This window comes from Cohnella sp. WQ 127256, assembly GCF_024519285.1.
Lineage (GTDB): Bacteria > Bacillota > Bacilli > Paenibacillales > Paenibacillaceae > Cohnella.
Window position 1 is genome coordinate 1,268,770 of the sequence record NZ_JAMZCY010000001.1, and the last position, 115,343, is coordinate 1,384,112.

The window sequence follows — 115,343 nt, forward strand, 5'->3', positions numbered from 1 at the left end:
TTTGGAGTGGGGAATAATTGCTGATCCAGCTCAATCTGACCGATAAACATCATCGGGCGCTTGTCCCACCCGCTGCTAAGCGGCCATTGCGGTTCTGTTAGCCATACTGGCTGTCCTCCGAATTTCGTTATTGGGGTCCGAATCGGTTCACTGACGCGGGTAAAACTATCGATCTTGTATTTCTTCAGTATTATCGCATCCTTTCGTTCTGGCACAACATTATAATAATGGATCCGCACTATTATTGATGTGTTGTATCTTGATAGTTCCTCAATCTAATACAGCTCGTGAAAAAAGGTCTTTTATTAATGCGTCATTTTCACATGCTTCCTTAAAGGCGATTGCAAAACTAACTATGGCTTCTTTATTGTCTGTATAAATGCAGAACGTATCGGCTTCTGGGTCAAATCGTATGATATCAACTAAGTGAGGCATTTTTTCTTCAAGAAACACGGCTGCTAATGAACCCCAATCATAGCCATTGCCCTCAAATCCTTCTTCGGCTCGTGTTTGAAAAATTTCATGCTTATATTTTCCAACACCTAAAATCATGGATATGCTTCCATTACTATGCGCAACTAGCCCAAATGGGCTTATTTTTTCTTCAACATCTAACAAACGGGGGTCAGTCCCAATCCTCATCCCCTTTTCAACGTTTACGATAGGAAGGGTATCATTTCCTGCTCTAGCAGCAGCGTTGCGGCTCATTTCTAAAAACGACCTACCATGTGAATCTTCAGGGTCTAGTGCTACAGCTTGTTCAAAAGCAACGATCGCTTCCTTATACTGTTTATGATAATAATAAGCATAGCCTATTCGGAAATGCCAAAGAGGGTCGTGCTCGCCTTGCTCTTGAACAGATAAAAAATATTTGATAGCTTCACTATAATTGTCTTGATTATTCAATGCTCTTCCCAAATGGCAAACTAAGTCATAGTCCCTGTCTGCTTCGGGTATTTCCATAATTTTGTTAATGATTTTCTTATATTGGCTCTTGTTATGCCAAATATTGAGCTGTTTCAATAGATCGTTATCCATCTTTGCATCCTCATCTCTATCTTTAATCAAAAAATGATTGCCATATTTTATAATAGACCATATGATCTATGCAGTTCAATTGGAGTTATATGAGAAATGAAGCGAGGGGTAAACTTATGAGTGAAGAATGGATACATGCTATGCATGGTGTGCCTTGGACACCTAAAAAAATGAAAGCAGCTGTTGAAAAACTAAGGCGACGAGCTGCGATCAGTTTTGCTTTTGATTCAGATAAATTAGAAGATTTAGTAAAATTAGATGAAATGGTCCTATCCCATCGTCCTGATCTTATTTTGCACATTTGGAGTTACAGAAATAAAGGGGATTATTCAGATGAAATGCTAGACATCTTAGCTGGTTTGAAAAACGTAACTGCCTTGCATCTAAGCATGAAACAAAAGCAAGATTTAAATAAACTTCAGGCCTTAAAAAACATGGAGTTTTTGAAAATTGATTCTGATCAAACACTATCAATCGATTTTATAAGTCGTTTTCAAAAACTTCATCACTTGCAATTAAGTGGCAAATTCGATGATTTATCTCCCATAGGAAACTGTAAAAATCTCAGTAGCATAATCCTTCAGTGCACAGTTGAACAATTGAACTTTGTCAAAGAGATCCCCATAAAATATCTCCTTATCGATAACTGTAACGTGAATTGTGATCTGGATATACTCAACGTTCCAACCTTGAAGATTTTAGAGCTATCATCCATTGCAAAACTAGAGGATGTTTCCTTCTTGAGTAGATTCGAGAATTTGGAGTTTTTGAGTTTGTCTTTATCCAGAGTGGAGAAGCTATGCGATTTTTCTGCTATGGATAACTTGACACAATTAGAACTGAAAAACATGAAATCACTGGTAGATATAGATGTCTTAAAAACTGCATCAAATTTGGAAAATTTAGAGTTGAATGAAATTAATACGAAGATCAAGGCGGAAGCGTTTGATTTTTTATTAGATATGGCCAAGCTGAAACAGTTGGATTTTCAATTTATTGATTTTAACAAGAAACGCATTGAAACCATGCGAAAGAAATGGATTGATTCAGGTAAACAGGACATTTTAATGGATTGTATGCCTGAGGAAAAAAGACAAAGAAATATGAATTTAATTCATCTTTCTCGTATATTGAGATAGTTTACTTTTCATGAGAGCCAGTCTACAGATTGTTCTGTGGATTGGCTCTATAATGTTATTCCTCTGGTACATTTCCGTATTAATCTAATACAGCACGCGAGAATAAATCCCTAATGGAATCATCGTCCTCACAAGCATCCTTAAATCCGAGTACAAAGCTTTGTATAGCTTCTCTATTGTCAGAATACGCGCTGAACATACTCGCTTCTGGATCAAGATGTATGATGTCTACCATCTCAGGCATTTTTTCCTCAAGGAAAACAGCTGCCAAGGAACCCCAATCATAACCGCCGCCTTCGAATCCCTCGTCTTTCCGACTTTGAAAAATTTCGTTTTTATAAGTACCCACATTCAAAATGACTGACGCACTACCATTATCGTGCTCTATTAGCATAAATGGTTTAATTTTGTCTGCAACATTTACTACAGAATTCAGTTTTTCAACCTTAGTCTGTTCGTTCATCGCGTTCAAAGCTGCAGATTTCTTAGGTTTCTTTTTCTTTCCGTCGACTTTACCTCGGCTCGCATTTAATAATGCCAAAGTAGCTCCATCTTTTGGATCTAGCTTATTTGAAATTTCAAATTCTCTTAATGCTTCCTCATATTGTTTAAGATAGTAGTAGGAGTAGCCCACGCGAAAATGCCAAAGTGGGTCATTCTCACCTAGTTTTGCAATAGCCAAAAGCTGTTGAAGTGCTTCATCGTAACGTTCCAGATTATTCATAGCTCTTGCCAATAAACTGACCGTCTCATAATCTCTGTCTGATTGGCGAATTTCCATAATTCTATCTACTATTTTTTCATGTTCTCTTTCTTGATGCCAAATAATAAGTTGTGCGAAAGGGTCATTTTCCATCACTCTGCCTGCCTCTTTTCATTTGTATACCCTAATTATTAGGACTTTATTGAAGTCATTTTAATTTGGGTGAGGTTTTCTAAGTTGATTTCAATTTGTAATTCGGTATGCTCATTAATAGCGATTAGGATTTCATCTTTAATTTCTAAATTTTTTATAGGGTTTGAATTTTCAAAAAATATTCCCCATACCAAACGGTCCTCGGCATCCGTACAGGCAATAAATCCTTCATTCCCCATTTGACCATCACCGCCACAGATTTTCCCGTCTTGATAATCAATACTGACCCATTCGTCAACGATCGTCCAACATTCAACATTATACATTGATATGCTTTCAATCGTTGTGTCACACAAGGGTGAGCAATAAAATTTACTTTCATTTGTGTTGGGGTTATATGCGCTGTAACAACTTAAGATTGTTACAGTGCCATTCGGATAGATGATGCAATTAATGCCGGGAAGTTCATGCTTTTCAAGATTCCAATGTTCCGCAATAAAAGTATTTATAGTTAATCCCCCTTTATATTCTAAGTTACTAATATATACAGCTACTTATTGAGGACTAATAAGCTATTTAATCTGGTAATCGTTTCTTTAGAAACTTTTTCACTGTATCGGCTTTCATTTCGCTTCCAATCTAGCAATGTCTTTTTAATATTGATGGCGAACTTAGGATAAGCAAACTCGTATTGAACTCCAATGCCAACTGTAGATAGTAAGCGTTGGGTGTTCATTTGCTCCGAGCTGTTCCCATACGCTCATCACCTCTAGAAATTTGTATATTGTTATATCATAATGATGAAGTGAAATTAAATTTTCAGGTGGTGAATTAGGTGTGGCCATTAACTTCTGGATATCAATTCCGACAGATGATTTTTTCCATTACAGTAATGACTTAATGAAAAAATTTAACGTTTCTGCGTATGTAGAAAGGATAGGCGATAAACCGTGCCAAAGAAAAATAGATGTTTATGATGAGAATGATCCAGAAACATTTATAAAGCATTTCTATGATCCGAATTATTACAGCTTTTATTTCTCGTGTTATCCCTTTCAAAATGTGGACAGTGTTAAAGAGTTCGGTACATTTTATACACCAGAAATAGCGCCCTTCACCCTTGAAGGAAACGGCGGAGTTGAGACTGAAAAGACGCGTGAACAAATTCAACTCAGACAAATCGAAAAACAGCCAGATAAGAATATACAAAGGTTTTATTCCGCTTTACAAAGAAATTTGAAAAATATACCGGGCATCCAGAACAGCTATGTTATCGGCAAACATGAATACAAAAATCGTTATTGCTTACCGACATCTAAGCTTATTATCCCGAATAACCCGCATAGTCGTAACATGACAGACTCGTGGGAGAACTATTATCTTAATTCTATTGGACAATGTACCGAATAAGCATACTTTCATTTCGATGCAACAAACGATACTGTTGTAGCATTTTATTTCCCCATCAAACTACCAATCACGTTCACGAATGGCTTCTTCTATATGTATTTTGATACCAAAAAAGTCCAAAATATCTTTAACAGTTTGTCCAATTGATTCTCTGCCAACTGTTTCAATTTCGCTGTCATTTTCGTCAAACTCTTCTGCTAGATCATTGATTGCATGGATGGCGAAATCAAGCTTTGATTGAATTTCTTCGATGTCTTGATGTCCTTGTTCCAAAAATTCAACAACTTTAACGAGTTCAGCTTTGACTTTATCCACAAGAAAATCAGGAAAGTATCCATCAGCATACATGTCTTTTAAATATTCAATGTCAGAACTTGATTTTTTTACGAAATGTTCCTTCAATACATCTAATTTAGCTCGTGAAAATAGGTCTTGTATTAATAAGTCATCATCACATGCTTCCTTAAAAGCGATTGCAAAACCAAGTATCGCTTCTTTATTGTCTGTATAAGCAGCGAACATACCGGCCTCTGGGTCAAATTTCAAGATATCAACTAAGTGAGGCATTTTTTCTTCAAGAAACACGGCTGCCAATGATTCCCAATCATAGCCATTACCCTCAAATCCTTCTTCAGCTCGTGTTTGAAAAATTTCATGCTTATATTTTCCAACATTTAAAATCAATGAAATGCTTCCATTATTATGCGCAACTAGCTTAAATGGGTTTATTTTTTCTTCAACTTCTAACAAATCCTCATCCTGTTCAACGTTCATTATACCAGCGCGATTGAGACTCATTTCTAAAAACATGCGGGCGTGTGAATCTTCAGGGTCTAGTGCTAAAGATTGTTCGAAAGCAACGATCGCTTCCTTATACTGATTAAGGTAATAATAAGCATATCCTATTCGAAAATGCCAAAGAGGGTCGTGCTCGCCTTGCTCTTGCACAGATAAAAAATATTTGATAGCTTCATTATAGTTATCCTGATTATTCAATGCTCTTCCCAAATGGCAAATTAAGTCATAGTCCCATTCTGCTTCGGATATTCCCATAATTTTGTTTATGATTTCCTCATACTCGTCCTCGCTATGCCAATAATCGAGTTGATCCAATAGTTCATGATCCATCTTTATATTCTCTCCTCTACCTTTAATCAAATAATGATTTCAATTTACTAGTATATCCCACATGTCAGAATCTGCCTAATAAGTAGGTTATATGTTGAACTTGCATGAATTAGTTGTGCTTAGCTTGGCTAAGCGCGCAAATACAATAAAAGAAAAGTGTTTGGTCTCTTGACCAAACACTTTGCCCAGCAAACAGAATAATTAATGAGGTTGATTAGTGTTATCTGATGCGAAAAATAAATTGGTATCAGCTTTAACGTAATCTAAGCTTCTCTGTAATGATGACAGTAACTCAGAAAAATTGTTATTTCGATGTGTGACATCTTGAGTATCATTTTGATTAGGTAGTCGATTGGCAATTTTATTTTCTAATAGATATCTTAATTCTTCATTGTATTTATTGCCGTATGATGAGATCTCTAAAGGTTTGGTCATAGCATTAACCAATTGATCGAACACGAATAAATGATCGCTTGATAGATTAATTTGAGCTTCAGTACTGAAGTTATTATTTTGTTGATTGGATCGTACTTCGTCAGCATAGTGTAACGTTGATAGTACGATGCCATTATTCATAGGCCGGATTGCCGCTAGGCTTTGAGTAGATCTCAGTGTGATGTAGCCAATGCCAACCTTTTTTGATTTAAGAAGACATTGATGTAAGAGTTGAAGTACCTCTTCCCCTACTTCATCAGTACCTATATAATAATGTTTTTTCATGTAGACAAAGCTAAGTTCGTTCTCATGAAAAAATTGCTTGATAACAAAATTTTTATTAGATTGTGGTGAGATTAACTTTAAATCTTCGTCAGTAACCTCTACAAAGTTTTCACTACCCATTTCATATACTTTCTGTATTTGATTCTGTTCAACGGTGGTATTGCACGTTTTGCAGAACTTTAAATGAGAAATGCCACTACCACATGGTTTGTGGGTTTGCTTAAGGGATATTTCATTATCTTCAGTAGCAGCGAATAACTTTACGGGGATTTGGAACTTTGAAATCAGTATGGTTCCTTTCCATATAGTATGCATATTTAGAGACTTCCCTTCATTATAATAGTCTTCTTATTGTTATTAACCTGAATAATAGAAATAATACCTGCACTACAATATTTGAATAGATCAGATTTTCGGGAAAGGTAACATATTCTTGACCTCAAACGGCAATCGGTACACATTCTTGACAGTAGTTATTGTCAAGAATGTGTACCGATAAAATTATGCCAGATGACAAGAACCCCGTTAGCATAATGTGTTGTAGCGCGGTGATGCGAACGATATATCTGATCCACCACTATGCTTGCGTATTGCTTGTTTTAATATTCTCCCTTAATTACAAAAAACGTGCCTCTAATTGTTCCTGCTAGTTTCGACTTCTGTCTAGCAAACTTAAACTTCTTCTCTTCTAACTCCCTTGGTACCTCCATCCCCTCTGAAAGCTTAAAACCAACTGCCCGTTTTTTAGGGTTATCAACCGTATACAGGACGTTAACCGCTAGACCATCCTCATAAAAGACGAAGGTCCACTTGATATTTTCCACTTGAAGACTCGACGTTTCTAAAGGTTTGGCCGCGAATTCAATATCACGTTCTTCTTTTAAAATTCGGTGCACATAATCGAGGGTCTCCTGGCTTTCACTAGCTGGTACTACCGTAAATTCATGCTTGTATTTGTTCATGAAGTAACGAGCCTCATTTGCACGTAAACCAGCAAGTGCATCTACTAAAGGTGAAGATTCTAATCCAACCGTAGACACATTTTTAAAATCAACGATATAGGACATTTTTATCGCTCCTTTTCTCACTTTTGAACTTTTGAACTGAAAATCGAGTGACAGTCCTTGCTTCAATCCTGTTCCTCTTTAAGAAGCTTATCCAGACGAACCATATTTTGTTTCCAAAATTTCTCGTAGTACGACAACCAATCCTTAAGCTCCTTCAGCGGTGCGGGATTGAGACGGTTTCGAGTCTCACGGCCGACTTTAAGCTCACTCACGAGGCCGGCTTCCTTCAATATCGTCAAATGCTTGGAAACTGCGGATCGGCCCATTGCAAAATGTGGAGTTAACCGATTGAGCGGCAATTCTTCCGCATCCGCCAGCAGCCGAATGATTTCACGCCGTGTCGGATCGGCTACGGCATAATAGACATCCCGTGTCTGTGCAACTGCGCTCATCAATACCTACCCCTTTACATGAATTGAAATTATACCAAATGGTGCCTTTATTTTAGGACACTATATAGAGTCCCGTCAACAAGAAACATCTACATTTTTTCCTAAGCTGATCAACCGTTTTCATGCGAAGATGAAAAATCCGTTGACAAGACGCCAAATGGTATAAGTAAATTGCAATGCGATTCATTGTCTTCTCTCCTATGATTGAAGATTCGTTATTGATAATCTTCTTCTGTCAAATCCATATTTACGCTCATAGCGGTTCGGCTGCCGTCGGCCGCGGCAAAAACCAATTGGGAAGGCATGAAGGTTGATGCGTCCCCGGCGACATATAAACCAGGTATCGATGTTCTTCCCTTTTCATCCGTCCTAATCCCTCCGGACTCCGTCTTTTCACAGCCCAATCGTTCTCCGAACAGTGTGCTTTGCACAAATTTGGGCATTACGAAGCCTCCGGCCCTCGGGACTTGAGTCCCATCGGCAAAGCGAACATGCTCAAGACGTCCATTTTGGCCGATGAATGCCGAAATAAGTTGCTCCTTCACCGCGATACCCTTTAATTGAAGCCAGTTTTTTTGTTCGTCTGACAGGGACGCCTGGCCGTTCGTGCATACGACCAGATCCTTGCTCCAATTGAGAAGTATTTTGGCCGTATGAAAAACGGTCGGATATTCGGAAACAATGACAAGCGGTTGATCCCGTAGCTCCCAGCCGTCGCAATAGGGGCAATTAAACAAACTTTTCCCGTATAGCGGATAAAAGCCTTCTATTTCAGGAAATATCTCCTTTACTCCTGTTGCCATGATCAGTTTTCGTGATTGAACACGAAGGCCTGACGAATCATACAGCTCAAATCCGGATTCGATTTTGCGAACAGAAACAACCTCGGTTTGTAAAATATCAACAGATGGATAACGCCGTATCTCCTCATAAGCAATCCGGCGGAACTCGCCCGGCGTTACACCGTCTCTCGTAATAAAACCGTGGGACGCATGCGTGACAGCATTTCGAGGCCGATTGTTGTCTATCAAAGCTAATCTTCGTCTTGCCCTGCCCAGCACGAGGGCTGCATTCAACCCAGCGGGTCCTCCACCAATAATGACACAATCGTAAATCATGAAGCTCATCTCCCTCAATATCGATATTAAAGATATTTTATATCTGTAATGTAACTAAAAAAAACTTTTAATAAGTTGCGGACAGTACACCTCCTTTCAACATAAAGTGGCTCACCTTAAACTGTTGTTTTATTTTGGGCTAGATCCGCTAGCTTTGTTGTTTTGAGATGCCACTCCATCTTCTCTTCCGCTTCCTTCATTACAGTTTGAATCAAGCATTCTTCACCGTGGAGAAAGTCGCATTCAAATAAGGAGGAGGTGCCCTCAATTGCATGGATGATATCCAAAAACGTAATGTCGTCTTTTTTACGGGATAACCGGTATCCTCCATTGGCTCCGGTAACCGATTCGATCATCCCTGCTTTCACAAGTCGCGTTAAAATTTTAGAAAGATAAGTTGGTGAAACACCCTGGGATTCCGCCAACTGCTGGACGCCTACCGGCTTAATCGGTGAGGCGTCAACGAGCATGAGCATGGTATGCAGAGCATAATTCGTCGCTTTTGAAAATTTCATAGGGCACCTCATTTACAGACTTAATATATCTATAATATCCTCGATGTCGATGATGTGTCAAGTTGCGGATTTTCATAAAAATCTGCCCTAATTTCCGCTATACTTTAATCTGAAGATAAGATGTTTACATAAAGCCCACATTCAGAGTTATCTGAACTGTGGGCTTTCTAGGTATTTGCATTGACTTTAATGAAATTTCAATGTAATAACTGCTTTATCATTTGAGGATTCGTAAGCCGCAAGTGCTACTTCCAATGCACGAAGACCATCTTCACCTGTGATTGAAGCCTCTTCCTTACCAGCTTGGATAGAGTTAATAAAATCCCTAAGTAATTGTTCGTCCATATCATCGCCCCAGAAGGAGTGATTGTACCCACTCTTATTTGTATAAACATTAAGTTTTTGATTAAATGCATCAACTGATAATGTACCTTTGGATCCAATGATCTCTAATGTTATGTCACCCCATATCGGATAAGTAGCATTTCTCGACCAACTGCAATCCAATGATGCAAAAACACCGTTCGCAAACTGCATCGTTAATATCCCTGAATCATCAATGAGATTATTGGTAAACACATTGTCGACTTCGGCATAGACCGTTTTCACCTCGGCTCCAAGTATCCAACGTAAAATATCAGTGACATGGACTGTATGATCCAGTACAGCTCCGCCACCAGACTTGTTTACATCTACAAACCAGTTGCCAGGGCATTGACCTCGATTGGTTCCTTTAACTGCAATAATTTTTCCCAATTGTCCGTTCTCTATCATCTCTTTAGCCCGAATAATAGAAGAATTAAACCTAACCGGAAAAGCAGTTTGCAACAAGACCTGATTAGCTTTGCAAATATCTATCATTTCTTGAGCATCTTGTATAGATACTGATATGGGTTTCTCACACAATACATGCTTGCCTGCCGATGCAGATGCGATGACATGTTCTTTATGGTGAACGTTCTCAGATGTGACGATAACCGCATCTAAATCTTGCATTAAGAGATCGTTAATATTTGTAAACAATTTCGTTTCAAACCATTCAGAATATTTGGGACCCCTGATTCGATCTTCTTCCATTATCCCGACCAATTCCACACCTTCGATGCGCTTTAAGGCTTCCGCATAACTCACAACATGGATGTGTGCAAAACTAACGATACCTACCTTTATCCTCATAACGATTACCCCTTATGTTATTTAATGGTTATCGTGTCAATCTAACCACTTAGGTTGTGATGTACGAATAGATTCAATAGCCGAAAGGGCGATTTTGACTGCTATTAATGCATCTTCTGCAGAAACTAATGGGTCTATTTCTTTCTTTAAGCAATCCAAGAAATGTCTCAGCTCTCGATAATATGGGTTTGTTTGCAAAGGACTTTCAGGTACAGCTACTCCTCCTAATCCTGCATCATTCGTGTGGGCGTGTAATTCAATCGGTTTATCTTTTGCGCTATCGTAAGCTATAACACCCGTTAAACCAGAAAATTCGAATTTCATCGAAAAGCTACTATGCGCCCAGGATCCTTCTAAATGTGCAATTACGCCGTTTTTGAATCTCATTGTAATTAAGGCGTAGTCTAACTTTTCATAACCTTCACCGAGCGTTCCTTTTGCGTAAACTCGTTCAACCTCACCAAAACACCAACGTAAAAAATCGATATCATGGATGACCATATCAAGAATAACTCCGCCGCTGCTTTGATAATCAGAATACCAATCATTTAACCCTTGCGGGAAACTTCCGGCCCGGCTCGTTCTGGCCACACCGATTTTTCCAATCGTTCCACTATCAATCAGCGCTTTTGCTTGGACATACTCTGGGAAAAACCGAAGCACATGGGCAACAAATAGCTTCACGTTTTTTTCTTTGCAGTAGTTAATGATTGCTTGCCCTTCTTCAACGCTTCTTGCGAGCGGCTTTTCGCAAATGATATTAAGCTTTGCATCTGCCGCTTTTTTTACATATTCGAGATGAAATGGCGTAGGTACACAAATATCAACAACATCAATCTGATTCATAGTTTCTAAAGCCTGTTCGAAGGAGGAAAACACTTGACCATCCATCCATTTATTATCGTGATTCGAATCCACTACTCCAACTACCTTTACATCCTTCATGAGAGCAAAAGCTTGGTTGTGTATTTTTCCCATCGTACCTGCTCCGATGATTAATACATGGAACATAATGATATCCCCTTCTCCATAAATTCATCCGTATTTCCCGGCATCTTTTTCAACTATTTACCTTTGATTTTTCCGCGCATATCAAACCAGACCGCTATAAGCAAGACAAGACCCTTCAAGATAAACTGCGCTGCAGATGGAATATTTAGAATACTCATTCCGTTATTAAGACTGGCCATAATAAGCGCACCGATTACCGCCCCAAATACAGTGCCTTGACCACCGCTAAAGCTTGCCCCACCGATGATAGCAGCCGAAATGGCATCGAATTCAAACTGATTTCCTGCAGCCGGAGTTGCCGCATCCAAACGAGCAGTAAGGATAAGCCCCGATATTGCACTCAGAATTCCCAACAGTGCGAATACTTTCAAACCCTCTTTATTAACATTAATCCCCGATAAACGAGCAGCTTCCGAATTTCCACCTATTGCATACAACCGTCTTCCGAATCTAGTGTTTTTTGATATAAAGGTTACGACAATAACAATTGCGGCCATAATAATAACGGGAATGGGAATGCCTTCATAATTGTTCATTGTCGAAACGAGTAACACACATATCGCGCATACGGCAATTAACTTAAGTGCAAACCAATTCGTAGATGTAACATTCATGCCCTTAGATGTTTTACTTCTTCTTTTGGTAATCTCGAAAATGAGATAGAAAAGAATACCAATTGCCGCGATAATTGTACTCCATAGCTGGGAGACATATCCGTCTCCAATATACTTAAAGCTAGGATTCATCCCTGAAATCGTAGATCCGCCTGTAATGAGCAATGTCACTCCTCTAAAAACAAGCATTGTGGCTAGAGTTACAATAAAGGGGGGGATTTTTTGGAATGTAGAAAAGTATCCATTGATGACACCGACGATCAAACCAGTAAGAAGTAGGGCAATTATGGTTGGAATTGTACCCATCTGCATCTGTGTTTGCATGACAGCTGCTATTGCGCCGGAAACGGCCACAATGGAACCAACCGAAAGATCAATATGTCCTGCAACGATAACAAGAACCATACCGATTGAAATAATCCCGATTGGAGTCATTTGTCTGAACAGTAATGAAATATTCCTTGAAGTTAAAAACGTACCGTCTGTTGCAATTTGCAAACTAATCCAAATGGCTATTAAAGCAAACACGATAATTAACGATCTTAAATTAATGCTTTTCAATAGACTATTAACTCCAGGCTTATTCATATTTGTCTCCTCTAGTTGAATCGTATTTTCTCTGCTCATGTTAGACACTCCCTCCCACAGCGAAACTCATAATTTTTTCTTGGGTTGCCTCTTCCTGCAACACTTCTCCGGTGATCGTCCCATCTTTCATGACTAATATCCTATCGCACATTCCCAATATTTCAGGAAGTTCGGAAGAAACCATAATAACGGCTACCCCATGTTCAACCAATCTATTAATAATGCTATATATTTCGTACTTTGCACCTACATCGATACCTCTTGTTGGTTCATCCAATATTAATATCTTCGGCTTGCGCATTAACCATCGGCCTAAGATCACCTTTTGTTGATTTCCGCCGCTCAAGCTCGTTATTTTGTTTTCCGTCGATCCGATTTTAATTTGAAGACTATCTACAAACAAATTACAAAGCAGTTTTTCTTCTGACTCCTGAACCATTACCTTTCCAGGTATATTGTCCAAATTTGCGATAACCATATTTTCTTTAATACTCAAAACTGGGAAAATACCAAGATTCTTTCTATCTTCAGTAATGAAGCTAATGCCTTGTTTCATAGCATCTTGCGGACAATTGATCTTAATTTCTTTGCCGTCGATCATGATTTGACCTTCGCTTTTCCCATTGAAGGCACCAAACAAGCTGCTGACAAGTTCGGTTCTACCCGCCCCCATTAATCCTGCTATTCCCAGGATCTCGCCTTGATGTAGTGAGAAGTTGATCTTATGTAGTCTTTCTTTACCCTCTTTATAGTCAAATAATGAATAGTTTTTAAGTTCTAGAATAGGATTGCCTTTACCCGTTCCACGTTTTCTCTCCGGATATCTTTGGTTCAAATCTCTACCTACCATTAAATTGATTAACATCGATTCATTCAGGCTATCAATAGATAGCGTATCGATCGTTTGACCATCTCGCAAAATGGTAACACGATCAGCAATTCTAAAAATCTCGTCAAACTTATGAGAAATATATATACAAGTAACACCTTGATCTCTCAATTTTTCTAATAGATTCATAAGCATATTGATTTCACTGTTGCTTAGAGCAGACGTTGGTTCATCTAGAACAAGAATTTTACTATCCGTTCTTAATGCTTTTGCGATTTCTACCATTTGTTGATGACCGATTCCGAGATTTTTCACCAGTACATTTGAATCCAATCTAACACCAACAAGCTCCAACAGTTCGTTAGCCCGGGAATACATGGAATCCCAATCAATCAGCATGCCCTTAGTAGGTTCATCGCCCATAAAAATGTTTTCTGCAATGGATAGGTTGCTAGACAACGACAATTCCTGAAAGATAATACTAATTCCAGCTTTTTCAGCGTCGCTTGTGTTTTGAATATTTTGTACTTTACCCTCTACTGTAATAGAACCCGTATAGGTTCCATATGGATATACGCCACTAAGTACTTTCATTAACGTCGATTTTCCTGCACCGTTTTCTCCAACCAATGCATGAATTTCACCCTTTTTCACTTTAAAACTTACACCGCCCAGAGCCTTTACCCCAGGAAACTCCTTGATGATATTGTTCATTTCCAATATCCAAGTCGTAGTCAAAGTTCATCAGTCCCCTTTAATAAGGGCGATTCAAGCCCGTTAAACCGCCCTTATTCTGTTTGTTTAATTACTTAGGCCATTGATCCTTTGGAACATTTTTGAATACATCTTCCACTTTCGCAAAGCCTGATTTAATTACCGTATCATTGATGTTTTCTTTAGTTACGGTTACAGTGCTAACGAATATAGTAGGTACTTTTTTGAACTTATTGTCTGTTTCACCAGTCGCATTCGAAGGAACCTTCTTCGTTTCTGCCATTTCAAATGCGGCTTTTGCGGCTAGCTCTGCCATATCTTTTGAAGGGAAAAGCAATGTCATAGATTGGGTTCCTTCAGCAATTCTTTGCAGCGCCGCGATATCACCATCAGTGCCCGTTACAAAAGTTTTGCCTGTAAGTCCTTGTGCCTTAAGAGCTTGAATAGCTCCGCCTGCCATACCGTCATTCGAACTAATAATGGCATCGATTTTGTCGTTGTTTTGCGTCAAAGTATTTTCAACGCTTGCTAACGCATTCTCAGGTGACCATTTATCTGTAAATTGCTCAGCGACCAGTATGATGTCGCCTTTGTCGATAAGAGGTTGGAGAATTTCTTTAGCTCCATCCGCGATAGTGTGCGAAACGGTATCGACAGGTGCACCGTTTAGCAACATGTAGTTTCCTTTAGGAACCTTTGCTACAGCTGCTCGAGCAAGATCTCTACCGATTCCCGGTATATCAAATCCGATATAAGCATCGTGATCAACACCGGTGATTAACCGTGAGTAGGACATAACGGGTATGCCTTCTTTTTTGGCTGCTTCTACAGCAGGCGCGATCGTTTCGCCATTGATAGAGGCGATTACTAGAACATCCACGCCTTGGCTAACCATATTCTCAACTTGGTCGTTTTGTTTGCTTTCATCATTATCAGCGAACTGAACAATCGGAGTACCACCAAGTGCTTTTACAGCATCTTCGAAATATTTCGCTTCTTTGACCCAACGCTCTTCTTGTTGAGTACTTACTGCAAAACCAATTTTGAAGCTTTTAGGAGCTGACGGAGACACTGATGCTTTCGTATCTTCTGAAGCTGGTTGAGAATTTGAAGCACCTTCGGATGAGTTACCGTTTTTTCCACAAGCACTAATGATTAAGACTAACAACATGATTGAAATAAATACGGATAAACCTTTTACGTTCCGCATTCGAATACCCTCCCTTTTTTTAATAAAGCATATATTCTAAAAAGTAGGAGTTCTTAGAGCTCTTAAGACCCCACTTAAAGAAACGAAGATTGGTTTGGTTCATTTAATCGCAGCAAATATTGTTTAATAATTAAACTGCACTACGATTTTCTGTAACTTATCTGACATATCTGACAGTTGATAGGCGGAGGCTGTAATTTCTTGTAAACCCGCTGTTTGCTCTTCTATTGAAGCCGCAACTTCTCTATACCCGTCTGATGATTTTTCTATAATAGATGTAATATTTTTGCTCATCTCTTCAACCGCATTAAACTCTTGAACCATATCTTCAATACCTCTGGTGACGATTCTATTTTGCCTCTCAACCTCCGACGATTTTTCCGCAATGTCAGTAAATGCTTGTCTAGATGCTTCTGCCATCTGAGCACCTTCTTCAATTTCACTTACTCCATTCCTCATACTAAGTGCAACATTTTGAGATTCACTTTGAATTTCTTGTAGAATTTCATTTATTTTCAAAGCAGACATAGAGGAGCTTTCTGCTAGTTTTTTAATCTCTTGCGCAACTACTGCGAATCCTTTGCCTTCATTCCTAGCTCTGGCAGCTTCTATACCTGCGTTTAAAGCCAAAATATTCGTTTGTTTTGCCATTTCTGAAATCACGGTGACGATTTCTCTAATTTGTCTTGTTTTGTTTTGAAGTTTTTCTGAGCTTGCTTGTGTTTCCAAAATCTTCTTCTCAATGATTTCAATTTGCTGTGTTAGACAGTTCATTTGTTTATTGCCTACTATAGCTGCTTGGTTTGCATCTTCTGAAGCTTGTAGCACATTTTTTACAAATTGAAGCATCTCTTTATTGCTCTGGTACAACTTCTCTACGATTTCACGTGTTTTACGGGATTTACTAAGTTGATCCATCGCTCCTTCTGATACTTCATTGAGCACGATGGAGATTTGCTCAACCGCTTTGGAGCTAAGCTCTACATTTAGTTTCAATGTTTCTGCTGTTATCGTTACCTCTAGGCTGCTTTTATTCGTCTCACAAACAAATTCTCTAAGATTATCTGTCAATGTGTTAAATGAATTGCCTAATACGGCTAATTCATCCTTTGTTTTTACATCGAGCGATTCAAGTTTCAAATTTTTATTGGCAATGCTTTCCGAGCGCCGAACTAATAATGCAATCGTGTTAGCAATCTTAGTTGAAAAAAAGACAGTACCACATAGGCTGATTGCTGATACCAGCCCAATCGTCAAAAAGATGAGGTGCTTTGTACGTTCTGCTTGTTTATTCAACTTTTCCTTGGTTGTTTTTTGATAATTGAGCTCGTCATTAAGAAAATCACTAACACCTGTATTTAAAAATCCTGCAATCTTTACAGCTTCAACATTTGTTACAGATGCACTAGTCAAATCATCATTGTCAATGAGTTTACTAGTCTCAGTTACTTTAAGTGCATAACTCTTGGATATCGCTACTACTGCATCTAATGCTGTTAAACCTTTTTCATCGGTTACTATCTGTTTCAATTCCTCGACGCTGCTCTTTATCGAGATTAAGCCCCTGTCCACACTCTTCTTATCCTCAAGTGATTGGAAAATCATGTATTGTCTAAGTGTTTCGCCAACAATAACAGAATTTTCTGTAATTAAACTCGCTGTTAAAGACAGTTGAACCATCGAATCTAACTTATTCATGGAAGTTTTCATTTGGTAGTAAGTCAATAAGCTAACACTGCTTAATACGATAATAATGACTACAAAACTTGTAATAAACTTTACCCGCAAAGATATTGACAAAAATAGCATAATTTTACCTCCCCCACTTTGTTAATTGAATGCAAATAGGCATGAGCGATAGAAGCGTAGCGCTTCCTGTCACTCATGCCCTTTCGGTAACACGTGTAGGTTTATTTAGTTATTAGAATACAGAAAAGGGCACGAGCGATAGAAGCATAGCGCTTCCTGTCACTCATGCCCTTTCGGTAACACGTGCAGGTTTATCAAATTAAAGTCATCATATACGATATAGGATTATATTTCAATATACAATTTACATAAACTTCTTTATTTCGTCTTTCAACCGTTCGGATTGAGTCCCGAATATGATTTGCACGGCGCCCTGTCCCAACCTCATGACTCCTGCCGCACCAAGTTCCTTCAGCAGTTTGTCGTTCGTCAGATTGTCGTTTCGCAATACGAGTCGCAATCGGGTGATGCACGCATCGATGCTGACGACGTTGTCAGTTCCTCCTAAGGAATTCAAAACTTGCTGAGCTTGAAGCATTATTGTCGGCTTAGTCTCAGACGTTTCTGGTCCGCTTTCTGCCTCCTCCTCTTCTCGGCCGGGGGTGGCCAAGTTGAACTTGACGATCATATAGCGAAACAGAGCATAGTAAACGGTTCCGAATACGATCCCGATCGGTATGAGAAGAAGCGGTTTGGTTGCTAGCTGATAATTGATCAAGAAGTCTATGAATCCAGCCGAGAAGCCGAAACCGTCTTTGATGCCCAGAATCGCGGTTATAAACCCCGATATTCCGGTCAATAAGGCATGAACGATGTAAAGAACCGGCGAGGCGAACAAAAACGCGAACTCGACCGGTTCCGTAATTCCCGTAAAAAAGGATGCCAACGCGGCGCTAATGAATACCGACGAAATTGCTTTCCGTTTGCGTGGATTTGCTGAACGGATAATGGCTAGTGCTCCTGCTGGTAAAGCAAACATCATGATCGGGTAATAACCGGTCATAAAGAGTCCCGCGGACGGATCTCCGGCGAAAAATCGTGCCAAATCTCCGTATATTTCCCGACCGCCCGAATCTTCGAACATTCCGATTTGAAACCATGCAATGTTGTTAATGACATGATGCAATCCAAACGGCAGCAGTAACCGATTCGACGTACCGTATATCAATGCACCGAAAGCATCCAATTCGACCATCCAACGCCCAAAATCATCAAGAACGGATTGGATCGGTCCCCATATGAAACCAAGCAAAATTGCTATGGGTATCATCACTATTGGCGTCATGATCGACACGAAGCGCTTGCCACTGAAAAACCCTAGCCAATCAGGGAGTTTGATTTGGTGATATTTTTTATACATATAGGAGGCTACCAAGCCTGCCGTGATACCACCCATCACACCCATATCCAACTTTTCATGGCTGCTACTAAATACCGTAGGGATTTGAACCAACACTGTATCCAATACTTCATAGGCGAGCGCTGCTGCTAAAGCTGCGATGCCGTCACCAGCAAGTCCTATAGCAATACCTACCGCGAATATCAGACCAAGGTGATCAAAAATCGCGGAGCCTCCGGCTAGTAAGAAAGGTGCGATGTAATGATTGATAAAGCCGCCGATCGATTGGCTGAAATGAAAATCTTTCACATAGTCGATCGCTCCAAACCGCCTCAAGAATGCAGCTGCCGGAAGCGTGGCAACAGGAAGCATTAGCGACCTGCCCATCTTCTGCAAAATCGCTATCAATCAATCCGCCCCCTTCTCCAGTCACACATTATCTTCCTTGACATGAACATGAAAGAAACGATACAAGTGCATAACCAAATATCCGATTTCTTCCTTCGGGATTTCCGTATTCAAATGTTCTTCCATGATTTTTCCTAGTTTAAGCGCGAGTTCATATTCTTCTTTGAATTTCTGCTGCATGTCTTCGAAAAAGGGGTTGTCTACCGCGTTAAATTGGATGATTCTTTCGAAACTGAAACGCAAATGTGTAATTAAACGAATATAACCGCTTCCACTCCGTGGAATATGGATGGAGAGACTGGTTTCTATTTCCGTAACTAGCTCCTGAATTAAATTAGTAAACTTCACCAGTTCTCCGACCGATACATTCTCAACGGCGGAATATACATGGAATGTCAAAAAACCGACTTCATCCTCGGGAATTTCTATATCAAAAGCGGTTGCGATCATATTGGCGGCTTGCCGTGCTATTTCATATTCTTTGGGGTAAGATATCTTCGTTTCGTACAAAAAAGGGTTAACGATGTCAATGTTGTTCCGCAACCGATAAACCGCGAATTGAATGTGGCTGGGAAGGGCTAAATACACTTTGTTGTTCACCTTTTTTTGAAATTCGGATTCCATGAGAACAATAATATTTTCCGAAATACGTAATACTTCCGGATCCAGTTCTTCGATAAGCGATTGATATTGCTTGACCTTGTCCCTATCGTCCAAACGGAACCGTTTTTCAATACGCTCATCATTCGAAGCGATCGTTGCTCCGGCTTTGGAGGAAAAACCGAGTCCTTTTCCGAATAAGACCAATTCATCGCCGGTTCCGTTTTTGGCTAACACAACGTTGTTGCCGACGATACGGTCGATGACATAAACGGTATTGTCGTTCAATCAGTTTCTCACCTCCTCCACAGAACCGTTGCTTTTTTATTACTTCTGAAAATAAAAAAATGAGCAAAAAGAGATCTCTGGGTTCAGAAACCTTTTTTGGCTCATGCCTTCTTCAGTAACATGCCAATGGGTAATTTTAAGTTAATACTAGTGTGTATGTTGAATTTTGTCAATTGATAGGAACTTGAAACAATCATTAAAAGACAAATTCAGAATTCACCGGGGGTAAGTCACTTTTCTGTCTTCTTCGTTCTATATTCACAGATATAGATTCGCTCACCCGTGTTCGGATTGTAATAAACTCGCTGTTTCTCATTCGTAACGGGATCTACGTTAACTTCCTCCGTATGTATAAACCCATTAGGAATAACCCCGGACTTTCTTCTTTTGTAGCGTTTGTCATAGACAAGCACAGACAAGATAATGATCACCAAAACGATAACTAACTGAACTCCATAGTAGCCAAGCATCCATTTCATTCTCTGTCTTTTTCAACCATTACGGCGGTGCCGTATGCTACGATTTCGCCCATCGTCTTTCCGATTTCTCCGGAATCAAAGCGGACCATCACAATGGCGTTCGCGCCCATTGCTTGGGCATTTTGTACCAAACGATCCATGGATTCTTTACGGAGATCTTCTAGCAACGAAGTGAACTGTTTGATTTCACCTCCAACCAACCCTTTGAATGCTGCTTTGATGTCAGCACCAAGCCCGCGACTCCTAACAATCAATCCAAAGCACATCCCTTTGACTTCTTTGACTTTATATCCCGGAATGTTTTCGGTCGTAACGACGATCATATGTATGCGCCACCTTTTATCTTTTCTACTTTATTTTATCCCATTGACTCTTGAATTAATTACTGGCTTTATGGCTCTAAACTACCCTATAAAAAGGAAGAAAAGTAGCCTTGGACTAGTAAATTTAGTCCTAGACTACTCGCTCTATTGGTTAAGCCTTGTCGTATTATCTTTAACTGCGAGCCGGCGGAATACTTTGAGGATTATTAAATACATTTTTGGGGTCATATTTCGCTTTGACTCTCCTCAATCTTGGGAAGTTCGATCCATAGTATACCGGCCCGGAATTCTTAATTCCTTGGTCCGGAACGTTGATATAAGATCCTACGATAAAGGGTTGTAACTTCCGGCGAGTATTGCGCACGAGGTCGATATTTTTCGCAGCATCGGATTTCTTGACCCATGAGCTATTCCACTCCACGTAATATTTCGCATTACGCCAGTAAAATGCCGTAGCTTTTGGCGCTACACGACTAACGGCTCCGCCCCAGTTGAGGAAAAAGAATCCTGCCGGAGTACTCTCCTCCGCTTTTCTCTAGAAATTCGCGCATGCGGACGGCTTCTGTTTTTGATCCAAGGAACAGTCCGACCATCGAAACGTTACCGCCCTTTTTCGGTCCAATTGATAATTCGCTTCCTAATCGGGTATCGACTGATGGTGCCCATCGTTGCCAGGCCTTGAGCACTTCTTCGAATTGATCCCAAGGCCAAGTGATGCGGTACACTGTCGCCGTCTCTGGAGCGCGAATCGTTTTGAATTTGTACTGAGTGTACACGCCGAAGTTACCTCCGCCACCCCCTCGGGAAGCCCAATAGAGATCGGAGTTGCATTTCTACTCCGCTATTAAAACACACTACGCACTAATCCCCCATCAATTCGGGAACCGGGCATAATCGTATTAATTGTCACGTATGTTCGTTTGATTGAAGTGATTATCATTAGATTAAAAATCAAAATTGTCTGGGTCAGGACCTACTCGAAGATTCTGATTCAATCCATCGATTTGTTGCATATCTTCTTTAGTCAGCTCAAAATCAAAAATAGATGCATTTTCAATGATGCGATGTTCTTTCGTTGATTTCGGTATCGTTACAACACCACTTTGTAAATTCCAGCGCAAGATCACTTGGGCAATGGATTTACCGTACTTATTACCAATTTCCTTTAACTCCGTATTATCTAATAACTGACCTTGCATTAATGGAGACCACGCTTCGAATTGGATGCCGTTTTCCTTACAAAATGCTTGAAGTTCCTTTTGAGTCAAACGTGGATGATGTTCCATTTGATCCACCATTGGCTTAATCTCTGCATCTTTCATTAGCTCTTCAAGCTGATGCTTAAGGAAGTTGCTTACACCAATCGCTTTTACACGTCCTTCTTTATAGAGGGTCTCCAATGCTCTCCAAGCTTCCTTGAACTTACCTTCGACCGGCCAGTGAATGAGATATAAATCCAAATATTCCAATCCAAGTTTACTTAAGCTCGTCTCATAAGCGGCTATCGCTGATTCATAACCAAGATCCGCATTCCATACTTTGGATGTGATAAAAAGTTCTTCTCTAGAAATTCCTGATTCTTCCATTCCTTGGCGAATTCCTCGACCGACACCTTCTTCATTTCCGTAAATAGCAGCTGTATCAATACTTCTATAACCATTCTTGATCGCTGTTTTCACAGCATTTTCAAGTTCAGGACCTTCCTCCACTAGAAATACGCCCAATCCGAACCAAGGCATCTTCACACCATTATGCAATGTTGTTGTATCTTGCAAATTCTTTATCATTATATTTTCCCCCATATTAATAATTATTTTTAATCCATAGATGAGTGATAGTCATCATTGCCTACAAGTGCAACAATAAATGAAATTGAATAAATTGAATAGTACGTACTTAAAAGTAATATAGGTACTTTTAAGTGCTATTCATCACAATTGGAGCAAATTCAAGAACTCAAATCATACCTATTCTAACTCTTAGCTTCCGATTCTTCTCTCCGTTTAATACATTCGAATCGGGAATCGCACTTCCTGGGTGCACAGAAAAACCAGCGATTTATGCGGGTTGGAATCAGTACATGCTTTCCGAATTTGCCGAATATTTCTAGACATTGTTGAAATGCGTTCTAGTGAACGCTTCCCGATAAGCCGTAGGAGTTACGCCCGATTGCAGCTTAAACCACTTGGCGAACTGTTTTTCGTCCGCGAAGCCGACTTTCATGGCGACTTCTTTGACGTACAGCTTGCTGCCGGCCAACAGTCGCTTGGCCGATTCGAGCTTGATGGAATGAACGTATTTCAGCAATCCAGATCCGAAATTGCGCTTGAATATCCGCGTCAAATACTGCTTGTTATAACCGCTGTACGCTGCGATCCTCTCTACCGTGAGATCTTGCTCAAGCGCGTGCAGTCGGATCCATTCCAGTAAATCGGCGAGCTTAGGATCTGAATTGGGATTTCTCCCTTGTTCCACCAATTCAATCAACAAGCAAGAAAGAAAATAGTCTCCCGCATTCGGCAGGCTATATCCTCCGTTCGCTGCATGTAGCAGTTGCCGAGCGAGAATATGAATCCGGTTTGGATTTGCACATTCCGCGTATAACGACAGCATGCCATCGGGTTCGCGACCGTCCGCTTCAGGCTGCATAAAGTGAAACCAATAAAACGATACTCCCGGTAAGGAGGGCTTGTATCCCTGATGAAACTGCCCCGGCTTTAGAATCATCACGTCGCCCGGCTTGATTTCGAACGGCTCCCCCTCGACTTCCAAATAGACATTCTCAGACACTCCGATCAACAGCTCGTATTCCGACATTTTTCTTGCCATATGGGACCAAGGCTCATTTGCCAGAAAATGGCCACCCATATTTAAGCGATAAGGCTGATGCATATAGAACGGAAGCACGCGACGACACCTCCTCACTGTCTAACTATAAAGTCACTTTTTGACACCTATTCTATCGGTTCATCTACCGACAAGGTTGTACCACTTTGCTAAGATGATAATACACCAAATCACATCATAACGGAGAGTGAAAGATGAGAATATCAAATCATCAACCCGACTTCAGCCGTCCCATAGACCTGAAAAATGTCCGAATTACCGATCACTACTGGCAAGCTTACGTGAATCTCGTCAACAATACGATCCTTCCCTACCAGTGGGAGGCACTCAACGATAATGTATCGGAAGCGGAGCCAAGCCATTGCATTCGCAATTTTCGAATCACAGCTGGTTTGGAGGAAGGTGAATACTCCGGTTTTTTCTTCCAGGATACAGATCTGTACAAGTGGCTGGAGGCGGTCGGCTTCTCGCTAGCCAATAAACCCGACGAGAAGCTTGAACAGCTGGCAGACGAAGTGATCGATCTGCTTGCTTTAGCCCAGCAAGAGGACGGCTACCTTAACACTTACTTTACGATCAAAGAACCGCAAGGACGCTGGACGAACCTGATGGACTGTCATGAAATGTATTCTGCGGGTCATCTGATCGAAGCAGCCGTCGCGTACTATCAAGGAACCAGCAAAACGAAACTGCTCGATATCGCCAGACGTCTTGCTGACCATATCGATCGGCTGTTCGGTCCAGAGGAGCATCAAATCCGTGGGTATGACGGACATCAAGAAATCGAGCTAGCTTTAGTCAAGCTATACGAGGTAACGGGCGAACAGCGTTACCTGGATTTCGCCAGCTTCCTGATTAACGAGCGCGGACAAGAGCCGAACTTCTTCCATGCGGAATGGGAAGCCCGCGGCCGAATATCGCATTGGAATCCCGGAGTTGTTCAGACAAGACCGCAGTTACTGGAATACCTTCAAGCTCACAAACCGGTTCGTGAACAAGAGGTCGCGGTTGGACATGCCGTGCGCGCGGTTTACATGTATTCAGCCATGGCGGACCTGGTGATTCATAACGCTGACCCCGATCTACTGGAGGCTTGCAGAAGGTTATGGAGCAACATGGTGAACAAACAGATGTATGTTACCGGAAGCATAGGATCAACTCATCACGGCGAAGCTTTTACGTTCGATTACGATTTGCCGAATGATACGAACTACTCCGAAACCTGCGCGTCAATCGGAATGATTTTTTTCGCCCGCCGCATGCTGCAGCTCGAGCCTAAGGGCGAATACGGCGACATCATGGAACGCGCGTTCTACAATACCGTAACAGCGGGAATCGGATTGGACGGAAAACATTACTTTTATGTAAATCCGATGGAAGTATGGCCTGCGGCGAGCAAGGGCAATCCTGGGAAACATCATATCAAAGCCGTTCGGCAAAAATGGTACGGCTGCGCGTGCTGTCCGCCGAACGCCGCAAGACTGCTCATTTCAGCAGGGCAGTACGTATACACGGCGAACTCGGACACTCTGTACACGCATCTGTATATCGGCAACGAGACAGAAATCGCGCTTTCCGGTCGCAATGTACTTGTTCGCTTGGAGAGCGGCTTGCCGTGGAACGGAAATGCCTCGCTGCAAGTCGTAAGCGCCGAAGGAAGCGGTAGCTTTACACTCGCCATGCGCATTCCTTCATGGTCGAGCGAAACGATATTTCATATCAATGGTGTTCCGCAACAGCCAATTATTCGCGACGGCTACGCTTACTTTACGAACGACTGGAGCAGCGGTGACTCCATTGCCGTTCAATTCGATATGACCCCGCGCCGGATTTACGCCCATCCTCAAGTTCGGGCCAATGCTGGACGGGTCGCGCTACAGCGCGGACCGCTCGTCTATTGCTTCGAGGAGACAGACAATGCTTCTCCGCTCTCTTCGCTCGCTCTGCCCAAGAACGCTGAGCTGAAATGTGTTCAGGATCCTACCTTGGGCGGCATCGTCGCGATCGAGGTGGAAGGAATACGGGCTGAGGATTTGGACGAGATGTATACTCCCCTGTATCGTTCTGCTCCGCCCATTCTGACTACCCCGAGGCTGCGTGCCGTTCCTTACACGCTATGGGGCAATCGGGAGCATGGAGAAATGCAGGTTTGGATTCGAGAAAGTTAGCTTGTTGGAGTAATAAAGAAGAACCTGATAAAGTTATCAGGTTCTTCTTTGAATTCCCGCTATCAATTGTCATCTCCACGACTTCCGTCGGGTTCCCCATCCTTCCTCGGACTGTTCAACACAACGGCTTTATCCGTTATAATATGGCGAGTCTTAAAGAGGAGCGATCGACCGTGAATTACGAACAGAAAGTGCGCAAAGAAATCGTAGCTTGGGAGCAGCAGTTATTCAAACCGCCCGGATGGCTGGAGAAAACCTCGAAGTTGATCGGTAATCGAATAAACAACTTGATTCCACCCAAAATGCACGATATCATTACGGCCACCATAAAGTCGATCGTGCGTACAGCATTGTTCGGTGCGGAATATACACCTAAAAGAGCCGTACAGCGGACTCTTAATCTAGAACTGAATGATCAAGAGGCAAAACGATTGTTTTCCTTGTACCAAAAGATCGCGGTTGCCGAAGGTGCAGGCACCGGAGCGGGTGGTATTATACTTAATGTCGTAGACTTCCCTGCGTTAATTGCGATCAAGATGAAATTCTTGTTTGAGCTGGCTCATAACTACGGGTATGACACGAAACATTTTTCCGAACGAGTTTTCATTCTTAAAGTATTCCAAATGACGTTCTCCGGTCCGGAACAACGCGCCAAGCTGTTGAACTCGATCAAGAGCTGGGATTCTGATAAGGAGCTGTGGTCCTCAGATACAGAATACTCCAAAAATATGAACTGGGAGACGTTCCAGAAGGAATATCGCGACGCAATCGACTTTCGAAAGATGCTGCAGATGGTGCCGGGGATAGGTGCTGTCGCGGGGGCATGGGCAAATTACTCCATTCTCGAGGAACTTGGCCAAGCCGCAACGAACGCCTATCGGTTGCGAAGATTAAACGAGTCTACTGAAAACTAAATAATCAAATTCCCGAACCATAACAATTAAAATCGAAACGTATCGTCCGTAATTGGGGCTACCTTCGCTACTGCATACGTCGAGCCCTTTTGTGAAAAGAAATCGTAAGTCGAACCCTCGTTACGTATCCCGTTCATGACGATCGGATTGATTTCTTCGTCCGGAAACATCGTCTCGAAGCCAATGTTCATCAGCGCCTTGTTCGCATTGTAACGAATATAGCTTTTCACATCTGGGCTTAAGCCGGTTTCCGCATATAAATCATTGGTATAGTTAAGTTCGTTATGGTATAAGTCCAACAAGAACTCATAAGCCCAAACCGTTAACTGCTCTTTCTGCTCTGCGGTAAATTGCTTGAACCGTTGTTGTGCAAAAAAACCGATCGCAACGCCGTGAATCGATTCGTCCCGTAAAATGAGCGAGATGACTTCCGAGCTGTTTCGTAGCACCCCTTGCCCGCCCAAGTAGAGCGGAAAGAAGAAGCCCGAGTAGAACAGGAACGACTCCAGCATGACGGAGGCGAACATCGCCTTCCATAAGGAAACCTCATCGCCCTCTTCGATTGCAAGATACACGTCGCTGATCCGCTTGGCTTTGTACTGCAAATACTCGTTGTGTTTCACCCATTCGAAGATCGAGTCGATCTCGCTGTTCGTGCATAATGTCGTGAATATATAAGAGTACGATTTCGCGTGAATGGCTTCGAACGAAGCGAATACTGTGTAGAGCGCCTTTTCTTGCAGATCAGGAGCATGGCGAGCAATTTCGTTCATCCCGATATTCGTCTGAATCGTATCAAGCAACGTAAGGCCACCGAACACCTTCTTGTACGTATCCTGATGCGCGAAATCTTGCCACTGCTTCAGATCCTTGCTGACCGCGATTTCTTCAGGGAACCAAATTTGCTTCCACTGCTGATCCCAGAATACCTTCGTCAACTCCTGTTGGCTCCGGTTCCAGTTTACGGCTTCAAACACTTTTAGATCGAACACGATACACACTCCTCAATGGTCTGCAGACGCTGACGCACATAGTACACCGTCTTGATCCCTTTCATCCAAGCATAGATGTAAAGACGCGCCAATTGCTCGGTCGTCCATTGGTCCGTCACGTATAATGTCATCGAAATCCCCTGGTCAATGTGACGCTGGGCAGCCGCATACAAATCGACCATTCGGAATTGATCGATCTCATAGGCTTCCTTATAGAGCTCAATGTTATCGTTTGTCAAGAACGGCATCGGATAAATGGTGCGGCTGTCGGCATAATCCCGAATTTCCACCTTCTCCGTGCAGGGGGCGATCGAAGCCGTACTATTACGAATATAAGAAATACTTCCAGTAGGCGCGATGGCTAGACGGTACGCGTTGAACAGTCCATGCTCCATAACCTGTTCCTTGAGCTCAGCCCACATCTCCGCCGTAATTAACGGGACGTTGCCCAACGCAGCGGCAACCTCTTCCGGAAGCGTCTCAACGGATTTGCCGATATACGAATCGAAGTAACTCCCATTGGCGTAGTCGCTTTGTTGAAAACCATGAAACGTCTCGTTTCTTTCTTTGGCGATCTGCATCGAGGATAACAGCGAATAATAATTGAGCGCCTCCATGAACGTGTCGATAAAGAGGACGGACTCCTTCGATCCGTAAGCCAACCCTTGCGAGATTAAATGTCCGTGTAGGTTCATAACCCCAAGACCAACGGAATGCATGCTACGGTTCGCTTTCGTAACAGATGGTACGTTACGAATGTCAGTCATCAACGATACGTTCGTCAGCAATCGCATCGCTGTATCGACCAATTGCTCGAAAGACGCTTCTCGCGTTGCGTTGTGGATGTCAATCGATCCTAAATTGCAGGACACGTCCATACCGTAATCGTTATCCGTTCCGTGATCGTGAATAACGCTTGTTTCTTGCACCTGTAGAATCTCCGTGCAAAGGTTTGACATCTTCACCCGGCCCAAATTGCCCAAAGCGTGTTTATCGTTCACATGATCGTCGAACACTTCGAAAGGATAGCCCGACTCGAACTGCGCTTTCTTGACTTCTGTATAAAGCTTGCGGGCGTTGATCCGCTTGATTTTCCGAATATTAGGATTGTCCAGCAGATCGTAGTACATCTCACTAATGCTGATCTCGGACATCCGTTTTCCGTATTCCTTGTAAATGTCGTACGGACTAAACAACACCATATCCTTATCGCGCTTCATCAGCTCGAAGAAAATATGCGGCACGATAATGCCCGTCGAAAGCGTTGCGAGACGGATTTTGTCGTCGGCATTAGGCTTCTTGGCCGAAATAAAGTTCTCGATGTCAGCATGGAAAACGTTCAAATAGATGACTCCGGAGCCGTTACGTTGACCGAGTTGATTCGAATAGGAGAAGGAATTTTCAAGAAGTTTGGCAACGGGCATGACCCCGCTCGCACGGTTAAGAATGCCTTTGATCGGATCGCCAAGCGGCCGCAGGTCGGTTACGTTAACCCCAACTCCACCACCCAAACGAGACAGTTCGAGGCAGTATCCGATATTATGTGAAATACTGTTCATCGAATCGTCCATCGTCAATTGGAAGCAGCTGACAAGCTCACCTCTCGCCATCTTGCCGCTATTGAGCGCGGTGGGCGTCGCAGGTTGGTAGGCCGACATCATCGCTTCAACCGCCAATTCGGCCATTCGTTCATTCCCTTGCGCTAAATACAAAGCGATGATCACGATGCGATCCTCGTATTTCTCGAGAATTTCTTCGCCGTCCCGGCTCTTCATTGCATAGCTCTCGTAAAATTTACTAGCGCTCATGAACGACGGGAAACGGAACTCGTATTCATATGCTTTCTCGTAAATCCGTTCAATGAACTCCTGACTATATTGCTGAAGGAACTCTTTTTCGTAGTACCCTTCGTCCACGAGATACCGGATTTTTTCTTCCGTATCAATGAAGTAGCGCAATTTCACGTTTACGTGTTCCAGGAAATAACGGCGCGTCGCCTCTTTATCTTTCACGAGATCGAGCTTTCCCGTCCGGCTATATTGATTGAGAACTTCGTTGTTCAACTTTAGATAAGACTTCATCCAACTCTCTCCTCCCGGAAACAATGCTCATAATAACGGCGGATCGCCTCGTAATCTTCGGCGAAGCCTCGCATGTCAATTTTACGGACAAGTGGAACTTTCCATTGACGCGAAATAGCATCCCCAGCCGCACCGAATACGTGATGGCCGAAGTTGCTGTTTCCGCTCACGATCACTCCCTGACAATGCGCACCGCAACGCTCTAAAAATTGATTCACAATCCTAGGAACATCGCCTAACCCGTCTGTGTAGGTAAACAGCAAAAACGGCTGCGTCAGCTTAACGTCGTCAGCGATTTCAACCGCGGGCAATTGAAGCCGTGAAACGATATAACGTACGTTTCCTGTACGGCTCGCAAAAGCGATCATACTTTCAGACTCTCCAATTGCTTGACCATTTCGTTCGTATCAAAAATATATTCTCCCTCGACCTCCAAGACCGGTACGCTCATCGCTCCTGCCTTTACGAGCTTTTCAAATGCCTCTGCGTCATGATCGACGTTGATAATCTCGACTTCAAGTCCCGCTCTCTGCAATTCGGATTTGATCCACATGCATTTCGGGCACACTGTTCTTGTATAAAGCTTCATCTTCTCGTCTCCTCCAGTCATTTCGCACAAAAAAAATAGAACACCCACGTCTCCGGGGGTGTTCTAACGAATAGCATAATTCGACTCCAACATACCGACATGCGGCAGAAGTCGACAAAAAACAGCTATATTCGTTCCATTCCTCAGTCCCCGGAGAAATGTAATTAGCGTTCCAATTAGGCAGGTCTCCTGGCTTCGCTTCGTCCTCCCATTCCCTTCCCATGCCGATTGCACAGTGGATTTTTGAACGGTCGTCAGCGTTACAGTTGCGGGGACAGCGCTAGTATTGCACTAGCTTCCCTATTAAACTATCGCAGTAGTACCTAACTGAAACAAATATGAAATTGAATTATTCTAATTGTAGCATGCGATTTTCGATCTTACAAGATACAGTATGTATAGGTGAAATTATCGCTTAAAAAGAACAATATCTAGATTGCGGGATAGAATGCAACTACATTTTCGCCATTTCAACTGCTCATTTATTTCAGCCTGTTAGGTACTTGAAAAGTTACCTTTGTCCCCGCGCCTAACGTACTTTTGATAATTAGTCCTTTTCCGAAGTGCCGTTTTAACCGCTGATCCGTATTAATTAATCCGACACCAGAACGACTATCTGCCTTTCTTTCCAATATTCGTTGCAATAGCACCTCTTCTATTCCGTCGCCATCATCTTCAACTGTTATCTCCGCTTGCGTCTCATAGGCAGTGATCCGAATCAGTATCTTACCTCCACGATTGCGCTTCATTAAACCATGTCTGATCGCGTTTTCAACGAGAGGCTGGATCGTAAGGAACGGGACTTTGATGCCCTCGCAATCATCGATTTCCCAATTAACCTGCAACCTTTCTTCAAACCGAACCTTTTCGATATATAGATAAGAGCGCACGAGACTTAGCTCTTCTTCGATTGGCACAAGATTTTCCGTTTTTTGGATTTTAAATTTATTTCTCATTAAATGACTGAACTCATCAAGAAAATCACGCATTTTATCCAAATCAATGTGGCTTAAGGCTATTACGGAATTCAACGCATTGAATAAAAAATGAGGCTGGATTTGCGCTTGTAGCCATGCCGCTTCTAAACGAAGTTGTTCCTGGACGGATTGTTTAATCGTAGTTAGCGCCTCTATCCGTGATTTGATTTCTAATGCTTCCATAGGCTTCGTCACATAATCGTTTGCTCCCGCTATAAAACCACTTTGAATATCTTCCGGTCGGCTTCTTGCAGTAAGGAGCAAAATAGGGAGCTCAGTGAATGAAAATCGCTTACGAATCATTCGTGTTAACTCATAACCGGACATCCGCGGCATCATAATATCGGAGATGACCAAATCCCACTCCTTTTTGTCCAGTAGTTCCAACGCTTCTTTGCCACTCGTTACCATTGTAATATCATATTCGTCTGGTGATAGTATGGCCTCGAACACTTGAAGGTTGATCGGATCATCATCAACAATTAATAGAATCGGACGGTCATGATCCGTTTCTAATAAAGCAGTTGGATTCGCAGACATCGTGAGATTTGCTTTTTCAGCATCTATCGAATCAATTTCTTGAATCAGCGTGGATTGTAATGGAACAGGTTCATATGAGCTCGTTACAGCAATCTCTTCCTCCACTTCGTGATCTGCTAGGCTTAATGAAAAAGTGAATTTTGATCCTTCTCCTAAAACAGAGGTCACATCTAACGTACCTCCATGAAGTTCAACCAGCTGCTTGCTTATACTCAAACCTAGCCCAAATCCACCTTCAATCATCGTCTCATTCGTGCTGGCTTGCTCGTATGGACGGAATAGCCGCTTAAGCATGCTCACATCCATTCCGATTCCGGTATCCGTAATGACGATATAAGCTCGTCCGTCCTTTACGGATGCTTGAATCGATATGACCCCACCATTCGTATATTTCACAGCATTATGAAGTAAATTGAAGACGATTTGAATAACTCGGTTCTCATCCGCATGTACTGGAGGAAAATTTTCAGGAATTTGATCGGCAATTTTTACAGACTTCACTTCTGCGTTTAATTGCAGCATATCAAGCACTCCGGTAACAATAGGCTGAATAAATATGACTTTTTTCTGTATACGTGGATTGCCTTCCCTTAAACTCATCACATCAATCAAATCATTTAAGATCAAAGTCACTCGACGCCCTACAGATATAACAGTTTCAAGCTCTTTGATACTCCGTTCCTGCAACAAATGTCGTTCCCGTTTTAAAACGGATTGTGACATGTTAAGAATGCTATGAAGCGGATTTTTAAATTCATGCGAGGTGTTTGCCAGGAATTGATCTTTATGGTCATTCATTCTTTGCAAGGTTGTCGCAAGCTCTTTCGTGTTCGTATGCATGATAAAATAACCCTTAAACCAAACAGTAGCTAAACAACCCATCGAAATAATCAGATCAAACGGGTAGTAGACAATACTAAAACCGCTTTCCCGCCAAAGTAGAAGCCAAATAAAATGATGAATCAACGCAAGGAATGATAATAGCAATAAGAGATTGCCCTTTATATCCTTGATTACTTTTTTAATGATCGTAATCATCGTGATGACTCCAGCAATACCAACGAGTAGATAATAAACGGGAAAGAGCATCGTCACCTGATCGGGATCTAAAAACAACGTAATGCCAACAGTCACCATAACCATTGCCGTATATCCAGGATATATCCTTTTCCAATAAGGGAGCTCGCGATGATTTGTACACTTCAACAAGGCATAGGATCCGATAATTAAAATGCAATTCGTTAACCTAAAGTCCCATTCAAAGCCGATGTAAAATAACTGATGGAACAGCTTCTCATCATTGCTTAATAAGCTATTAAGCATTATCGATAAGGTCAGTAAAGAAAAATAAAGCAGCTTCTTCTCCCTATTTCCCAATAAAAATAAAATTAGGGCATATACAGAATGCATAAGAAAAATAATGGCTGCCAGAAGCTGCATAGAAATGGAAACCTTCATTTCCTTTGCAATTGCTTCTTCTGAACCAAATTTAATGGATCGAACGATGCCGCTGCTTCGACTATCCACATAATTTGCCGCTTGAATCACTAGATCGATTACTCCATTTTCGTCTGCCGTAAAGGTTGTAGAATTAGGCAGGTTCTTCGCAAAATAATCATTTTCCGATTTCGCAACCTGTCCTGATTTAGTAAGCAATCGGCCATTTACATATATTTCTGATGAAGAGCGTACGCTGGGCACACGAAGACTATAATTAATGTCCTTATCCTGATTTACATATAATCGCAAGCGATAGGAACCAAACCCGTATGGAGTTGACTTCTCAGCCAGCAAGGAATCATTCCATCTTCCGGGAACCTGAATAAGATTTGGCTTGCTTTCGCCAAATCCTTGCTGCTGCCCGCCACCCGTCAGCAGAAGTGAGGGATAAAACTCCCATTCCCCATCAAGTAAAACAATATCCCCATCTTCAGCATTCCAATTGCGCAAGTCGATTTGCCCAGCTTTAATAGGCTCCTGTTTTTGATTATGAAACGTTTCCATCCACAAAATGCGGGAACCAGATAAAATAACAAATAATAATCCAATCAATAATAGAATATGAATCATTTTGAATGGGTATTTCGGTGAATGATTTGCCAAGAAGTATTCCTCTCCTAGTCGTTTCGTGGAATCGCTATTAGTAAATAATACCACGAATTCGAAAAAACAATGTCGTATCTTGACACAAGTTACGGACAATCTTTTCCCAAAAAGGTCCCTTTACTGCTGCTGGCATTTGACAAAACATAATACGATGCAATAAAGTGAGTGAGTACTTACTTCTGGTGAAGAATAGAATCGATAATGAAAGTGGTGAAACTGATTTTGACTACTAATAGCCTGTTTAACGAAATCCTATCGTCGCAAACTGCGAATCGAACCGTAAAACAACAACGGATTGTCATTGCAGCCATTCGATTGTTTGCTGAAAAAGGCTATTCCAATACATCGACGGCGGAAATCGCTAAAGTTGCTGAGGTATCTGAGGCTAGCATATTTAAACAATATGTTACCAAGGACAGACTGCTTCTATCCCTTGTTGTGCCCTATATCAAAGAGTTTTTTCCTTCTAAGGCGAATGAGACCATTAATCAAATCATCAGTAAAGCTGATTCGACATTTGAAGGATTCATAAGGGCATTTCTTAAAAACCGTATAGCATTCATTGTGGAAAACAGGGAGATATTCCAAGTCCTCATAAAAGAAATCATATACAAGGAGGAACTGAAAAATGAGCTACTCCCTTATTTTTCCGAGCTCGTTACACCGCTCATGACGAAAGTGATTGAACTGTTTAAAGAACGCGGTGAACTCATCGACATCCCCATCACCCGAATATTAAAGTTGATCTTCACATTCATCGGCGGGTTTGTAGCTTCACGCTTTGTGTTATTAAATCAGGAATCAATTAATGACGAGGAAATTGAAGATGCTATCCACTTTATAATAAATGGTATTCAAAAAGCCTCTTTCGATAATAAATGATAATGGAGTGATTTATTCATGAATGTATTAAAGAACAAGCTTTTGCTGATTGCGCCAATAATTGCCTTCTTGGTCGTATTTATTTTCTCGCTTACTTTATTTCCATCTGTAAAAGTTCAACCAAAGAACATGCCCATAGCCATAGTCAACATAGACCAGGGAGTTGAGATACCGAATCAGCCAACGATGAATATGGGGCAAACCATCGTTGACATGATGCAGAAAAACATCTCTTCTACATCAGGTGAGGAACCTGCTGTAAAATGGGTAGCAGTTTCCAGTGTCGAAGAAGTACAAGACGGGTTAAATAACCAGAAATATTACGCAGCTCTAGTCATTCCAAAGGATTTTAGCGAGAAGCAAGCTTCTTTGCACAATCCGACTCCTACTTCGCCAGAGATTCAAATCTTTATTAATCAAGGTATGAATACCGCGGCTTCCACAGTGGCAGGACAAATCCTGAACGGAGTCGTTGATAACATCAACAACAACGTTCGTGTCCAGATCCTTGAACAATTTAAGAGTCAAGGAAAAACACTGACTGTGGAACAGGCTTCAAGCTTGGTAACTCCTGTTACTAAAAAAGTTACTAATGTCAATGAAATTGGTACGAATAGCGCAAATGGGAATGCCCCTATTTCCTTATTCCAACCCCTGTGGATGGCAAGTATGGTGAGCGCAGCGATCCTCTTCCTTGCCATTAACAAGATGACGACAACAACTCGGAAAGAGAAGCTTACTGCGAAATTAATACAGATTTTAATGGGGGTTATTGTTGCTGTTGTCGTTGGATTTGGATTAACTTGGCTCGCAGACAGTATGGTAGGGCTTCATGTTCCGTTGTTTACGGATACAGCACTTTTCTTAACCATTACTTTCTTCTGTTTTTTCCTTATGATATCTGCCGTAGTGTCGTTATTGGGTATCAAAGGAATTGCCATCTTTGGCTTAATCCTTTTCTTCGGTGCACCTTTACTTGCTTTAGCTCCGGAAATGATGTCCCCCTTTTATAGGGACTGGGTGCACTCTTGGTTGCCAATGAGTTTTATGGTAGAAGGTCTTCGAGAACTTTTCTTCTTCGGCAAAGGATTGAGTTGGAATCATGCACTTTCCACTCTCACTTGGATTGGCTTAGTTAGCTCCATCATTATCCTTGCTTCTGCTTTGAAACCGCAGGCAGTAAAAACACAGCAAAAGCTTGAATAATAATAATAAAAGCATGCAAATCGTTTTCGCGATTTGCATGCTTTTTTTAAGTCTACAGAGCTTCCACGACGCGAAGGTCGATTACGCGACCCAAGCACTGAAGCAGCGCGAAAAAATCGGCTTCATGTTCGGATTCGAGAATGTCATTTCACTGCACTATCTGGGACTGGCTGACTACTGAGCCGAACTCAAGCCTATCGGATTGTTCCGATAGGCTCTCTTTTTTCTAAGCCACCTCTCTGCCCAAGAAGCTTCTGAGAGGCCTGACACGACAACGGATTGATGCTAGCAAGAAAGTAACACCCTTCTTCCTTTCTACAGAGTCGTATTGTCCAGCAGAATCACGTACGGGCTTGTCCCTGTTACTACAACGTTGTTGAACACGCATTTCGCAACGGTGGCCGAGTACACCTTGTTTATCCAATAGAAGTTCACATTCGTATTCTCCAAGTAACAATCGGCAATGATCGCTTTATTGTCGTTGTTCCCTTTGACGATCGCAGATTGAATGAACTGGCAATCTGTAACTAGCGCATTGCCATCGAGGACAGCGCCCAACAGATGGAACGAACTGTCCTGAACCTGTATTCTTCTCGTATACTGGGCACTGGTGGAACCGAATTGAATATCCGTCTTCCCGAGCGCTCCCGTTTTGGCCCGGACGAACTTGCCACCGCTCAAGTGGCAGCCTTCGAATCTTGCTCCCCCTTCGATCAGCGTCAATCCCTCAATGGTGTTCGGGCGTCCTACATAGTTCTGGGGAACAAGTACCGATACGTCATAGTTCTTGACCGTCACGTTACGGATTACCGCGCCGGCCGCCAGCAGAGAAAAGTTCGGCGACGAGGCGTTATCGTTACGCCAATCGCGTTCCACCGTAATATTGGTAATATAACATCTGCCGTAATTGAAGCGGCTGATATTGAATCCCGCTACTCCCACGTCACTGATGACAACCGGTGCACCACCCTTCGTTTCGGATACCTGGAAGCTTGTCGAAGTAATGTTAACCGTGTAATAGAGCTTGTCCACGCTGATGCCCGTCGGCACGCTGCCAATCCACTGCTCGAAGCAGATTTTGGCACCATTGCCCATGCCGTGTGGTGTGGCATACGTGAATGTTCCTGTAACCGCGTTAACCGACGGAGTGCCGAAGTATCCGTAAACGCTGGAACCGTACATGATTCCGTCCTTAATTCTAATGTTGTTCACCGCAGCTCCTCTGACATCCAGAAAACGCAAGTTCCCTTTTACGAAATCTGCGCCATTCACGAAGTTGTCTCCCTGTACCCAGAGCTCGCACCCAAGGAACGTGTTATTCAGGAACTTAACTTGCGTATTACCCGGATGAGAACTAACTCCGCCTACGTTATATCCTTCGAACGTATTGCTCTCGATCGTCAGATTCGTACCATCCGCATTCACAAAGTGTCCGCGGTTATTGTTGTGAATATAATTGTTCTTTATGATGATCCGATAGTTAAGCTCCAATCCGTTAGGCCTGTCCTCCATTTTATAAGGGATATTGCTCTCACCGACCATGGACTCGATATCGATGCCGAACATGGGTGCCGTACCGTTTCGAAAGTTGGTCGTTACTCCGTCGTCATCGTAACCGATATCATGGATGTTATTGTGATAGACGAAGGTATCGTTGGAAGCACACAACGAGATCCCTTGTCGACGGCAATGGTGAATATTGCAGCTATGAATCGAAATATGCTGGCCCATCTGCTCTTGTGTATACAACAGCGGGTCAATTTGATATTGCGCCCAGCCAGTCAGAATCCCATCCCCAGTACAATTCGAGATGTCGATATTCACGAGCTCAATATGATTGGAACCATATAATCCGATTCCATGCCCACTCTCATGAGTGTAATAGCTGTTATCGATTTTTAATGAGAGGTCAGCGATTTCCGTATCGGTCAGCGGTGAAGCGGTAATGTCAATCGCTAGCACCATTTTGTTGTTCTCCACTATGCCACCGGCATTGTTTAGAAACCAACCTCGTCCTGTTGGATACGTCGGCGCGAAGCCTCCGTCCGCCCTTGATCCGACTAAAGTTGCGCTTGATACGATGTTCTTGTATTGATAGAAGCGATAACCGGTCGCGACCAATGCACTGCTCGTATTCCATAACCGGAACGTGGATAGCAAGCCAGGATGCTCATAACGGTCGATGATTTTGCTGCGGATCCAGTTCGGGTTTGTATTATATGACCCATCGGCGTTGATGCCACCTCTTTCGAAGCCGATGTAAATTTCGTATACGTGTGTTTTTTTGTCGCCAACGATCGCCCCCCCTGAAATTTTCACGTCGTCGATGCTTTTAAGTTGAAAAATGTTGTAGTTGGGTGAAGAGTTGGTTTCCATTTCTATGGAGCACCCGTCATCCATTTCGAAATGCATACCGCTTTGCATAATGATCGCAGAAAATGAAACTGGGTCCATCTTAACCTTGTACGTGCCATTCGGCAGCAAAATATGGTTGTGCCCCTGAGCTTTAGCCCAAGTAATGGCGCTGTTGATTCCTGCCGTTGTAGCCGGCGCATTCGTGCCGTCGTTGTGAATTCCAAACTGTACCAAATCAATTACATAAGTCATTTTATTAAACACCTCCAAATCATCGGAGCTCGAAAAGAACTCCGTAATTTTATATATGAGAAATCAATTCTTCATGTTACATAATTCCATGCTTGTCCACCGTTGTTGAATGTCGAGAGACACGAGTTTCAACGGCTGTAGACGCAGCCGATTTACTTCTCGCTAATAATAAAATTCCAGCAAAAAAAAGCTGGATCAAAAGTGTTTCCCTTTTGACCAGCCTCTTTGCATTTGAATACTTTTCTCTACCTTCTTGTTACGTAGCATTGGATGATATAGCGGAACGAGGCTCCGTTATTCCTACTTCGAATTACTTAGCTGTGCATATACATCCTAATCATTTAATCCCTTACCATTGAGAATTTGCTGCATATGTTTTTCAACCCTTGACTCTCGGGTTTTGGCTTGTTTCGGTTCAGAAAAATGAAGAAGATATGCTCTTTGCCGACCGGGCGTCAAGGCTTCAAAAGCAGTCTTCAAGGCGGGATTTTCATCGATTTTATTTTGGAATTCATCTGAAACTACGAATTCTGTATTCTTTTTAAAATTCACCTCTAAACCGGCTTTTTCAACTTCAATAGCTTCAAGAATATAGGCTTTCACGATGGATTCCATCTCAATTATTTCTTGAACATTGGTGAACCGAATCTGGCGCGCCGCCTGCACATTCTCCGTTTGTTGGATTAGAATACCTGGGGTATCCTGTAACAAGGCACCCTTGTGAAAGAGAAGCGCACAATATTCTTTAAATCCATGTATTAAGACTATGTTTTTATTATCAAACGTGTAACAAGGATGCATCCACTTAAATTCTTCGGTCAGCTCACAGTCGAGAACGATAGTTCTCAACTTTTCATATTCCTCTTTCCACTTTTTGGACCTACTTAAATATTCATCAACCTTAGGATTCAATCTAGGATTTGTCATCAAGGGACACCCCTCTTCGTCATAATAATTACAAAAAGTGGATTTAGAGCATTAAATCAAGTATTTTCCCGTGATTGACTGCTCCGCATGGATGATCTGTGAGGGTGTGCCCTCGAACACTACTTGTCCACCCTTGCTGCCTCCGTCGGGTCCCATATCGATAATCCAATCGGCTTGGCTGATCACATCAAGGTTGTGCTCGATGACAATCACCGTATTGCCGGCATCGACAAGGCGGTTCATTATTTCCAGAAGGTGGCCAATATCTGACATATGTAAGCCGGTCGTCGGCTCGTCCATCACGTAGATACTGCCCTTCTTATGCAGCTCGCTCGCCAGCTTGATGCGCTGGCATTCCCCGCCCGATAACGTGCTGAGCGGTTGGCCGAGTGTAATATAGTTCAGCCCCACATCGCTCATCGCTTGGAGCTTGCGTACAACCTCTTTTAGCTGAAAGAAATCCAAAGCCTGCTCCACAGTCATCTCTAGCACTTCTGCAATCGACTTTCCGTTCAGCTTGTACTCGAGAACCTCTTCCTTGAACCGTTTACCTCCGCATTCTTCACATGGCAGCTTCACGCTATCGAGGTATCCAACATCTGTATATACTACGCCCAGCCCTTGGCAGTTCTCGCAAGCCCCTTTGGAGTTAAAGCTGAACAAGCCTTGGTTGACCTTGTTCGCGGAAGCAAACGCTTTGCGCACATCATCCATGATCCCCGTGTAGGTTGCGGGATTTGAGCGTGTCGACACACCTATGGCCGATTGGTCGATGACGATTGCATCTAAATGCTGGCTAAGGAATACATCGTTAATCAACGTACTTTTCCCCGAGCCGGCGACACCCGTAACGACAGTCAGCACGCCGATTGGGATATCAACGCTCACGTGCCGCAAGTTGTGCTGAGTGGCATCCTTGATGGATAGCTTGCCCGATGATTGTCTGCAGTCATGCTTTAGCTGGACAGAACGCTTCATATGTGTGCCTGTCAGCGTCCCGGATTCCAGTAGGCCTTGGAAGCTTCCTTCGTACACGATGTTACCACCGCGGCTGCCGGCGTGAGGCCCAACGTCGACGATATGATCCGCCACCTTGATCACATCGGGATCATGCTCGACGACAATTACGGTATTGCCCTTGTCGCGCAGCTTTTGAAGTAATTCATTTAACCGGTGTACATCGCGGGGATGCAAGCCGATGCTTGGCTCATCGAAGATGTATGTAACATCCACCAAACTGCCGCTCAGATGCTTAACCATCTTGACGCGCTGCGACTCCCCGCCTGACAATGTATCCGTCTCGCGGTCCAGCGTTAAGTAGTCAAGTCCGATATCGACCAGATGCTGCAGCCGATCCGTCAGTGCCTTGACGACAGGTGCGGCTATAGGTTCGTTAATTTCCCGAGTAACGCGAATGAGCTGTCCAACCTCCATCGAGGAAAACTCAGCAATGTTATGTCCATTAATTCGGCAGTTAAGCGCGGCCTGACTGAGTCTCGCGCCGTGACAGGTGGTGCACGTACCCTCGGTTATGTATGGAACGACAGATTGTTGTGTGCGTTCGGACTTCGTTTTCACATCCTGCTTGATGTATTTGTTGGTAAACTTCTCAATGATACCTTCCACTGTAATATTCGTTGCCTTCCCGGCAAAATCCATCTTAACTTTCCTCGCCTTACCGTACAGCAGTTGCTCCAGGTCTTCCTCCGAATAATCGCTTAGTTTCTTGTCGAGATCGAATGGCCACGACTGTACAATTATGTTCCAATCCCAACTATTCAATGTATAGCCCGGGAGCAGGAGTGCCCCTTCATTCAGTGATTTTGACATGTCCACTGCCTTGCTCATGTCCACGCCCAGTCTGCGACCGAGCCCATTGCACTCGAGACACATCCCCTGCGGATCATTAAACGAGAACATGTTCACCGGTCCGACATAGGGTTGGCCCACCCGTGAGAAGAGAAGACGGAGAATGGGAGATATATCAGTAATCGTGCCCATCGTGGAATGCGAGCCGCCGCCCAGACGCTTCTGATCCACGATAACGGCCATGCTCAGGTTCTCAATCGCGTCAGCATCCGGCTGAGGAAAACGTGGCAGAAAGGTGCGTACAAACATGCTGAAGTTTTCGTTCAGTAGACGCTGGGATTCGGCCGCGATCGTATCGAAGACGATCGATGACTTACCGGATCCAGAAACCCCGGAGAAGATTGTGATCTTCCTCTTAGGAATGCGCAAGGATACGTTCTTGAGATTGTTTTCCCTAGCACCGGAGATTACGATATACTCTTGACTTAATTCGCTCATGATTTACATCCTTCCATTCTTATTATTTTCTACATATATTCACATATTCACATTGTACGATGACTCAGGTAGTCCGACCATACATTTATCATTGTCACAATTAGGTATAAACCGGCTGCAAACGATATGCTGTCGGTTTATATTGGTTCGTGCTTAGCAGAGTTCGATTATCGCACCCTTACATTTTAACATTTGGGGGTACTGCATGCGGTTATTGCTCCAGCACCTTTTCAAACCCGCCGAACCAATTCCCCCAGCCATATCTAGCGCCTTCAAGTCCTTGAGGATTTGAGAATCCTGTTTGGTCAAGATGAAGGTTAACCTTTCCGTCCCCTAAATCCTGCAGCGTCCAGACGACTGTATGCTGCTCCCCTCCACTGGCCCAAGTATAGGACAACTTGTTAGGGGCGTCCACGATAATCACTTTGCCTTCAATAATTCCATCCCAGTATTCGGACGGTTGAGTTCTAAATTGGAAACTGTGCCCTACGACCGGTTTGAAATCATTTTCCATGATCCACTTGGCAAGCTTGTTAGAATCGGTTAGAGCGGACCAAGCCTTCTCAATCGATGTTGTATATTGAAAATCTAAAGATAACGCTAAACTCATTATTCTTCCTCCTCAAATAGTTGGTTCAAGCGCAGCATGTTCGTACTCCAGAACTTGCTGTAGAAGCTCAACCAATCTTGAATTTCTCTAAGTGGGGCTGCATTTAGCTTAAATCGCGTTTCTCTACCGACTTTTCGGTCAAGTATCAGTCCGGCCTCTTTAAGGATTGTTAAGTGCTTCGATACTGCTGTACGACCCATTTGAAACTGTGCCGTTAACTCATGAAGTGGTATCTCCTCTGATTCTGATAACAGATGAATCAGTTGGCGCCTAGTTGGATCTGCAATCGCGTCATACACATCCCGCAACTGGTTGTTCTCGCTCACAACACCCTCTCCTCAATATTATTACCAAGGGAAAGCCGTTGGTTTCACCATCGCATTATAGCTTGCGGTTCATTGGACGAATTTATAATTGGACACCATTTAGTGACATTTTTATTATATGACACCATTTGGTGTCGTGTCAACCTCATCTTGTCGATCCGAACTCATTTGCTTTCTTGCCACAGGCTCCTACTGACTCTAATACTTCAGACTCCGACTTGTTCTACTTGGGGATAACCACAACAATCCCAGCGGGGAATGTCCCGCCGGGATTGTTTTTTGAAAAGCGAACAAAGTTCAAATCAAAACTCAAAAAAATCATTAACCGACCACAGCACTGCTCACTCCGAAGTAGAAGGTTTCCATTCTCAGGACGAATTTTCAGTCTTATCCCTCGAGCAGCATGTAAATGCCCATTAGCCCCAACAAGACGCCTGATGCTTTTTCGGACCATTCTCCCAAATACGGTTTGAGTTTGGAACCGAATGTTATACCGATAAAGGTAAATACGAACGATCGGGAAAAAATCAGCAAAACCGTCAGCAAAATAGGCACATGAATAAATCCGGCGGTAAACCCCACTGCAAGCTCGTCCATGCTGATGCTGAACGCCGTCGCGACCAAAGCCCATCCAGCAAGTTCCTTATCCAGCGATTTGCTTTCGTCTTCATCGTTGGAAAGAAGAAAGTAAATCGCCACCCCGATTAATAGAAAAGCGCCGATAACGGATGCCTTGCTCTCAAAATACTGACTGATCGCGTTACCGAGAAAATATCCGACAAGCGGCATGGCGGATTCCGCCGCAGCGAAAGTAAGTGCGATTTTCACCTTATCCTTCGCTTTTTTTTGTAGCCCTAACGAGGTAGAGATGATGATCGTATCAAAGCCAAGCGCCATAGCTAATATCCAGGCGGCTAGTGTCAGGTCCACGGCTTACCCCTCTCTCGGCGATAGCTTTTTACAAAGATATTCCAGCCACTAATCCAGTAGTACAGGCTGTTGCATAAGATCTTGGCAGCAGTGTCACTCTAATGATAGAAAACAATTAGACTCAAAAGGCAGGTACTCCTCTATGAGAAGGACAATCATAAGTGGGTTATGGGTTACCGTCGTGACATTGATGCTTGCATTACCGGCTTACGCCCATACAGGGACGGTAAATGGCGGAAACGGCGGTTTAGGCAATGGAATGGGTCATAATGGAGCCGGAACGCACAGTGGGATCTCCTCGAATTCTAATGAAACGAGGATGTACGACGGAACAAGTTATCGCGTAAAAGGGGCAAAAGCTGCGCCTAATTATGAAGTCAGCATCTACGGAACGGGAACCGGCAGCCAGTTCAGAACTGGGTATGCGGGAGTTTCCGGCACAACGAAGCCTTCCGAAGTTTATCGTACGAGAACGTATACGGATGGCGGTTACCGGACAACCGCGACGACCCCGGCCAGGGGCGGAGGATGGGCGTGGCTTGGATTGCTCGGCCTGATCGGACTTGCAGGGATATGGAGTAGAAATCCGCAGCGCAAGAACTGACAAGTATAATCGATAACGATGCAGACTCGCCCCGATGAACGGACGAGACTAGCATCGTTATTTTTTACTTCTGAGGTCTCTTGATGCTCTCATACAATAATTCGAACCGTTTGCGCTATTCCATCGAGGGGAGGTGTCACCATGTGGGTTAAACCCGATTTTAAAATTATCGAGATTTGCGCCGAAGTGACGGCATACGCTTATCGGAAGTGACTTTTAATGCCGGAGAAATCCGGCATCTCTTTATAAAGGGGGGAAGTCATGATCATAAAAGTATTAGGCTCCGCTGCGGGGGGAGGATTTCCCCAATGGAATTGCGCTTGTTCCAACTGCAGACGCGTCAGAAGCGGAGACCCGTCCGTTCGCGCTCGAAGGAATGATTCGTTGGCCGTTAGCCCGGATGGAATAAGGTGGGTTCTACTGAATGCAGGGCCGGATGTCTGCCTTCAATCGGAAACGCACGCCTCCCTTCATCCGGGTCCTTCCTTGCGCGGCTCCCCTATTCAAGCGGTTCTGCTTACCGATTCGGAATTGGACCACACGACAGGTCTTCTTCAACTGAGGCAAAGCTCGACCATGGAAGTATACGCGACTTCTCCCATACTCCTCGCGCTGGCGGAATCCTTCCCCGTCAGGCGGATTCTCGAACCGTTTGCGAGCTTTCGCTGGCTGGAGGTGGTGCCGGAGGAATCTTTTCCACTATTTGGGGGACAATTATCGGTATGTCCATTTTATTTGGGCGAGAAGCCTCCTCGGTATGTTGATGCGAAACAGCATCAAGAAAAGGAAGCTTGGGTCATTGGTTATCGCATTACGGATCCGGTGACCGGAGGCATTGCCGTATACGCGCCGGGGATCGAGACGTGGTCGCAGACACTAGAAAGGCATCTGGAAGACGCCGACTGCATTTTCCTAGACGGAACCTTCTGGGAAGGCGATGAGCTAAGTTTGCTGGGTGCATCCGATCTGAGCGCGGCTGATATGGGGCATCTCTCCATTGCTGGGCCAAACGGTAGTGCCAATCGCCTTACACGATTACCGGCACGTCGCAAGGTATATATTCACGTGAACAACACAAATCCGATTCTGGATCAGCGATCGCCGGAGCATCGAAGTCTGACGGAGCTTGGCATTGAAATCGGTTATGACGGAATGGAATTGGAGGTTTAATTGTGGAAACATTTTTGATGTCAAATGAACAATTTACTTCTCGCTTGCGGCAGGTCGGTGAGGAGCGCTATCACGACAAGCATCCTTATCATGTCGCGATGCACCAAGGAAAGCTATCCCCCGCTCAGCTTCGGGCATGGATCGCCAACCGTTTCTATTATCAGAAGAACATCCCTATCAAAGATGCGCTGGTCCTCTCTAAACTACCGTCTCGCGAAGATCGCCGCGAATGGATTCAGCGAATTATCGATCATGATGGTCGGGAAGGCGGAGAAGGCGGTATCGAAGCGTGGATCCGCCTTGGCGAAGCCGCGGACATTCCGAGAGAGGAAATGCTGGATGAGCGTCATGTGCTTCCGGCCGTTCGTTTTGCTGTCGACGCCTACGTGAACTTTTGTCGACTGGAGCCTTGGCCCATTGCCGTCGCTTCCTCCCTAACGGAACTGTTTGCACCTATTCTTGTATCCAAACGGATTGCCGTATTCGAACAGTTGTATCCTTGGATACGTCCTGAAGGACTAGCCTACTTTCAGGCCAGACTGCATCAAGCGCCGCGCGATGCGGATCATGGCTTGAATATTGTATTACGAGAATGCAGGAACCGAACAGAACAAGAACAAGCGATATCGGCTTTACGGTTCAAGTGTGACGTTCTCTGGGCACTCCTGGATGCTTTAAGCTTGGCTTTCCCCGGGGAGAACGAGCGATGAGCTCATTGGCGCTTTCGGAACTGCCGAGGCTACGTGGACCGGGTCGCATGAAATACGACAAAGCTCGCCAATCCGATTTGCTGCTATTACCAGAACGAGTCGTCCAGCTTAACGAGGCAGCGGGAGCGATTCTCTGGCTTTGCGACGGACATCGAACAATTGCGCAAATGATTGTTGAGCTTGAGTCGAAATACGGTCAATCCGACCTTCGGGAAGATGTTGTCGATTTTCTCGATTCTGCTTTGGAGAAAGGGTGGATTGAGCTATGTCGGTAAACTTGCCGTATGCCATGACCGCTGAACTCACCCATCGATGTCCACTTCATTGCCCCTACTGCTCGAATCCGATCGAACTCTTGAAAAGAGAGAATGAGCTGTCGGCGGATACGTGGCTGAACGTATTGGAACAGGCCAGCGAGCTCGGGGTTGTGCAAGTCCATTTCACGGGCGGAGAACCGCTCCTTCGCCCGGACTTGGAGCTGCTCATCCGCCGTGCCCGGGAATTGGGCCTCTATGTCAATCTCATTACGAGCGGCGTCGGAATTACGGAGCAGCGAGTACGACAGCTCGTTGAGGCCGGGGTCGACAGCATTCAGCTTAGCGTGCAGGCCTCTTCTCCCGAGCTTGCTGATTCGATTGCCGGTTTCCAAGCTCATGAACGGAAGAAGCAAGCTGCTGAGTGGATCCGTGCCAGCGGACTAGATTTGCATATGAATGTTGTTCTCCACCGGGCTAACATTCATAGGGTCGAAGAGATCATCGAACTTTGCGCAGAATGGGGAGCGGTGCGGCTTGAGCTTGCCAATGCGCAATATTACGGTTGGGCTTTGCAAAACGTTCATCTTTTGCTCCCGAGTAAAGAACAAATTCAAATAGCCGAAGCCGCCTATGCGCGAGCACATGAGCGCTTCGGCCATCAAATCGAACTTTTATGGATCTTACCGGACTATTATGAAGATTTCCCGAAGCCCTGCATGGGTGGATGGGGCCAAGTATCGCTGACAGTCGCACCTGATGGGCGGGTTCTGCCTTGCACGGTGTCATCAGACATTCGGAGCTTATCATTCGAAAATGTAAAGGAACGTGATCTAGCCTGGATCTGGCATGATTCTCCTTCTTTTAACGCTTATAGAGGCTATGAGTGGATGGCTGAGCCCTGTAAGAGCTGTGAGCGACGCGAGCTAGACCATGGCGGATGCCGCTGTCAAGCCTTTCTGTTGACCGGAGATGCGAGCGCTGCAGATCCCGTATGCAAGTGGTCTCCCCATCGCGGCGCAATCGCGGAAATGGTCGGCTCGATCGCGAATGGCAATGGCGATGTCGGCACGTCTAATTATTCTTACCGCGGCAGGTGATCCATTATTGAAAATTTTCGACGCCCACTGCGATGTGCTCAGCAAGCTGTTGGACAATCCAAAACTTGATTTTGCTAATGAAAAAGAAGGTTTGGACGTTACATTGGAGAGAATGCTTGAATCGGGCATCGGCGTGCAAAATTTTGCCGTTTATTTGCCGGAGCGACGTTCCGGTGAATTTAAGTATGTGTTGGAAAGCATTGATTTGTTCCATGAACGCATTCTCAAAGAGCCGCAATTGCGGTTTATTCGCACGAAAAACGATTTGCGTCTTGCCTCAAATGAAGGACGGATCGGAGCGCTTCTGTCCTTGGAAGGGGTAGATTCGCTGAACGGAAATCTAGCCTATCTTCGAATTTTGTACCACCTTGGCGTACGGAGCATAGGCTTGACCTGGAACCACGCCAATTGGGCTGCGGACGGCGTATTGGAACCTCGAAATAGCGGTTTTACCGCACGAGGGAAAGACTTGATTAAGGAATGCAACCGTCTGGGCATGATTATGGACGTTTCCCATCTCTCCGAGAAAGGCTTCTGGGAGCTCATCGAAGATTCCCACAAGCCCGTCATTGCTTCTCACTCCAACGCAAGTACAATCAGTCCCCGATTGAGAAATCTGACGGATGCCCAAATCGGCTCCATCATTCATACCGGAGGCGTTATCGGGATCACCTTCGTCCCTCCGTTCGTGAGCATGGATGAACCGGTCGAAATGGATAAAATTTTGCTTCATATCGATCACATATGCTCTTTAGGTGGCAAGCGCCATATCGGTCTAGGCTCCGACTTTGATGGGATACAGCAATGGATCGTCGGTCTGGAGCATGCTGGAAAATACGATCGGTTGGTGAACCTGATGCTGAAGCATTACCGGGAGGAAGATGTCGAGCTATTCGTCTACGGCAACTGGTTCCGTTTCTACATGGAGCATTTGCCGGATTAATTATGGGTTTTCTAAGTTCTCTGAAGCGATTACCCTCGGATCATGATCGCCTGGCAGTACAAAGCCGATGGGTAAAGCATCGCCGGCTTTCAGCATCTTCTCTTGTCCCACGAATTTCGTCAGTCGGGTCTCGAAAAAAGGTGGACGTTGTATCCATAAGTCCTTCGGCACCGTCAGCACGAACCGCCCTTTGCTGTCAGGAATGGTGACGGAGTAATCAACACCGAGCGGGACATGGAGTCCGGCCAACAATCCGGCGTACGTCGCTCCCTTCGTGGTTGTGCAGACGAGCGTCGGAGGCTTATCGTCGATAACCGAACCTTCCCTCGGCAGCCTGATCTGAATTTCTACACTCGTATTCCGGGGAAGAATAAATACTTTATTGGCCGGCAGCGAATATCGGCGCATGCCGACGATAACGGTAAGGTTCGTCTCCTCTTCTTCCGGCCAGTAATACATCTCATATCTCCCATCCTGATTCGTCGGCGTGGATTTGGCGAATCCTTCGCCTTCGTCTCGGTCTATCCACACGATTGCATCTTTGACTGGATTGCCGTGGGCGTCCGACACTGTGCCTGCGATACGGAACTTGTCGACTTGGAAGAAGGAAACCGCATCACCCTTATCACTTAAGATACGTGCATGCACTTTGACCATGCGCGCATCCGCTTCTGAAGGCTCCGTCTTAGTCACTACGATCGGATGGTAGACATTGATTGCAGAGGAGGTTGTGAGAAGCTGACCCTCCTCTCTCTTCCCGAGCGGCTTGCCATCGATCTTAGCATCATGGACCGACACAGCGTGAATGGCCGCGTAGACCGGTAGACTACGGTCGACAATCAGCTCGAAGGTGCCATTCTCTCCGGTTCGAATGCTTCTTCTGCTTGTATCGGTTTGAAGCTCGGCATTCTCGACCGGCTGTCCACCAAAAATCAACCTACCTTTGACCGTGGTCATGTGCGAACCGTCCTTCTGCCACGTCTTGACGGTAAACGTCGTCCGTTCAAGCTCGATTTGGCCTCGAGGAACTTCCGTTTGTGCGTTAGCTTCTTGACGAAAGGCTGTCCAATACGTCGTTGTAACGGCCAACAGCACGAACAATACCGCTTTGATCATTATTTTCAAGTATGAGGTCTCCTTATAATGCGGCGGTCAAGACAAGACGATGCTCGTCTGACTTGACCGCCGGATCGAATCTCTTTTATGGCGAAGAATGAGCTCCACCCGAATTGGCTTCTCCTGCCGTTCCTTGAGTCTTATCTCCTCCAAGCCCGAATAAATGCACTTTTGGCTTCGACCCGCCAGTGGTGACGATGATATATTGTTTGCCATCGACCGTGAAAATCGAAGGAGCTGCCTGCACGTTATCCCCCGCCATCTGGAAAGTCCAGACGACCTTGCCCGTCTTGATATCCAGCGCGTTAAGCTTGCCGTCCAGCTCTCCGAAGAATGCTAAACCAGAAGCCGTGCTCGTCAAACCGCCGCGCTGAGGATCTGTCGTCTTGATCTGATAAGCTTGTTTGCCTGTATCCACATTAATCGCGGTAATGGTACCGTATCCCTTAACATCCGGTACTTCTGCGGTCACCGTTCCGAAAGCCGCCGCCCCTGGGAAGTTCGGGGTAGCCGCCTCCTCTTCATTTTTCGCGGCTTTAAAGATAGAGGGCTGCTCAATGCCCGGAATCAATACGTAATTCGTTACGGGATCGTAAGCTTCCGGCGCGTAATTCTCCCCGCCTAGAACTCCGGGATAGCCAACCACACCTTCGGGCGTCGGTTTCGGATGATCGATTTTGGCAAACGGAATGCCATCCCATACCGCATCCCCAGTAGCGGCATCCCATGCGAACCACAGGCCGGATTTGCCACCTTGAACGACGAGCTTCTGCTTCTTTCCTTTCACAGTGGCATCGATAATCATCGGAGAAGCCCCGGCATCGTAGTCCCACAAGTCATGGCTGACTTCCTGCTTAGCCCATACGATCTTGCCGGTCATTGCGTTGACGGCCACGACCGAGTCGGTATTCGGGTTATCTCCCGGACGATTATCTCCGTAAAAGTCCGGAGCCGGATTGCCTGTAGCGAAGTACATGATATCGGTTTCTTCATCGATCGCAACAGGATTCCAAACCGCTCCGCCTCCTTGGAACTTGCTGTTTGCCAGCCAATCCTGACCTTTCGGTGGTACGGTCCAGAACGGAGAATCCCAGGCCGGCGTCAAATCGCTCGCCTTAAACGCCGCTACGAATCCGCGAATACCGTTATCTCCGCCGCTACTGCCGATATAGACGTTCCCTTTGTAATATTGGGGGGCAGTTGTCTCATAGTAACCGTTCTCCAGCGTAACTCCGTCGATATATTCCGAAAGCTTAATCATCTTAACCAACTGGCCAGTTTTCTGATCCAAGGAGATGAGCGAATTATCGACCGCCAGCATAAATACTTTGCCTTCGCCAACCGCTACTCCACGGTTGGCGATGATCCCTGCTTTCGAGAAGGTCGCGGCTTGCTCGGCCGATGGCTTCCAATGCCAGATTGTTTTGCCGGTCACGGCATCGAATGCGAACGCTTGATTGCCGGCTGTTGTAATGAAGGCGACTCCATCTACGACGACAGGATATGACTGATTTCCGTTTTTGACATCCGGGTCGAGGGCCTTTAGTTCTGCAGACCAAATGACGCCAAGATCTTTGACGTTATCGGCAGAAATTTGTTTGAAAGGAACGTGCCGAGTGTTGGCAAGCGAATAGCCGTAGGAGCCCCAATTTTCAAAGGAGGTGCCTGTCACTCCGGATGCGGAAGGCGATGCTGTGGCGGTCTGACCTGACGTTGGCGAAGGCGAAACATTGTTGTTTTTTCCGGTACAAGCACTAATCGCCAGCAATAAAGCTAGCGCAGCGCTGATTTTGATGTGCGTTTTCTTCACAGTTGATACCCCCAGAATGTGAATGCAGTTTCGTGTTTCATGGAAGATCCAATTTCATGCAACCTCCGCTGATTATGGTATTTCCAAACTGGCGTTAATTAAGTCAAGAGTCGGATTAGCTATCGTTAAACTTTTAAAAATAAAAAAGGTCAACCCAAAATATCCGGCTGACCTGTTCATATGAAACCCTCAAGGCTAACTGCCCTCTATCTAGGATTGGGATTCGGAATTGACCACGCTCTTGGTGTCGAAGACTTTGACGGCCGATTCCTTAGCTTCCTGCTGGTCGTACATCTTTCCGAGTTTCCAACCGATCCCGATATTCACTACCGCCATTGCCGAGAATAAGACGACGTCTCCCCACGGCTCCGGAAGCAGCAGGTCGCCCAGAAGCCAACCGCCGGTCATCGAGGCCCCCATAATTACACCCTTCACCGACGATTTAAAGTTAACTTTAGCCATACGCTTACCCTCCCGTTGGTTCGCTTATACGCAGCATCAAGAGGCGTAGGAGCGCGAAACATTCGTTTCCCGCGCCGCCAGCCAACTACGTCAATACAGATACGTCGAGCCTTAGGCTTGCGCCTAATTGACGTCTCAGTGCGCTCCTCGCTTAGATGACAAACTTGTAGTAAGCTACCCGCGAAGGTCCTCGGTTCCCTCTAAAACCGATTGTATGATGTGGACAAGAGCGAATATGCCTTAAAAATAGAGCGTTCCGGAAGTAGCTCATTCATGATGTTCTTGCGCCTACCGCAGCGAGTAGAGCTTCGCAACCTGTTCGTCCGTAAGCATACGATCGTACAATTGCAATTCATCGATTTTCGCTTGCGCGAATTCTATATTGGAGGGCTGACATATAGACTTCAATAACCAAAAAAAAGCCCGCGGTATACGCGGACTTCATTAAGTTTGCCCTTACTCCTTGCCGAACACGTATTTGTAAAAAGTGTTAGCAAATAATCCAATGGTGGAAATCTACTCAACCGTGCATTCAAGTCGTTTTTATTAAATGAGTTGATTATCGTTTTATTTCCCTTTGATAAAAGTCATATAATTGATTAACAGATGAACTTGAGAAGATAGAACTGGCTCGTTCAATTGTCTCACGTTCCCAATCGAACCAGCGCATTTCCTTTAACTTTTCGATTTCATTGTCTGAAAAACGCTTCTTTATCTCTTTAGCTGGGTTTCCGCCTACTATCGTGTAGGGAAGGACATCTTTTACAACAACAGAACCTGCCGCAACAATGGCGCTTTCACCTATTTTCACACCGGGCATAATCATAGCATTCATGCCAATCCACGAATCACTTTCGATGATGGTATCCCCTTTTGGTTCGTAAGAAGCTTCAATCTGATCCACAAACGGATACACGGTAATCCACTCAGGATGATGATTGTGATTGCCACCCATTAATATAATTACACCGCTAGCAATACACACGTAATTTCCTATAACCAATTTATCTAGATGCCAACCATAATCGTTAATGGGGTTAAATAACTTTCTTGATTTTTCATCTCCCCAAAGGTATCTAACGCACCCATCTTCAAAATCATGATTATCGTAATAACCAGAGTAGTAGGAGTAATCCCCTACTTCAATCATGGGGTTGGTGACAATATCCTTTAGATACTTAATTTCAGACCAGTGGTTAAATTGATGTTGTTTCATTCTTTTCCCTCGCTTCTAAGTTAAATAATTCGTATTTTCACTTAGAAGCTTAATGCAGTAGCTACATTCTTAAGCCGTTTCAAACGACGAACCATCGTTTTCATCCTTTTCCTATTTGATGGGGACATTTTAACAAACGAATCATTTGCTCGTCAAATCATACGAATCAGATCGTTGTCATTATCCTTTTCCTATATTCCAATGGGGTCATTCCTTCTTGCTTCTTAAACCTTTGAATAAAATAACTTACACTCGGATAGCCGCATTTGTTAGCAATTTGTGCGATCGGTGTTGTTCTGTGCTCTATTAATAACTGCTTCGACTGACGTATGCGGCACAAAGTGATGAATTGCATCGGCGTTTGCTGGGTTAATTTACGAAAAAGTTTACAGAAATAATACATGCTCACATTTGCTTTATCTGCCCATACTTGAAGCTCGAATGGCTCGCATGCTTTCTCCTGAATTTCAGTTAATAGGTTTAACATTACTTCAGTGCTGCTTTGCTCTCGCCTAGGTGTAAGTGGCGCTGCTTGCGTTATGAATTCTGCAACAATCCCATAAGCGAGTGTAGACAACAACGATTGATGCAATTGCTTATAGGTCTCAGCTTCATGAATTAGAGATTGAAACGACTGTTGCAGCCTCTCCCAATGATTCATCGTCCACAAGTTCGTTTGATAGAACCCTTTTTCCAATAGAAACTCTTTGATTTTCTCCCCATAGAAATGTAAAAAATATACTTCCCATGGATCATCCTGGCTCGAGTAATATTGTTGATACTGCATCGGAACGTAAAGAAAAGCTTCCCCTTTCTTGATCTCATGAGCTTTTCCATCCATCTGGATGTAGCCCTTCCCTCTCGTGACGAGATGAATATTAAAATTTGGAAATTCTCCTGTTTCCCTTATAACTGAGTGCTGCGGATTATCGTTATAGCAACCAACAGATTCCGGAAAACAAATGAATTGATCGGAGCTTATCGTCGACAATGCAATATGTTTATGCATTCCATCCCTCACCTAAAATCACAATATCGTTATATTCACCTTAATATATTGTTATAGTGGAAACAATAAAATTCTATTATGATAACAATATTATACAAATAGATTGAGCTCGGCCAATAAAAAAAGCATGAATTTTAATAGGAGGAGAATGAACATGACAATGAAGCAAATTGCCATTACGAATAGACTATCCTGCTCGCAACTCGTGCTCGGCTCAATGATGCTGCGTGAGGAGGATATGGACTACTCTGCTGGATTAATGGATGCCTTTACGGCGATTGGCGGGAACTGTATCGATACAGCGCATGTATACGGAGCAAGCAGCTCTAGAGCAGTCGGTCATTGGATACGGGAAAGAAATAACAGGTCGGATGTCATCATCATCGGCAAAGGAGCTCATCCCAATTCTGAATCCCGAATGACTGTCGAATATATGGAACAAGATCTGTATGAAACGTTCGAGCGGATGCAGACGGATTATGTAGATATTTTCATGCTGCATAGAGATGATCTGGACAAGTCGGTAGGTTACATCATGGAATCTATGAACGCTCAACTCGAAGCTGGGCGTTGCAGAGCGCTTGGCGTATCCAATTGGTCGGTGTCACGTATCCAAGAAGCTAATGAATATACTGCGGCACATCAACTGCATGGTCTGCTCTGCAACAGCCCCAACCTGAGTTTAGCAAAGCCAAATGAACCTCGATGGGCTGGATGCGTGTCTGTATATTCCGATGAACTTGCTTGGCATGAACGAACGCAATTACCGCTGATGTCCTGGTCTTCTCAAGCAGGAGGCTTTTTTACCGGTCGTTATACCCCCGACAGTGGTGATCCGGAGTTGATCCGCGTTTACTACAACGATGCAAACTGGGAGAGATTCCGCAGAGCGGAAGCTCTCGCTCAAACGAGAGGTGTAACCACTAATGATATTGCTTTGGCCTATGTGCTTAATCAGCCTTTTCCCATCTGTGCGTTGATTGGTCCGGTTACGGTCGAAGAGCTTCACTCCAGCGCACATGCGCTTGGCGTATCGTTGACCAGATCAGAAACTCGCTGGCTGGATCTAATGGAATAAACAAAGGACGGTAAAAGTCATCAAGTAGTCTAATGATTTTTACCGTCCTTCTCTATACGAAACACTTATTTTATTTCTTCCATAAAACCTCTGAAGCTTTCAACAATTTCTTTCGATTTAGTATGGTGCAAATAATGTCCACCTTCAAATTGAATTACTTTTCCATGCGTAGAATTTTTGACTTGCGCTTCATGCAGGGGTACCCATCCTTCTACGTCTGTATTATTCGCTTCGATAAAGATAATAAGGGGAAGATTTTTGGGAAATGTTAATTTTTGAGCTGCCTTAAAATTAGGATTAAAATTTTTCATTTCATTCAAGGTGCTGGGATTAAGCATGTTTTTGAGAGTAAGCATTCTCATTTGTTCTTTTGTATAATCATCAAAAGGCAGTCCAGCATAGGGGTCAGCACTTAGTTTCATTTGCAGTCTGACTAATCCTGATTTTTTGAGTAGTTTGAACGTTTCTATGGGTAATTCTTCATCCATACCGCCTTGCGTTGGAACACTGCTATCGATCCCGACAAATGCACTCACTTCGTTCTCATATTTATTCACATAATCTAGTCCGTAGATCCCAGCAATGGAGTGACCCATTAGTATATATTTTTCAATTTTTAGACTTTGTAAAGCTTCATGAACTTCACTTACAATATTCTCTGTGCTTCGTTCCTTTTCGGTTCCATCACTTAATCCATAGCCAAAAGGCTCAATCACGACGACTTTGTAAAATGGAGATAGCTCATCTACTAGTGGCTTGAAATCAAGTGCTGGGGCTGCTGTTCCATAACCAGGTAGGAGCACGACTGTTTCTTCGCCTTGTCCTTGAATCAGAACATTCATATTTTTACCGTCTACAAGCACAGACTGACCATAGGGTTCTATTTTACCTTGCTCCGATTTGTTACTGATCCTATTAACTATAAAAACTACGGCTAGAAAAAGTCCAATTAATATAACGATCACTAATATTGCTTTAAGTATAACGATAAGCGTTTTTTTCATTCTCTTGCTCATCCTCATTTTCATTACCCCGCTTTGTTCCATTAGTATCTGCTCCTGTCCTCATCTGTTTATTCCGATGCCTTATCGGACCGCTAAGAAAAGCTTATACGACTAAGATGTACTCCCTGTGACGACAATATGAACGGAATATGAACGAACAAAAAAAGCTACAGCCTCACATGCAAAGAAGCTTGCACATGATGCCGTAGCATGGAAGTACTAATATTACACTATCGGCGTTGTGATTGGTAAGGTGACAATGAAGGTCGTTCCTTGGCCGGGTTCGCTTTCCACTCGAATGTCACCTTGATGTAGCGATACAATCTGTTTAACGATGGCGAGTCCCATACCACTCCCGTCATACTTACGACTGTGGGAACGATCGGTCTTAAAGAACAGCTCGAATATACGCTTCTGATCCTCTAAGGAAATACCAATGCCAGTGTCTGCTATTCGGACTGTCACGTTTTTGAGATCTTGTTTGATGCTGACGTTAATAATGCCACCATCCTGGAAAATTTGATGCTATTACCATTAAAGCTCATCTAAATTGATTTCTAAATCTAGTATTTTCTTTTTCTCTACACTTTCACCTTCGATCGAGAAAATCGCCTCCGCATATAGTACTTTATCATCGGATCTAATGTCCATAATTCTGTCCTTTTCGTAGCTATATGCTTCATTATTACTTAATGTCCTTTGGATACCGACAAAGCTGCGAACAATATCTGGCCGATTGGAACGTTCTCCAACAACTGCCCCGATCAAAGGGTCCATATGGATGATCTGAATGGAACGATCACCTGTATACACCAATTCCGTGTGGATTTTGATTTTTGCTTTTTCTACTTTTTCTACTTTGACTCGAAGTGTAAAAAAGTCGGACGACACTTCCTTTATAACAGGAATGTGCTCCTTTCTTTGACATCCCATAACCAACAAAAGGAACACACATAAAGTCGTTATAACCTTCATTTTTTCCACTCCCTTCTTCATTCGCAATTAGTGACGCTCAATTTCGTTACCCTTACAATAGATGGGGTAGCAATAACAAGGATAGTCCAACAAGGGCGAAAATGCCCGATACTATCCTTCTTATAATGAAATAAGACCTTGGCGGTTCTCTCCTAGCTTTCCAACCTTCAGTTATCTTCCAGATAAAATAAGGATTTATCGTTGCAAATATTGCAATTCCAGTCCATAAACACAGGAATATAAAAATAATCCAGGATAAAACATTCAATTCCGGCGGCACTCCCATTTTGCTCCCCCCATTATCATGTTTGTAGATTATACGCTTTGGGATATTCTGGGTTGCGGGACCCTGCGTCCAAATAGGATAAGCCCAGATTTGCTCTTCAAATCCAAACCGTTTTGAGATTTGTTGTTGAAAATATTTCCGTTCATAGATATGTACAATCAGGCGCTTAAATACATAATATGAAACAAATCATGAGCCATAAATGCTTGAATATTATCATGGTGTCCGTTTAGTTTTGGACTAAGAGGAGGGCATAATGAAAAGTCGGAAGAAATTAAAAGTATGGGTTCTTACTAATGAATTTCATCCGATTATTAACGGCGGACTCGGGATTGTCGCAACTCAATTAACTAAAGCGCTGAGCAACTCTGGGGTAGAAGTAATCGTCGTATGTGCTAGTGACTCTGACAAAATCACATATTCCAAATCGGGCGATAGGCCACGAATTGTTAGGCTTCCTAAAGATTCTCGTCACTACAATCATTCCGCACGAGCGTTCAAATCGAGTAACGTTCTGCGGGCAGCTGCAACCCTAAGCTCCGGTAAACCGGACCTCATTCATGTGCATAGTACGGATTTCTCTGCCGTTGCTTTGGCGGCCGGAAGCTTATACAAAGTCCCTATCGTATATACTTGCCATTCTATGGTTTCAAAAGGGATCACTTCGGTTTCAGGGAAAAACCAAGCCAAACTTATTCGCGCCTCAAGACGGATAGTCGTTCCGAGTAAGTGGCAGGCAGGTGAAATCAAGCTGTTATACCCTGGTAAACATAGAATAATATCCATCATTCCGCATGGCGTAAAATCCTTGTCTATGCAACCTAAAGGTTCACCTGACAAATTGCTCTACATTGGAAGACTTATTTCTTCGAAAGGGATTACCCCTTTAATAAAAGCCATTGCTTTGTTATCACACAAAAATAAAAATGTAAGTTTAACCATCGTCGGAAGTGGCAAAGCACGTTATGAGAATCGTTTACGCACCCTCTCGAGACAATTGGGCATTTCAAAGCGTATTCACTGGGTTAAAAAGAGCCCGAACGCTGCTGTACAGCGGATGTACGCTTCCTATGGTGCTGTCGTTGTCCCCAGCAAAAAAGAATCTTTCTGCCTAGTCGCACTAGAAGCGATGGCAAATGGCGTACCGCTTGTGTCCACATTATCGGGTGGTTTAAGAGAATTCGCAAACACTCGGAATACCCAAGTCATTTCTTCCGTTGATAGCTCTTCTATCGCGAATGCAATTACTGCACTTTGGAGGAGCCCAACGAAAACGAAGTTAAGGGTGACTAACGCACGTATAACTGCAGCTCGTTACAAATGGCCTGTGATCGCACGAAGATATAAATCACTCTTTAAGCAACTGCGGAAGGTGAAGTCTATTTGAGCGAAGAAGCGATTGTCAGCATCGCAGAACGGTTTGGGATAAAGGTACGCGGAATTATAAAAATTCGGAATGGGATTTATCGGGTCAACACGTCCAAAGGAAAATCATACAGCTTGAAACGAATGTCGAAGCGGCTATCGCGTTTACGATGGATCGACCGAGTGCTTCTTCGTGTCCGAAACAGCGGTCCACGCCTTGCTTGGCGTAATCCACAAACATCTGAAGGACGAAAGCCGTATGTTTTTTCGAATAAAGGCGATCCATATGTACTTACACGATGGATTTCGGGGAGAATCCCTTCCCCCCGTTCTCTAAGCGATATGCGATCTTGTGGTGTGGCATTGGCACGCTTTCATGTTGCCGGACGTGCCGCGCTGAAGGGTAAATTTGCAAATAGCATGATCGGAACATGGCACTCTACGTTCATTAATCGGCATCGGGACCTCCAAAGAAAAATCGCAAAGGCGAAAAGGAATGGTTACAGTCCACCGATTAGCCGTTTTTTACAGCAGCACGGCTTGGAAGTGTTACATTATTCGAACCAAGCGAGAGCGTTGCTGCGAAACAGTGGGTATCGCTCGTATTGCAACAGAGCACTCCAAACCGGAGTACTCACGCACGGCGATGGAGGTCCGAGTAATTTTATTCTAAATGCCGAAGGCACTCATCTCATCGACTTTGAAACGCTTTGCGTAGATTTGCGCGCCTACGATTTGTATAGAGTTATTTTCAATTCTTGTAAAGATTATCATTGGGATTTTGCAATTGCTAAAGCGATTCTAAATGGTTATCGTCAGGTCGCTAAGATTCGTAAAACAGATTATGATCTTATTCAAGTCTGGTTAAGATTCCCGCAGACGACTTGCTTGGTTCTCTCATCATCCGATCGATTTCCATTAAACAAAAGTTGGTTGCAATGGGCTCTTGCGTCTGAAAGGAGAATCGGCTCGTTCCTCCAGCAACTCCATAAATATGCTTCAAGACATAGCTCTTAATATTCGATATTGCTTGTACATGAGATTCCGTTACAACAAAGAAACTTTCCATTAACAAGGAAAGTTTCTTTGTTGTATTAAGTTAAAGCTTACCTTACATTTATGCGGTTAGCCAAGCCCCACCTAACCTCCTCCTATTCCCATGCATCCCCATTTTCTTTTTCGTAAAGCTGATGTTATGTTGAATAGTAAAGTCTCAAACATAAGTGGAGGTTGAAATGACTCTATTAATAGGATCCCATGTCTCTATGGGTGGCAAAGAGATGTTATTACAAGCAAGTAAAGAAGCGGCGTCGTATGGAGCCTCAACCTTCTTAATCTATACTGGAGCTCCTCAGAATTCCAAACGTAAACCAATTGATCAATATAATATTGAACGTGGTCACGCCCACATGAAACTACACGGAATATCAAACATAGTTGTTCATGCCCCCTTTCTCATTAACCTAGCGAACACGAAAAACAAAGAGATTTTTGACTTTGGCGTAACGTTTCTACATGAGGAAATAAAACGGACAGAAAGCTTGCAATCTGAACAATTAGTGTTGCACCCCGGCTCTCATGTAGGTGCTGGTAGTGAGGAAGGGATCAAACAAATTATTCGCGGATTGAATGATGCTTTATCTGAGGTTAGTCACGTACAGGTTTCATTGGAAACGATGGCTGGAAAAGGCACGGAATGCGGTCGAAGTTTCGAAGAGCTCGCGAAAATCTTTGCTGGAGTTCACCAGAATGATCGTTTGTCCGTCTGTTTAGATACTTGTCACATTCACGATGCCGGATATGATATCATCAATGATTTTGACGGCGTTCTTGAAGAGTTTGATCGTGTGATTGGGATAAACAGATTGAAAGTGCTTCACATTAATGACTCTAAAAATGAACGAGGGTCAAGAAAAGATCGACACGAAAATATCGGACACGGATACATCGGTCTAAATGCTCTTGATTATATTGTGCATCACCCTCAACTCACTCAGATTCCTAAATTGTTGGAGACACCTTCAATCGGTGAAATCAAATACAAAGATGCACCTTACAAACATGAAATCTCTCTGCTTAGAAGAGAAATATCGGAACCCATTACTAAGATCGTAAAAATTAATGGCTAAGTAACCCTATTTAGTTCAACGATATACTGTCTGATGTCACTGCCTTTTGTTGTTTGTTTGACCATATGACTACCGGAATTAGTAATAATGCAAGGCACCCGCCCGCAAGAGAAAGCGTAACGTAACTGGTGTTTGCAACGACCATTCCCGATAATACTCCCCCCGTCGCCCCCGAAAGTGCAACTAACACATCAATCGTTCCTTGGGTTTTGGCGCGGGTCGATGGATCTGTCGCATCTACGATAATGGCTGTTCCGCTGATCAAGCCAAAGTTCCACCCGATTCCCAGCAAAGAAAGAGCAATAATGAGTATCCACATCGAATCAGCTGGAGCAACAGCTGCAACGATACCGGCAGACAAGAGAACGACTCCTGATGCTATCGACATGGCTGTGCGACCTAATTTATCAACTAGAACACCGGTAATTAGGGAAGGTAAGTACATCGAACCGATATGGATGCCAATGACTAATCCTATATCTTGCAAGCTATGACCATGGTGCTTCATGTGTATAGGCGTCATTGTCATTATAGCGACCATAACCATTTGAGTTAAGATCATGACTGTTGCCCCGACAACTAAGCCTTTATTGTTACTTTTAGGCGTTGTCTTTTGTGCTGCAGATGGATCCCTCTCTGACTGTGCTTGATGTATCGCTTTCGCTACAAGCAAGGGGTCCGGCCGGAGGAATATAAAAATGATCATACCTGCAAGGAGGTAAGCTGCAGCAGCTAAAATAAACGGACCCGCTAGGGCTGGAACTCCGATTGATGTAGCAAATCGTCCGGTAACGTCCACCAAATTGGGTCCAGCAACGGCTCCGAAAGTTGTCGATACCATGGCGATACTAATCGCTTTCGCACGTTGCGAGGGGTTAGCTAAATCTGTTCCTGCATAACGCGCTTGTAAGTTTGTTGCCGTTCCAGCACCGTAAATAAGCAAAGACGCAAACAAAAGAACAATATTTTGATTGAGTGCAGCGATGATTATTCCAATCGACCCAATGCCACCTATGAAGAATCCTGCGGAGATTCCTAACCTGCGCCCATAACGTTGTGAAAGTCGTCCTATTAGCAAGGCGGCCACAGCAGATCCTAAGGTGAACAAGGCCGTGGGTACGCCAGTAATACTTTCCGTTCCCAACATATCCTGTGCAAGGAGCGCTCCGACAGTAACTCCGGCAGCAAGCCCTGCACCCCCGAAAATTTGGGATAGCACTACAATGAGAAGCGAGCGTTTATACAATTGTCTCTGTCTATCAGGGAAATCGACGTACCCTCGAATTGGACTGTTTGACTTACTATGAGGATCATGCGGCATCGCTTTGAACCACCTTTCAAGTTGTTAAGAATGATGCCTACATAGGAAGCACTACCTATCACTACACTGCATTTCATCTCTTCTATTGATTATATATAATCGTTATGTTATTTCACAATCCTATTCACAAGCCAATCAATAATGACTAGTCGCCCCTTCGGCGTCCAACTCATCACGAACCAGTTCGGGATCAGATTGACATTCCCTTTGCGAACCGCCGGTATCTCAGACCAAGCCTTTGTCCGAGTTAGCCCATCGAACATCTTCTCACTGCCAGCCAAGACATGGTGCTTCTGGATGAATAGATGCTCCGTCTCCAAGACAGGCATGGACTCCGGTAACACCTCCATTCTCCACGTCGATTCAGATTGTTGAGCGCCGGACTTCAAAGAAAGCTCTCCATAGATCAGTTCATTTAACGGGTGACCTGCCGTTCCCTGGATGCCGACAGCACGATGACTGACTTGCATGATCGTAACGCGTTCATCACCCAGAGCTTGATGCAGTTCTTGCCGGGCGTCTGCAATACGCAATTCCAAGCGGCTTAATATTTGCTCGGCTTCACGTTGTCGGTTGACTAGATCGGCGACTTTCATGAAGTTCCCTTTCCAATCCCATACGGAAAAGTCAAGAAAGACTGGGAATGCGATCTCTTTAAGTGAATTCTTAAATTCCATATGATAGTGATCGGCTAAGATCAGGTCAGGAGCGGAACGCTTCAACTCCTCCAACTGATCGCGCAACATCTCCACGTACTCTCCCTGCGCCAAACCAGGATATTGGAATAAATCCACTACGCAAACCGGTTCGATGCCTAACGGTTGCAAATGATCATGGAATCCGAGCGAGGATGCCACAGCTATCTTTAATGTACTTCGTTTCATATAGACAGTAGGAGAAACGCCAACGACACGCTGGAACATTCGGCTGAAATAAAATTCGCTGCGAAAGCCTACAGAAGCGGCCACTTCCTTGACGCGGCTATAATCATGTTTTAACAGCTGCTTTGCCCGATCTATTCGAATATTGCTTAAATATTCAACTGGAGATAATCCTGTAACCTTGCGGAACTTACGGGAATACGCGGCTGATGCCATGCATGCTGTATCAGCCAGCTCTTCCATGCTGATTTTCTCTTGATAGTTCTGCTCCATATAGAAGATGCTTCGATCTATGCGTTCATCACTCACATTTGAGGAGTCCTCAACGCTTTCGATAATGCCATTGATTAAGGCTTCTAGTTGTAGTCTTAGCGAGAAGTGACTTTCCTTCTGCTGTCCTCTGCTTTTTTCATACATTTGAAGGATATGTTGAAACACCTGCTGTGGATGCCGGATCGGAAGTTGTCCGGGAAGGAAGGAACCTGCCAAAGATAGTGATTTTGTCACCGAACGCTGCCCTTTTGATTTCGCTAGCGAAATCGGTTCGAAGAATACACCGAAATATTCAAAATCTTCTCTTTGCTCCGAAAACTCTATCACCATGCCTGGAACGAGCAAATAGAGCTCGAAAGGCCGTATTTTACAAAGCATCCCATCGATTAGAGCAACCCCTTCTCCCTTAATAATAAAACATAACAAATGCACGTAAACCCGATACGAACGAGTAGTCGAATTATTTAGGATTTTGCGCTTGCGAACCGATGAGAGTAAGAATATCGGATGAGTCTCCGATGAAGGGGATAGCATCTATGAGCACAGCCTTTCCTTAAACCTGCATAATTCATTGGATTTAAATAATTCGTCGACGAAGCAGCAAATAGACCATATAGGGTGCTCCAATCAATGCCGTGATTAAACCGGCCGGTATCTCGAACGGTGAGAATACAATTCTCCCAAGTAAATCCGCGGACATGACGATGAGCCCACCGATCAGCGCTGCGACCGGCAGCCTCTTAATACTCGGATTTCCAACCAAATGAAACGCCATATGCGGAGCCAACAGCCCAACGAAAGCGATCGTTCCCGCCATCGATACGGCCGAACCTGCTAAACCCACGCTAATCAAGATTAGAAGAAGCCGGATAGTCTCTAAACGGATGCCCAACCCTTTTGCCGATTCATCACCCAGCTGAAACAGATTAAGCTGTCGCGCGAACAGCAGAAGCAAAGGAAACAAAAGAACCAACCAAGGAAGCAATGGCCAGAAGTGACTCCAAGATCTCCCGTACAAACTACCTGCCATCCATATGGAGGCTTGCGTTACTTGAAAGATATTTCCGATTGTTAACAAGTACGTAATCAGCGCTCCAGCCATAGCTGAAATGGCAATCCCGACCAATAACATGCGTACTGTTGAACTTCCTTTTCTCCATGACAACACATATATTAATGCCGCAGCAATCAGTGCCCCGCCAAATGCGACCACAGGAAGCCTACTCACTGGAAAGGATGGAATAAGCGTTATTACGGCTACTACAGCGGCAGCCGCTCCTGAATTAAGTCCAATGACGCCAGGCGATGCCAATGGATTACGAGTAATGATTTGTAATATCGTCCCTGACAAGGCTAAGCCGCATCCTACCAAGAAACCGGTCAATGCTCTTGGCAACCGCAGCTGGCGAATCGTAAAGGCGTATTCCTCATTCCCCAAACCCAATGCGGTCCGAAGGGCTTCGAAAGCAGGAATTGCTCTTTCACCGAGAATGATGTTAAGGATAAGTACTAATAGATTTAAAAAAAGTAAAAGCAGGACGATCCACAGCCAATGTCTCTTGATCACGAGAGAAACTATGTCCTCCCCCCCTTTCTCAGCACCAAATAAATGAGAAAAGGCGCTCCGAAAAAGGCAGTTACGACCCCTACTGGGATTTCCTGAGCAGGATGCACGAAACGTGCCGCAATATCTGCCGCTAACAAGAGAAACGCGCCAAGCAAAGCCGCATAAGGCAGAATCCAGCGATAGTCGGCGCCTACGAGGAAGCGCGCCATATGTGGAACCGCTAGCCCGACAAAGCCAATGGGCCCAGCGATGGCTACCGCGCTCCCCGCAAGCATGACAATGACAATGATGCACAGAACCTTTGTGAAAAACACGCGCTGACCCAACCCACGAGCCATATCGTCACCAAGATTAATGACGTTCATATGGCCGCCCATACTGAATGCGGCAATTAATCCGAACAGCATATAGGGAAGCATTTGCTCCAGTAAATGGATATCCCTTCCTGTAAGAGAGCCGGCAAGCCAAAATCGCATCGTATCTAAAGTTTGTTCATTTAAGATAAGTATCCCTTGCGTTAAGGATGCTAGTAGAAGATTTATTGTAGATCCGGCCAATACAAGCTTGACCGGTGTCAACGGATCTCTGCCTAGTGATCCTAGTAGAAATACGGAGCTACCTGAAACCGCGGCTCCCAATAATGCCGACCAAGCAAATATCGAAAGGGAAGTCGAACCAAATAAGAAGGAAGCAATAACAGCAGCCAGAGCTGCACCGTAATTCACTCCGAACAATTCCGGACCGGCGAGAGCGTTCCGACTAAGAACTTGCATTAAACAACCCGCAACGGCTAATGAACTGCCTACCATTACCGCTATTATCGCTCTAGGCATTCTAACGGAACGAATGATCAACTGTTCGCGTGAACCGTCGAAGGACAAGAACGCATTTAGCACCGAGCGGAAAGGAATTCTTACGATTCCAAACCTGATACTGATCATTGTAGCTACAATGACAAGAACCAGAAGGACTGCCAAACCTATGAATCTGATCTTCAATGTCTATCCCCCCGCAGCATGACTGTAAAATATAGCAGAATAGAGATTGGGCCGTCGCTAGGACGACCCAATCTCTGATCAATCAATTTGCAGTGCTTGCTTATTAAGCAAGCCTGATGGTATGCCTTCTGTAGCCGTTATCCTAATCGACAAGATAAGTATTCAAATCGTCAACCACTTTATTTACCGCTTGAATGCCAAGTCCACTCATCCAATATTCCCAGTCTACCGGATGTACGCGTTTATTTTTGGCGCCTTCTAAAGTCGCCCATAGTGGACTACCTTCCAACTTAGCGAAGGCGCTCTCCTCTCTATTAAACCAGAGCATCACATTTCCATCCAGATCAGCAATTTGCTCGATTGTTAAGTCTTTGGAAAACCCTTCGTCGCTTTGTGCAGCAGGGCGTGCAATGCCAGCATCGGTCATTATACTACCCGCAAACGTACCTTTCAGGTAGATCTGGATTTTTTCTTCCCGCGGGCGGAATAAGGAAACCTCGATGGGCTCACTTGCGGAAAGCTTTGATTTCAGCTCTTCAATTCTTTGCTGGTAGTTTTCCAGTAGCTTCTTGCCTGCTTCTTGTTTATTCACCGTCTCCGCATGAAGCGAGAGATTGGCTTTCCAGGTCACGCCCAAGGATTCTACATACACCGTTGGTGCGATTTGCTTCAACTGATCGCGAATCGCTTCATGCGCGTCTTTGTTTCCGATAATTAAATCCGGCTTCAGCGCATCGATCGCTTCCAAATTCGGTTCATTTACCGTTCCGATATTCTCAATACCGTCCGTGCCCTTCAGATAGGCCGGATAAGGATCTCCAGCGGATAGTATCGAAGGAGCGCCGATTGGTTTGATCCCTAGTTCCAGTAGATTATCGAGGGCACCGATATCCAGTACAACGATCCGCTCGGGATTTTCCGGGACCTCAACATCTTCATATGAATCTTTTACTATTCTTGTTGCCGATGTGCTCGTTTGAGTATTTCCATCTTCAGATGCCGTTTCTGTGGCTGCTGGCGCAACCGACTCTGGGGTCTTGTTGTTTGCGTTGCTCGATTCCGAGCTGCCGCATCCTGCAAGGATCGTCAGCATTAGTGCAAGAACCGAAAAATAAATCCCAAATCTGCGATGAATCCCCTTATGACTTCCTAACATACACTTAATCCTCCTAAACCTAATTAATAATGATTATCATTATTAATTAGAATAATAGCGTACGTTCGATAGACTGTCCATGCAAAAACCTTTCGATTTCATGTCCTTTTTGACCGATATTTTCTCGACAAATATCACGAGTAGCGGTAAAATGTCCAAAACCTAAATAAAACAAGGAGTAGCCCCATGGCTGCCCCTTGTTTTATTTAGTAAACCTCTGCCATACCTATTTTCATTAACCTACCTTGGCTCCATGAGAAAGCACAAACTGTATAGCTTGCTCTGTGTCCATTCTCAACCCCGTAATGGCGAATGCTTTGAAGTCGACTCCGTCCATTTTGGCCCCTCTTACATCAGCACCCTGCAGCTTCGCTTTTGCCAGTACCGCCATAGTCAGATCACAATCTCTTAAATCGGCTTTTTCTAAATTGGCTCCTGATAAGTCCGCTTCATGGAATTTAACCCCACGTAAGTCCTGTCTAACTAACCGGGCTTGTCTCAAATTTGTATATGACCAATCGCCTTGAGAAATTGTGATCCCATCCATGTTGGAGCCAGAAAAATCCGACCCTGTCATTTTGCAATGTTCAAATTTCGAAACAAATAAATTCGCTGCGTTAAAATTACAATTCTCAAACGCGGATTCTTTATGAATGGAGCTGTTTAACAATGCCCCGCGAAAATTACATTCAATGAAACGGCAGTTGCTAGATGTAATTTCCTCTAGTGACCCGTTAGCAAATGAGCAACGATTAAATGTACAACTGATTAGCTCGCCGTAACTTAAATCTTGAGTACCGAAGTTTACTCCTTCATAACTTTGATTACTATGTTGAAACATAAGATACCTCCTACCGTGAAATGATCCTTTTTAATATATCACACGGATGTCAAGTACCTGTATAATCTCAACCCAAAGTCAAGCGCTTTATTATTCGAAATTCAAATGCTTTCTGACATTAAAACTGAAAGCTTAAGTAGCTCATTGAACCGTGCTCGATTTTGTCGTCGAATAAGACGCGTGATTTGCTACTTGCCGTACTGCTTCCCAATGCAATGAGCAAAGGTAAAAAGTGCTCTGGACGAGGCACTGCTTTTGCAGCATGTGGAGCTAACGTCATGTAGTTGCTTAAGGATTCAATATCTCTAGCGAGCACTTTATCGCGAATCCAATCCGTGAACTGAATAGCCCATTCGCGAGGTGGAGCATCCTTTTCCCGATCAATTTCATTAAAATTGTGTGTCAAAAATCCGCTACCGATGACAAGAATACCCTCTTGATCAAGACCCTGTAACGCTTCCCCTATGGCAATTTGCTGCCTAGCAGGTGAAAACGGATTAATGGATAAGGGGACGATGGGAATGTCGGCTTCCGGGTAAGCATGCATCATGATCGGAAATACCCCATGATCCAAGCCCCGATATTTCCGTTGAAAAGGTATGTTATGCCGGCGCAAACGTTCTTCAACGATGGAAGCGACAATGGTGGATCCTCTAGCCGGATATTGAACCTGATAAAATGAAGGTGGAAAACCGTAATAATCGTATTCCATTTCGTGAACGTCGTCCGTGGCCGCGATTGTCGTGATCTCGCTTTCGAAATGCGCCGAGAAGATGACAATGGCTTTAGGTTTGTTTTCTTTGCCGAATCGATTTAAGAACTTCGTGAATTCGGATTGTTCGAAAGTGGTATACGGGGATCCGTGAGCCAAAAAAACGGGAGAAATCATTATCTAACCTCCTTGTAACTAGAATAAGTGATAGATAATCGCTAGTGAAGTAGGCACTTCAAATAAACCAGGTATCTAAGAAGAAACCAATAGAAAAACAAGGAGTAGCGCCGTAGCGAACTGCTCCTTGTATTGTTTTACTAAAGTATGCTTTATTCCTTTTTTTCCATTACAGCAAAGTAATTTTCTTCACTATCTGCAAAGTTAAATACACGGACAGGCCCCAAATTTACAATGTCTCCGACTTTGACATTTTTATTGGACAAGTCGCCATGTAATTGCTCGAAATGGTCCGAAAAGAACATTAAAGAAGGTGTACCTAGATTTACTCCTGGTGACATTTTGGCAACGACTTCTTTATTGTGCAAAATGATCGTAGTTTCCGCGCTCTTTGTTGGAGCAATTTCAATCCATCTCATGCCTTGACCGTTATTTTCTTCAGAAATTATACTAAACCCTACTTTTTCCGTCCAAAACTCTACTGCCTCATCTTGGTTATTCACGTACAACATAATTTGACCAACTTTACTAATCATTGATTTTCCGCTCCCTTAGTATCGTTCTTTTGTATCGACTCCAGATGATCGACCAGTCTGTTCCATGTTTCTGTGATACCTTGTAGCATGCCCATATCCATCACCTGCTGTAGCGCTTCAGCTTTCGCATATTCCCCGCGGCTAATGACCTTTGTTCCGCTATCCGTCTGGATGAAGGTCAGCGTCACGTTCGTTGACGGCATATTTTCCGCCACATTGCCCTCTGCATCGGAGAAATAATCCACATACACAATCTTGTCCGGCTCAACAATTTCACGGTACACAGCTTTGCCCCATGATTCCATGCCATAGAAATCGCCTTGGTTAGGATCCTCGCACTTCATACAATAATGCCAAACTCCACCTACTTGGAAATCAACATGACATACTGGAATTGTCCAACCTTTCGGTCCCCACCAATTCTTCAGATGCTCCGCTTGCGAGAACGCTTGGAACACAAGCTCACGAGGCGCATTGAATTCGCGCTCCAGAATTAACACATTTCCCTCTACCTTGGATACCATTTGACTTGTCAATTTAACTTCCTCCTCGTTTACAACCCTCGTTCAAAGTAGTCCTTCCACAGCGTTCACATTGTTATTATTTGCTCTGTAGCTTCTGCAAATAGTCATCCAGTTGGTCGAACCGCTTCTCCCAGATCACACGGTAGCTCTCCAACCAATCATCCAGCTCTCGAAAAGGATCCGGCCGTAGCCTGTAAATCCGACGATTGGCGTCCACTTGAGCTTCCACGATGCCAGCCTCACTTAGAACACGCAAATGCTTGGAGGCTTGCGGCTGGCGCAGTTGCAGCCGTTCTGCGATTTCCCCTACGGTGAGAGGACATTCGCGCAATAGCTCAACAATCTGCATCCGATTAGGCTCTGCTAAGGCACTCATGACGCTTGGATTCATGGTTAACATCCATTCTCTTGCAGGAATAGAACGCGTATATCATTTTGTGTTTGTAGTTTGTATTTCCTTGTAAAATCAATATAACCCAAAAGGAATATTTCCGTCAAGGAATATTCGAAATAGAAATCCCACCTAGATTAAAGCGCAAAAAAGCAACTATCTCATCCGTTACAAGTAAATTTTCTCACGGCATCCTGAGTCCCTTTATCGAACGCATAGCGGGTGAGGTCATACCGATCCCATTTCGTTATATCATCAATACCGAATCCTTTCATACCTGTAGCTCTATAAACATCGTTATCTTCGGTAAAATACATCGGAGAAAGCCATACATACCCATCGGGTCTAACCAACCATGCGGACACCACATCTGTATACTCATAAAAGTCTTCAAGATAAAAGGTTGTTCCGACCCAAATATCTCCACCTTCACCTCTGAGCAAATCATCACAAATGTCCTTTAAGTGCTTCTCCGCAGCTGTAATCATGGCATCCTTACGTGTTGATGTACCATAATTCGGTTTATGAGGCTCCTTTATTTGAACTTCGAAGCTTCCAACTACTACATCATTCCCCTCAGGCCATAGTCCTATATCTTCTTTGCTAATTTGTCCATCACAATACACGATTCCATTCCCAATTTTGAATTCAACCAACCACTCACCTATATTTGTCTGGGCGAAGACCTTCTTCCCCCCAGAGTTATCTTCATAAACACGGACCTCAACTTCTATCGCCTGTCCGATATAGGGATCAAAGTTTTTGCTGGAAGCATTCAGTTTAACTTTGGCGGGATACAGCCACAGACGATAATTAATATACTCTTCCAAGGCATTATTTATATTCACTAAAGAATATGGAGGAGGCAGCTTTACTTCTAACGTCGGCATTAATGAGCTCTCAGTTGCTTGGGTGGATTCCACTGTATTCGCGTTGATGCTCCCGAATTTAACTTCATCTGAGTTCTTGCAGGAGCTCAATAGTGCAGGGAGACCTGCTACCAGTACAATGAATAAAATGAGTTTCTTCATAGGTCACACCCCTAATCTCTATATCAATCGAATATTAATTGTAACACTCCCATGTATTTTTGGGGATAAATTCCAATACCATTTCAAATAAATCTCCCTACCATTTTGAACGAAAAAAGGAACCTATGGAAGGCTCCTTCTCCTTTTTATCACTACGGAACTTATACACCCATACCCAACCTATTATGCGCTTCTTCTCCGAGCCAAGCTCCCTGAATAATTAGCAGCCGTTGTAATGCTTTGACAGGAACTTGTCTGGTAGTCGCATCGCTCAAACCAGCAATATAAGCTGCAGTCCCCGCGGCCTGCCCCATTGCGAAGCAATTCGGCATAACACGAAGGGAGCCTTGAACGACACGATCCGAAGAAGCGGCTCTGCCGGCAACCCATAGATTGTCGATGCCAATCGGTAATAAGCATCGGTAAGGCACTCCATGAGATTTGCCTGGGGGCAGATGGTGGATCGCCATGTTTTCCTTACTTGTCGCCATGTGAATATCGATAAAATACGCATTCCTCGCAATGTCGTCCGGGAACGTGCGCATTTCCATGAAGTCCTGTTGCTCAAGAACATAATCGCCGACGATTCTTCTCGTCTCTCGGATGCCGATCTGTTCCCCTGTGGAGATCAGATGTGCGTGCTCAAAGCCTGGAACATACTTTCGGAGAAATCGTAGCTGCTCCTGAACCTTCTTCCTGCCCTCGATCGCTCCTCGGGTGAGATCCTCTGCTTTTGTACCGTCTATGTTAAAAATATGACCGAAGTTAATTCCTACGAGGTAATCGGAAATCCAAGCAAAACCGGAAACTTCCTTGCGACCTTCCGGAAGGTCTCCATTCGCCTGTGCTTTCTGCACGGCAATTGGGATTTGTGCGATGTCACCACTCTCTTGGAGATACTGAGTAAAGCGATTTCGATCGACATTCGTCAATAGATAGCACATCGTTCCCGGCTGCAGTTCCCCTCGCTCACCCCCCTTATGGAAAGGTACTCCTGCCATTGCCGCGATATCGGCATCCCCCGTCGCGTCGATCACATAGTCGCATTTCACGAACGAACGCCCAGTCTTGTTTACAATGACGACGCCCTCGATCCGACTTCTGGAGGGATCCATACAGATTTGTCCGACGAACGTATGATATAGCAATTCAGCCCCACTATCGAGTACGGCATCATCGTAGACACGCTTTAGCACTTCAGAATCGATGGGTACCCAATCCAGCTGCTTATCGTACAGCTCGCGGTATTGCTCATTACAATTGTTCTTCATTATTTCCATCAATTCCAGCCCGATTCCTCGAATGACTGGCTTCTCATGATCCGTGAACGGGCAAAAGGCTGGCACGAGCGCCACTGTTCCCATTCCCCCAAGAAAACCCCGCTGCTCGATAAGCAACGTTCGTGCCCCGTTCCTAGCAGCAGCAATAGCAGCAGCGATTCCCGAAGGGCCACCTCCAACAACAAGTACATCTGTATCCCGGCTTACCGGAATGTCTTCCTCTTGTATGCGATATGCCTTCATTTCTTATCCAGTCCCCCAACGTTTATTAGAACATTGAATGTAGCTCTTCCAATCTATGAAATAGAGCCGCGAGGCAACTTGACGTTTACCTCGCAGCTCTGACTATTCTTTTACTTCGTTGTATACCAATCATTAATTTCTTTAAGACTGACATCCCGACCGGAGGATTTGTATTTTTCCTGGAAGGCTCCGATATCGCCAGCTTTTTCGCTACCGACAATAAACCTAACTGCATATTCATTTACTAAAGTTCCTAGAGTTTGATAATTTTTTGTGTATTCTGGCATGTATGGAGCCGTTGCAAGCAGGTCCGGCTTCCTCTCCGCAACAGGTAGCTTCACATTCACCGATTCCCATGCTGCGAACAATCTAGGATCCTTACGAACTCTGGCCTGCCAATAGATTGGATAGTTAACCTCATCTACACCCGTCAGATAGTTGTTTGCCGCGTTCCGCTCGTCTGCGAAGATGGGTAGAATTGGAGTATAAGCTCCATCCTTGAACGTATAGTGCTTACCTTCCTCGCCGATGGCAATGAGCTTATGCGTTTCCTTCTCCAGCTTAGCGTTAAGGAACTTGATCGTGTCCTCTGCATGCTTCGAGGATTTAGGGATAAAGGTAATTCGATCTAACCCGCCTCCACTACTACCCAATCCGCTTACGCCATCTTTTCCTTTAAGTGACGGTATATAGGCAATAACAGCATCCGGTTGAGTTTTCTGTAATGCGTCGGTAAGCGTCGGTATATCTGCCCAGTGTGCAGGCATTACACCAAGCTTGCCGCTAGTAAATTTTTCTTTCAGGTTTGGATCTTTATTGACTGCGAATTCCTTCTCAAGTAGTCCCTGTTTGAATAAGTCGTTCATGTATTCCAAATAACTTTGAAAGTTTGGATCTAGCGCTGAAGGAACGAGCTTACCGTCAACATCGTTATAGCTGTTGGCAATACCGAACGCTCCGTTCAGATTAGGAAGGACCGGATAATCCCCACGGGTTGAGAAGGGAACATTTTGTTTGCCATTTCCACCAGGATCCTGCTCCTTAAACGCTTTCAATACTGCAGTGAATTCTTCTAATGTTGTAGGCATCGGTAATTTCACCTTATCCAGCCAATCCTGACGGATAATCAGGTCAAAGCCGACTCCATCCGAAGCACTAGTAGGTATGGCGTAAATTTTTCCTTCTACCTTAACGGCTTCCCATGAAGCATCAGCGATAGCTGCCTTGATGTTCGGACCGAATTCCTCAATGAGAGGTCCAATTTCAGTTAATGCCCCACGTTTAGCATAATCTGAATACAACGCTTTCCCATTACTTCCGCCATTCATAAACACATAATCATACTCAGCGCCCGAAGCGATCAGAAGATTCAACTTATCATCTGCTTTATCCTGTGGCAGCATTTCATACTTGACCTTATATCCTGTTTTCTCTTCAATAACCTTTGCAACTGGATACGTATTATAATCATCATTTTGATAAACATGCAACGCTTTCAGGTCCGGCTTCTTCGCTTCCTCTGGTGATGCACTAGGTGCTTCCTTAGATGCTTCAACCGATGAAGCGGGCTGTGTCGATGGTGCTGATGTGCTCTTTGCTTCATTGTTATTGTTACCGCAAGCAGCAACAGTCAAGGTAATTACACCAATCATCGAAAGTAATGATAAATTTCTTTTTAACGATAGTCTCATGAAATAAACCCTCCCTCTTGATTTTCAATAACATGGCATGCGTATATTATCATTAACCCGCCGGGTACCTCGTCGGTATTAATGCGCTACCCTTTGACAGAGCCGATCAAAACACCTTTTATAAAATACTTCTGCAAATAGGGGTATACAAGTAGAATAGGTACGGTCGAAGCGATTACTGTCGCGGCACGAATTCCTTCTGGCGTAATGTTCATCATATCGTCAACGCTCCTGTTAATGCCCATCTGTACGGTGTCCGCATCCATCACGATATCTCGTAGATAGAGCTGAAGCGGCTTTAAAGCAGGAGTGTTGATATAAAGCATCGGACCTATGAAGTCATTCCAGAAATATACAGCGTAGAAGAGCGAGATTGTGGCCAATACAGGTCCACTGAGCGGAAAGATAATGCTGAAGAGAATACGTAGATTTCCCGCTCCCTCCAGCTTAGCTGCTTCCTCCAAGCTCTCAGGTAAGTTCTCATAATAGCTCTTGATGACTAACAGGTTGAATACGCCAACGAGCGCTGGCAAGATCAATGACCACAAGCTATCCATCAGCCCCAATTGGCGGATCAGTAGATAATTAGGAATCATTCCACCACTGAAAAGCATCGTAAAGACAAATAACAGAAGGATAAAGCCAATACCTGGCAAATGACGCTTCGACAATGGATAAGCCGTAACTGCAGTCAGTAGCATGCACAGGATCGTTCCGACTATAGTGATTGTGACCGACACGGTCAGTGATTTAAGGAAGGGACTAGAGGTTACGACGAATTTCATCGTGTCCAATTGAAAATCAACCGGTAGCAAACCAACCTTACCCGAGATAACCGCCCACTCTGCGCTTACCGACTTGGCGAATACATTGGCAAACGGGAGCAGCGTAGATGCAGCAAACAAGGCAAGCATGAAGTAGACGACAATATCTAGCACGCGGTCCCCGAATCTTTTTTTGATCAAAGTAAGTCTCCTCCTTCTACCAGATGCTTCGTCCAGTGTAACGTTTGGACAGCTTGTTGCCTGAGATGACTAGAATAAAACCAATGACGGAATTGAATAGCCCAACAGCGGTACTGAAGCTGTAATCCATTTTTCCTAATCCAATTCGGTAAACATAAGTACCTATAACATCACTAGTTTCGTATACCACAGGGTTGTACATCGTTAGGATCTGTTCTGTCCCTGCATCCAGCAGTCCGCCAATACGAAGAATAAAGATTAATACAATCGTGGTCATAATGCCTGGTATCGTGATATACCACATTTGCTGTAGTCTACTCGCTCCATCCATAGCAGCTGATTCATACTGATCCTGATCTATTCCAGCGATTGCGGCAATGAAGATGATAGCGTTCCAGCCTGTTTCCTTCCAGCCTGCAGTGAACACGAGAACGCTTCTAAACCAGTCGTTACTGAGTAAAAAACTGATGGGCTCTCCACCGAGTGAGGTGATTATCTGATTGACGATTCCTCCTGATGTCGCCAGGATGTTGACGAACAGTCCAGAAATGATAACCCACGATAGAAAGTGTGGGAGATAGATAATCGTTTGAACGGTGCGCTTGAACCACATTCTTCTCGCTTCATTGAGCAATAGTGCGATGAGGATCGGTAGGGGAAACAATAGCACGATCTTGTAAACACTGATCAGCAATGTGTTTCGGAACACCTGTCTGAATTCATCCGAGTGCGTCAGCTTGATGAAGTTCTCCATACCTACCCACGCACTGCCCATGATTCCATCAAAAATATTAAAGTCCTGAAAGGCAATAATAATCCCATACATCGGGACGTACTTAAAAATGACTAGGAACAACAATCCGGGCACGAGAAGCATGTACATATCCAGATTGTTACGGAAAATCCGCCGTTTCTCACCCCACCTGATCGGTACGGTCTTCTTTACCGTCTTAGTTGTTGAAAGCTCCATTCTTCAATCCCCTCTTTCGTCCTATCCTGTATCTCTTAATTTCATTATATGAGGGGGTTCAATCTCGTTGTAGATGACAAAGCTTCACTTTCTGGTAGTATCCAATAGATCCTCTGTCAACGCCTTCAGCCTGACGGTTACAGTTGTTCCTTCTCCGAGCCGTGATCGGATGACTAACCCATAAGTCGGTCCTGAGAACAACTTGATCCGCTCGTTCACATTAAACAATCCGTAGGAGCTACCCGTAGAATCCGTCTCCTTCTCATTTATTGGTTCAGTCAACAATCTTTGTGCCCGTTTCTCATCCATACCAATGCCATCGTCCGTCACTTCCAGCACGAGATCTTCATTTTCCTTGAACGCTTTGATCGTGATAATGCCAGTTTTCGTCTTCGCTTTGCGAATTCCGTGTAGAAGCGCATTTTCAACGATTGGCTGTAATGTCAGCTTTGGAATAAAAAACGCCTCTACTTCTTTGTCCATCAATACCTCTAATTGAAAGGTGGACGGAAATCGGTTCTTCTGAATACCCAAATACACCTGAGCGAGTTGGATTTCATCGGCTACACTCGTCATGTCACGTCCCTTGTTCAAGCTCAGACGGAAGTATTTGGCCAAAGCATCAATCATTTCACTAATATCTGTTGCATTGCGCCCGATAGCAATCCAGTTAATCGTATCGAGCGTGTTATACAGAAAATGTGGGTTTATTTGAGCTTGAAGCGCCTTAAGCTGAGCTTCCCTCTGCTGAACCTGCGCCCGATACGTTTGATCCATTGATTGCTTTACACGATGGATCAGCTGATCTACGCTTTGCTCAAGCATGAAGAACTCCCCTTTTGGAGCGGAGACTTCATCTAGACGTTCGACACCCTCTTTGCGGATTGTCACAATAATCTGCTGCAGTCTGCGGTTCATCCCGCGGATCATAAATGCCAGTAGGATGAACATTATAGCCAGGAAGCCAGCCGATATGCCGAGAATAGTAGCCAGACTAGAAGCCCGCCCTTGATCAAGTGCTCTACGGGATATCTCCGATGCTGGAACATCGGCAATAAGTTTCCACCCAGGACCTTCAATACGTGAAGATAGGGTATAGAGCTCACTATTTGCCGCCTTATTTATCCCATTCTCATTCCCCGCTATTGTCGTTCCGATCTTAAGCCTGTCTGGATGCCATAAGATGGTGCCTTCGTTGTCTACGATGTACAGCTTTGAATTGGGAGGCATTTCAATGAGATTCAGGATATCCGCAAATGTCCTTTCTTGGATATCGAGCAGCATAACCCCTAACACTGTGTCGTACTGCTGAGGGTCCCTTATCATTCTGGCACTGGAGAATATATAGGTGTTTTCCTTATCAAGGAAGGATTCTTCATATACCCCTGTCCAGACGATCCCCCCGCTCGCATTGATGATTTGTTTAAATAATGGCCTCTCTTGCAAACTCTCAAGCGAGAAAAAGTTGATCCGATCACTTGCGATCAGCTTTCTTCCATCAACAAAAAAACGGACGTGAAATACGTCCGAATTCATTTCAACCGTATCCACCAAATTCCGCAAATCCTTAACATTGTCTAGCTGTATTCCCTCGGACGGGTTTTCTCCAGCTTGTCCCAGGTATTTGTACAGGTTCGGGTTCATAAGCAGAGAGTTAGATAAATTCTCAATCTGATGAATGCGATAAGATAGATTAATACCCGCTTGATTCAGGGTTTGAAGCATCGAATGAGATACTTCCTCCTCTAAAATAGAAGCTGATCGCTCATAGTAGCTATAGAGCAGGACAGATGCTGGCAATACGATAACGAGTAAATAGAGAAGCAGCCACTTTCTTAGCGCCCAATAAGGACGTGACAGCTGCTTCAGCCAGCTTACTTTAGGAATGGTCATGTCCTCCTTCATGAATAGCACCTCCTATTACAAAAGTTGATCTCGATAGGTGCTAGGCGTAACACCGGTCATTTTCTTGAACAGCTTCGTAAAATAACTGGGATCTGCATATCCCACTGCGTAACAGATGTCATAGAACTTGTTCTGAGGATTACGCAGCATCTTTTTCGCCTGCTCCACTCTCACTTGTGTCAAATATTCATTGACCGTTCGTCCGGTTTCCTGCTTGTATAGCAAGCTGACATAAGTCGGCGTCAGGTACACTTCTTTACCAATGTCCGTGACGGTCAAATTCTCAGAGAACCTAGTCTCGATGATGGCCTGAACTCTCTCTATCAGATTTCTAGATTTGCCGCTACGTCTATCCTTAATCAGGCTGCAAACTTCTAATAGGTAGGTTGCCAACGTCCTCTGAAGCTCCTCAATCGTCTCCTGTTGAATCAACGTTTCCCAAATAGGAGACTCTTCTACGGAAGCCGCACCAACCCCAAGCTCCAGCATTAATTGTTCCGCGAGCAACGCAATTTGTAGACTTAGATTACGGAGGTATCCAACTCCACCATTCCGGTTGCGGGCCACTTGACTGAATACATGTTCTAGCTCCACCTGAAGCTCGTTGCCATCTCCTGCTTTAATTAATGTCGTTAACTTCTCAATTTGGGCATGATTGATACAAATCAACCGATCATCTAGCGTCTCCAGACTATCCATTGTAATAATACGATTTTTGCCTAGATACCACTTATGTCCTGCAGCTTCACGCGCTTGAGCATACGAGTCGCTCACACGTCTAAGTCCTTTTATTCGTTCACCCACACCTATGGTCACACCGATGCGCATCCATCTTTCTAGGTTTTCTCGGATCAAATGAGCCAATGCCAGTAGACGTTCTTCGTGCCCCTCATCGTCTTCCCAACGAAGAAGTCCAACGTATTCGCCATTGCTGCTTTCGAAAGCGTACCCGCCCATATCACGATCGATTAACTCCTGACAAATATTAATCGCCGCATACGTTAAGAGCTGCCGATCCCGTTCTGTTCGGGTATCTAGTATTTCAGCATAATTATCTACGCTCATGACAAGAATGCCATAGTCAGCGTCGACAGGCAGGTATAACTCCAGAAAATCAATACGTTCCTGCAAGTTGATCATAGCGCGTGACTGTCCATGAATGAGAGCTAGCAGTAATTTCTCTCTTAGAAGCGGCATACTTTCCCGGAGCTTAACTTGCATATCCTGAGATAGGCTTCGAACGCGTTCCTGCTCCTTGAGCTCAGCGGATATCCGCTCGACTACTGCTTTCAGCTCCTGCAGATTTACCGGTTTAAATATATAATCCACCGCGTTGATTTGCATGGCAGACTTTAAGTAGTCAGCGTCATTATGCCCGCTAATAAATACAATCCTAATATCAGGATAACGAACTCGAAGCTCTCTAGATAACTGGATTCCGTCCAGGTTAGGCATCTTCACATCGGTAAAGACAAGGTCGGGCTTCAGCCGTTCGACTTCTTCTAGTGCGACGTCACCATCATCGGCTTCCCCAACGACTTCGATGCCATAAGTTGACCAGTCAAAGTAGTTTTGTAAACCGTAACGTACAGTTGGTTCATCATCTACGATTAATAGCTTGTACATTCGCATATGCCCTCCCCTTCACTAATTCCTTCATTATACTGAAACAAGGAAATTTATTGCAGGGGGAATACAATAATCTCTGGTACTATTCTATAGTTGAAGTGGAAGTGTTTTCTCTAAATTCCTATCTCCATTCATTGAAAAAAACCAGAACCCAGCGTTCATTAGAACGTCGGGTTCTGGTTTAATGCGAGGCGATTATCCTATGAAAAAGGAGACACTACCTACTCTGAGCTTTTCTTATTCAAACTGTCAGGACCAACTATCGGATGAGGAACATAAGGCTCTTCCAGCGAAGCAATTTCAGGTGTTAACGAAATTGAAAGAGCGTCTAATATTCTTTCCTTACGGAAGTAATTTACGTCCCATAAATCCATCATTCCAGCCGTGAAAGTGAGTAATCGTCTCCTCACCCTCCCTCCAGCATAGAAGAATTTCTTCTCCATTCAGTAGCGATGGAAAATCAACTAGACCTGGACTGATCATCTTCAATTGAACGCCTTTTCGCCCAAAGTTCTGGATAAGCATTTCCGCTTCCATCCGCATGAAATCGATACGGCTTTCTACTTCAAAGAACCCGTCTTTTCCATCACCGACCTGCGAATGCTTATGGATTAGCTTCAGTTTTTGTAGATCGAGATACTGGTCTTCAATCCGAGCTACGAGCTCCTTCAGCGCGGCCAGTTCTTCTTTAATTTGCGGTAGCCAAGCTTTTGCTTCGCTGAGTGTAAAAATCTTATCGCCCAATGCTTTCCAACTCCTTATTTAAGTGGAAACTTCCTGCTAGAAATTCATTATTTTTTCACCAAATATAAGATATCCTGCACATTCAACACAGGCTTCGGATAGTCGGCATTCACGCAATGAATCATCGCAATACCTAGTTCTCTAAGCGTGATTACGTGCTTAGGAAATAATCGCCTTAACGCGGGATAGAACCAACTTAACACCTTATAGTATCTTTGCGTGTTTCTTGCGCCTTTTGTCGGATGCATGTAGCCAGGTCGGAACATATATGCCTTACGAAATGGAAGCTTGAGCAAATCGTTCTCCGTCTTCCCCTTGACTCTCGCCCACATGCTCTTGCCTCGCTCCGTACTATCCGTTCCTGCTCCCGTTACGTAGCAGAACACCATGTCGGGATTCAGTTCGGACAACAGCTTCGCCACGCCGATCGTTAGATCGTAGGTCACACGACGGTACTCTTCCTCCTTCATCCCGACAGAGGAAACACCTAAACAAAAATAACAAGCATTATAACCGGTAAGCTGACTTGCGATTGTCGACAAATCGTAGAATTGATCCTGAATGATTTCCTTGAGCTTAGGATGTGAAATTCCAGTTGTCTTGCGGTTAATAACCAGTACTTGCTCGACATCCGGATGTGCTAGGCATTCGATTAATACTCCTTCGCCAACCATCCCTGTAGCTCCCGTTATGATTGCTCTTATCTTCCTCAGATCTATCTCCTCATTTCATAAGATATCTATAGGTCGTAAGCTAATAAGAATATATCATCTCTCATTTAACTTTACCTTATTTGCGAGGAGTGATTCAACTTAACTCACCTGAAGTCCTGTTGTCTCCCTTGAAACACCCAAGCACAACACAAAGAAGATCTTCGAGTGAAGATCTTCTTTGTGTTCCGTCACATCGTTAATCCAGCTTCAGCAATGATTTCCCGAATACGCTCGTTAGGTCTATCCTCGAAGAATCCTCCATGATAACAGATTACCGTTGAGATATCGAATTCGGTGAATTTATGGAGAGAGTGCAAAGCCTCCTCCATGTTCAGCGTTGGCCGTGCTTCTGGTCCAAAGAGCTGTCCGTTCACAACGACCATCGCATCCCCAGTTACGAGCGTTCGGCTTGCGTGATGATAGAAGCTAATATGGCCGGGAGTATGTCCCGGTGTATGAATGATCGTAATTCCTCCACCATAAGGCAAGAAATCCCCGTCCTTAACCAAATGAGTCACGTTATTCGACGACGAGGGCGAGAATACACTTAAGAACTGATTCCGATCCTTCTCGTCTAAAGTTTGCAGTAGTGTTTCATACCTCTGCGGATTAAACTTGAGGAGCGGTCGACTTCCGTCGATGTAAGGCTTGTCCGCTTCATGAGCCAGGATGGCTGGTCGTTCACCCTCTCGTTCCGATAAAAGATGAGGCAAGTTGCCGATATGATCGATATCTTGATGCGTGAATAGGATCGCGTCTAGATCGTTAAGCGTCAACTCTTCTTCCCAGAGACATTGCTTGAGTGCTTCCAATTGTCCGGGCATCCCCGTATCCACGAGCACATACGCATTCTTGTCTCCCCACAATAAGACCGGATTCACAACCATGACCTCATTCGGCAAGTTCATGACGAGGGAGAGCTTTTTCAATCCGACATTTTCTATCATCCGATCCCTTATCCCTTCTACGAGAAAATTCCTGGCCTAGGCAATTGACCATTCAATACATAATGGCCGGCCGTAAGCACCTTATACTCTGCAGGATTATGAAGAGTATGTGTGCGAACGTTCCTCCAAAACCTGTCGAAGCCATACTTATTCGCCGACGCTCTTGCGCCCATGACCTCGAAGACGCGAGAGCAAATATTTAGGCTGGCGTTTCCAGAAAAGACGTTGGCCGTTGTGACGATGTATCCCGCTTCTCCCCGCTCCTCCGCGGTCATATCGAATCCTTGCGCGTAGGCCTTATCGACTTGAACAATTGCACGATCGACCAAGCTCACGGCGGCTTCGAGTTCGATACCAAGCTCGCCATACTGCCTTATGATGATCGGGTCTTCGTTAGCTCGTTCGACACCCGATGTTACCCAAGGACGGGATTGCGTTCTCGTGTATTGCGCGGCTTCCGCAATCGCACCCTGAGCGCTTCCTACGAATAAGTTCGATAAAACTAGTTGCGCCAAAATTGGCGGAAACGTAGATAGCACGGTGCCTTTCCGATAAGTTTCGTCGATCAGCTCGCTCTTATGAACGATCGCATCCTGATAGGATAACGTTCCGCTGCCAGTCTGACGCTGACCGATCGCATCCCAGTCGTTATGGACGATAACGCCTTGTCTTTCTGCCGGAATTACGGCTCTGTGAAAGATGTCTTCGTTCGATTGATCCCGAAATGAGATTAGGAGAATGTCGGCATATGGAGAACCGGAAGTAAAGCCCTTGATCCCATTCAACACATAATGGTCGCCATTCTCTCTGCCCACGACTCTGCGGTCCAGAGAATTGTTAGCGTTCCCCCAGAACCAATTGTTGTTCGCTGTCTCGGTGTAAAGTCGTGCCGCTTGCTCTGGAGTTCCGGTCAAGTGCACGATCGTCATGTTCAAGCAATGATAGCCGAACAAGTGGGCGAAGGAGCCGTCAACCTTTGCAAACTCCCTGATTACTTGCATGACGGCCGACCACGGTTTCCCAAAGCCTCCGAATTCGGTCGGAATGTTCAGCTTCAGCAAGCCGCTTTCCCGTAGCTTCTCCAATTCCGCGAACGCGTTGCCCCCTTCCCTATCCCGCTCTACAGCGTTAGTCGCGAACTCCCTGGAGAGCTCGACTGCAGCTTGAAGGTAATCCCAATCTTTCCGTACAGTACTCTGTATACTCATTTAAATCCATCTCCTCTAAGAGTTTGGCTATTGTTCGACTCATCCTTGGAAGTTATCCCGCCACTTCAGCCAATGTCGTTCCAAGAGACGCACTAGCGAATCCGATAGCTTGCCGACTACCGCGAAAATAAGGATGCCGACGTAAACGACGGTTGTCTGGGAATATTGACGGGCATCATTGATCATGAACCCGATCCCTGCGCTGGAACCCATCATCTCGGCTACGACCAAGCCTAACCAGGAAACGCCCATCGACAATCGCACGCCAAGCAAAATATTCGGCAACGCGGACGGGATGATTAAGCGCGTGATTTGCTTCCAAATCGAGAAATTCAAGACGCGTGTTACTTCGAACAGTTTCTTATCCGCACTGCGAATGCCTAGAAAAGTATTAATATATAAAGGAAAAAAAGCTCCGAGAGCTATCAGCAGTACTTTAGACGTCTCCCCAATTCCGAACCACAGTACGAACAGCGGAGTAATCGCAAGATGTGGAATCGTCCTTAACATTTGGAAAGACGGATCGATCGACTTTTCCACCGGACGCAAGAAACCTACGGCAACTCCAAGAACGAGCCCAACAGCCGCTCCTAAACCGAATCCCGCCATCGCACGTATCGTGCTTATTCTCAAATGATGCAGCAACGTTCCAGATATAAGTAAATCCCAGAACTCTATAGCTACGCGATAGGGTGAAGGAGCAAGTGTTCTATTCAGGACTCCTGCGTAGGATAGCCATTGCCAGACGATGACGATTAAAGCGGGTAGCCAGAAGCCGGCGAACGGCCTTGCTATTGTGCGAAATCGGTTGTTTCGACTCGGCTTCACCGTAACTTCTTTCATTAGATTCACTCCGTTCCATTCGTCATAGCTCATCAGCCTGCTCGAATTCTCCAAGTACCTTTCTGCGGTAAGCTTGGAACGACTCGCTATTTTTTTTGCGCGGGAAAGGCAGATCGATCGGAATAATCCGACGAATCGTACCTGGCCGAGAATTCATGACGACGACCTTATTGGCTAAAAATACGGCTTCGTCCAAATCATGAGTAACCAAAATCATTGTTCTCTGCTTTCGATGCCATATTTCCAGCAATGCTTCTTGAAGATGTGCGCGAGTAAAAGCATCTAAGGCACCGAACGGCTCGTCTAGAAGCAGAATCTCTGGCTCACGCAGAAGCGCACGGGCAATGGCTACCCGTTGTGACATCCCCCCGGAGAGCTCCTTTGGGTAAGACTTTGCGAATGGTGTGAGGCGCACGATCTCAAGCAATTCATTTACTCGTCCCCTCACGTCCCCCTTGCTAACGGAAAGATCTGCGGCGATATTGTTCTCCACGTTTAACCATGGAAAAAGGCGCGGTTCTTGGAAAACAAATCCAACATTGATTCCTGGACCGGGGATCGGTTTGCCGTTAAGCTCAATCGATCCTTCATAATCCGTATCCAGCCCGGCGACCAGCTTGAGCAGCGTGCTCTTCCCGCAGCCGCTCGCGCCGATAATCGTAATGAACTCGCCTCGTTCGACCTGCAGATCAACATCATGTAAGGCCTGAACCGAACCTTTATCGGTATGAAAAGACTTAGACAGGTTATCGATTTGCAGTTGAATATCCGACATCTCTATTAACGTTTCTCCAGCGGATTTTTCAAAGCGGCTTCGAAATAAGAATTATCGATGAACGTAGTCGGATCGATAAGCGTTTTGACTGTTTTATCGTCCAAGAGCTGTTGTGCGACCTTCTTCTCAAGCTGGATGAAATCGTCGGAGATCGGTTCATAAGCGACGGGGTTATTCTCGGCCAAATGACTAACAAGCGTCTTATCCAGTTTTCTGTTCTCCGCAAAGAACGTGATCGCCTCTTCCTTATGGTCACGCAGCCAATCAGCCGACTGCTGATTAACCTTCAGGAACAACTCTACGTATTCTGGATGCTCTTCCGCGAATGCGGATCTTACCACTGCAAAGTTAGGGTTAGGCACCTTTAACTGTTCGCCGTCTGTCAATACCCGCGCACCATTCTGAACCACTTGCGTAGAGACGAACGGATCCCATATTCCCCATACGTCTACCTTTTTCGATTCAAACGCGGCTTGGCCTTCGTCCGGTAGAAGTTGAATCAGTTCCACGTCGCTTGCCGTAAGTCCCGCTTCCTTCAAGGCTGTGTTCACCAGATCGTAGCTCATCGTTCCTTTGGCAACACCGATTTTCTTGCCTTTCAAATCTTGAAGCTTTTGAATGTCGCTATCTTTGTGGACAAGCAGCGCATTCGCCTTACTGAAGACGGCAACGGTCGCGATTGCTTTCAGATCGACACCGTTAGCCGTCGCGGTGATAGTAGGTGTCGGGGCTACGCTTCCGATATCCAAGTGTCCGCCAGCCAACGCTTCCAATCCAGCTGCTCCGGTTTGGAACGTCAACCATTCCACTTTAACCCCGATTTTGGCAAACTCCTCTTCCATCCAGCCTTTTTCCTTGGAGATCATAAGTGGTACATAGGTCGATACAGCATTAAAACGAACAGTCTTTAAAGAATCCCCTTTGTTGCTTGAAGCAGCTTCATTAGAATTTTTGTTATTGTTGGAGGAACAGCCAACGACAATTGAAGTAATAAGAAGAACTAAGAGTGCGGTTACGATAAATTTATTGTTCGTTTTCATAGTAGATTATCCATCCTTTTGTTTAATGTTCTTTTTCTTTCCGTTGTCCTCCGACCCAAGCTCCTCCCGCGAATACGGCTTGACGTCGCGGCGAGGAAGCGATCGCATGCATCGGATTGAGGCTGTCGATAAGGATGAAATCCGCACGTTCGCCTACTTTTGGCGCAATTGAAGGTAAGAATTCCGAGATCAGTGGATAGATGCGTTGAAGCTGTTCATCCGTACGCCATCCAAGCTTTTCGGATAACCTCGAGCCGCGCGCAAGCAGGTCCCCATCTCCATAAGGACTCCAAGCATCCCGGATGTTATCGCATCCGATCCCCACCCTTACGCCTGCCTCCAGTAATTGCTCTACTCTTGGCATAGGCGAATCTAGTGGAACACTAGTAATAATCTCGATATCCGCCTCTTTCAACCGCTCCGCTATGTCCAGAGATTCGGCCTCCGATACTTGTCCCAGACAGTATGCGTGACTCACCGCGTTTCTTCCGCGCTTGCCTGCCTCAAGGGTCAACTCCGCTAAACGATCTATCGTATATAGACCTAGATGACCCGGATCGTGCAGGTGCAAATCGATTCCTGCATCGAATTCTATACTCAACTCGAACATCGCTTGCAAGCTTCCTTCCACTTGGCGATCCAGACTTGCCGGATCGACTCCGCCAATCAGGTCCGCACCCGCTCTCATCGCTTCCTTCATCACCGGAATCGAACCCGATCGGAGAAGTCCTTGTTGCGGGAATGCCACGATCTCGATGTCCATCCGATCGGAGTAATCCGATCTGACCTTCAGGATTTCCTCCAGGTGACTTACTCCGATCTTCGGATCAACGTCGACATGTGTACGTATCCCAGTCGTTCCGTGCTCCAGAAGTAAATCAAGCAGTCGTCTAGCCCTTTCGCCAGCGGAAGTCGGTAACGAAGCCAAATGCGATTTTTCGAACGATAACTGTTCCGGCAAAGCAATGAACGACTTCAACGATTTCCAAGGCTCCCCAAGAAAATGCTTGTCCAGGTGGACGTGCCGATCTTTCAACGCGGGGAGATACATCAATCCCTCGGCATTCCATGATGCGTTCGAAAGCTCGCCATCTTTAGCTTCTGAGCTTGGTTGAATGTGTGAGAAGATTCCTAGCGTTTGATTGATTTGAATATCAAACCTTTGTAAGCCAATTGTTACGTTCTTGATGAGTAAGGTTTCCAATGCTAATGCCCCCATTATTCTGAACTTTTCCTTCCTCACTTTCTCGCTTTTTAATTTTGTGTTTTCCTACCTGTTTAGTATGATATATAATAGTCCCAATAAAGTCATTGTACGATTGATCCAAATATGCCCTTCGCCATAGTAACAATCATCCAAATCGCATCGCCTTGACACCATCCATATTTATAGCAAAACCTATTTAAGCAACAACCGGGAGTGACAATATGCAACTTGGACAATTACTAGCAAGCAACATATACCATAACGCGAAAGTGATCGTGGGAGACAATGGGCTGTCGCGCAACGTTCAGTCCGTCAATATTATGGACGCTCCGGACATTATCAACTATTTGAAACCCGAAGAGTTTTTGCTAACTAACGGTTATTTCATTAAGGATCATCCCGAAGCTTTCATCCAGCTCATCGAGCACATGGACCGATTGAATTGCCCTGGCATCGGGGTGAAATCCCACCGTTTTTCTCTCGAAATTCCTGCTAATGTGCTGGAGAAAGCTACTCTCCTGCAATTTCCGATCATCGAGTTATCCGGGATCCCGCAGTCTCTGGGAGAAATCCTGCAATTGTCTACCAGCCTCATTCTAGACAACAAAAATGATGAGCTGCGATATGCGCTCACCATCCATAAGAAATTTTCTACTCTCGTCATGCACGGTCAAGGAATACCGGAGATCATCGATTCCTTGGCACAATCCCTCTTATCACCAATTCTTCTCATAAATAGTAACAATCAGATTAAGGGGCAATCCTCTCACTTTGATCAACTTGATCGCAATTTATTTTTGGAGGATACCATGAATGCGATTTCGCGCTTGTCGCTGCGTAAGCCTGCTCTATTGCGCAGCTTCCAAACGGAATACCTGCTACCTTATCGGCACTTGGATGTTTACCCTATTAATACCTATCGGCATGAAGGCTACCTTGTCGCTTTCCGGGAAAATCCGCCCTTGAACAAATCATCCGCGCTTGCAATCGAGCAAGCCGCCAACGTCATTGGAATGGAATTGACCAAGCAGCAAGCGCTCAAGGAACGTTCGCGCCGTTACAAAAATGAGTTTTTCTCCGATCTCATCGATGGGTATATCGTGTCGGAACAAGAAGCCATGCATATGGGAAAAAAATATGGTCTGCAGCTGGAAAAAAGCTATTTGCTCGTCGTGCTTCGCAATGATGATTTACTTGGAAAAGACGTACGTGAAGGGCAAACCCAATTCGAAGAAAAACAAATTTCAGAACGAGATATGCAATACGACTTGATCAAGCATCATTTCTCCCTCCTGGATGTTCCTTTCGTTATGTTCACCCGAAACGATTTATTCGTGATGCTGGTGAAAGTGAAGGAAACGGGGTGGGATGAAGCCGCGTTCATCCGGTACACCGAGGAGATATCAGACCAACTCTACGATAACGCCCGGCTCAGCATCTCGATTGGGATCGGTAAGCTGATCACTCATGCACTCGACATTGGGATTTCCTACAATGAGGCAATGAAGGCACTCCAGTTCGGTTATCACATGAAAAAGAAACGCTTCGTCCAGTCCTATCAATCCAATGGAATCGGTCACTTGCTACGCTTGATTCCTCCCGACGAATTAACCCAATTTTTCGAGGAAACGTTTAAGTGCTTCTCTTCGTTGAATGCTCATGAGAGCAAAGAGCTCATGCGTACTTTGAAAGTGTATTACGACAATCAATGCCAGCTCGTGGAAACGAGCAAACAGCTATTCGTCCATCGTAATACAGTCGTATACAGATTGGAGAAATGCGAGAAGCTATCCGGTGTCCATTTGCGCGACCCAATGGTCAGCTTGCAATTTCGCATCGCTTTCGCGCTAGAACCGTTCATAAAATCGAAAATCAATTCATCTGCAGCTCAAATACCGTCAATTCCATGACGGTATCCGGTTTATCGGGTTTTAGTCATTAGATCAAGTCGCTGATCGTGTAACTTGCAAACACTTGTCCCTTCATTAAAAAGCTTAGCGTCTGCGTCAGGTCGTAATCGAATGAGTCGGCCTTATTGCCCATAAGTAACGTTTGAGCCCAGCTGCGCAGAAGCAACTCTCTCTCGGCAGCGAGCTTAGGAAGAAAATCCTTATTGAGTTGAACACCGAACACCACCGAATGTCGATTGGTATCGGTAATGTCCTCAGCAAACACTTCATTCCCTTGTGCATCAAAATACCCGACAACGTAGTCAGCAACATCGCTACCATAATTGAGGTCCAATTCGTAGCCCTCCTCCTTCAATTGCGCGAAAAAAGCCTGTGTATAGAAATAAGCGCTGTAAATGTCCGTGTGCTGGTGAAAATAATTGGCTAGGAACGTCTCGTGTGTGTTTCCGTCTTTGTCAGGCGTTATAACGACAAGCGCGTGATCTTCCGTATCGACTCCAAATTCGACTAGGGTATCGAACGTACTTTCCAGAACAACCAGGTGCTGCTCGTCCCCATATTTGGGCGCGTACGTGCTGACGATTCGAATTCCCTGCTTAGACGGCAAATTAAGAATTAAGTCCATTTGTTGGAACGCTGCATAAGAGTACCGTTCCGTCACCGTTCCCCCTATTCGCTTCGTCTCGTCCCGTAGCCACTTCTCCACAGCTTGCAAAGAACCATCCACTTTGTACTCATGCAATCGATACAGAGCATCGAGGTTTGTCTTTGTGTCTTCCAGATTGCGCAATTCTGTCAATAGATCTGTTGGTGTGACGAAATCGCTGTAAGTGGCATCCGGTGAAAATGAGGGTGTAATTGCAGATGGAGTTGAGGATGGAGTTGAGGATTGGCTATTTTTACTTGGGGTACTACTTGGACTTTGACAGCCCACTAGAATTAGAATGAAAATAAGAACAACATATGTCGATTTCATACGTTAAACCTCCAACCGGATAAAATGGTAATACCTGTTAGACGATTAAATTGTTGAATGGTTTCAAAAAATAAAAAGCCGACTTCTCTAATGAGAGTCGACCTGAAAATATGATACTCTATTGTATTGAAAAACAATAATTGGATTAACTCCTCCACTGCTACATTGCGGACAACAATTGTTGCCACAACGAGGGCAATAAACCTTAAAGCAGTTTGTGCATTAATACAGAGTATCCAAATTTTGCTTCTGATTTCCGCAATTCGGACAAGCTTTCATTGCCTGTTCCCCTCCCTTCCCAATCTTGTGCACTTACAGTCGTATGAACAGTTCGATTGTACCAGAGCACCGCAGTGCAATACGCTGTTGTAAAAAAACCTAAGCGAGGGAAAGTGCGGAAGCTCGGAAAATCTCTAGCAAGATTACGTTTGAGCTAATCCATAGTCCGCCGAATACATAACCGGCAACAACATCGCTTGGATATTGAGATCCTAAATAAACCCCGCTAATACCTGTCATGAGGAGTACTATGGAAATTATCAAAATAACAATTATACGAATTTTATAATTCCCATGGTGGCGAAGAAACAAAAAAGCTGTAAACCCATAAAACGTATAGGCCATAAATACTTGTTCACTAGGGAAAGTAAATTCAATGCCACTTGGGCCGATTCGATGGAATAAACGCCTCAAGCCTACACACAGTCCTTCCCCTCCAACTACAACTATGACATAGAAGGCAATCGTCAGAAGGCGATCGTTACCTTTGAACCTTATCCATAAGCTTGTGAGGAGAATTAAAGACAATATTAACGAAGAGGAACTAAAAATCGCCCAATGATTCATGGATTCATTCCAACTGGAATTAAATACTTGCCCGACGATATAAGAAGTAATTTCATCGAATCGGGTAAATTCATGCGATAAGAAATCGTGTATTATACCGATCATTAAAGAAAAGAATACAACGAATAATGCACCTGCAGTTAGGATAATAAACTTAACTTTGCCAACGGAATGGTACTGTTGCAGTTTCTTTTCCAACCAAACATCGATACGATTGCGAATACGCTGCTTATTTTTCTTATAGAGGATAATGAGTACATAGGCGATTACTGCTATCAAGCCTAAAATGAGCATGTAAAGATTGATGGTATGATGATATTGCTCCCATTTGGGGCCGAGCAGCTTACCGAGCGTAATGAAGACACTTACCCAGAGGAATGCCCCCGAATAGGCATAAATGGCATATTTACGGAAAGAAAGCCGCGTCGCGCCTGAGAAATAGCCTGTAATATGGCGAACTCCTGGAATGAAATAGGCGATAATCAACATTTTGTTACCATAACGCTCGAACCATTTAGCTACGCTATCTAATTTCTCAGGACCAAAGTGAATCCGGGAACCGTACTTTTCGAAAAATGGTTTGCCTAGCCGATATCCTATCCAGTAAGCAATGGTCATCCCTAGCGATGCGCCTATTCCTCCGATAATCACACTAAGCAGCCAATCCAGTTTACCCTTAAAGACAATAAAACCTGCGTAAGTCATAATTAATTCTCCAGGCAGCGGAATGGCAAGAAGCTCTAAAAATAAGCAAAGAAAAAGAACGATATATCCATATTGCTCCAATAATCGGTTTAATATATCGCTCAGAAAGCTCATACCTCTCCCTCCGATTTTCTAATGATAACGAAGCCGGCTTGTTCAATACATTAATCTATCACAGGCAAATAGAGTGCTTTTAAGGTATTGTTTACCGATTTAGCTTCCTTACTCATGTCGTCAGAGATCGGATGGGGAAAGTGCCATTCGACAGTCGATTTTGGAGAATTATGATCAGTGCTTATGAGCAACAAGTAGATTTAGGTGGTGTAATCACTTTAATTGATTGACACCCCTCCTTGCTGCAATCGTCTTCGGATTGCCCCCCTGTTCTAGGTGCGGCTCCAATGCTACAAACACCTGTTTCTGGTAGCTCAAGCTCAACTTTCAATGCGGTTTCATAATCACCGGCAAGATAAGCAACAACAGATCTTATTTGTTCATAACCGGTTGCCATAAGGAAGGTTGGAGCACGGCCGTAGCTCTTCATACCCACAATGTAAAAGTCTTTTTCAGTATGTCGCAGCTCCCTTTCTCCGTGTGGTCGAACCGTACCACAGCTATGAACATTAGGGTCAATAAGTGGGGCAAGAGTTTCTATACTTTCGGTAGCTTGATCAATGCTTAATCTAAGCTCACGCAAGAATGTGAAATCCGGTCGACTTCCAGTATTCACAATAATTTCATCAATCCCATGTAAATCCTGACTACCTTCATTGTTTTCACCGCTAATCGTCATTTTCTCACCTGATCGGCTTAGCTTTTGAATTCTAAATGGAGTAACAACCTGAATTTTTTCGGAGTTAACCAATTGGTGAATACGGCTTCCTAGCTCTCCCCTTGCTTCTAATTGATCATTCTCTTCCCCACCATAGGCATCCTCCACACTGATCTTCCGCATGATCCACATAATCTTCACACCTGAATCAGTATCTTTAAGCTGAGCAAGGTCTAATAATGTATTTAAAGCGGAGTGGCCACCACCGACCACAGCAATGCTCTTGCCTCTATATCTTTCTTTGTCTTTCCCTTGAATATTTGGAATACCATAATAAATATGCTCGCTTAGCGATTGTTCTTCATTCGTCCAGATTCCACTTGCATAGAGGGGATTGGAATGTCCCCAAGTTCCAGAAGCATCGATTACTGCCTTTGCTTCAAAACGTTGCATGGTACCTTCTACTTCAGTATAAATCACGAAAAGATTGTTCTCCCGTTGCTTTGATTTCATTTTGTCAGTGTCTTTTCTGCTTATCGCTATAACTTTAGCATTAAGAATAATTTGGGATTTTATCTCAGGAAGATTAGCTAATGGCTGCAAATATTGTTCTAAGAACACTTGTCCCGTGGGTAAGTCATCAGGTGATGGCGCGCTCCATCCATATTTGGTCAACAATCTTACTGCTGCTTTATCAACATTGTAATGCCAAGGTGAAAACAAACGAACATGTCCCCAATCCGAAATATTGTGTCCGACTTGTGATCCTGCTTCTAAGAGAATGAAACTCTGTCCACGCTCGGCTAAATTCGCAGCCGCGGCTAAACCTATCGGACCTGCCCCAATGATCGCTACAGGTTTAACTTCAATATTTTTCATAGTTGTTTCCTCCAATTCAAATATATCCATGACGCATTGCATTAATCAAATTATTTTGATATAAAATTCAGACGATTGCTATCTTCGCCAATCGCTCTAAACTCATGTCATTTCCGAAAAATGCAACATAATTCCGGTGACAGTAGTTGATTGACTTCTGTATGATTCAACTCATAGTAGCTCCAAGTCCCTCTTGTCTCACGGTTAATTAATCCGGCATCAAGTAAAATTCTAAGGTGGTACGACAGCTTGGATTGGGGCATATCTAAAATTTCTACAAGATCACAGACGCAAGTGTTTCCTCTTTGAGTTAGCTCATACATGATTTGCAATCTCTTCTGGTCTGCTAATGCTTTAAACTTACTTTCATATGGCGTGAAATCAACTTTTCTGCCTTCTTGATCGATCAAGGGAAGCTCTTTATTCATGATTATTCCTCCTTAGGATTCATCACATTAATCAAATAAATTTGATTTAATGATCATATCATACTTATTTATTGTTTCATAATAACAAAAACAGCGGTAGTATAAAAACTTGAAATAAAGTCCTAGACTGCCGCTGAAATATTGAACTATTGTTAATGATTAGCATAATGAACCCGATGATGACGATCAACTTTACGGGCTGTAAGTTTATATTAGTCCAGATTTTTGCAAAAGTCTCTGAACAAGAACTGCGACCTCCGCTCTAGAGATATACTCTTTTGGCTCAAGCTGATTACCGTTCCTACCCGTCACAATTCCCACATCTAAGCAAGTTGCGATACTAACCTTCGCCCATTCGGATGCTAGATCGCCGTCTTCAAATTCACTTAGCAATTGTTCTGACTCATGTGCCTGAAGATTAACATGTAAACCTGTTATTTTCATCGCATTGGCAATCATAACCATGGACTGTTCTCTAGTAATCTTATTTTCTGGAGATTTCAACTCGTAGACGGAGCATTAACTCTCCTAATATAAGTCTATAGAAGTCAAATAATAGAATAATGAAAGATGGAGTCATAAATGATATAAAAACGTATAACAATAATCTTATTTCCCCTAGAGCTGCCATAAGTTAAGCAGTTTGTCGTCATTCTAAATAATATTTTCGACTGATCAAACAAAAAAAGAAGCCACTGTGGCTTCTCTTCGATGTTAATACTTAAATTTTTCGTTTACTGAACGAAAGCCGAGGCGTCACATGCAAGTAAACTTACACATGCTGCCATAGCCGCCGAAAGCACTTATTTTATTTCTTTCATGAATTCCCTTAAGCCATGAGTGATTTCTTTTGATCTGGTATGGTGTAAATAATGATCCCCTTCAAGGGTAATCACTTTTCCATGAACCGAATCTTTGATTTGCCCTTCATGCAGGGGAATCCAATTTTCAACACCTGTATTATTTTCTTGAATAAAGAAAATAAGGGGAAGATTTTTGGGGAATGCTAAATTTCTAGCTGCTACAAAATTAGGATAAATATGTTCCATTTCATTTAATGTTGTGGCTTCATACATGTTTTTGAGAGATAGCATTCTAATTTGTTTTTTTGTCTCCTCATCAAATGGCAAACCCTCATAAGGATCATTACCAAATTTCATCATCAATCTACCTAAGCCTGATTTTTTGAGTAGTTTAAATGTGCCTATTGGAAATTCAACATCCATACCACCTTGCGTTGGAACACTGCTATCGATCCCGACAAATGCACTCACTTCGTTCTCATATTTGTTCACATAATCTATTCCGTAAATACCTGCAATGGAGTGACCCATTAGAATGTATCGGTCAATGTTAAGACTCTGTAAAGCTTCATGAATTTCACTTACGATATTCTCTGTGGTTCGTTCCTTTTTGGTTCCATCACTTAATCCATAGCCAAAAGGCTCAACCGCGACAACTTTGTAAAATGGAGATAGCTCATCTATGAGAGGTTTAAAATCAAGTGCTGGTGCTGCTGTTCCATAGCCAGGTAGAAGCACGATTGTTTCTTCGCCTTTTCCTTGAATCAAAACGTTCATATTTTTCCCATCCACAGGTACTAATTGACCATAGTGTTCTATTTTCCCCTTTTCCGATTTGTTGCTGACAATATTAACGATATAAACAATGGCTAGAAAAAGAACTATTGCTATAATGATTGCCCCTATTATTTTAAGTAGAATGTTGAGAATTCTACTTACTCTCGTACCCTTCTTTATTTTAATTCCTTCGTTTGGATTCACTCTCATCTTCTCCTGTCTTCATCTCTGTATTAGGCTGCCACGAACCGGGCTGCTAAGAGAAGCTTATATGAAGAAGATGTACTCCCTATGACGACAATATGAACGGAATATGAACAGGTAAAAAAAATGCTACAACCTTCACGTCCGAGAAGCTTGCACATGATGTCGTAACATGGAAAATTCGTTTACTGTGTCGATGTTGTGATGGGCAAGGTGACAATGAAGGTCGTCCCTCGGTCGATTTCACTTTCTACTTGGATGTTACCTTGGTGAAGAGATACGATCTGTTTAACAATCGCCAGCCCCATACCGCTACCATCGTACTTACGGCTGTGAGAACGATCCGCCTTAAAAAATCGCTCGAATATTTGCTTCTGATCTTCTTGTGAAATGCCAATACCAGCGTCGGATACGCGGATTGTCACGTTACTGGTATCTTGCTTGATGCTGACGTTAATAACTCCGCCATCCTTAGAAAATTTGATGCTATTGCCAAGTAAATTAGTCCATACCTGATTTAACAGGTCATGGTCAGCAGTTAAGGTAACCGTCGGCAAATTGAGCTCGAAAGTGATGTTGCGAATCGACCATTGTGGCTGAATTGCGACGATAACTCGTCTTATCTGTTCATCAAGACGGAGTGTGACTAGGTGCAACTGCTGTGACTGCGATTCAAGCAAGCTTAGCTTTAACAGGCTATCGCTCATCTTGGACATCCGCTCCGCTTCAGCGATGATAATGTCGAGATAACGGCTTCGCTCGTTATCTGCGATGTTTACTTGCTTAAGCGCTATAGCATAGCCGGATATCGAGGTGAGCGGCGACTGAACTTCATGCGACACGTTGGCAACGAAGTCCCGCCGCATCTGTTCAAGTTGTTGCAGATCGTGCATCATTTCCTCGAAGCTTTGGGCTAACGTTCCCAATTCGCTTTTTTGTTTAATATTCAGCTTGACATTGAAATCCCCAGCTGCAATCCGCTTTGTCGCTTTGGTCAACTTGTTAAGTGGTCTTACTAGGAATATAGAGGCAATCAGAATCAATAAGCTTCCTGCTAACAACGAATAGGCCGAAAAGTTCAATACCCATGTAAGGAGAAAAGAGGAGGAAGGATTAAGCGGCACCACAAACATCGCTTTTGTTCCTATTTCCGTTTGCAACGGCAACCCGAAGAGAGCAGGTTCAGATACAGACGTGTTGACTTCAATAATTTCTCCATCTAGTACTTTCTTTATTTGCTCCATAGTCACAGTGGAGTGTCCGTTAAACACTCCGTAAGACTGAAACTGGCCCGATATGTCATAAATTCGGATAAAATAAGAATCGAGTTGCTTCATTCCACTCACGAATGAGTCAGCTTCACTGAGAGGCATTTTGTCGTAAATGCGGGCGATATCTTGGCTAAAGTGAAGTAAGGTGGTGTGCAAATTTTCGTTCATTCTATCTTTAAATACCCAGGTCGCAACAAAAAAAGCGATGGTAGTGCCTCCGATTACTGAGATTAGAAATGTCAGGACTACGCGTATATATAAGGATCTGATCATTCGTTGACCTCAAGCCGGTATCCAAGCCCACGTACCGTTTCAATACGAAAATCGGGTGTAGTCGCGAACCGTTCACGCAGGCGTTTAATATGTACGTCTATCGTTCGATCATCTCCAGCGTAATCGATCCCCCATATTTGATCAATTAATTGCTCGCGCGTAAAGATTTGTCCGGGTGTTCCAGCAAGCTTATAAAGTAATTCGAACTCCTTAAGTGGCAACGTGAGCGACTCCGTCCCTTTCATCACCTTATAGGTCTGCCGATCAAGTATGACGTTGCCGAACCGAATACTCTGAGTGGTGCCAATCCGATATCGTTTTAGGAGTGCCCTAACTCGAACGGTCAGCTCCACCGGATCGAACGGCTTCGTCAAGTAATCATCCGTCCCGAGCTGGAAGCCTTTCACTTTCTCCCATGTTTCTCCCCTGGCTGTCAGCATGAGCAGCGGAAGATCCGGGTTAGCCTTTCGAAGCTCCTTGCATAACGTCCAACCATCCATAATTGGCATCATAATATCGAGCACGACAAGATCGACTTGCGTCGAGGCATAGACGGCAAGTGCTTCCTTACCATCAGCGGCTTCGACTGTGGCTAATCCGTCATTACGTAGAAATAAACAGACGAGTTCGCGAATGTTCGCATCGTCATCAGCAACTAGAATAGTAGGCATCCGTTCCCTCTTTCCTTGTGTCCCATCCCATATAGTAAATAACTATTATACTATAATTAGAGCCATCGTGAATTCTTAATTTTCCCAATAAGAGGAAATAAATACAATGTATTTATCCTACCTAAATTTATGCTAAATTCCAGCTCCTTTGATTGATACATTCCAAAATTTTCTTTATATTATTAATTGGCAATATACGACAAAAAACGAAAGAGGATCTCCATGAAAAAAACACTACTCACGTTCGGCTTTATTTTATCTCTCATTCTGGGAAGCATTCCTGCAATGGCTGCATCGCCAGCCAAGCCAGTTCTCGTCTGGGCCGGAGACTATTCAGATGAAAACTGGATAGGCGTTAATGCTACGACACTGGATGGCAAAACAAACCCGACCAAGCGGTTAATTAAAGAAGACGCGCGTTTCCTCGCCGTTGCCGGAGACTGGGTTTATTTCCTTAAGCAAGATCCCGACTCCGAAGTCGTTGCTGGGAATATTACAAAAATGAAGAAAGACGGTACGAAATCAACTGAAATCACAAAAGGCAACAAAGTATCGAACTTCTCCATTGATGACCAGACCATCTACTACGGCGCATACGATGAAAATTACGAAGTTCAGCTCTGGTCTATGAAGCTCGACGGTTCGGGCAGCAAGCTGATTTCCAAGGAGCTTGTGTCCTGGTCTTATCAAGCCTCCAAGGGGACGATCTTCTACGTCAATACGAGAGAGGATTCCAAGCTATACAGCATGAAGCCCGACGGAAAGAGCAAATCTGCGATTTCCAAAGCCGAGGTCGATCCCTACAACGGATACAAGCTCTATGACGGCGTACTGTATTACTCAGAATCCAGCACCCCAACAGTCGCCTACTTGCAAGATCTTAACGGAAAGAACAAAGTAAAAATCACTTCTAAGGCCAATATTCGGCCAATCTCCTATCAGAAGCAACTGTTTTATTATGAAGAAGCAACGACAGATAAGAACGGAACTGTAACCGCATTGTCTTTAGTCCAAGTCAAACGCGATGGCACCCAAAAGAAAACGATCGCTAAGCTTGCCGTAGGCGACCAATTCGTCGGAAGTGATGGTAATACGTTCGTATATAAAACTGCCAAGAACAAATTCTATACCGTCAAGTAAGTAAAAGAAGGGCCGTTTACCGGAGCACTCCTGCCGGTAAACGCCCTTCTTTACATACGATCCGACTTTCTCTTCAACCAAAATCTACTGGAGTACTGGAGTCATTGCCCCATTCTTCCCAGGAAGCCTCGTAGGGGCGGATGCTGAATACTCCCGCAGAACGGAGCGCAAGATATAACACTGAACCACGAATATTTTGCTGACAATATGGAATTATTGTTTTTGTTTCGTCTACCCCGAGTACTAACAAAGATTCAAAGATTTCTTTCTTTGAACGAAGCAAGGGCACTTCATCCAAACTAAATACCTGGCTCCATTCCAAATGAATTGAACCTGGTATTCGCCCACCTCTTTTGGAATAACATGTATCCCCTAAGTATTCCTCTTTTGAACGAGCATCCAATATGACGACATCATTACGATGTAGATTTTCCTGAATATACGATTTTGTTGCAATCTTATTTGTATTTATAGTGGTCACGAAAGTTCCACGCGTCGGATGTTCCTCTACCGTTTGGAGTGGCTTTCCACTTCTAACCCAAGAGGTAAATCCCCCTTGCAGCCATTTCACATTTTCATGACCGTAATACTCCAACAAATAAAATAATCTAGCCGCATCGTATTGATTACCGCTATCATAGACAACAACAATAGAATCATTGTTAATACCGAGTAACTCTGCTTTTTCTCTAAAATCTTCTGAAGATGTATTTCCTACAATCTCTTCATTTGGATCTGTAAAATAGGTATAACCCTTTGCATGAACGGCATGCGGAATATGCCCATCAGCATATCCTTCCTTGCGAGCATCCACGATACGCACCTTTGGATGCAGAAGATTCGTAAATAACCACTCCACATCAACTATGACATCATCCATATGAGTGATTGCCACTTTGTTTCCTCCTCTAATCATTCCGTATTATAAGCTCGCTATAACAGTGTTTTTTGAATTCCCCCACTCCGCCCAGGATCCTTCGTAAGGCCGAATATGCCGATAATCCAGTAATCTGAGTACAAAATAAAGGTGAGCACCTCGTACATTAGATTGGCAGTAAGGCACGATCGCTTTCTCCTTCACCACACCTATGCTTTCAAAGAGTTGTTTTAACACCGGGTAACTTTTGAATTTGGGCTGATCGAGGATCGTTATATCAATGGTTTCTGTCCACTCTAGATGAACTGCGCCCGGGATATATCCACCTCGTTCGTTACTTCTCAAATCTATGCCACGAAATTCCTCTAACGTACGGGTATCAAGATGAACCACTTGTTCCCCGTTCAATTCCTGTTGTACCTGATCAATTGTCGAGATTAAGTCTGGATTGGGAGTTGCGACAACTCCCCCTCGGTGGGGTTCAATTGTTTCTTTGGAAATCGGTTTTCCGTTCGCTTTCCACGAGGTGAAGCCACCATTCAATATTCTGACTTTGTTCCAATGGCCGTAATATTCAAAAGCATAGAAAATACGTGCGGCATTGTTGGAATATCCATCGTCGTATACAAGAATGATTGTATCAGACTCTATTCCCCGTTCTTTCGCCAGCTCTGCAAACCGGTCAGAAGGAACGATATGAATTCCGTCCTCCGCTTTCATCTGTCCGGGGGTCAGGGAGAATGCTTTGGGAATATGCCCTTCCTCATAGCCTTTCGGACGTGCGTCGATGATTACGACTTGCTCATCAAGCAATCGTTGCTCCACCCAGTCAGCACTCACTAGTAAAAATTCGTTAGGATACTGTTCTGCTAATTCCATAAAAAGCACCTCCCAAATTAAAATAAGTCCATACTTAAGTAACGTTCTCCAGTATCTGGGGCTATGCATAGAATTCGTTTGTCTGGTCCAATTTTCTTTGCGGTTTCCAAGGCAGTCCACACAGAAGCGCCCGCAGAAGGTCCGACCAAGATCCCCTCTCGTGAAGCCAGCTCACGCATCGTACGAATGGCATCTTCATCCGACACTTGAACGATTTCGTTATATATGTCTGTATTCAATATAGAAGGAATAAAACCCGGACTTGTTCCGACCAATTTATGTGGACCCACTTGTCCTCCCGAGAGAACAGGGGAGCCTTTAGGTTCGACAACAACAATACGAATACCAGGTATATTTATTTTCAAGACTTCTCCGGTTCCTGTAATGGTTCCACCCGTTCCAGATGTTGCGATAAAAACATCTAGTCTCCCTTCCATCTGTTCAATAATTTCCTTAGCTGTCGTCCCCCTGTGGGCATCCGGATTAGCTGGATTCTCAAACTGTTGGGGAATAAAGCTATTCGCAATTTCATTCTTTAATTCCAAAGCTTTCCGGATTGCGCCGGGCATTCTTTCCGCAGCAGGAGTGAGTACGACTTCTGCTCCATAGGCTTTAAGAATATTAATGCGTTCCAATGTCATATTGTCAGGCATGATCAATATGGCCCGATATCCTTTGGCTGCTGCGTTCATGGCCAATCCAATGCCAGTATTTCCACTAGTCGGTTCAATAATTGTGGATCCCGGCTTCAAGAAACCTGCATTTTCCGCCTGTATAATCATGTTATAAGCTGCTCTATCCTTCACACTGCCGCTTGGATTAAATGATTCTAGCTTCACGTATACTTCAGCATCATTCTGACTAACAAGTCGATTGAGTTTGACAACTGGTGTATCTCCAATCAAATCTGTAACGCTATCATACATTTTACTAATTCGAGTCATCTTCTTTCCTACTTATTTTGAAAATAAAAAAGAAACCTACCCCATGATTCGGATTGGTCTCCAGTCGACTGGTTGATCAAATGAAATATTAATACTTATCCTATAAGAATTATTGGATATCGTCAGTATAATTAACTAGCTCTACCCTGTCAATAATATCAGGCATAAATAAGAAAAACTCATTCCTCGCGTCGCCGTGGAATAGCCGTTTCACAGACTCCTTCACTGTTATCTACTAGATAAACACAAAAAACGTCACGGTATCCAGCCCGCAGACAACGGTCACATCTTTGAGTACCGCTTGATCCTGATAAGCCCCAAATAGCTTGGCAGGGTTACATGTCTAAATACTTCTAGTCATTCACAGGCATTGCAATTAGTCTCTTCTGTGCGTGATCGAATTAATCTCCGAATTCGAATGTTCTATATTTAAGTCAATATGGACATCACCAAGCTCATTTTCATTTATCAATGTCGCTTCCGCTGCTGTGTTGGTCTTCCACTCTTGATAATGAAAACGATATAAGTGGTGTTCAAGATTATAAATATCCGTCTGTCTTTGCACACCTGCCAAGAATGATTTGCGAATTTCTTGTTCGATGGCCTCCGTCGTCTTCAGGGTTAATTGTTGGAACCCCAGCAAACTATTCTTAGTACGGTTTACGATGTTGGCTGTCGCTTTTATATTGATATTGTAATGTAGTCCTCCTCCTGTATTATCAAGCCTTAACTTCGTTTTGGGATAATCAACGACGATTTGAACCACTGGCTCCGTTTTATTCGGAACGGGAATGCCAGCGCGTATTGTCCCCTTCTGAATCCAGCGAAGTCCGTTCAGCTCTTCTAATGGCATGAAGCTTCTATAGGCTTCGTTTTTCAAGAAAATCGCCCCATCAAGCATCAGTTTTGGTTCAATTTTATCTTTCACATGCCATTGTTTTTTGTTCACCGCTAGTGTCGGAATACATGAAGTAAATCCAGGCTCGTTGATCTGTCCGATCAATCTGTGGAGCTTGATAGGCATAATTAAAGAAGTCTGGCTGTAGGTTCCTTGCGGTTCATGGAGGATGGTACTGAGTGGAGATTGACCGAAGAAACCGCCTGCTGAGAGGATATCCTTAACCGATTGTTTGGTTCCATACACCCAGGGCGTGCGGCGAAATTCATAATACCTGAGTAGGCTATCGTAAATTTCTCCAAATCCCTTCTTGAATGTCGATTCGCTAACCACGATTGCAGTCATATGCCCCCAATAAATTCTCTCTTGCGCTGTTCGATATAGCTCAAATAGGGACTCTTCAAACGAGTTCCCTATCCCCTCGCCTACCCATACTTTAGTAGGCTGTTTCTGTCCATCGCTCGATTTGGCGACAGATTGAAAATCAATGAATTGGATGTAACCATAGTACTTTCCGTCCTTATAATCTACACCAATAGCAGAAGCATAACTCAACTTTTCAATATCCTTGACGTCTGTAGTGCAACCCGATGCGAATAATAATCCAGCCGTCACAACTAGCTTACATACCAAGTAACGCTTCAACCCGATCACCTCTTCCGTTTATTGATCATAGATGACGAGAAACGTGACCTACGGAATGGATCAACGACGAACGCAGCTAACCAATCCTTAAATCGCAAAGAGGACACCGGCTCGAGATATGCAAGCCCGAAGGATTCGAGACGACACAGATAGATCAAAATCAGGAACATTCCCAGATAGAATCCATAAATACCAAGGTAGGAGGAGATCAGCAAAACAAAAAGCCTAAGCAGGCTAATCGTCCCGGATAACGACTGGTTCACAAGACAAAATGTTGCCACAGTAGAGAGAGCTACGACTACGAGCAATGTCGGAGATGCAAGGCCGGCCCGGATAAGCGAGTCTCCGATAATCAATCCCCCAACGATTCCGATCGTCTGTCCGACTGCTTTGGGTAGCCGGACGCCAGCTTCCCTTAACAGTTCAAATTGAAATAGCAAAAGCAACGCTTCTAGAAATGAAGGAAGTGGAACCCCTTCGCGAGAAATGACTACAGTGGATAGCAGCGAAAAAGGGATCTGGTCTAGATTTACTGTTGCTATGGCGATCCAGAAGCCTGGCAAAAAAATACCGAGCAATAGACCAAAGATCCGAAGTATCCGTTGAAACATCACGTAATGAAAGGGAAAATGAACATCCTCAGGGGTCTTTAACAATTCAAGAAAGTTGCTGGGCCCGATCAGTACCATAGGCGCCCCATCTACAATGATCGAGAATCTTCCTCGAAGTAGTGCTTCAACGACAAAATCAGGCCGACCGATATAATCTATCAAAGGAAGCAAGGAGAAGGATCTGTCCGACAACCATTGCTCCATTTGTCCACTGCTAACAATGCTTTCCGTTTGGAAGGTTTCCAAACGCTTTCGCACGTCGGCAATCATATCAGGATTCGCTTTATGACTTAGATATAGCAGAGTGACTTGGGTCTTGCTTAAGCTTCCTATAACGAACTCTTCGCTGAAGAGCAATCTCGTCTGCATCCGCTTCCGTATTAGCGAGATATTCGTAAATAAGTCTTCGGTGAAAGCATCCTTAGGTCCCTTAATTGAAATCTCTGTATTAGATTCCTGTAATGATCTCTGGGGAACCTTGGAAATATCCACTGCCCAAAGGTTACAAGCACCTTCCCGATAGATAATCAAATTTCCGGTAAACAATTTGTTGATCATTTCCCCGAATGTTCGAATCATTTCGAAGAGAGGCATCTCTTCCGAATATTCCGGAACGACATTCGAATTGATCGGCAGACGATTTATGTATTGACATACCCTAGATATGTATGCGTTTAGCTCCGTCTTCTCAATCATACCCGAGCAATAGAACGCAATTAATCCATCTGCAATCTCCAATTGAGGAAGAGGCGGAAACTGTACATCCGAATAAAGCGATAATGCTTCTTTCAACTGACCCGTCAACAAGGTTCCGTTATGTAACCAAATGTCCTGCTCAGCGAATATTATAGATTCCTCATGCGACTGATTCATTGCTGTCCCCCTTCCGTTGCGGAACAAAGGTTATCATAAATAAAACAGCGGTGAATATAACCCCAAACCAGAGCGAATAAGTGTAGAAGTAATTGTGTATTATTCCTTGCATCTTGATATCGCTAAACTCTAAAAGCGAAGGAATAGATAAGATGGCTGCACCTATGATCATAACCGTTTGTCGATGTAATGGAGACCTACCTCCTATAAGCTCGCATAAGAGATGGATCATTAAGCCAGTTCTCAAAATACTGCCTGCCATTAATTGAAACGCGGCTAAAAAATCAACGTGAGAAATATTACTTCCGATCATGACCAGCCTCCACTGTTCGAAGGCAGGAAATCGCAAGTTTGCAGCTTGGTAAGGTCCAAACACAGCTGTGGCTCCTAGGGTTGGTCCCAGGATTAATCCCACTAATAAGGTCAGTAATAGGAAAAGGGTTGTATAATTCATAGGTTTGCTCATTTTATGCTGAATCAGAAGCAATACAAACAAATCGATGCTTCCACCAAAAACGATAACGCCACCAAACAGCTCCGAACCAAATCCTTCCTTCAAGAAAGGGCGAAGCATGCCATAGTCTTTGCTGCTAGCGGTCATTACAGAAACTCCGATTCCTAGTAACCACACAGTGGGTAGTAGCATCGTGGACATATAGACAAGCGTCTTGAGTCCCGAACTTGCGGCGCTGTAAGACAAAAAAATAAAACATAAGATAACAATGAAATTAGGTGTATCCGGAAGCAAGTAGATGTTGACATTCATTGTCGTATCAAAAACGATCATGATCCCAGCTGCCAATAAGTAAAGCACGAAAAAGCCGCTAATGATCCAAGTTCCAAGCTTACCTGCTCGCCCCATAAGCCAATCAGTAAAAGATAATTTACGCATCGATTTCAAGATTAGATACAGGAACAAGCTCCAGACAATCAACGCCAGATAAGCGATTAAAATGCTGAACCATGCATCACGTTTTGCTGCTTGGAGAAGATGAGGAATAATCAGTACGTGATTAGAGATACCAAGCGATAACAGCAGCAAAAATAGGATTTGCAGCTTAGAGAAGGAAACCCCCACTGATGTCCCCCCTGATTAACATTTATGTAACATTTGGTATAATTCCCTCCTACTGCTCGAATATGCATCGCTATAAATCGGGTCATTTATCATTTCAAAACATGGAAGTAAGTTACAGCATCTTTTTTGGTCGTTTGCGGTTATAATCAAACTTTTGAAAGGTGGTAACTTTGTTTTGGTCTTTAGTTCAGTTTTATTTTTGTTTTTCTTTTTACCGCTTGTTCTTACCCTATACTTCTCTGTTCCGTTTAAGTTTAAAAATACAATTCTATTGATTTTCAGTTTAGTCTTCTATGCCTGGGGTGAACCAAGGTATGTTCTTCTCATGATATTATCCATTATCATTAACTATGGCTTTGGGATTTGGATAGACAAATCAGACAATCAGGGTAAGAAGAAAGTCTCTATATTAACGTCTGCAATCGTTGTCAATATAGGACTACTGGGCTTTTTTAAGTATGCTAACTTCTTTGTTGATGTCATGAATTCTACACTGCAAACGAATATTCTACTAAAGTCTGTGCCATTACCGATAGGCATTTCTTTTTACACATTCCATGCACTCAGTTATTTAATTGATGTCTATCGAAAAAGAGAAAAAGCGCAACGAAATCTATTTAAATTGTCGCTGTACATTACTTTTTTCCCGCAACTCGTAGCAGGTCCCATTATCCGGTACAACGCTGTCGCGGATCAACTCAGCAAACGTCTGTTTTCTTCCATACAATTCGCCGAGGGAATTAAACGTTTTATACTAGGCTTGTCTAAAAAAATACTGTTGGCCAACCCTCTTGGGTCCTTGGCAGATACCGTGTTCGCCACTTCTATAATGGACCTATCAACCGGTAGCGCTTGGATTGGGATTATCGCGTATACCCTCCAAATCTATTTTGATTTCTCAGGTTACAGCGATATGGCTATCGGTTTAGGTAAAATGTTTGGATTCGAGTTTGCAGAGAATTTTAATTATCCCTATATCTCTAAGAGCATTTCTGAGTTCTGGAGACGCTGGCATATCTCTCTTGGCAGTTGGTTCAGAGATTATGTGTACATTCCGCTCGGCGGAAACAGAGTTACTCCATGGAAGATCTATCGTAACTTATTTATTGTGTGGGCTCTAACGGGGTTTTGGCACGGAGCCAGTTGGACTTTCATTGCTTGGGGCACTTATTACGGGATCCTAATTGCTTTAGAAAAAGCAGGTCTTGAAAAGATGCTTTCCAAGATTTATCCGTTAAATCATGTCGTTGTTTTGCTGCTTGTCATGATTGGATGGGTATTTTTCCGTGCCGACAACTTTGAATACGCAACGGATTTCATCGCTTCCCTATTCTACTCCCGTGGCAACGAAATATTCGATTCCGAGGCTCTGTCGTTGTTATCTATCAATTGGTTCTATTTTGCCATTGCTATTCTTGTTGCCATGCCGGTATATCCGAAACTTCAAAAGATACAATTCCGTAAGTCGCTAACTTATGTGCAAACCGCTGTTGCGTTGTTGTTCCACTTGTTCCTGTTTGCGGAAGTGATCTTATATTTGATTAATTCAACCTACAACCCTTTCTTGTATTTTAGATTCTGATTATCATAAGGAGTAATAAAGTGAGCAAACGTATTTCATTTATTTATATGGTCTCCTTTTTAGCTATTATTTTCGGTTTCGCGATTGCCAGCATCCTTACACCCGACAAAGACATCTCCACCATCGAAAACAGAACGTTAAGCAAGTTGCCAATAATCAGCTTAGAAGCCATTACCACTCGGACCTTTTTTGAAGATATGAATCAGTATGTCAATGACCAAATCATTTTTCGTAACGAAATGGTTAGCATCTACCAACATCAACAAAACTCTAACCTATTCAATTCCATGCTGTTCGAAAACATGGTTAACGCTAATGAACCACAGAAACCCGAAGACGGAACAAAAATAAAAGATTCGCGTAGGGTGTCTGACCTTGTAGTAACTAATCACAAGTGGATTTTACCAGTTACCGACAAAGTCGTTCATACGGAAAAAATCGACGAATCGACCGCAAAATTAAATGACGCGGTTTCATTCGCCGAGGAGCAAAATACGGAAACGTATTTCGTCTTCAACCCCTCAAGAACCAAATCTTTAATGCATTTATATCCGAAATATTTACAAACCGAAGCTTATGCCACATCGAAAGATTATTTCTTGTCTAAGCTGGATAAAGATATTAACGTCGTTAATATTGGTAACAAGTTTGATACCTTTACGAAAGCACAATTGGAAGAGCTTTACCTGGAAACCGACCATCATTGGAATATTAAAGGCGCTTTTACGGCATATCAAGAAATGATTACCCAAATCTCTAGCCTGTCGGTCAAATTCGAAGACAAGCCAATGTCATTTAGTGAACTAAATGTTTCTAAACTAACAACCGGAAACTTCGAAGGCAGCTATAACACCCAAATTAATGATGTCGTAAGCCCAAAAAAAGCAGATCGAACGATGATTTACGAACCCAAAATCCCCTTCGCTTTTAACAACTTTGAAGTTGTTAGTAAGGATGGCGAGCAAACGAGCACAAACTTTAACGAATTTTATGGCTTCAAGCAAGGTCGTAGCGTTTATTCGTATGGCACCATCTATGGTGGCGATAGACGTAAAATCACTTATGAAAATTCAAAAGCGAATAACCAATTAAATGTCCTGTTGCTTAAAGATTCATTTATGAATCCAATTACACCGTATTTAGCACAACATTTTAACAAGCTCACTGTTTTTGATAATCGTTACTATTCGGAGTTCAGCTTAAGGGAGATTCTAAAGAGCGAGCATTATGATATGCTCATCATCGCATTCCACGATGATAATCTTTTCAGTGGCACTTATCAATTCGAGAAAATGAATTGATTACTTGAATAAGACACCGCTACTGTAGACGAACACGATCTCCGTCCTGTAAGGATTCGCCGCTCTCTATAATAATGACATCGTCTTCAGATAAGTGACCCACTTTAATCAGCGTTTCGGTAGCAGTCGTCATTACAGCTTGTATGGCAACTTTACGAGCGATATACACAATGCCTGACGCTCCACTCTGTTCTTCGATTTTATACACGTAACTACCATTTCTATCCTCATGGATTGCTTCATTCGATAAGATCACACCATCATTACTTGAGCGCTTCTCCAGCTCGCTACCTTCAAGCGATAGAGGAAGACTTCCGTTTTGGAGCTTCTCTGTTCTTACTTTGGGCAAAGCGAACGAAGTCAAAGTATTTCCGAATAAAATGATTAGCACTATTCCCAGTGTAAAAATTATGAATAAGATTCTGATGAATGTTTTTCGCCCACGATCAGAATCTTGTCTTCCCCACTCAATCACTCATCCTTACCTCCCTATAAGCATGACAAAACAACCACTTAAGTATTTTTGCTCTCTCCTGTATATCTAACTATAGAATACGGGAGACAGTTAAAATAAAAAGTAGGGTAAAGTTAAAGATTTTCTTAAAATCGATCCGAATATCCTATCTAGTCATGCTTGTCTGTAGATTGCCGAGGTAGCCGGACTTCAAATCGTGTAGAAATCAAGCTGCTTTCCACAGTAATCGTTCCCTGATGTTGTTCCACAATATTTTTAGCGATAAATAAGCCTAGCCCCGTGCTCCCTTCATGATACGAGCGGGCTTTATCTCCTGTATAGAACATATCAAAAATATGAGGCAAATCACCCGCAGGAATACATTCGCCGTAATTAATGATTTGGACAACAATATCCTCTTTGTCAGGATGACAATGAATATCTATAAACTTGCCTTCTCTACTGTAGTGAGCCGCATTGCTTAGCAAATTCTCAAATACACGCGCTATCAGCTCGCCATCCCCTGATATCATCAACAATGGAGTTACATATAAACGGGAGGTTAAGTCATTCTTCTCTAAGAGAGGATAGAGTTCTTCATTTAATTGGAGCAGTAGCTCACTTAAATCGACAGGCCTACTCTCGATTGTAAGCTTGCCGTAGTTCATTCGGGTCACCTCGAATAATTCATCAATCAGTCCTTTCAGACGTTGTGACTTGGTATATGCGATCGTTGTATAATGCTTGATTTGCTCGGGAGTAAGGCCGTCGTCCTTTAGTATAAAATCCAAATAACCGATAACGGAAGTTAACGGAGTACGAAGGTCGTGAGCTAGATTCAAGACCAATTGTTCCTTGCTATTCTCGGCAAAATCTCCTCTTTCCAGAGCTTGCCGCAATTTTACACTTGCCAAATTAATATCTCTAGCAATGTCACCGAACTCATCATTAGACGGAATCGTGATTTGACTGTGAAAGTTACCCGATGCAAGCTGATTAATCCCACCGGAGATGACATGGAAATAGCCCGCATAGCGTTTGGTGAGAAGAAAGAAAAACCAAATCGAGAGCGGAATAAAAAAAATAAGAAAGAAGTTCACATCCCCGACGTCCCGAATGAAATATCGAACTTGGGTCATCGGGTCTTCGAACCTGGTTGTGTAGTAATAGAGCTGAGATAATTTATAAATCACATACGTAATCGTTCCGGCAAAAAGCATACTTAAGCCAAATAATAATATCATTTTAGATCGAAAGCTTCGGATCATTTTAGCCATTAAATGAATAACCCACTCCCCATACGGTTTTGATCAGTTTATTTTTGTTCAAGTCATCCCCAAGCTTTTTGCGCAGCGTTCGTATATGCACCATGACTGTATTATTGCCTTCGTAATACTCTTCGCCCCATACCTGCTGAAAAATATTTTCAGAGCTATAGACCTTCTTGGGTGAGCTGACTAATAAGTGTAAAATGTCAAATTCCTTGGGCGTCAGTTCGATCCGATTCCCATTAAAAACAACCTTCCTTTCTTCCGGAGTGATCACTAGTCCCCCCGCTTCCACCACCATCTTGCCAATAATGGGTTGACTGAACTGCATTGAACGTCTTAACTGAGCATTCACACGAGCGACCAACTCCATAGGATTGAATGGTTTGGTCATATAATCATCAGCACCACTTATGAGCCCTGTAATTTTATCGAGATCAGACCCCTTGGCACTTAGAAAAATGATTGGCGTGTGGTACTTGTCCCGGATCTGCCTTGTGACTTCGTAACCGTCTAATTTCGGCATCATAATATCTAGAATTGCCAAATCTATGGCGTTTTTCTCTACTGCCTCGACAGCTGCCTGACCATCCGCTGTTTTGATACAGCGATAGCCTTCTTTTAATAAATACAGCTCAATTAAATCGGCAATTTCGATATCATCATCCGCAATTAATATCCTAATCGACTTCATTGTGTACACTCCTTGCATAGCTTTTGCATGACTATTATTATATCAGATCAGTTCTTGTCTGAATGGGATAAGGTTCTGTTCTCATGAATTTGTTGTACATGCTGAAAGCTAAGAAACCAATCACGCCTCCACTAGTATTCAGAATGAGATCATCGACGTCAAAGCTTCCTATGGAGAAGATTGCTTGTGCGCATTCCAGACACAGACTTGCACCGAATGATCGTATGAGTACCTCCATTAAGGATATCTTGTTATTCGCTCTCATCAAACCTTGTAAAATCCCAAAAGGAATAAAGATGGCGACATTCCCAACTAAGTTAATCATGCCGTGACTGGATAGGGCTTGCAAGGATGTGGATATCTCCTCGAATGGAACCAGATTGCCCTGCTTCATGCGCCAAATGATACGCTCAGGATTAATCCAGACTAGCTTGAGCTGCTGCAATAGATACGTCATATTGATCACATGGAATTTGAATAAAATGATTCTAATTAATACATATAGATAAACGATAAACATTAAGCGTAGCATGATTATTCTCTGTTTCATTTTATATCCCTCTATCCTTTGTTATTACTTATCTAGAATAAGGGGAATACTTTAATATTAAATGCAGAAATAATTAAGTTTTCTTAAAATAACGCTCCACATTGGCAAAAAAAAGGCTGCCCATTATGGGACAGCCCCTTTCAACAACCGTCATTTATTCCTTAATCAAGTCTCTTGTACTGCGGATCGTATCAATTGGACGGACTAGGGATTCAATCCTTCCACGTTCTGCTTCTAAGAACGGAGGTAAAGATAATTTTTCCCCCAGCGTTTCATAAGGCTCATCACCCATAAAGCCTGGACCATCTGTAGCAAATTCAAACAAAATTTGAGGAGCAACCCTTGCGTACAGAGATTCAAAGAAATGGCGATCAACATAGCCCGACGATTGTATGCCGAAGCTTCCTAGACGGTTAATCCATTCCTCCAATACGTTACGGTCTTCAACTCGGAAGGCCACATGATGAACCGTACCGAAGCCTTGATATCCTTGTGGAAGAACGATATTATGCTCAACAATGATTTGAGCGCCATTCCCGCCTTCACCCACCTCGAATAAGTGGAATGATCCTTCCTTAGCAAGCTCCTTAAATAATAAGACCTTTTCCAGCAGCTCTTTGAAATAATCAAATTGCGCAATACGAATAAAGATAGGTCCTAAACCGGTAATCGCAAATGCTAGAGGAATGGGTCCTTTTTGCCACGGTATTCCCGAAGCCACACCCTGATTATTTTCATCGGATATTAACTGATAGTGCTGATCATCAAAGTCGACGAAAGAAAGTGCCTTTTTGCCAAACTGCTCTTGTATTCCCTCATGTTTAACTTTCAGACGATTAAATCGTTGTTCCCAGTAATCTAGTGCTGCATCGTTAGGTACTCGGAAAGAAGTTTTCGAAATCTCATTCGTGCCATGAACGCCCTTCTGGATATTAGGGAAATCGAAGAACGTCATATCTGTACCTGGGTTACCTTGGTCATCTGCAAAAAACAAATGATAAGTCTGAATATCATCCTGGTTAACTGTCTTTTTAACTAAACGCATTCCTAAAACATAGGTGAAAAATTCATAATTACGCTCTGCATTACTTGTAATGGCTGTCACATGGTGTATCCCTTTTAACCCATTCATGATCTATTCCTCCAGTTCAATTTTAGCTTTCCCATATGTTCGAAAAACAGTTAATTAAATAATCTCTAAACCATATATCTTAACTTTAAGATAAATTAAATATAACAACATATCAGTTGGTTGTCAATAATGTCGCCCGTTATTGTGAATATACAAAAAAAGATACGCCAAGTTCTCGTATCTTTAAAAGACGGTTTTCACTCCAAACCCTATTAACAGGACTCCCGTTGATTTCTGAAATGCTTTTTGAAACTTAGGGCGCTTAAGCCATTTCTTAACATGATCTAATAAATAAACCAAGATCAAAAACCATCCTACTGCTATTATCGTAAGGATTAAGCCTAATCCAATCAGTTGTTGATTGGTATCTCCGTTAAGATTGATAAATTGAGGCATAAAAGTGATGTAGACTAAAACAGTCTTTGGGTTAAATATATTACTGAATACTCCCTGTATGTAGGCTTCTCTACAATGAGATTGCGATAGCTTGTCATTAGATCGCTGACTATGTGCTTGAACAGACTCTATTGAAAATGTACTTTTGGATATAAACGCTCTTACGCCTAAGTAAAGCAAATAGGCAGCTCCCAAATACTTAATAGCATTAAATAGAAAGACGGATTGGGCAATGACAACAGACAAACCGAGCACAGCAACAAGAGTCCAAAAAGTAAGACCTGTTGCCATCCCAAGTATCGTATACCGTCCTGATTTTGCACCGTGAGTAATCGTATTTTTCATAATGAGTATCGTATCTGTACCAGGTATCATAGACATCATAAGGGCCATTAAAATATAGGCTAGTAAGTTATCCATCTTGTTTAACCTTCACTTTCAAATATTCTCATATATTGTTTTGGCGTTAATCCAACCAGTCTTTTGAAGAATTTAGTCAAATGACTTTGATCGCTAAATCCTGTTAAAAAAGCAACTTCGATTGGGGTTATTCCTTGTTCCAAAAGCTCTTTTGCGTGATTTACTCGAATCGTTTCCAAATAGCTGTTCGGTGAGATTCCCATTTTTCTCGTAAAGGTTCTTAGTAGGTGATATTTGCTCCATCCCGTTAAGGCACTTAAATCATTAAGCGTAATCGTTGTTGTATAATTATCCTCCAAATAATTACACACTGTTCTGATTTCATGTGAGGTTTCAGAAGCCATTGGAAGGATCGTAAGGTCAGAATGCGACTGAATGAGCTCTTCCAATAAGGTTAAGAATAACTCCTCCTTCTTAAACTCACTCTCATCCTGCGAAATTTGTAGATGTAGCTCTTGTAAGTCGGAAACAAGCTCACTTTGAAATAGAACGCATTGTTTGAAGCTTGGTAGGCTTTCGTGACCCGTTACTTCTAACACAGCCTTTTTCATGATTTCTGGCTTGACATTGATGCAGCGATAATCCAGTGTTTTGCCATCTATTTGCTCACAGCTATGAGTATCATATGGATTGAACAACAATAAATCTCCAGGATTAATAACGTATTCTTCACCTTTGCAAACCAAATGACGCTGACCTTCTTCAATAAAGCCAATTACATAATAGTCATGAAAGTGTGCAGGAAACTTTTGCATGATGCCTTTAAACCGATAAGCTTCGATGTTTAACTCGGAATCAAGATAAACCGTTCGGATTTCATTTAACATCCTGCTATTCCCCTATCCTGTAATGATAGTTCTAAAAATATCATTTATTATGAAGCTTTTCTTGTATGATGTTGCGATATGGCTAACTAATAATACCCGAAAGCTTAAGCAAATACATGTCGGAAATGATTTTCACAATAAATGAACCCCTTAGAATAGACATCGGATCTTTAACCTAGGAGGTTATCCAATGTGCAGTCTGAGGGGTTCAGTTCATTCTAAAATGGCTATTATAAGATAGCGTTAGTGATTACCCTGAAAGAAAGCTGTTAGCTCTGGAGCAATCATTTTAGAAGCGAGTTTCTTCGTATGGCCAAGTCCCTTTTTACTTAAGAGCTGTGCATTTGGGAGTACATTCGCTAATGCCTTGGCACCATGACGAAGCGAGGCTGGACTTTCCGTGCCTTCGATTACCAGAGTTGGCATTGAGACTGTACTCCACAACTTGTCAGGCAACTTATTGCCCTCCATAAATCCTTCTAGCAAAGCCGCATCGTAAGGGAGCGTATGAGCAACGGCCATGAGCTTTGACCACACGCCTGGCATGATGCGCATCATGCTAATTACGAATGATGGGGCACCCATTCCCTTTGTCATAAAGTACTTGATCGTTTCAGCACGGCGGTCAGCGGAAATTAACTCTTTAACGTGCATTACGAAATTTGCCGGAGCCGTGCGGTCAGCCACTTCAACCACAAAAGGAGGTTCGTGCAACGCCAATTTTGTGATGTTCAATCCCT

110 protein-coding genes, 2 pseudogenes and 1 riboswitch (2 of these 113 only partly in view) are annotated in these 115,343 nt (G+C 43.7%); of the genes and pseudogenes, 22 read left to right on the forward strand and 90 right to left on the reverse strand.

From position 1 onward, the window contains the following. On the reverse strand, positions 1-215 hold the beginning of the coding sequence (locus M1K58_RS05590) for a DUF1963 domain-containing protein (protein WP_256757672.1). Its footprint begins 496 nt before the window's first position; 215 of the gene's 711 nt are visible here — the first part of the coding sequence; the start codon lies at positions 213-215; the stop codon falls past the left edge of the window. 55 nt (positions 216-270) lie between these two features. Then, positions 271-1,038 carry an Imm51 family immunity protein gene (locus M1K58_RS05595; RefSeq protein WP_256757673.1) on the reverse strand — a complete coding sequence of 256 codons (768 nt, stop codon included), beginning with the start codon at positions 1,036-1,038 and terminating at the stop codon, positions 271-273. A 116-nt stretch (positions 1,039-1,154) separates the two neighbouring features. Between M1K58_RS05595 and M1K58_RS05600 the strand changes: the two genes are divergently transcribed. Next, positions 1,155-2,177 carry a leucine-rich repeat domain-containing protein gene (locus M1K58_RS05600; protein WP_256757674.1) on the forward strand — a complete coding sequence of 341 codons (1,023 nt, stop codon included), beginning with the start codon at positions 1,155-1,157 and terminating at the stop codon, positions 2,175-2,177. A 79-nt stretch (positions 2,178-2,256) separates the two neighbouring features. Here the strand turns inward: M1K58_RS05600 and M1K58_RS05605 are convergent, their stop codons facing one another. Then, positions 2,257-3,033, reverse strand: coding sequence for an Imm51 family immunity protein (locus tag M1K58_RS05605; protein ID WP_256758254.1), 777 nt, complete (start codon positions 3,031-3,033; stop codon positions 2,257-2,259). Between the two features lie 38 nt (positions 3,034-3,071). Then, positions 3,072-3,359: a hypothetical protein gene (locus M1K58_RS05610; protein ID WP_256757675.1), complete on the reverse strand. Its 288-nt coding sequence runs from the start codon at positions 3,357-3,359 to the stop codon at positions 3,072-3,074. A gap of 511 nt (positions 3,360-3,870) precedes the next feature. Between M1K58_RS05610 and M1K58_RS05615 the strand changes: the two genes are divergently transcribed. Then, entirely contained in the window at positions 3,871-4,443 is a 573-nt protein-coding gene (locus tag M1K58_RS05615) for a hypothetical protein (protein WP_256757676.1), read from the forward strand. A gap of 60 nt (positions 4,444-4,503) precedes the next feature. Here M1K58_RS05615 and M1K58_RS05625 read toward each other — a convergent pair whose 3' ends face one another. The 19 genes and pseudogenes from M1K58_RS05625 to M1K58_RS05715 all read right to left on the reverse strand — a co-directional run bounded on the left by M1K58_RS05625 (position 4,504) and on the right by M1K58_RS05715 (position 23,618). Next, positions 4,504-5,571, reverse strand: coding sequence for a DUF5713 family protein (locus tag M1K58_RS05625; protein ID WP_483862587.1), 1,068 nt, complete (start codon positions 5,569-5,571; stop codon positions 4,504-4,506). Positions 5,572-5,772: 201 nt separating this feature from the next. Further along, positions 5,773-6,606, reverse strand: a complete 834-nt coding sequence (gene ku / locus M1K58_RS05630; RefSeq protein WP_256757678.1) for a non-homologous end joining protein Ku — start codon at positions 6,604-6,606, stop codon at positions 5,773-5,775. Positions 6,607-6,890: 284 nt separating this feature from the next. Further along, positions 6,891-7,358: a phage tail protein gene (locus M1K58_RS05635; RefSeq protein ID WP_256758256.1), complete on the reverse strand. Its 468-nt coding sequence runs from the start codon at positions 7,356-7,358 to the stop codon at positions 6,891-6,893. Positions 7,359-7,420: 62 nt separating this feature from the next. Then, the gene (locus M1K58_RS05640; protein ID WP_256757679.1) at positions 7,421-7,750 is read right to left on the reverse strand and encodes an ArsR/SmtB family transcription factor; all 330 of its coding nucleotides are present in this window, start codon (positions 7,748-7,750) and stop codon (positions 7,421-7,423) included. A 215-nt stretch (positions 7,751-7,965) separates the two neighbouring features. Beyond that, positions 7,966-8,868 carry an NAD(P)/FAD-dependent oxidoreductase gene (locus tag M1K58_RS05645; protein WP_256757680.1) on the reverse strand — a complete coding sequence of 301 codons (903 nt, stop codon included), beginning with the start codon at positions 8,866-8,868 and terminating at the stop codon, positions 7,966-7,968. Between the two features lie 116 nt (positions 8,869-8,984). Next, positions 8,985-9,383 (reverse strand): Rrf2 family transcriptional regulator, encoded by a 399-nt coding sequence (locus tag M1K58_RS05650; RefSeq protein WP_256757681.1) that lies wholly within the window; start codon positions 9,381-9,383, stop codon positions 8,985-8,987. Positions 9,384-9,569: 186 nt separating this feature from the next. Then, entirely contained in the window at positions 9,570-10,553 is a 984-nt protein-coding gene (locus M1K58_RS05655; RefSeq protein WP_256758257.1) for a Gfo/Idh/MocA family protein, read from the reverse strand. Between the two features lie 42 nt (positions 10,554-10,595). After that, positions 10,596-11,570: a Gfo/Idh/MocA family protein gene (locus tag M1K58_RS05660; RefSeq protein ID WP_256757682.1), complete on the reverse strand. Its 975-nt coding sequence runs from the start codon at positions 11,568-11,570 to the stop codon at positions 10,596-10,598. Between the two features lie 53 nt (positions 11,571-11,623). Further along, positions 11,624-12,811: a sugar ABC transporter permease gene (locus M1K58_RS05665; RefSeq protein WP_256757683.1), complete on the reverse strand. Its 1,188-nt coding sequence runs from the start codon at positions 12,809-12,811 to the stop codon at positions 11,624-11,626. A gap of 1 nt (position 12,812) precedes the next feature. Further along, positions 12,813-14,315, reverse strand: coding sequence for a sugar ABC transporter ATP-binding protein (locus tag M1K58_RS05670; protein ID WP_256758258.1), 1,503 nt, complete (start codon positions 14,313-14,315; stop codon positions 12,813-12,815). Between the two features lie 91 nt (positions 14,316-14,406). After that, positions 14,407-15,525 (reverse strand): sugar ABC transporter substrate-binding protein, encoded by a 1,119-nt coding sequence (locus tag M1K58_RS05675; RefSeq protein ID WP_256757684.1) that lies wholly within the window; start codon positions 15,523-15,525, stop codon positions 14,407-14,409. 123 nt (positions 15,526-15,648) lie between these two features. Further along, entirely contained in the window at positions 15,649-17,334 is a 1,686-nt protein-coding gene (locus M1K58_RS05680) for a methyl-accepting chemotaxis protein (protein ID WP_256757685.1), read from the reverse strand. A gap of 244 nt (positions 17,335-17,578) precedes the next feature. Next, positions 17,579-19,021: a PTS transporter subunit EIIC gene (locus M1K58_RS05685; RefSeq protein ID WP_256757686.1), complete on the reverse strand. Its 1,443-nt coding sequence runs from the start codon at positions 19,019-19,021 to the stop codon at positions 17,579-17,581. 21 nt (positions 19,022-19,042) lie between these two features. Next, complete coding sequence (locus tag M1K58_RS05690; RefSeq protein WP_256757687.1) at positions 19,043-19,909, reverse strand: PRD domain-containing protein; 867 nt, start codon at positions 19,907-19,909, stop codon at positions 19,043-19,045. Positions 19,910-20,139: 230 nt separating this feature from the next. Beyond that, complete coding sequence (locus M1K58_RS05695) at positions 20,140-20,388, reverse strand: hypothetical protein (protein ID WP_256757688.1); 249 nt, start codon at positions 20,386-20,388, stop codon at positions 20,140-20,142. Beyond that, on the reverse strand, positions 20,385-20,711 hold the full coding sequence (locus tag M1K58_RS05700; RefSeq protein WP_256757689.1) for a YbjQ family protein: 327 nt from the start codon (positions 20,709-20,711) through the stop codon (positions 20,385-20,387). The genes M1K58_RS05695 and M1K58_RS05700 overlap by 4 nt, the downstream gene beginning before the upstream one ends. Positions 20,712-20,883: 172 nt before the next feature. Continuing rightward, a pseudogene (locus M1K58_RS05705) lies at positions 20,884-21,544 on the reverse strand (FAD-binding oxidoreductase); the annotation flags it as partial. A 111-nt stretch (positions 21,545-21,655) separates the two neighbouring features. Continuing rightward, entirely contained in the window at positions 21,656-22,498 is an 843-nt protein-coding gene (locus tag M1K58_RS05710) for an aldo/keto reductase (protein WP_256757690.1), read from the reverse strand. 319 nt (positions 22,499-22,817) lie between these two features. After that, a complete protein-coding gene (locus M1K58_RS05715) occupies positions 22,818-23,618 on the reverse strand; it encodes an AraC family transcriptional regulator (protein WP_256757691.1) in 801 nt (266 codons plus the stop codon). Between the two features lie 134 nt (positions 23,619-23,752). On the opposite strand from M1K58_RS05715, the gene M1K58_RS05720 reads away from it, so the two are divergent. After that, entirely contained in the window at positions 23,753-25,726 is a 1,974-nt protein-coding gene (locus tag M1K58_RS05720) for a glycoside hydrolase family 127 protein (RefSeq protein ID WP_256757692.1), read from the forward strand. A 173-nt stretch (positions 25,727-25,899) separates the two neighbouring features. Further along, positions 25,900-26,640 carry an EcsC family protein gene (locus M1K58_RS05725; RefSeq protein WP_256757693.1) on the forward strand — a complete coding sequence of 247 codons (741 nt, stop codon included), beginning with the start codon at positions 25,900-25,902 and terminating at the stop codon, positions 26,638-26,640. Positions 26,641-26,666: 26 nt separating this feature from the next. Here the strand turns inward: M1K58_RS05725 and nrdF are convergent, their stop codons facing one another. From nrdF to M1K58_RS05750, 5 genes are all read right to left on the reverse strand, one after another. Next, positions 26,667-27,632, reverse strand: coding sequence for a class 1b ribonucleoside-diphosphate reductase subunit beta (nrdF, locus tag M1K58_RS05730; RefSeq protein WP_256757694.1), 966 nt, complete (start codon positions 27,630-27,632; stop codon positions 26,667-26,669). Further along, positions 27,620-29,713: a class 1b ribonucleoside-diphosphate reductase subunit alpha gene (gene nrdE, locus M1K58_RS05735; RefSeq protein ID WP_256757695.1), complete on the reverse strand. Its 2,094-nt coding sequence runs from the start codon at positions 29,711-29,713 to the stop codon at positions 27,620-27,622. The genes nrdF and nrdE overlap by 13 nt, the downstream gene beginning before the upstream one ends. Next, positions 29,710-30,081, reverse strand: a complete 372-nt coding sequence (gene nrdI / locus M1K58_RS05740; RefSeq protein WP_256757696.1) for a class Ib ribonucleoside-diphosphate reductase assembly flavoprotein NrdI — start codon at positions 30,079-30,081, stop codon at positions 29,710-29,712. The genes nrdE and nrdI overlap by 4 nt, the downstream gene beginning before the upstream one ends. After that, complete coding sequence (locus M1K58_RS05745) at positions 30,078-30,302, reverse strand: glutaredoxin family protein (protein ID WP_256757697.1); 225 nt, start codon at positions 30,300-30,302, stop codon at positions 30,078-30,080. Before M1K58_RS05745 ends, nrdI begins: the two co-directional genes overlap by 4 nt. A gap of 162 nt (positions 30,303-30,464) precedes the next feature. Then, positions 30,465-30,644: riboswitch (cobalamin riboswitch) on the reverse strand. A gap of 140 nt (positions 30,645-30,784) precedes the next feature. After that, entirely contained in the window at positions 30,785-33,922 is a 3,138-nt protein-coding gene (locus M1K58_RS05750; RefSeq protein ID WP_256757698.1) for a hybrid sensor histidine kinase/response regulator, read from the reverse strand. A gap of 204 nt (positions 33,923-34,126) precedes the next feature. On the opposite strand from M1K58_RS05750, the gene M1K58_RS05755 reads away from it, so the two are divergent. Together M1K58_RS05755 and M1K58_RS05760 are read left to right on the forward strand one after the other, a co-directional pair. Then, positions 34,127-34,807 carry a TetR/AcrR family transcriptional regulator gene (locus M1K58_RS05755; protein WP_256757699.1) on the forward strand — a complete coding sequence of 227 codons (681 nt, stop codon included), beginning with the start codon at positions 34,127-34,129 and terminating at the stop codon, positions 34,805-34,807. A gap of 18 nt (positions 34,808-34,825) precedes the next feature. Continuing rightward, on the forward strand, positions 34,826-36,013 hold the full coding sequence (locus tag M1K58_RS05760) for a YhgE/Pip domain-containing protein (RefSeq protein WP_256757700.1): 1,188 nt from the start codon (positions 34,826-34,828) through the stop codon (positions 36,011-36,013). Between the two features lie 315 nt (positions 36,014-36,328). On the opposite strand, the gene M1K58_RS05765 is transcribed toward M1K58_RS05760, so the two are convergent. From M1K58_RS05765 to M1K58_RS05790, 6 genes are all read right to left on the reverse strand, one after another. Continuing rightward, a complete protein-coding gene (locus M1K58_RS05765; protein ID WP_256757701.1) occupies positions 36,329-38,620 on the reverse strand; it encodes a right-handed parallel beta-helix repeat-containing protein in 2,292 nt (763 codons plus the stop codon). Positions 38,621-38,953: 333 nt separating this feature from the next. Continuing rightward, positions 38,954-39,547 carry a YdeI/OmpD-associated family protein gene (locus M1K58_RS05770; protein WP_256757702.1) on the reverse strand — a complete coding sequence of 198 codons (594 nt, stop codon included), beginning with the start codon at positions 39,545-39,547 and terminating at the stop codon, positions 38,954-38,956. A gap of 51 nt (positions 39,548-39,598) precedes the next feature. Further along, positions 39,599-41,854, reverse strand: a complete 2,256-nt coding sequence (locus M1K58_RS05775; RefSeq protein WP_256757703.1) for an ATP-binding cassette domain-containing protein — start codon at positions 41,852-41,854, stop codon at positions 39,599-39,601. A gap of 211 nt (positions 41,855-42,065) precedes the next feature. Continuing rightward, on the reverse strand, positions 42,066-42,464 hold the full coding sequence (locus M1K58_RS05780; protein WP_256757704.1) for an SRPBCC family protein: 399 nt from the start codon (positions 42,462-42,464) through the stop codon (positions 42,066-42,068). Next, on the reverse strand, positions 42,464-42,790 hold the full coding sequence (locus M1K58_RS05785) for an ArsR/SmtB family transcription factor (protein WP_256757705.1): 327 nt from the start codon (positions 42,788-42,790) through the stop codon (positions 42,464-42,466). Before M1K58_RS05785 ends, M1K58_RS05780 begins: the two co-directional genes overlap by 1 nt. Positions 42,791-43,177: 387 nt before the next feature. Beyond that, positions 43,178-43,720, reverse strand: coding sequence for a manganese efflux pump MntP (locus tag M1K58_RS05790; RefSeq protein ID WP_256757706.1), 543 nt, complete (start codon positions 43,718-43,720; stop codon positions 43,178-43,180). 142 nt (positions 43,721-43,862) lie between these two features. On the opposite strand from M1K58_RS05790, the gene M1K58_RS05795 reads away from it, so the two are divergent. The 7 genes from M1K58_RS05795 (at position 43,863) to M1K58_RS05820 (ending at position 48,501) form a co-directional block, all read left to right on the forward strand. Next, positions 43,863-44,324, forward strand: coding sequence for a WGxxGxxG family protein (locus tag M1K58_RS05795; RefSeq protein WP_256757707.1), 462 nt, complete (start codon positions 43,863-43,865; stop codon positions 44,322-44,324). A 141-nt stretch (positions 44,325-44,465) separates the two neighbouring features. Then, the gene (pqqA, locus tag M1K58_RS29620; protein ID WP_372339130.1) at positions 44,466-44,537 is read left to right on the forward strand and encodes a pyrroloquinoline quinone precursor peptide PqqA; all 72 of its coding nucleotides are present in this window, start codon (positions 44,466-44,468) and stop codon (positions 44,535-44,537) included. 48 nt (positions 44,538-44,585) lie between these two features. Continuing rightward, positions 44,586-45,494 (forward strand): pyrroloquinoline quinone biosynthesis protein PqqB, encoded by a 909-nt coding sequence (gene pqqB, locus M1K58_RS05800; protein WP_256757708.1) that lies wholly within the window; start codon positions 44,586-44,588, stop codon positions 45,492-45,494. Positions 45,495-45,496: 2 nt separating this feature from the next. Then, on the forward strand, positions 45,497-46,204 hold the full coding sequence (pqqC, locus tag M1K58_RS05805; RefSeq protein ID WP_256757709.1) for a pyrroloquinoline-quinone synthase PqqC: 708 nt from the start codon (positions 45,497-45,499) through the stop codon (positions 46,202-46,204). Then, a complete protein-coding gene (pqqD, locus tag M1K58_RS05810; protein ID WP_256757710.1) occupies positions 46,201-46,479 on the forward strand; it encodes a pyrroloquinoline quinone biosynthesis peptide chaperone PqqD in 279 nt (92 codons plus the stop codon). The genes pqqC and pqqD overlap by 4 nt, the downstream gene beginning before the upstream one ends. Beyond that, the gene (gene pqqE / locus M1K58_RS05815) at positions 46,470-47,558 is read left to right on the forward strand and encodes a pyrroloquinoline quinone biosynthesis protein PqqE (protein ID WP_256757711.1); all 1,089 of its coding nucleotides are present in this window, start codon (positions 46,470-46,472) and stop codon (positions 47,556-47,558) included. The genes pqqD and pqqE overlap by 10 nt, the downstream gene beginning before the upstream one ends. 7 nt (positions 47,559-47,565) lie before the next feature. After that, positions 47,566-48,501, forward strand: a complete 936-nt coding sequence (locus M1K58_RS05820; RefSeq protein ID WP_256757712.1) for a dipeptidase — start codon at positions 47,566-47,568, stop codon at positions 48,499-48,501. Here the strand turns inward: M1K58_RS05820 and M1K58_RS05825 are convergent, their stop codons facing one another. The 3 genes from M1K58_RS05825 to M1K58_RS05835 all read right to left on the reverse strand — a co-directional run bounded on the left by M1K58_RS05825 (position 48,502) and on the right by M1K58_RS05835 (position 51,889). Continuing rightward, positions 48,502-49,626, reverse strand: a complete 1,125-nt coding sequence (locus M1K58_RS05825; RefSeq protein WP_372339103.1) for a carboxypeptidase-like regulatory domain-containing protein — start codon at positions 49,624-49,626, stop codon at positions 48,502-48,504. A 76-nt stretch (positions 49,627-49,702) separates the two neighbouring features. Further along, positions 49,703-51,427, reverse strand: a complete 1,725-nt coding sequence (locus tag M1K58_RS05830; RefSeq protein ID WP_256757713.1) for a pyrroloquinoline quinone-dependent dehydrogenase — start codon at positions 51,425-51,427, stop codon at positions 49,703-49,705. Between the two features lie 210 nt (positions 51,428-51,637). Next, entirely contained in the window at positions 51,638-51,889 is a 252-nt protein-coding gene (locus M1K58_RS05835; RefSeq protein ID WP_256757714.1) for a hypothetical protein, read from the reverse strand. Between the two features lie 273 nt (positions 51,890-52,162). On the opposite strand from M1K58_RS05835, the gene M1K58_RS05840 reads away from it, so the two are divergent. Beyond that, the gene (locus M1K58_RS05840; protein WP_256757715.1) at positions 52,163-52,300 is read left to right on the forward strand and encodes a hypothetical protein; all 138 of its coding nucleotides are present in this window, start codon (positions 52,163-52,165) and stop codon (positions 52,298-52,300) included. A 148-nt stretch (positions 52,301-52,448) separates the two neighbouring features. On the opposite strand, the gene M1K58_RS05845 is transcribed toward M1K58_RS05840, so the two are convergent. After that, the gene (locus M1K58_RS05845; RefSeq protein WP_256757716.1) at positions 52,449-53,105 is read right to left on the reverse strand and encodes a CatB-related O-acetyltransferase; all 657 of its coding nucleotides are present in this window, start codon (positions 53,103-53,105) and stop codon (positions 52,449-52,451) included. A 166-nt stretch (positions 53,106-53,271) separates the two neighbouring features. After that, the gene (locus tag M1K58_RS05850) at positions 53,272-54,114 is read right to left on the reverse strand and encodes a helix-turn-helix transcriptional regulator (RefSeq protein ID WP_256757717.1); all 843 of its coding nucleotides are present in this window, start codon (positions 54,112-54,114) and stop codon (positions 53,272-53,274) included. Positions 54,115-54,268: 154 nt separating this feature from the next. Between M1K58_RS05850 and M1K58_RS05855 the strand changes: the two genes are divergently transcribed. Next, positions 54,269-55,192: an aldo/keto reductase gene (locus M1K58_RS05855; RefSeq protein ID WP_256757719.1), complete on the forward strand. Its 924-nt coding sequence runs from the start codon at positions 54,269-54,271 to the stop codon at positions 55,190-55,192. 65 nt (positions 55,193-55,257) lie between these two features. Here M1K58_RS05855 and M1K58_RS05860 read toward each other — a convergent pair whose 3' ends face one another. From M1K58_RS05860 to M1K58_RS29625, 4 genes and pseudogenes are all read right to left on the reverse strand, one after another. Beyond that, positions 55,258-56,220, reverse strand: a complete 963-nt coding sequence (locus tag M1K58_RS05860; protein WP_372339131.1) for an alpha/beta hydrolase — start codon at positions 56,218-56,220, stop codon at positions 55,258-55,260. Between the two features lie 201 nt (positions 56,221-56,421). Continuing rightward, a pseudogene (locus M1K58_RS05865) lies at positions 56,422-56,726 on the reverse strand (sensor histidine kinase); the annotation flags it as partial. Positions 56,727-56,730: 4 nt separating this feature from the next. Next, entirely contained in the window at positions 56,731-57,171 is a 441-nt protein-coding gene (locus M1K58_RS05870) for a hypothetical protein (protein ID WP_256757721.1), read from the reverse strand. Between the two features lie 52 nt (positions 57,172-57,223). Then, complete coding sequence (locus M1K58_RS29625) at positions 57,224-57,457, reverse strand: DUF6199 family natural product biosynthesis protein (protein WP_372339104.1); 234 nt, start codon at positions 57,455-57,457, stop codon at positions 57,224-57,226. A 256-nt stretch (positions 57,458-57,713) separates the two neighbouring features. Here M1K58_RS29625 and M1K58_RS05875 point away from each other — a divergent pair, with 256 nt between their 5' ends. The 3 genes from M1K58_RS05875 (at position 57,714) to M1K58_RS05885 (ending at position 60,951) form a co-directional block, all read left to right on the forward strand. Continuing rightward, positions 57,714-58,844, forward strand: coding sequence for a glycosyltransferase family 4 protein (locus M1K58_RS05875; RefSeq protein ID WP_256757722.1), 1,131 nt, complete (start codon positions 57,714-57,716; stop codon positions 58,842-58,844). Next, entirely contained in the window at positions 58,841-59,839 is a 999-nt protein-coding gene (locus M1K58_RS05880; RefSeq protein ID WP_256757723.1) for a phosphotransferase, read from the forward strand. The genes M1K58_RS05875 and M1K58_RS05880 overlap by 4 nt, the downstream gene beginning before the upstream one ends. A gap of 218 nt (positions 59,840-60,057) precedes the next feature. Beyond that, the gene (locus M1K58_RS05885; RefSeq protein WP_256757724.1) at positions 60,058-60,951 is read left to right on the forward strand and encodes a deoxyribonuclease IV; all 894 of its coding nucleotides are present in this window, start codon (positions 60,058-60,060) and stop codon (positions 60,949-60,951) included. 10 nt (positions 60,952-60,961) lie between these two features. Here M1K58_RS05885 and M1K58_RS05890 read toward each other — a convergent pair whose 3' ends face one another. The 25 genes from M1K58_RS05890 to M1K58_RS06010 form a co-directional block, all read right to left on the reverse strand. Further along, positions 60,962-62,272 (reverse strand): MFS transporter, encoded by a 1,311-nt coding sequence (locus tag M1K58_RS05890; RefSeq protein ID WP_256757725.1) that lies wholly within the window; start codon positions 62,270-62,272, stop codon positions 60,962-60,964. Positions 62,273-62,379: 107 nt separating this feature from the next. Then, a complete protein-coding gene (locus tag M1K58_RS05895) occupies positions 62,380-63,960 on the reverse strand; it encodes a helix-turn-helix domain-containing protein (protein ID WP_256757726.1) in 1,581 nt (526 codons plus the stop codon). A 43-nt stretch (positions 63,961-64,003) separates the two neighbouring features. Beyond that, entirely contained in the window at positions 64,004-64,993 is a 990-nt protein-coding gene (locus M1K58_RS05900; RefSeq protein WP_256757727.1) for a FecCD family ABC transporter permease, read from the reverse strand. Positions 64,994-65,001: 8 nt separating this feature from the next. Further along, positions 65,002-65,991 carry a FecCD family ABC transporter permease gene (locus M1K58_RS05905; protein ID WP_372339105.1) on the reverse strand — a complete coding sequence of 330 codons (990 nt, stop codon included), beginning with the start codon at positions 65,989-65,991 and terminating at the stop codon, positions 65,002-65,004. 142 nt (positions 65,992-66,133) lie between these two features. Further along, entirely contained in the window at positions 66,134-67,147 is a 1,014-nt protein-coding gene (locus tag M1K58_RS05910) for an ABC transporter substrate-binding protein (RefSeq protein ID WP_256757728.1), read from the reverse strand. A 235-nt stretch (positions 67,148-67,382) separates the two neighbouring features. Next, positions 67,383-67,988, reverse strand: coding sequence for a pentapeptide repeat-containing protein (locus M1K58_RS05915; protein WP_256757729.1), 606 nt, complete (start codon positions 67,986-67,988; stop codon positions 67,383-67,385). A 118-nt stretch (positions 67,989-68,106) separates the two neighbouring features. Then, positions 68,107-68,877 (reverse strand): DODA-type extradiol aromatic ring-opening family dioxygenase, encoded by a 771-nt coding sequence (locus tag M1K58_RS05920; protein ID WP_256757730.1) that lies wholly within the window; start codon positions 68,875-68,877, stop codon positions 68,107-68,109. A 152-nt stretch (positions 68,878-69,029) separates the two neighbouring features. After that, positions 69,030-69,413 (reverse strand): VOC family protein, encoded by a 384-nt coding sequence (locus M1K58_RS05925; RefSeq protein WP_256757731.1) that lies wholly within the window; start codon positions 69,411-69,413, stop codon positions 69,030-69,032. Next, positions 69,410-69,937 carry an SRPBCC family protein gene (locus M1K58_RS05930; protein ID WP_256758261.1) on the reverse strand — a complete coding sequence of 176 codons (528 nt, stop codon included), beginning with the start codon at positions 69,935-69,937 and terminating at the stop codon, positions 69,410-69,412. Before M1K58_RS05930 ends, M1K58_RS05925 begins: the two co-directional genes overlap by 4 nt. A gap of 76 nt (positions 69,938-70,013) precedes the next feature. Beyond that, positions 70,014-70,337, reverse strand: a complete 324-nt coding sequence (locus tag M1K58_RS05935) for an ArsR/SmtB family transcription factor (protein WP_372339106.1) — start codon at positions 70,335-70,337, stop codon at positions 70,014-70,016. A gap of 152 nt (positions 70,338-70,489) precedes the next feature. Further along, positions 70,490-71,359, reverse strand: coding sequence for a hypothetical protein (locus tag M1K58_RS05940; protein WP_256757733.1), 870 nt, complete (start codon positions 71,357-71,359; stop codon positions 70,490-70,492). A 161-nt stretch (positions 71,360-71,520) separates the two neighbouring features. Continuing rightward, positions 71,521-72,882: an FAD-dependent oxidoreductase gene (locus M1K58_RS05945; RefSeq protein ID WP_256757734.1), complete on the reverse strand. Its 1,362-nt coding sequence runs from the start codon at positions 72,880-72,882 to the stop codon at positions 71,521-71,523. 110 nt (positions 72,883-72,992) lie between these two features. Next, positions 72,993-74,573 carry an extracellular solute-binding protein gene (locus tag M1K58_RS05950; protein WP_256757735.1) on the reverse strand — a complete coding sequence of 527 codons (1,581 nt, stop codon included), beginning with the start codon at positions 74,571-74,573 and terminating at the stop codon, positions 72,993-72,995. A gap of 86 nt (positions 74,574-74,659) precedes the next feature. Beyond that, the gene (locus tag M1K58_RS05955) at positions 74,660-75,538 is read right to left on the reverse strand and encodes a carbohydrate ABC transporter permease (protein WP_256757736.1); all 879 of its coding nucleotides are present in this window, start codon (positions 75,536-75,538) and stop codon (positions 74,660-74,662) included. 16 nt (positions 75,539-75,554) lie between these two features. After that, positions 75,555-76,508, reverse strand: coding sequence for an ABC transporter permease (locus M1K58_RS05960; RefSeq protein WP_372339107.1), 954 nt, complete (start codon positions 76,506-76,508; stop codon positions 75,555-75,557). Between the two features lie 84 nt (positions 76,509-76,592). Next, positions 76,593-78,413 (reverse strand): sensor histidine kinase, encoded by a 1,821-nt coding sequence (locus M1K58_RS05965; RefSeq protein ID WP_256757737.1) that lies wholly within the window; start codon positions 78,411-78,413, stop codon positions 76,593-76,595. A 15-nt stretch (positions 78,414-78,428) separates the two neighbouring features. Next, positions 78,429-80,039, reverse strand: a complete 1,611-nt coding sequence (locus M1K58_RS05970) for a response regulator (protein WP_256757738.1) — start codon at positions 80,037-80,039, stop codon at positions 78,429-78,431. Between the two features lie 345 nt (positions 80,040-80,384). Then, positions 80,385-80,786, reverse strand: coding sequence for a DUF2203 domain-containing protein (locus M1K58_RS05975; RefSeq protein ID WP_256757739.1), 402 nt, complete (start codon positions 80,784-80,786; stop codon positions 80,385-80,387). Positions 80,787-80,833: 47 nt separating this feature from the next. Next, positions 80,834-81,460, reverse strand: coding sequence for a Rossmann-fold NAD(P)-binding domain-containing protein (locus tag M1K58_RS05980; RefSeq protein ID WP_256757740.1), 627 nt, complete (start codon positions 81,458-81,460; stop codon positions 80,834-80,836). Positions 81,461-81,687: 227 nt separating this feature from the next. Next, the gene (locus M1K58_RS05985) at positions 81,688-82,446 is read right to left on the reverse strand and encodes an MBL fold metallo-hydrolase (RefSeq protein ID WP_256757741.1); all 759 of its coding nucleotides are present in this window, start codon (positions 82,444-82,446) and stop codon (positions 81,688-81,690) included. Between the two features lie 17 nt (positions 82,447-82,463). Further along, positions 82,464-83,654 carry an acyl-CoA dehydrogenase family protein gene (locus M1K58_RS05990; RefSeq protein WP_256757742.1) on the reverse strand — a complete coding sequence of 397 codons (1,191 nt, stop codon included), beginning with the start codon at positions 83,652-83,654 and terminating at the stop codon, positions 82,464-82,466. 39 nt (positions 83,655-83,693) lie between these two features. Further along, complete coding sequence (locus M1K58_RS05995) at positions 83,694-84,497, reverse strand: ABC transporter permease (RefSeq protein WP_256757743.1); 804 nt, start codon at positions 84,495-84,497, stop codon at positions 83,694-83,696. A 22-nt stretch (positions 84,498-84,519) separates the two neighbouring features. After that, positions 84,520-85,272 (reverse strand): ABC transporter ATP-binding protein, encoded by a 753-nt coding sequence (locus M1K58_RS06000; protein WP_256757744.1) that lies wholly within the window; start codon positions 85,270-85,272, stop codon positions 84,520-84,522. A gap of 5 nt (positions 85,273-85,277) precedes the next feature. Further along, positions 85,278-86,312 (reverse strand): aliphatic sulfonate ABC transporter substrate-binding protein, encoded by a 1,035-nt coding sequence (locus M1K58_RS06005; protein ID WP_256757745.1) that lies wholly within the window; start codon positions 86,310-86,312, stop codon positions 85,278-85,280. Between the two features lie 22 nt (positions 86,313-86,334). Then, positions 86,335-87,516 (reverse strand): amidohydrolase family protein, encoded by a 1,182-nt coding sequence (locus tag M1K58_RS06010; RefSeq protein WP_256757746.1) that lies wholly within the window; start codon positions 87,514-87,516, stop codon positions 86,335-86,337. 224 nt (positions 87,517-87,740) lie between these two features. Between M1K58_RS06010 and M1K58_RS06015 the strand changes: the two genes are divergently transcribed. Beyond that, a complete protein-coding gene (locus M1K58_RS06015) occupies positions 87,741-89,429 on the forward strand; it encodes a PucR family transcriptional regulator (RefSeq protein ID WP_256757747.1) in 1,689 nt (562 codons plus the stop codon). Positions 89,430-89,457: 28 nt separating this feature from the next. On the opposite strand, the gene M1K58_RS06020 is transcribed toward M1K58_RS06015, so the two are convergent. The 8 genes from M1K58_RS06020 to M1K58_RS06055 form a co-directional block, all read right to left on the reverse strand. Continuing rightward, positions 89,458-90,405 carry a hypothetical protein gene (locus tag M1K58_RS06020; RefSeq protein WP_256757748.1) on the reverse strand — a complete coding sequence of 316 codons (948 nt, stop codon included), beginning with the start codon at positions 90,403-90,405 and terminating at the stop codon, positions 89,458-89,460. A 378-nt stretch (positions 90,406-90,783) separates the two neighbouring features. Continuing rightward, positions 90,784-92,070: a VTT domain-containing protein gene (locus M1K58_RS06025; RefSeq protein WP_256757749.1), complete on the reverse strand. Its 1,287-nt coding sequence runs from the start codon at positions 92,068-92,070 to the stop codon at positions 90,784-90,786. A gap of 181 nt (positions 92,071-92,251) precedes the next feature. Beyond that, on the reverse strand, positions 92,252-93,637 hold the full coding sequence (locus M1K58_RS06030; protein ID WP_256757750.1) for an FAD-dependent oxidoreductase: 1,386 nt from the start codon (positions 93,635-93,637) through the stop codon (positions 92,252-92,254). 77 nt (positions 93,638-93,714) lie between these two features. Next, entirely contained in the window at positions 93,715-94,035 is a 321-nt protein-coding gene (locus tag M1K58_RS06035; protein WP_256757751.1) for an ArsR/SmtB family transcription factor, read from the reverse strand. Between the two features lie 207 nt (positions 94,036-94,242). Next, on the reverse strand, positions 94,243-94,500 hold the full coding sequence (locus M1K58_RS06040; RefSeq protein WP_256757752.1) for an S-layer homology domain-containing protein: 258 nt from the start codon (positions 94,498-94,500) through the stop codon (positions 94,243-94,245). A gap of 338 nt (positions 94,501-94,838) precedes the next feature. Continuing rightward, positions 94,839-95,825 carry an alpha/beta hydrolase gene (locus M1K58_RS06045; protein WP_372339108.1) on the reverse strand — a complete coding sequence of 329 codons (987 nt, stop codon included), beginning with the start codon at positions 95,823-95,825 and terminating at the stop codon, positions 94,839-94,841. A gap of 179 nt (positions 95,826-96,004) precedes the next feature. Further along, complete coding sequence (locus M1K58_RS06050; RefSeq protein WP_256757754.1) at positions 96,005-97,363, reverse strand: sensor histidine kinase; 1,359 nt, start codon at positions 97,361-97,363, stop codon at positions 96,005-96,007. Next, positions 97,360-98,034, reverse strand: a complete 675-nt coding sequence (locus tag M1K58_RS06055; protein WP_256757755.1) for a response regulator transcription factor — start codon at positions 98,032-98,034, stop codon at positions 97,360-97,362. Before M1K58_RS06055 ends, M1K58_RS06050 begins: the two co-directional genes overlap by 4 nt. A 222-nt stretch (positions 98,035-98,256) precedes the next feature. Here M1K58_RS06055 and M1K58_RS06060 point away from each other — a divergent pair, with 222 nt between their 5' ends. Next, positions 98,257-99,174, forward strand: a complete 918-nt coding sequence (locus tag M1K58_RS06060; RefSeq protein ID WP_256757756.1) for a DUF5050 domain-containing protein — start codon at positions 98,257-98,259, stop codon at positions 99,172-99,174. A 73-nt stretch (positions 99,175-99,247) separates the two neighbouring features. On the opposite strand, the gene M1K58_RS06065 is transcribed toward M1K58_RS06060, so the two are convergent. The 6 genes from M1K58_RS06065 to M1K58_RS06090 form a co-directional block, all read right to left on the reverse strand. Next, entirely contained in the window at positions 99,248-100,069 is an 822-nt protein-coding gene (locus M1K58_RS06065; protein ID WP_256757757.1) for a sulfurtransferase, read from the reverse strand. 27 nt (positions 100,070-100,096) lie between these two features. After that, the gene (locus M1K58_RS06070) at positions 100,097-100,930 is read right to left on the reverse strand and encodes a sulfurtransferase (RefSeq protein WP_256757758.1); all 834 of its coding nucleotides are present in this window, start codon (positions 100,928-100,930) and stop codon (positions 100,097-100,099) included. A 17-nt stretch (positions 100,931-100,947) separates the two neighbouring features. Further along, a complete protein-coding gene (gene cysK / locus M1K58_RS06075) occupies positions 100,948-101,874 on the reverse strand; it encodes a cysteine synthase A (RefSeq protein WP_256757759.1) in 927 nt (308 codons plus the stop codon). 376 nt (positions 101,875-102,250) lie between these two features. Then, positions 102,251-103,417, reverse strand: coding sequence for a Ger(x)C family spore germination protein (locus M1K58_RS06080; protein WP_256757760.1), 1,167 nt, complete (start codon positions 103,415-103,417; stop codon positions 102,251-102,253). Positions 103,418-103,422: 5 nt separating this feature from the next. Then, a complete protein-coding gene (locus tag M1K58_RS06085; RefSeq protein WP_256757761.1) occupies positions 103,423-104,901 on the reverse strand; it encodes a spore germination protein in 1,479 nt (492 codons plus the stop codon). Then, entirely contained in the window at positions 104,885-105,979 is a 1,095-nt protein-coding gene (locus M1K58_RS06090) for an endospore germination permease (protein WP_256757762.1), read from the reverse strand. Before M1K58_RS06090 ends, M1K58_RS06085 begins: the two co-directional genes overlap by 17 nt. 175 nt (positions 105,980-106,154) lie before the next feature. Here M1K58_RS06090 and M1K58_RS06095 point away from each other — a divergent pair, with 175 nt between their 5' ends. Beyond that, positions 106,155-107,561: an MBOAT family O-acyltransferase gene (locus M1K58_RS06095; protein WP_256757763.1), complete on the forward strand. Its 1,407-nt coding sequence runs from the start codon at positions 106,155-106,157 to the stop codon at positions 107,559-107,561. Between the two features lie 20 nt (positions 107,562-107,581). Continuing rightward, a complete protein-coding gene (locus M1K58_RS06100; protein ID WP_256757764.1) occupies positions 107,582-108,862 on the forward strand; it encodes a DHHW family protein in 1,281 nt (426 codons plus the stop codon). 19 nt (positions 108,863-108,881) lie between these two features. Here the strand turns inward: M1K58_RS06100 and M1K58_RS06105 are convergent, their stop codons facing one another. The 8 genes from M1K58_RS06105 to M1K58_RS06140 form a co-directional block, all read right to left on the reverse strand. After that, positions 108,882-109,337: an efflux RND transporter periplasmic adaptor subunit gene (locus M1K58_RS06105; RefSeq protein WP_256757765.1), complete on the reverse strand. Its 456-nt coding sequence runs from the start codon at positions 109,335-109,337 to the stop codon at positions 108,882-108,884. Between the two features lie 149 nt (positions 109,338-109,486). Further along, on the reverse strand, positions 109,487-110,593 hold the full coding sequence (locus M1K58_RS06110; RefSeq protein WP_256757766.1) for a sensor histidine kinase: 1,107 nt from the start codon (positions 110,591-110,593) through the stop codon (positions 109,487-109,489). Next, positions 110,586-111,278 (reverse strand): response regulator transcription factor, encoded by a 693-nt coding sequence (locus M1K58_RS06115; protein WP_256757767.1) that lies wholly within the window; start codon positions 111,276-111,278, stop codon positions 110,586-110,588. Before M1K58_RS06115 ends, M1K58_RS06110 begins: the two co-directional genes overlap by 8 nt. A 37-nt stretch (positions 111,279-111,315) precedes the next feature. Next, on the reverse strand, positions 111,316-111,828 hold the full coding sequence (locus M1K58_RS06120; RefSeq protein WP_256757768.1) for a VanZ family protein: 513 nt from the start codon (positions 111,826-111,828) through the stop codon (positions 111,316-111,318). Positions 111,829-111,982: 154 nt separating this feature from the next. Next, positions 111,983-112,960, reverse strand: a complete 978-nt coding sequence (locus M1K58_RS06125; RefSeq protein WP_256757769.1) for a ring-cleaving dioxygenase — start codon at positions 112,958-112,960, stop codon at positions 111,983-111,985. Positions 112,961-113,143: 183 nt separating this feature from the next. Next, positions 113,144-113,776, reverse strand: coding sequence for a LysE family translocator (locus M1K58_RS06130; protein ID WP_256757770.1), 633 nt, complete (start codon positions 113,774-113,776; stop codon positions 113,144-113,146). A 5-nt stretch (positions 113,777-113,781) separates the two neighbouring features. Next, positions 113,782-114,603 (reverse strand): AraC family ligand binding domain-containing protein, encoded by an 822-nt coding sequence (locus M1K58_RS06135; protein WP_256757771.1) that lies wholly within the window; start codon positions 114,601-114,603, stop codon positions 113,782-113,784. A gap of 243 nt (positions 114,604-114,846) precedes the next feature. Further along, positions 114,847-115,343, reverse strand: partial view of an alpha/beta fold hydrolase gene (locus M1K58_RS06140; RefSeq protein WP_256757772.1) — the 3' portion only. 316 nt of this gene lie beyond the right edge of the window; the window shows 497 of its 813 coding nt (coding positions 317-813); the start codon falls outside the window, past its right edge; the stop codon is at positions 114,847-114,849.

Bases quoted from the DNA above. Each gene is read 5' to 3' on its own strand.
- M1K58_RS05780 (WP_256757704.1), bottom strand. From the start codon at position 42,464: ATGAGTTTAGCGTTATCTTTAGATTTTCAATATACAACATCGATTGAG.
- M1K58_RS05940 (WP_256757733.1), bottom strand. From the start codon at position 71,359: ATGAAGAAACTCATTTTATTCATTGTACTGGTAGCAGGTCTCCCTGCA.
- M1K58_RS05885 (WP_256757724.1), top strand. From the start codon at position 60,058: ATGACTCTATTAATAGGATCCCATGTCTCTATGGGTGGCAAAGAGATG.
- ku (WP_256757678.1), bottom strand. From the start codon at position 6,606: ATGCATACTATATGGAAAGGAACCATACTGATTTCAAAGTTCCAAATC.
- M1K58_RS05965 (WP_256757737.1), bottom strand. From the start codon at position 78,413: ATGAAGGAGGACATGACCATTCCTAAAGTAAGCTGGCTGAAGCAGCTG.
- M1K58_RS05985 (WP_256757741.1), bottom strand. From the start codon at position 82,446: ATGATAGAAAATGTCGGATTGAAAAAGCTCTCCCTCGTCATGAACTTG.
- M1K58_RS05850 (WP_256757717.1), bottom strand. From the start codon at position 54,114: ATGCATAAACATATTGCATTGTCGACGATAAGCTCCGATCAATTCATT.
- M1K58_RS05680 (WP_256757685.1), bottom strand. From the start codon at position 17,334: ATGCTATTTTTGTCAATATCTTTGCGGGTAAAGTTTATTACAAGTTTT.
- M1K58_RS05950 (WP_256757735.1), bottom strand. From the start codon at position 74,573: ATGAGACTATCGTTAAAAAGAAATTTATCATTACTTTCGATGATTGGT.
- M1K58_RS06110 (WP_256757766.1), bottom strand. From the start codon at position 110,593: ATGGCTAAAATGATCCGAAGCTTTCGATCTAAAATGATATTATTATTT.
- M1K58_RS06030 (WP_256757750.1), bottom strand. From the start codon at position 93,637: ATGGATATATTTGAATTGGAGGAAACAACTATGAAAAATATTGAAGTT.
- M1K58_RS05675 (WP_256757684.1), bottom strand. From the start codon at position 15,525: ATGCGGAACGTAAAAGGTTTATCCGTATTTATTTCAATCATGTTGTTA.
- pqqD (WP_256757710.1), top strand. From the start codon at position 46,201: ATGAGCTCATTGGCGCTTTCGGAACTGCCGAGGCTACGTGGACCGGGT.
- M1K58_RS05650 (WP_256757681.1), bottom strand. From the start codon at position 9,383: ATGAAATTTTCAAAAGCGACGAATTATGCTCTGCATACCATGCTCATG.
- M1K58_RS05635 (WP_256758256.1), bottom strand. From the start codon at position 7,358: ATGTCCTATATCGTTGATTTTAAAAATGTGTCTACGGTTGGATTAGAA.
- M1K58_RS05935 (WP_372339106.1), bottom strand. From the start codon at position 70,337: ATGTTAACCATGAATCCAAGCGTCATGAGTGCCTTAGCAGAGCCTAAT.
- M1K58_RS05925 (WP_256757731.1), bottom strand. From the start codon at position 69,413: ATGATTAGTAAAGTTGGTCAAATTATGTTGTACGTGAATAACCAAGAT.
- M1K58_RS06085 (WP_256757761.1), bottom strand. From the start codon at position 104,901: ATGAATCAGTCGCATGAGGAATCTATAATATTCGCTGAGCAGGACATT.
- M1K58_RS05610 (WP_256757675.1), bottom strand. From the start codon at position 3,359: ATGTATAATGTTGAATGTTGGACGATCGTTGACGAATGGGTCAGTATT.
- M1K58_RS06125 (WP_256757769.1), bottom strand. From the start codon at position 112,960: ATGAATGGGTTAAAAGGGATACACCATGTGACAGCCATTACAAGTAAT.
- M1K58_RS05990 (WP_256757742.1), bottom strand. From the start codon at position 83,654: ATGAGTATACAGAGTACTGTACGGAAAGATTGGGATTACCTTCAAGCT.
- M1K58_RS05770 (WP_256757702.1), bottom strand. From the start codon at position 39,547: ATGACAAATCCTAGATTGAATCCTAAGGTTGATGAATATTTAAGTAGG.
- M1K58_RS05760 (WP_256757700.1), top strand. From the start codon at position 34,826: ATGAATGTATTAAAGAACAAGCTTTTGCTGATTGCGCCAATAATTGCC.
- M1K58_RS05945 (WP_256757734.1), bottom strand. From the start codon at position 72,882: ATGAAGGCATATCGCATACAAGAGGAAGACATTCCGGTAAGCCGGGAT.
- M1K58_RS05920 (WP_256757730.1), bottom strand. From the start codon at position 68,877: ATGATTTCTCCCGTTTTTTTGGCTCACGGATCCCCGTATACCACTTTC.
- M1K58_RS05670 (WP_256758258.1), bottom strand. From the start codon at position 14,315: ATGAACAATATCATCAAGGAGTTTCCTGGGGTAAAGGCTCTGGGCGGT.
- M1K58_RS29625 (WP_372339104.1), bottom strand. From the start codon at position 57,457: ATGGGAGTGCCGCCGGAATTGAATGTTTTATCCTGGATTATTTTTATA.
- M1K58_RS05765 (WP_256757701.1), bottom strand. From the start codon at position 38,620: ATGACTTATGTAATTGATTTGGTACAGTTTGGAATTCACAACGACGGC.
- cysK (WP_256757759.1), bottom strand. From the start codon at position 101,874: ATGACTCGAATTAGTAAAATGTATGATAGCGTTACAGATTTGATTGGA.
- nrdE (WP_256757695.1), bottom strand. From the start codon at position 29,713: ATGAAGTCTTATCTAAAGTTGAACAACGAAGTTCTCAATCAATATAGC.
- M1K58_RS05645 (WP_256757680.1), bottom strand. From the start codon at position 8,868: ATGATTTACGATTGTGTCATTATTGGTGGAGGACCCGCTGGGTTGAAT.
- M1K58_RS05890 (WP_256757725.1), bottom strand. From the start codon at position 62,272: ATGCCGCATGATCCTCATAGTAAGTCAAACAGTCCAATTCGAGGGTAC.
- M1K58_RS05915 (WP_256757729.1), bottom strand. From the start codon at position 67,988: ATGTTTCAACATAGTAATCAAAGTTATGAAGGAGTAAACTTCGGTACT.
- M1K58_RS06130 (WP_256757770.1), bottom strand. From the start codon at position 113,776: ATGGATAACTTACTAGCCTATATTTTAATGGCCCTTATGATGTCTATG.
- M1K58_RS05625 (WP_483862587.1), bottom strand. From the start codon at position 5,571: ATGGATCATGAACTATTGGATCAACTCGATTATTGGCATAGCGAGGAC.
- M1K58_RS06120 (WP_256757768.1), bottom strand. From the start codon at position 111,828: ATGAAACAGAGAATAATCATGCTACGCTTAATGTTTATCGTTTATCTA.
- M1K58_RS05640 (WP_256757679.1), bottom strand. From the start codon at position 7,750: ATGAGCGCAGTTGCACAGACACGGGATGTCTATTATGCCGTAGCCGAT.
- M1K58_RS06035 (WP_256757751.1), bottom strand. From the start codon at position 94,035: ATGAATAAAGAGCTTCCCTTGATCGATCAAGAAGGCAGAAAAGTTGAT.
- M1K58_RS05895 (WP_256757726.1), bottom strand. From the start codon at position 63,960: ATGCTATCCCCTTCATCGGAGACTCATCCGATATTCTTACTCTCATCG.
- M1K58_RS06050 (WP_256757754.1), bottom strand. From the start codon at position 97,363: ATGATCAGATCCTTATATATACGCGTAGTCCTGACATTTCTAATCTCA.
- M1K58_RS05970 (WP_256757738.1), bottom strand. From the start codon at position 80,039: ATGTACAAGCTATTAATCGTAGATGATGAACCAACTGTACGTTACGGT.
- M1K58_RS05960 (WP_372339107.1), bottom strand. From the start codon at position 76,508: ATGGAGCTTTCAACAACTAAGACGGTAAAGAAGACCGTACCGATCAGG.
- M1K58_RS05840 (WP_256757715.1), top strand. From the start codon at position 52,163: ATGATGTTCTTGCGCCTACCGCAGCGAGTAGAGCTTCGCAACCTGTTC.
- M1K58_RS06000 (WP_256757744.1), bottom strand. From the start codon at position 85,272: ATGTCGGATATTCAACTGCAAATCGATAACCTGTCTAAGTCTTTTCAT.
- M1K58_RS05835 (WP_256757714.1), bottom strand. From the start codon at position 51,889: ATGGCTAAAGTTAACTTTAAATCGTCGGTGAAGGGTGTAATTATGGGG.
- M1K58_RS05845 (WP_256757716.1), bottom strand. From the start codon at position 53,105: ATGAAACAACATCAATTTAACCACTGGTCTGAAATTAAGTATCTAAAG.
- M1K58_RS05775 (WP_256757703.1), bottom strand. From the start codon at position 41,854: ATGAGCGAATTAAGTCAAGAGTATATCGTAATCTCCGGTGCTAGGGAA.
- pqqE (WP_256757711.1), top strand. From the start codon at position 46,470: ATGTCGGTAAACTTGCCGTATGCCATGACCGCTGAACTCACCCATCGA.
- M1K58_RS05755 (WP_256757699.1), top strand. From the start codon at position 34,127: ATGAAAGTGGTGAAACTGATTTTGACTACTAATAGCCTGTTTAACGAA.
- M1K58_RS06135 (WP_256757771.1), bottom strand. From the start codon at position 114,603: ATGTTAAATGAAATCCGAACGGTTTATCTTGATTCCGAGTTAAACATC.
- M1K58_RS05795 (WP_256757707.1), top strand. From the start codon at position 43,863: ATGAGAAGGACAATCATAAGTGGGTTATGGGTTACCGTCGTGACATTG.
- M1K58_RS05700 (WP_256757689.1), bottom strand. From the start codon at position 20,711: ATGATCGTCGTTACGACCGAAAACATTCCGGGATATAAAGTCAAAGAA.
- M1K58_RS05855 (WP_256757719.1), top strand. From the start codon at position 54,269: ATGACAATGAAGCAAATTGCCATTACGAATAGACTATCCTGCTCGCAA.
- M1K58_RS06115 (WP_256757767.1), bottom strand. From the start codon at position 111,278: ATGAAGTCGATTAGGATATTAATTGCGGATGATGATATCGAAATTGCC.
- M1K58_RS05600 (WP_256757674.1), top strand. From the start codon at position 1,155: ATGAGTGAAGAATGGATACATGCTATGCATGGTGTGCCTTGGACACCT.
- M1K58_RS06005 (WP_256757745.1), bottom strand. From the start codon at position 86,312: ATGAAAACGAACAATAAATTTATCGTAACCGCACTCTTAGTTCTTCTT.
- M1K58_RS05665 (WP_256757683.1), bottom strand. From the start codon at position 12,811: ATGAGCAGAGAAAATACGATTCAACTAGAGGAGACAAATATGAATAAG.
- M1K58_RS05875 (WP_256757722.1), top strand. From the start codon at position 57,714: ATGAAAAGTCGGAAGAAATTAAAAGTATGGGTTCTTACTAATGAATTT.
- M1K58_RS06025 (WP_256757749.1), bottom strand. From the start codon at position 92,070: ATGAGCTTTCTGAGCGATATATTAAACCGATTATTGGAGCAATATGGA.
- M1K58_RS06015 (WP_256757747.1), top strand. From the start codon at position 87,741: ATGCAACTTGGACAATTACTAGCAAGCAACATATACCATAACGCGAAA.
- M1K58_RS05660 (WP_256757682.1), bottom strand. From the start codon at position 11,570: ATGTTCCATGTATTAATCATCGGAGCAGGTACGATGGGAAAAATACAC.
- M1K58_RS05870 (WP_256757721.1), bottom strand. From the start codon at position 57,171: ATGAAGGTTATAACGACTTTATGTGTGTTCCTTTTGTTGGTTATGGGA.
- M1K58_RS05605 (WP_256758254.1), bottom strand. From the start codon at position 3,033: ATGGAAAATGACCCTTTCGCACAACTTATTATTTGGCATCAAGAAAGA.
- M1K58_RS05910 (WP_256757728.1), bottom strand. From the start codon at position 67,147: ATGTTAGGAAGTCATAAGGGGATTCATCGCAGATTTGGGATTTATTTT.
- M1K58_RS06040 (WP_256757752.1), bottom strand. From the start codon at position 94,500: ATGGTTATGATTGCCAATGCGATGAAAATAACAGGTTTACATGTTAAT.
- nrdI (WP_256757696.1), bottom strand. From the start codon at position 30,081: ATGATCGCTTTTGCGAGCCGTACAGGAAACGTACGTTATATCGTTTCA.
- M1K58_RS06055 (WP_256757755.1), bottom strand. From the start codon at position 98,034: ATGCCTACTATTCTAGTTGCTGATGACGATGCGAACATTCGCGAACTC.
- M1K58_RS05860 (WP_372339131.1), bottom strand. From the start codon at position 56,220: ATGAAAATGAGGATGAGCAAGAGAATGAAAAAAACGCTTATCGTTATA.
- M1K58_RS05745 (WP_256757697.1), bottom strand. From the start codon at position 30,302: ATGAAGCTTTATACAAGAACAGTGTGCCCGAAATGCATGTGGATCAAA.
- M1K58_RS05710 (WP_256757690.1), bottom strand. From the start codon at position 22,498: ATGATAAAGAATTTGCAAGATACAACAACATTGCATAATGGTGTGAAG.
- pqqB (WP_256757708.1), top strand. From the start codon at position 44,586: ATGATCATAAAAGTATTAGGCTCCGCTGCGGGGGGAGGATTTCCCCAA.
- M1K58_RS06045 (WP_372339108.1), bottom strand. From the start codon at position 95,825: ATGAGAGTGAATCCAAACGAAGGAATTAAAATAAAGAAGGGTACGAGA.
- M1K58_RS06070 (WP_256757758.1), bottom strand. From the start codon at position 100,930: ATGGAATTAGCAGAACAGTATCCTAACGAATTTTTACTAGTGAGTGCT.
- M1K58_RS06020 (WP_256757748.1), bottom strand. From the start codon at position 90,405: ATGAAATCGACATATGTTGTTCTTATTTTCATTCTAATTCTAGTGGGC.
- M1K58_RS05995 (WP_256757743.1), bottom strand. From the start codon at position 84,497: ATGAAAGAAGTTACGGTGAAGCCGAGTCGAAACAACCGATTTCGCACA.
- M1K58_RS05720 (WP_256757692.1), top strand. From the start codon at position 23,753: ATGAGAATATCAAATCATCAACCCGACTTCAGCCGTCCCATAGACCTG.
- M1K58_RS05980 (WP_256757740.1), bottom strand. From the start codon at position 81,460: ATGGTTGGCGAAGGAGTATTAATCGAATGCCTAGCACATCCGGATGTC.
- M1K58_RS06060 (WP_256757756.1), top strand. From the start codon at position 98,257: ATGAAAAAAACACTACTCACGTTCGGCTTTATTTTATCTCTCATTCTG.
- M1K58_RS05695 (WP_256757688.1), bottom strand. From the start codon at position 20,388: ATGAAATGGATGCTTGGCTACTATGGAGTTCAGTTAGTTATCGTTTTG.
- M1K58_RS05930 (WP_256758261.1), bottom strand. From the start codon at position 69,937: ATGGTATCCAAGGTAGAGGGAAATGTGTTAATTCTGGAGCGCGAATTC.
- M1K58_RS05595 (WP_256757673.1), bottom strand. From the start codon at position 1,038: ATGGATAACGATCTATTGAAACAGCTCAATATTTGGCATAACAAGAGC.